At 63.9% G+C, this 99,532-nt stretch carries 98 protein-coding genes (1 of these 98 running past the window's edge); 29 read left to right on the top strand and 69 right to left on the bottom strand.

The genetic code is table 11. The features are described from left to right. Positions 1 to 571 carry the final stretch of an acyltransferase family protein gene (locus ACQ4WR_RS16185; RefSeq protein ID WP_436488448.1) on the top strand. The gene continues 599 nt to the left of window position 1, outside the view, so 571 of the gene's 1,170 nt are visible here — the last part of the coding sequence; the start codon falls outside the window, past its left edge; its stop codon occupies positions 569 to 571. A gap of 65 nt (positions 572 to 636) precedes the next feature. Here ACQ4WR_RS16185 and ACQ4WR_RS16190 read toward each other — a convergent pair whose 3' ends face one another. The 3 genes from ACQ4WR_RS16190 to flgA form a co-directional block, all read right to left on the bottom strand. Then, entirely contained in the window at positions 637 to 1,104 is a 468-nt protein-coding gene (locus tag ACQ4WR_RS16190) for a flagella synthesis protein FlgN (RefSeq protein ID WP_102297158.1), read from the bottom strand. Positions 1,105 to 1,112: 8 nt separating this feature from the next. Next, positions 1,113 to 1,421, bottom strand: coding sequence for a flagellar biosynthesis anti-sigma factor FlgM (gene flgM / locus ACQ4WR_RS16195; protein WP_034787161.1), 309 nt, complete (start codon positions 1,419 to 1,421; stop codon positions 1,113 to 1,115). 110 nt (positions 1,422 to 1,531) lie between these two features. Continuing rightward, positions 1,532 to 2,227, bottom strand: a complete 696-nt coding sequence (gene flgA / locus ACQ4WR_RS16200) for a flagellar basal body P-ring formation chaperone FlgA (RefSeq protein ID WP_436488451.1) — start codon at positions 2,225 to 2,227, stop codon at positions 1,532 to 1,534. Between the two features lie 191 nt (positions 2,228 to 2,418). Here flgA and flgB point away from each other — a divergent pair, with 191 nt between their 5' ends. From flgB to ACQ4WR_RS16265, 13 genes are all read left to right on the top strand, one after another. Then, complete coding sequence (gene flgB / locus ACQ4WR_RS16205) at positions 2,419 to 2,865, top strand: flagellar basal body rod protein FlgB (protein WP_436488452.1); 447 nt, start codon at positions 2,419 to 2,421, stop codon at positions 2,863 to 2,865. A 2-nt stretch (positions 2,866 to 2,867) separates the two neighbouring features. After that, positions 2,868 to 3,269, top strand: coding sequence for a flagellar basal body rod protein FlgC (gene flgC / locus ACQ4WR_RS16210; RefSeq protein ID WP_102297149.1), 402 nt, complete (start codon positions 2,868 to 2,870; stop codon positions 3,267 to 3,269). A gap of 15 nt (positions 3,270 to 3,284) precedes the next feature. Further along, positions 3,285 to 3,980 (top strand): flagellar hook assembly protein FlgD, encoded by a 696-nt coding sequence (locus ACQ4WR_RS16215; RefSeq protein ID WP_102297148.1) that lies wholly within the window; start codon positions 3,285 to 3,287, stop codon positions 3,978 to 3,980. 52 nt (positions 3,981 to 4,032) lie between these two features. Next, the gene (locus ACQ4WR_RS16220) at positions 4,033 to 5,580 is read left to right on the top strand and encodes a flagellar hook protein FlgE (protein ID WP_436488455.1); all 1,548 of its coding nucleotides are present in this window, start codon (positions 4,033 to 4,035) and stop codon (positions 5,578 to 5,580) included. A 182-nt stretch (positions 5,581 to 5,762) separates the two neighbouring features. Next, a complete protein-coding gene (locus ACQ4WR_RS16225; protein WP_102297711.1) occupies positions 5,763 to 6,506 on the top strand; it encodes a flagellar basal body rod protein FlgF in 744 nt (247 codons plus the stop codon). 72 nt (positions 6,507 to 6,578) lie between these two features. Continuing rightward, complete coding sequence (flgG, locus tag ACQ4WR_RS16230; protein ID WP_102297713.1) at positions 6,579 to 7,361, top strand: flagellar basal-body rod protein FlgG; 783 nt, start codon at positions 6,579 to 6,581, stop codon at positions 7,359 to 7,361. A 53-nt stretch (positions 7,362 to 7,414) separates the two neighbouring features. After that, positions 7,415 to 8,065, top strand: coding sequence for a flagellar basal body L-ring protein FlgH (locus ACQ4WR_RS16235; protein WP_102297715.1), 651 nt, complete (start codon positions 7,415 to 7,417; stop codon positions 8,063 to 8,065). A 2-nt stretch (positions 8,066 to 8,067) separates the two neighbouring features. Continuing rightward, entirely contained in the window at positions 8,068 to 9,183 is a 1,116-nt protein-coding gene (locus tag ACQ4WR_RS16240) for a flagellar basal body P-ring protein FlgI (protein WP_102297718.1), read from the top strand. A gap of 10 nt (positions 9,184 to 9,193) precedes the next feature. Further along, a complete protein-coding gene (gene flgJ, locus ACQ4WR_RS16245) occupies positions 9,194 to 10,120 on the top strand; it encodes a flagellar assembly peptidoglycan hydrolase FlgJ (RefSeq protein WP_102297721.1) in 927 nt (308 codons plus the stop codon). An 88-nt stretch (positions 10,121 to 10,208) separates the two neighbouring features. Beyond that, on the top strand, positions 10,209 to 12,176 hold the full coding sequence (gene flgK / locus ACQ4WR_RS16250; RefSeq protein ID WP_436488457.1) for a flagellar hook-associated protein FlgK: 1,968 nt from the start codon (positions 10,209 to 10,211) through the stop codon (positions 12,174 to 12,176). Positions 12,177 to 12,241: 65 nt separating this feature from the next. After that, a complete protein-coding gene (flgL, locus tag ACQ4WR_RS16255; RefSeq protein WP_436488459.1) occupies positions 12,242 to 13,483 on the top strand; it encodes a flagellar hook-associated protein FlgL in 1,242 nt (413 codons plus the stop codon). Between the two features lie 159 nt (positions 13,484 to 13,642). Beyond that, positions 13,643 to 14,095, top strand: a complete 453-nt coding sequence (locus ACQ4WR_RS16260) for a MarR family winged helix-turn-helix transcriptional regulator (protein WP_102297726.1) — start codon at positions 13,643 to 13,645, stop codon at positions 14,093 to 14,095. Between the two features lie 51 nt (positions 14,096 to 14,146). Then, the gene (locus tag ACQ4WR_RS16265; RefSeq protein ID WP_102297727.1) at positions 14,147 to 15,406 is read left to right on the top strand and encodes an MFS transporter; all 1,260 of its coding nucleotides are present in this window, start codon (positions 14,147 to 14,149) and stop codon (positions 15,404 to 15,406) included. 9 nt (positions 15,407 to 15,415) lie between these two features. On the opposite strand, the gene ACQ4WR_RS16270 is transcribed toward ACQ4WR_RS16265, so the two are convergent. Next, positions 15,416 to 16,312, bottom strand: a complete 897-nt coding sequence (locus ACQ4WR_RS16270) for a LysR family transcriptional regulator ArgP (protein WP_436488462.1) — start codon at positions 16,310 to 16,312, stop codon at positions 15,416 to 15,418. 73 nt (positions 16,313 to 16,385) lie between these two features. Between ACQ4WR_RS16270 and ACQ4WR_RS16275 the strand changes: the two genes are divergently transcribed. Then, positions 16,386 to 17,036, top strand: coding sequence for a LysE/ArgO family amino acid transporter (locus ACQ4WR_RS16275; protein WP_436488464.1), 651 nt, complete (start codon positions 16,386 to 16,388; stop codon positions 17,034 to 17,036). Between the two features lie 12 nt (positions 17,037 to 17,048). Here ACQ4WR_RS16275 and fliR read toward each other — a convergent pair whose 3' ends face one another. The 13 genes from fliR to fliF form a co-directional block, all read right to left on the bottom strand. Next, positions 17,049 to 17,909, bottom strand: coding sequence for a flagellar biosynthetic protein FliR (gene fliR, locus ACQ4WR_RS16280; protein ID WP_436488466.1), 861 nt, complete (start codon positions 17,907 to 17,909; stop codon positions 17,049 to 17,051). 22 nt (positions 17,910 to 17,931) lie between these two features. After that, complete coding sequence (gene fliQ, locus ACQ4WR_RS16285; RefSeq protein WP_102299227.1) at positions 17,932 to 18,201, bottom strand: flagellar biosynthesis protein FliQ; 270 nt, start codon at positions 18,199 to 18,201, stop codon at positions 17,932 to 17,934. 12 nt (positions 18,202 to 18,213) lie between these two features. Further along, positions 18,214 to 18,972, bottom strand: coding sequence for a flagellar type III secretion system pore protein FliP (gene fliP / locus ACQ4WR_RS16290; protein ID WP_436488760.1), 759 nt, complete (start codon positions 18,970 to 18,972; stop codon positions 18,214 to 18,216). Positions 18,973 to 18,994: 22 nt separating this feature from the next. After that, a complete protein-coding gene (gene fliO / locus ACQ4WR_RS16295; RefSeq protein ID WP_436488468.1) occupies positions 18,995 to 19,642 on the bottom strand; it encodes a flagellar biosynthetic protein FliO in 648 nt (215 codons plus the stop codon). Next, complete coding sequence (fliN, locus tag ACQ4WR_RS16300; RefSeq protein ID WP_034754038.1) at positions 19,639 to 20,073, bottom strand: flagellar motor switch protein FliN; 435 nt, start codon at positions 20,071 to 20,073, stop codon at positions 19,639 to 19,641. Before fliN ends, fliO begins: the two co-directional genes overlap by 4 nt. A 50-nt stretch (positions 20,074 to 20,123) precedes the next feature. Next, entirely contained in the window at positions 20,124 to 21,110 is a 987-nt protein-coding gene (gene fliM, locus ACQ4WR_RS16305; protein ID WP_034754035.1) for a flagellar motor switch protein FliM, read from the bottom strand. A 6-nt stretch (positions 21,111 to 21,116) separates the two neighbouring features. Then, positions 21,117 to 21,629: a flagellar basal body-associated protein FliL gene (gene fliL / locus ACQ4WR_RS16310; RefSeq protein WP_102299116.1), complete on the bottom strand. Its 513-nt coding sequence runs from the start codon at positions 21,627 to 21,629 to the stop codon at positions 21,117 to 21,119. A 186-nt stretch (positions 21,630 to 21,815) separates the two neighbouring features. Continuing rightward, complete coding sequence (locus ACQ4WR_RS16315) at positions 21,816 to 23,108, bottom strand: flagellar hook-length control protein FliK (RefSeq protein ID WP_436488470.1); 1,293 nt, start codon at positions 23,106 to 23,108, stop codon at positions 21,816 to 21,818. A gap of 27 nt (positions 23,109 to 23,135) precedes the next feature. Next, entirely contained in the window at positions 23,136 to 23,576 is a 441-nt protein-coding gene (gene fliJ / locus ACQ4WR_RS16320) for a flagellar export protein FliJ (protein WP_102299432.1), read from the bottom strand. Positions 23,577 to 23,608: 32 nt separating this feature from the next. Then, positions 23,609 to 24,925 carry a flagellar protein export ATPase FliI gene (gene fliI, locus ACQ4WR_RS16325; protein ID WP_254785886.1) on the bottom strand — a complete coding sequence of 439 codons (1,317 nt, stop codon included), beginning with the start codon at positions 24,923 to 24,925 and terminating at the stop codon, positions 23,609 to 23,611. An 89-nt stretch (positions 24,926 to 25,014) separates the two neighbouring features. After that, on the bottom strand, positions 25,015 to 25,728 hold the full coding sequence (locus tag ACQ4WR_RS16330; RefSeq protein WP_436488763.1) for a flagellar assembly protein FliH: 714 nt from the start codon (positions 25,726 to 25,728) through the stop codon (positions 25,015 to 25,017). Positions 25,729 to 25,771: 43 nt separating this feature from the next. Continuing rightward, on the bottom strand, positions 25,772 to 26,770 hold the full coding sequence (gene fliG, locus ACQ4WR_RS16335) for a flagellar motor switch protein FliG (protein ID WP_077407811.1): 999 nt from the start codon (positions 26,768 to 26,770) through the stop codon (positions 25,772 to 25,774). Further along, positions 26,763 to 28,478 (bottom strand): flagellar basal-body MS-ring/collar protein FliF, encoded by a 1,716-nt coding sequence (gene fliF / locus ACQ4WR_RS16340; RefSeq protein ID WP_102298866.1) that lies wholly within the window; start codon positions 28,476 to 28,478, stop codon positions 26,763 to 26,765. The genes fliG and fliF overlap by 8 nt, the downstream gene beginning before the upstream one ends. Positions 28,479 to 28,755: 277 nt before the next feature. On the opposite strand from fliF, the gene fliE reads away from it, so the two are divergent. Further along, positions 28,756 to 29,097 carry a flagellar hook-basal body complex protein FliE gene (fliE, locus tag ACQ4WR_RS16345; protein WP_102298865.1) on the top strand — a complete coding sequence of 114 codons (342 nt, stop codon included), beginning with the start codon at positions 28,756 to 28,758 and terminating at the stop codon, positions 29,095 to 29,097. Between the two features lie 139 nt (positions 29,098 to 29,236). On the opposite strand, the gene ACQ4WR_RS16350 is transcribed toward fliE, so the two are convergent. From ACQ4WR_RS16350 to ACQ4WR_RS16405, 12 genes are all read right to left on the bottom strand, one after another. Beyond that, on the bottom strand, positions 29,237 to 29,983 hold the full coding sequence (locus ACQ4WR_RS16350) for a flagellar brake protein (protein ID WP_436488473.1): 747 nt from the start codon (positions 29,981 to 29,983) through the stop codon (positions 29,237 to 29,239). A 25-nt stretch (positions 29,984 to 30,008) separates the two neighbouring features. Then, entirely contained in the window at positions 30,009 to 30,335 is a 327-nt protein-coding gene (locus tag ACQ4WR_RS16355) for an EscU/YscU/HrcU family type III secretion system export apparatus switch protein (protein WP_102298861.1), read from the bottom strand. Further along, positions 30,328 to 31,521: a flagellar hook-length control protein FliK gene (fliK, locus tag ACQ4WR_RS16360; RefSeq protein ID WP_436488475.1), complete on the bottom strand. Its 1,194-nt coding sequence runs from the start codon at positions 31,519 to 31,521 to the stop codon at positions 30,328 to 30,330. Before fliK ends, ACQ4WR_RS16355 begins: the two co-directional genes overlap by 8 nt. A gap of 17 nt (positions 31,522 to 31,538) precedes the next feature. Continuing rightward, positions 31,539 to 31,865, bottom strand: coding sequence for a flagellar protein FliT (locus ACQ4WR_RS16365; protein ID WP_102298857.1), 327 nt, complete (start codon positions 31,863 to 31,865; stop codon positions 31,539 to 31,541). 3 nt (positions 31,866 to 31,868) lie between these two features. After that, positions 31,869 to 32,315, bottom strand: a complete 447-nt coding sequence (gene fliS, locus ACQ4WR_RS16370) for a flagellar export chaperone FliS (RefSeq protein WP_102298855.1) — start codon at positions 32,313 to 32,315, stop codon at positions 31,869 to 31,871. A gap of 22 nt (positions 32,316 to 32,337) precedes the next feature. Next, positions 32,338 to 35,016 (bottom strand): flagellar filament capping protein FliD, encoded by a 2,679-nt coding sequence (gene fliD / locus ACQ4WR_RS16375; protein WP_436488478.1) that lies wholly within the window; start codon positions 35,014 to 35,016, stop codon positions 32,338 to 32,340. 226 nt (positions 35,017 to 35,242) lie between these two features. Next, positions 35,243 to 35,614, bottom strand: a complete 372-nt coding sequence (locus ACQ4WR_RS16380) for a flagellar protein FlaG (protein ID WP_102298852.1) — start codon at positions 35,612 to 35,614, stop codon at positions 35,243 to 35,245. A gap of 83 nt (positions 35,615 to 35,697) precedes the next feature. Next, entirely contained in the window at positions 35,698 to 37,182 is a 1,485-nt protein-coding gene (locus tag ACQ4WR_RS16385; RefSeq protein WP_436488480.1) for a flagellin N-terminal helical domain-containing protein, read from the bottom strand. 383 nt (positions 37,183 to 37,565) lie between these two features. Further along, positions 37,566 to 39,137 (bottom strand): GGDEF domain-containing protein, encoded by a 1,572-nt coding sequence (locus tag ACQ4WR_RS16390; RefSeq protein WP_102298848.1) that lies wholly within the window; start codon positions 39,135 to 39,137, stop codon positions 37,566 to 37,568. 202 nt (positions 39,138 to 39,339) lie between these two features. Beyond that, complete coding sequence (locus ACQ4WR_RS16395; RefSeq protein ID WP_102298846.1) at positions 39,340 to 39,987, bottom strand: response regulator; 648 nt, start codon at positions 39,985 to 39,987, stop codon at positions 39,340 to 39,342. Between the two features lie 52 nt (positions 39,988 to 40,039). Then, on the bottom strand, positions 40,040 to 41,548 hold the full coding sequence (locus ACQ4WR_RS16400; RefSeq protein WP_436488482.1) for a sensor histidine kinase: 1,509 nt from the start codon (positions 41,546 to 41,548) through the stop codon (positions 40,040 to 40,042). Further along, complete coding sequence (locus ACQ4WR_RS16405; RefSeq protein ID WP_436488484.1) at positions 41,548 to 42,135, bottom strand: hypothetical protein; 588 nt, start codon at positions 42,133 to 42,135, stop codon at positions 41,548 to 41,550. Before ACQ4WR_RS16405 ends, ACQ4WR_RS16400 begins: the two co-directional genes overlap by 1 nt. A gap of 115 nt (positions 42,136 to 42,250) precedes the next feature. Here ACQ4WR_RS16405 and greB point away from each other — a divergent pair, with 115 nt between their 5' ends. Together greB and ACQ4WR_RS16415 are read left to right on the top strand one after the other, a co-directional pair. Continuing rightward, positions 42,251 to 42,817 carry a transcription elongation factor GreB gene (gene greB / locus ACQ4WR_RS16410; protein ID WP_436488486.1) on the top strand — a complete coding sequence of 189 codons (567 nt, stop codon included), beginning with the start codon at positions 42,251 to 42,253 and terminating at the stop codon, positions 42,815 to 42,817. Between the two features lie 118 nt (positions 42,818 to 42,935). Next, positions 42,936 to 43,511 carry a transposase gene (locus ACQ4WR_RS16415; protein ID WP_436488766.1) on the top strand — a complete coding sequence of 192 codons (576 nt, stop codon included), beginning with the start codon at positions 42,936 to 42,938 and terminating at the stop codon, positions 43,509 to 43,511. A gap of 120 nt (positions 43,512 to 43,631) precedes the next feature. Here ACQ4WR_RS16415 and ACQ4WR_RS16420 read toward each other — a convergent pair whose 3' ends face one another. The 6 genes from ACQ4WR_RS16420 to ACQ4WR_RS16445 form a co-directional block, all read right to left on the bottom strand. Beyond that, the gene (locus tag ACQ4WR_RS16420; protein WP_436488488.1) at positions 43,632 to 44,771 is read right to left on the bottom strand and encodes an IS481 family transposase; all 1,140 of its coding nucleotides are present in this window, start codon (positions 44,769 to 44,771) and stop codon (positions 43,632 to 43,634) included. A gap of 244 nt (positions 44,772 to 45,015) precedes the next feature. Then, on the bottom strand, positions 45,016 to 47,298 hold the full coding sequence (locus tag ACQ4WR_RS16425; protein WP_436488490.1) for a RelA/SpoT family protein: 2,283 nt from the start codon (positions 47,296 to 47,298) through the stop codon (positions 45,016 to 45,018). Between the two features lie 82 nt (positions 47,299 to 47,380). Next, positions 47,381 to 47,584 (bottom strand): DNA-directed RNA polymerase subunit omega, encoded by a 204-nt coding sequence (gene rpoZ, locus ACQ4WR_RS16430; RefSeq protein ID WP_010400723.1) that lies wholly within the window; start codon positions 47,582 to 47,584, stop codon positions 47,381 to 47,383. A 60-nt stretch (positions 47,585 to 47,644) separates the two neighbouring features. Then, positions 47,645 to 48,283 (bottom strand): guanylate kinase, encoded by a 639-nt coding sequence (gene gmk / locus ACQ4WR_RS16435; RefSeq protein WP_175533142.1) that lies wholly within the window; start codon positions 48,281 to 48,283, stop codon positions 47,645 to 47,647. 138 nt (positions 48,284 to 48,421) lie between these two features. Further along, on the bottom strand, positions 48,422 to 48,748 hold the full coding sequence (locus ACQ4WR_RS16440) for a hypothetical protein (protein WP_436488492.1): 327 nt from the start codon (positions 48,746 to 48,748) through the stop codon (positions 48,422 to 48,424). A 3-nt stretch (positions 48,749 to 48,751) separates the two neighbouring features. Continuing rightward, a complete protein-coding gene (locus tag ACQ4WR_RS16445) occupies positions 48,752 to 49,642 on the bottom strand; it encodes a YicC/YloC family endoribonuclease (protein ID WP_102294880.1) in 891 nt (296 codons plus the stop codon). A gap of 312 nt (positions 49,643 to 49,954) precedes the next feature. Here ACQ4WR_RS16445 and rph point away from each other — a divergent pair, with 312 nt between their 5' ends. The 3 genes from rph to hemW all read left to right on the top strand — a co-directional run bounded on the left by rph (position 49,955) and on the right by hemW (position 52,732). After that, entirely contained in the window at positions 49,955 to 50,683 is a 729-nt protein-coding gene (rph, locus tag ACQ4WR_RS16450; protein ID WP_436488494.1) for a ribonuclease PH, read from the top strand. Between the two features lie 184 nt (positions 50,684 to 50,867). Then, positions 50,868 to 51,461 (top strand): RdgB/HAM1 family non-canonical purine NTP pyrophosphatase, encoded by a 594-nt coding sequence (gene rdgB / locus ACQ4WR_RS16455; protein ID WP_102294883.1) that lies wholly within the window; start codon positions 50,868 to 50,870, stop codon positions 51,459 to 51,461. Then, the gene (gene hemW, locus ACQ4WR_RS16460) at positions 51,458 to 52,732 is read left to right on the top strand and encodes a radical SAM family heme chaperone HemW (protein WP_180979418.1); all 1,275 of its coding nucleotides are present in this window, start codon (positions 51,458 to 51,460) and stop codon (positions 52,730 to 52,732) included. The genes rdgB and hemW overlap by 4 nt, the downstream gene beginning before the upstream one ends. Here the strand turns inward: hemW and ACQ4WR_RS16465 are convergent. The 3 genes from ACQ4WR_RS16465 to ACQ4WR_RS16475 all read right to left on the bottom strand — a co-directional run bounded on the left by ACQ4WR_RS16465 (position 52,729) and on the right by ACQ4WR_RS16475 (position 56,991). Next, entirely contained in the window at positions 52,729 to 53,904 is a 1,176-nt protein-coding gene (locus ACQ4WR_RS16465; RefSeq protein WP_436488496.1) for a tetratricopeptide repeat protein, read from the bottom strand. The genes hemW and ACQ4WR_RS16465 overlap by 4 nt on opposite strands. A gap of 143 nt (positions 53,905 to 54,047) precedes the next feature. Then, on the bottom strand, positions 54,048 to 55,796 hold the full coding sequence (locus ACQ4WR_RS16470; protein ID WP_436488498.1) for a methyl-accepting chemotaxis protein: 1,749 nt from the start codon (positions 55,794 to 55,796) through the stop codon (positions 54,048 to 54,050). A 121-nt stretch (positions 55,797 to 55,917) separates the two neighbouring features. Continuing rightward, positions 55,918 to 56,991 (bottom strand): patatin-like phospholipase family protein, encoded by a 1,074-nt coding sequence (locus ACQ4WR_RS16475; protein WP_436488500.1) that lies wholly within the window; start codon positions 56,989 to 56,991, stop codon positions 55,918 to 55,920. Positions 56,992 to 57,202: 211 nt separating this feature from the next. Between ACQ4WR_RS16475 and ACQ4WR_RS16480 the strand changes: the two genes are divergently transcribed. Next, entirely contained in the window at positions 57,203 to 58,048 is an 846-nt protein-coding gene (locus ACQ4WR_RS16480) for a hypothetical protein (protein ID WP_436488502.1), read from the top strand. A 201-nt stretch (positions 58,049 to 58,249) separates the two neighbouring features. On the opposite strand, the gene tal is transcribed toward ACQ4WR_RS16480, so the two are convergent. The 3 genes from tal to zwf all read right to left on the bottom strand — a co-directional run bounded on the left by tal (position 58,250) and on the right by zwf (position 62,087). Then, a complete protein-coding gene (tal, locus tag ACQ4WR_RS16485; RefSeq protein ID WP_102298052.1) occupies positions 58,250 to 59,185 on the bottom strand; it encodes a transaldolase in 936 nt (311 codons plus the stop codon). Positions 59,186 to 59,339: 154 nt separating this feature from the next. Beyond that, entirely contained in the window at positions 59,340 to 60,194 is an 855-nt protein-coding gene (locus tag ACQ4WR_RS16490) for an SIS domain-containing protein (protein WP_034750862.1), read from the bottom strand. Between the two features lie 420 nt (positions 60,195 to 60,614). Continuing rightward, on the bottom strand, positions 60,615 to 62,087 hold the full coding sequence (gene zwf, locus ACQ4WR_RS16495; RefSeq protein ID WP_102298054.1) for a glucose-6-phosphate dehydrogenase: 1,473 nt from the start codon (positions 62,085 to 62,087) through the stop codon (positions 60,615 to 60,617). 547 nt (positions 62,088 to 62,634) lie between these two features. Between zwf and ACQ4WR_RS16500 the strand changes: the two genes are divergently transcribed. Further along, positions 62,635 to 63,588 (top strand): chemotaxis protein, encoded by a 954-nt coding sequence (locus ACQ4WR_RS16500; RefSeq protein WP_102298057.1) that lies wholly within the window; start codon positions 62,635 to 62,637, stop codon positions 63,586 to 63,588. 464 nt (positions 63,589 to 64,052) lie between these two features. Here the strand turns inward: ACQ4WR_RS16500 and ACQ4WR_RS16505 are convergent, their stop codons facing one another. After that, positions 64,053 to 64,949 carry an SMP-30/gluconolactonase/LRE family protein gene (locus ACQ4WR_RS16505; protein WP_436488505.1) on the bottom strand — a complete coding sequence of 299 codons (897 nt, stop codon included), beginning with the start codon at positions 64,947 to 64,949 and terminating at the stop codon, positions 64,053 to 64,055. Positions 64,950 to 65,087: 138 nt separating this feature from the next. Beyond that, positions 65,088 to 66,752, bottom strand: a complete 1,665-nt coding sequence (pgi, locus tag ACQ4WR_RS16510) for a glucose-6-phosphate isomerase (protein ID WP_436488507.1) — start codon at positions 66,750 to 66,752, stop codon at positions 65,088 to 65,090. Positions 66,753 to 67,089: 337 nt separating this feature from the next. Here pgi and edd point away from each other — a divergent pair, with 337 nt between their 5' ends. The 3 genes from edd to ACQ4WR_RS16525 all read left to right on the top strand — a co-directional run bounded on the left by edd (position 67,090) and on the right by ACQ4WR_RS16525 (position 70,338). Next, positions 67,090 to 69,003, top strand: a complete 1,914-nt coding sequence (gene edd / locus ACQ4WR_RS16515; RefSeq protein WP_436488509.1) for a phosphogluconate dehydratase — start codon at positions 67,090 to 67,092, stop codon at positions 69,001 to 69,003. A gap of 3 nt (positions 69,004 to 69,006) precedes the next feature. Beyond that, entirely contained in the window at positions 69,007 to 69,636 is a 630-nt protein-coding gene (eda, locus tag ACQ4WR_RS16520; protein WP_071322430.1) for a bifunctional 4-hydroxy-2-oxoglutarate aldolase/2-dehydro-3-deoxy-phosphogluconate aldolase, read from the top strand. A gap of 180 nt (positions 69,637 to 69,816) precedes the next feature. Further along, positions 69,817 to 70,338: a Rhs element Vgr protein gene (locus ACQ4WR_RS16525; RefSeq protein WP_436488511.1), complete on the top strand. Its 522-nt coding sequence runs from the start codon at positions 69,817 to 69,819 to the stop codon at positions 70,336 to 70,338. A gap of 20 nt (positions 70,339 to 70,358) precedes the next feature. Here ACQ4WR_RS16525 and ACQ4WR_RS16530 read toward each other — a convergent pair whose 3' ends face one another. The 23 genes from ACQ4WR_RS16530 to ACQ4WR_RS16640 all read right to left on the bottom strand — a co-directional run bounded on the left by ACQ4WR_RS16530 (position 70,359) and on the right by ACQ4WR_RS16640 (position 90,411). Continuing rightward, positions 70,359 to 71,378, bottom strand: coding sequence for a LytR C-terminal domain-containing protein (locus ACQ4WR_RS16530; RefSeq protein WP_436488513.1), 1,020 nt, complete (start codon positions 71,376 to 71,378; stop codon positions 70,359 to 70,361). A 13-nt stretch (positions 71,379 to 71,391) separates the two neighbouring features. After that, a complete protein-coding gene (locus tag ACQ4WR_RS16535; protein WP_102298758.1) occupies positions 71,392 to 72,339 on the bottom strand; it encodes a type II secretion system F family protein in 948 nt (315 codons plus the stop codon). Between the two features lie 16 nt (positions 72,340 to 72,355). After that, positions 72,356 to 73,330: a type II secretion system F family protein gene (locus tag ACQ4WR_RS16540; RefSeq protein WP_102298760.1), complete on the bottom strand. Its 975-nt coding sequence runs from the start codon at positions 73,328 to 73,330 to the stop codon at positions 72,356 to 72,358. 10 nt (positions 73,331 to 73,340) lie between these two features. Beyond that, a complete protein-coding gene (locus tag ACQ4WR_RS16545) occupies positions 73,341 to 74,708 on the bottom strand; it encodes a TadA family conjugal transfer-associated ATPase (RefSeq protein WP_102298762.1) in 1,368 nt (455 codons plus the stop codon). Between the two features lie 51 nt (positions 74,709 to 74,759). After that, positions 74,760 to 75,911, bottom strand: a complete 1,152-nt coding sequence (locus ACQ4WR_RS16550) for a CpaE/TadZ family protein (protein WP_436488516.1) — start codon at positions 75,909 to 75,911, stop codon at positions 74,760 to 74,762. A 22-nt stretch (positions 75,912 to 75,933) separates the two neighbouring features. Continuing rightward, the gene (locus ACQ4WR_RS16555; RefSeq protein WP_436488518.1) at positions 75,934 to 76,452 is read right to left on the bottom strand and encodes a TadE/TadG family type IV pilus assembly protein; all 519 of its coding nucleotides are present in this window, start codon (positions 76,450 to 76,452) and stop codon (positions 75,934 to 75,936) included. A 10-nt stretch (positions 76,453 to 76,462) separates the two neighbouring features. After that, positions 76,463 to 76,930 carry a TadE/TadG family type IV pilus assembly protein gene (locus ACQ4WR_RS16560; RefSeq protein ID WP_436488520.1) on the bottom strand — a complete coding sequence of 156 codons (468 nt, stop codon included), beginning with the start codon at positions 76,928 to 76,930 and terminating at the stop codon, positions 76,463 to 76,465. Positions 76,931 to 76,937: 7 nt separating this feature from the next. Continuing rightward, on the bottom strand, positions 76,938 to 78,482 hold the full coding sequence (locus tag ACQ4WR_RS16565; RefSeq protein ID WP_436488522.1) for a pilus assembly protein TadG-related protein: 1,545 nt from the start codon (positions 78,480 to 78,482) through the stop codon (positions 76,938 to 76,940). 48 nt (positions 78,483 to 78,530) lie between these two features. Then, a complete protein-coding gene (locus ACQ4WR_RS16570; protein WP_102298770.1) occupies positions 78,531 to 78,818 on the bottom strand; it encodes a pilus assembly protein in 288 nt (95 codons plus the stop codon). A gap of 9 nt (positions 78,819 to 78,827) precedes the next feature. Then, entirely contained in the window at positions 78,828 to 80,435 is a 1,608-nt protein-coding gene (locus ACQ4WR_RS16575) for a type II and III secretion system protein family protein (RefSeq protein WP_436488524.1), read from the bottom strand. Between the two features lie 22 nt (positions 80,436 to 80,457). Then, positions 80,458 to 81,306 carry a Flp pilus assembly protein CpaB gene (gene cpaB, locus ACQ4WR_RS16580; RefSeq protein ID WP_102296548.1) on the bottom strand — a complete coding sequence of 283 codons (849 nt, stop codon included), beginning with the start codon at positions 81,304 to 81,306 and terminating at the stop codon, positions 80,458 to 80,460. Continuing rightward, positions 81,303 to 82,646: a DUF8689 domain-containing protein gene (locus tag ACQ4WR_RS16585; protein ID WP_436488526.1), complete on the bottom strand. Its 1,344-nt coding sequence runs from the start codon at positions 82,644 to 82,646 to the stop codon at positions 81,303 to 81,305. The genes cpaB and ACQ4WR_RS16585 overlap by 4 nt, the downstream gene beginning before the upstream one ends. 33 nt (positions 82,647 to 82,679) lie before the next feature. Further along, complete coding sequence (locus tag ACQ4WR_RS16590; protein ID WP_436488528.1) at positions 82,680 to 83,300, bottom strand: methyltransferase family protein; 621 nt, start codon at positions 83,298 to 83,300, stop codon at positions 82,680 to 82,682. A 40-nt stretch (positions 83,301 to 83,340) separates the two neighbouring features. Then, a complete protein-coding gene (locus tag ACQ4WR_RS16595; protein ID WP_219726855.1) occupies positions 83,341 to 83,928 on the bottom strand; it encodes an A24 family peptidase in 588 nt (195 codons plus the stop codon). Then, positions 83,925 to 84,995, bottom strand: a complete 1,071-nt coding sequence (locus ACQ4WR_RS16600; protein ID WP_436488530.1) for a phosphatase PAP2 family protein — start codon at positions 84,993 to 84,995, stop codon at positions 83,925 to 83,927. The genes ACQ4WR_RS16595 and ACQ4WR_RS16600 overlap by 4 nt, the downstream gene beginning before the upstream one ends. Continuing rightward, a complete protein-coding gene (locus ACQ4WR_RS16605; RefSeq protein WP_436488532.1) occupies positions 84,992 to 85,165 on the bottom strand; it encodes a Flp family type IVb pilin in 174 nt (57 codons plus the stop codon). Before ACQ4WR_RS16605 ends, ACQ4WR_RS16600 begins: the two co-directional genes overlap by 4 nt. A 95-nt stretch (positions 85,166 to 85,260) precedes the next feature. Beyond that, positions 85,261 to 85,434 (bottom strand): Flp family type IVb pilin, encoded by a 174-nt coding sequence (locus ACQ4WR_RS16610; protein WP_102296553.1) that lies wholly within the window; start codon positions 85,432 to 85,434, stop codon positions 85,261 to 85,263. 84 nt (positions 85,435 to 85,518) lie between these two features. After that, positions 85,519 to 85,665 carry a hypothetical protein gene (locus ACQ4WR_RS16615; protein ID WP_180979493.1) on the bottom strand — a complete coding sequence of 49 codons (147 nt, stop codon included), beginning with the start codon at positions 85,663 to 85,665 and terminating at the stop codon, positions 85,519 to 85,521. 259 nt (positions 85,666 to 85,924) lie between these two features. Next, positions 85,925 to 86,623: a response regulator gene (locus ACQ4WR_RS16620; RefSeq protein ID WP_102296541.1), complete on the bottom strand. Its 699-nt coding sequence runs from the start codon at positions 86,621 to 86,623 to the stop codon at positions 85,925 to 85,927. Further along, positions 86,620 to 88,287 carry a sensor histidine kinase gene (locus ACQ4WR_RS16625; RefSeq protein ID WP_180979492.1) on the bottom strand — a complete coding sequence of 556 codons (1,668 nt, stop codon included), beginning with the start codon at positions 88,285 to 88,287 and terminating at the stop codon, positions 86,620 to 86,622. The genes ACQ4WR_RS16620 and ACQ4WR_RS16625 overlap by 4 nt, the downstream gene beginning before the upstream one ends. Before the next feature lie 149 nt (positions 88,288 to 88,436). Beyond that, positions 88,437 to 89,408 (bottom strand): diguanylate cyclase, encoded by a 972-nt coding sequence (locus ACQ4WR_RS16630; protein WP_436488536.1) that lies wholly within the window; start codon positions 89,406 to 89,408, stop codon positions 88,437 to 88,439. A 5-nt stretch (positions 89,409 to 89,413) separates the two neighbouring features. Continuing rightward, positions 89,414 to 90,040 (bottom strand): chemotaxis protein CheC, encoded by a 627-nt coding sequence (locus ACQ4WR_RS16635; protein ID WP_102296537.1) that lies wholly within the window; start codon positions 90,038 to 90,040, stop codon positions 89,414 to 89,416. Between the two features lie 2 nt (positions 90,041 to 90,042). Then, a complete protein-coding gene (locus ACQ4WR_RS16640) occupies positions 90,043 to 90,411 on the bottom strand; it encodes a response regulator (protein ID WP_102296535.1) in 369 nt (122 codons plus the stop codon). 206 nt (positions 90,412 to 90,617) lie between these two features. Between ACQ4WR_RS16640 and rpiA the strand changes: the two genes are divergently transcribed. Then, positions 90,618 to 91,295: a ribose-5-phosphate isomerase RpiA gene (rpiA, locus tag ACQ4WR_RS16645; protein ID WP_436488539.1), complete on the top strand. Its 678-nt coding sequence runs from the start codon at positions 90,618 to 90,620 to the stop codon at positions 91,293 to 91,295. Between the two features lie 36 nt (positions 91,296 to 91,331). On the opposite strand, the gene ACQ4WR_RS16650 is transcribed toward rpiA, so the two are convergent. Both ACQ4WR_RS16650 and ACQ4WR_RS16655 read right to left on the bottom strand, forming a co-directional pair. Next, positions 91,332 to 91,856, bottom strand: a complete 525-nt coding sequence (locus ACQ4WR_RS16650; protein WP_436488541.1) for a DUF6622 family protein — start codon at positions 91,854 to 91,856, stop codon at positions 91,332 to 91,334. A 274-nt stretch (positions 91,857 to 92,130) separates the two neighbouring features. Beyond that, positions 92,131 to 92,403, bottom strand: coding sequence for an oxidative damage protection protein (locus ACQ4WR_RS16655; RefSeq protein WP_034750797.1), 273 nt, complete (start codon positions 92,401 to 92,403; stop codon positions 92,131 to 92,133). Between the two features lie 220 nt (positions 92,404 to 92,623). On the opposite strand from ACQ4WR_RS16655, the gene kdsA reads away from it, so the two are divergent. Further along, positions 92,624 to 93,469: a 3-deoxy-8-phosphooctulonate synthase gene (kdsA, locus tag ACQ4WR_RS16660; RefSeq protein ID WP_034750794.1), complete on the top strand. Its 846-nt coding sequence runs from the start codon at positions 92,624 to 92,626 to the stop codon at positions 93,467 to 93,469. A 44-nt stretch (positions 93,470 to 93,513) separates the two neighbouring features. On the opposite strand, the gene argA is transcribed toward kdsA, so the two are convergent. After that, positions 93,514 to 94,824 (bottom strand): amino-acid N-acetyltransferase, encoded by a 1,311-nt coding sequence (gene argA / locus ACQ4WR_RS16665; protein WP_046685875.1) that lies wholly within the window; start codon positions 94,822 to 94,824, stop codon positions 93,514 to 93,516. Between the two features lie 56 nt (positions 94,825 to 94,880). On the opposite strand from argA, the gene hrpA reads away from it, so the two are divergent. Beyond that, complete coding sequence (gene hrpA, locus ACQ4WR_RS16670; protein WP_436488543.1) at positions 94,881 to 99,203, top strand: ATP-dependent RNA helicase HrpA; 4,323 nt, start codon at positions 94,881 to 94,883, stop codon at positions 99,201 to 99,203. Positions 99,204 to 99,532: the final 329 nt, after the last annotated feature.

Here is a 99,532-nt window from a genome sequence, read left to right on the forward strand (position 1 = left end):
GCTGCAGGGGCAGGGCGCCTATGTCGAGCGCTTCATCGCGCTCATCTACATGCCCAGCCCGGTCCGCCTCGATGGCTTGCTGATGGGAGTGATGCTGGCTGTCGTGCGCGGTTTTCGTCCCGCCTGGTGGGCGGCGCTGATGGCGCGTGGCACCCTGTTGCTGGGCGCGGGGATGGCGGGACTGGCGCTGGCCATGTGGCTGCTGCGCGGCGTGCCGGACTTTGCCGGCATCGTTTTCGGCTATCCGCTGCTGTCGTGCAGCCTGGCATGCGTGCTGGCAGGCTGCCTCAGCGAACAAAGCTGGCCCGGCCGCTGGCGCGTGCCCGGCGCGGCGGCCCTGGCCACTCTGGCGTTCAGCCTGTACCTGACGCACAAGCAGGTGTATCACGCGCTCGACGCCTATCTTGGCGATGCGCTGGGCGGCTCGCCCGTGCTGGTGTTTTGCCTCTACAACGGCGCGGCCTTGCTGGCGGCGGCCGCGCTGTACTGGCTGGTGGAGCGGCCGGGCCTGCGGCTGCGCACGCGCCTGCTGGCGCCCGTGCCCGGGCAAGGCTTGCAGCCATCGGCATAGGCGCAAACGCGCATCGTGCCGCGCTGGCCGCAGCTATTTTCTACACTGGGATGAAGGCGAAGGCCTTAGCCGATGACGACGCGGCGCTGCGGGGTGTTGGTGGTTGGCTGGCCGCTGGGGCCGTAGAAGTTGCCGCTCTGGGCCGTGGGGCGCATGGCGTTCAGGGCGCCCTGCGTGTGCAGCATGTGCTTGTTGACGAGCAGGCTGTTCAGGCGGTTCTGTTCCTTCGCCTCGCGCGTCGTGGCCAGCAGGGCTTTCCACAAGGATGCCGCGTCGGCTTCCTCGGCCACCACCAGCCAGTCTTCCATGCCCGCTTCGGCGGCCGTGAAGCCGGCTGCCGCCAGCGCCTGGTGGCGTTGCGCCGCCAGCTGGCTCAATTTGCCGATGAGTGCCGTCTTGCGTACGGTGAGCTCCGCGATTGCATCGATGTCAGCCGCAACCAGATGCAGCTGTTCTTCCTTCATCAATGCCAGCAATGTGGTCATGAGCTCTTGCTCGTCGCGCAGGCTGGAAAACGGAGTCACTGATTGCATTGGGGAACCTATCTATTTCGTGAGTGCAGCAGGTCCTTGACTGTGTCCAGGAGTCCGTCCGCCACTTTTTCAGAGTTGACCTGGAACTGGCCGTCGGCGATCGCCAGCTTGATGCGCTCGACTTTTTTCGTGTCGAACACGGCGCCGCTGCCGGCAGTTGCGCTGGCCGCTAATGCCTGTCCTTGCGGGGACAGGCGTACATTGTCCGACGTCGTCGGTGTTGCCTGGGCTTTCTCGGCATTCCGGGCGCCGGAGGTACTCGCGGGCGCCACCGGCAGGCCGGGATTGCTTTTAATGGTGTTGTCGGTAATTTTCACAGCGTGATCCTCGTCTGGTCGAAGTCAAAAAACTCCGGGGCTGTCCTATTATCGGCACCTTCCGCCGAAACTTTAGTGCGCCAGACCACAATATCGCTGTCCATCCGTGTTCAGAATGCTACTTCGACCATCCCTCCCGCGCGCGCCACGCCGCTGATCTGCTGGCCGCTCTGCGTGCGCACCTGCACCACTTGCCCGTCGCCGGCGTTGCCGATAGCGCGGCCTTCTGATGCAACCTGGAAACCGTTGCCGCTGGAAACGACGCGCACCAGCTGCCCCTGCATCACCACCGGCTTGCGGCGCAAGGTGTCGAGGCGCATCGGCGTGCCAGGTGGCAATGAAATATTCGTGCTGGCGCCCACCACCTGGGCCATGTCGGTGGCAATGCCTGCCGGCAATGCGGCCAGGTCGCCCTGCATCGTCACCAGCTGGCTGGCGTCGATGGCCTGGCCTTGCGCCAGCGGCACGGCGCTGGCCACGTAGTCGCCGACGACGGCCACGTTGGCTTGCAGATAGATAGTCCAGCTGGCCGGGGCCGTGCAGCGCACGCCCACCGTGGTCTTGCCCCAGGCGCGGGCACCCGGCGCCATGAAGGCTTGCGGCGCGGGGCAGGCGGCCAGGTTCAAGCGGGGATCGACGGCGCCGACGGTGACCGTGACCTTGCCCGGCAAGCCATTGCTTTGTACTTGCAGGAACTGTTCCACGCTGTCGCGCAGCGCTTGCGGCGATTGCCGGCCGGCGTTTTGCGCCTGCGCGGAAGGCGACAGGAAGGTCATGGCGAGGAGGAAAGCAAGCGGTGTTTTCATGGTGATAGGCCTCTGGAATAGTGCCATGATAGTGCGCGCCGCCCCGTTTGAAGCCACGATTAAGGGGTAAAAGTACGGTCTGATCCGGCGATGGTCTTGCCGGTGGGCACCGTACTATCTTTCCTGTCATCACACTACCGCCATCCTTCCGCCATCTCGGGCGCCAGTGGCAGATCTTTCCGGAGCCTGACATGATAGGGAAACTCGACGATTACATGCGCTTCAACGAGACGGCGCTGAGCTTGCGCTCGACGCGCCAGGAATTGCTCGCCTCGAATATTGCCAATGCCGACACGCCCAACTACAAGGCGCGCGACGTCGATTTCGCCAGTGCCCTGAAGGGCGCGCTGGCGCGCAACGATGGCACGGCGCCGGCACTGAAGGGCACGGCGCCACAGCACATGGCGGGCAAGGGCGTGGCGGCCAGCGCGGCTGCGGGCGGCAAAGTGGCAACCCTGCCTGATGGCACGCCGCTGCTGTACCGCGCACCGGCTCAGGGCGCCGTCGATGGCAATACGGTCGACATGGATCTTGAACGCAATGCCTTCGCCGACAACGCCATCCGCTACGAGGCGGCCGTGACGTTCCTCAATTCGCAGATCAAGGGCATGCTGACGGCCATCCAGGGAGGACAATAATCATGTCGCTATTTAATATCTTCAATGTTTCCGGTTCGGCGATGAGCGCCCAGGCGCAGCGCCTGAACACGGTGGCCAGCAACCTGGCCAATGCCGACAGCGCCACCAGTGCCAGTGGCGAAGCCTACCGTGCCAAGCAGGTGGTGTTCGAGGCCGTGCCCATGGGCAACGGCGCCACGGCCGTCAAGGTGCAGAAGGTGGTCGAGGACCCGTCGCCGATGAAGCTGGTCTATGACCCGAAAAATCCGCTGGCCGACGAGAAGGGCTACGTCACCATGCCCAACGTCAACACGGTCGACGAGATGGTCAACATGCTGTCGGCCTCGCGTTCCTACCAGACCAACGTGGAAACCATGAACGCGGCCAAGTCGCTGCTCCTGAAAACCCTCACCATCGGCCAATAAGGCTGACTGACCATTATGGCAACCATCGATACCAGCACCACCAAAGTCACCGACCTGATGGCGACGATGAATCCGAAGAAGAGCACGGCCGAGGCAGGCAGTGTCGAAGCGGAAACGAACAAATTCCTGACCCTGCTGGTGACCCAGCTGAAAAACCAGGATCCCATGAACCCGCTCGACAATGCGCAGCTGACCAGCCAGCTGGCGCAACTGTCCACGGTGACGGGCGTCAACAAGCTCAACACGACCCTGGAAACCCTGAAAACCAGCTACCAGCAAGCCGAGTCGATGCAGGCGGCCAACATCATCGGCCATGGCGTGTTGACGGCAGGCAAGGACATCAACCTGAGCAAGAGCACCGCCCTGCTGGGCGTGGACCTGGCGACGGCCGCGGACAAGGTCAAGGTGACCATCTACAAGGATGGCAAGGAAGTCCATTCCATCGACCTGGGCGCGCAGCCGGCAGGCACCTTGCCGCTGGGCTGGAACGGTGCCACCGCCGATCTGGACAAGGACGGCAAGAACATCGTGCTGGCCGATGGCGCCTACACCTTCGCCGTGGAAGCCACGCGCGGCGGCACCAAGCTCACCGATGCGACGGCGCTGATGTTCGGCTCGGTTGCCAGCGTCTCGACGGGCGCGAACGGCGTGAAATTGAATGTGCCGGGCGTGGGCAGCATCACCATGGCCGACGTGAAACAGATTTTGTAAGCCGCTTACCCTAGCGTGACCCTCTACCCCTAATATCTACCAGGAGAACACAATGTCTTTCCAACAAGGCCTGAGCGGCTTGAATGGCGCCGCCAAATCGCTTGACGTCATCGGTAACAACATCGCCAACTCGGCCACCGTGGGTTTCAAGCAGTCGCAGGCGCAGTTCGCCGACATTTATGCCAACTCGCTGTATGGCGTGGGCGGCAACCAGGCGGGGATCGGCGTGTCGGTCTCGCAAATCGCCCAGCAATTTACCCAGGGTAACCTGGAAACGTCGTCGAATCCCCTCGATATCGCCATCAATGGCGGCGGCTTCTTCCGTACCAGCGTCAATGGCGCCATCCAGTATTCGCGCAATGGCCAGTTCCAGGTCGACAAGAACGGTTTCATCGTCAACGCCCAGCTGGCCCAGCTGACCGGCTACCCGGTCGACGTCAACGGCAAGATCGTCGCCGGCGCCGTCGTGCCCCTGCAGATCGACCAGTCGGACATGAAGCCGCAAGCCACCACCAAGGTGGATACGGAAATCAATCTCAACTCGAACACGGAAATGCCGACCGTGGTGCCGTTCAGCATGGCGCAGGGCGGCTCGTACAACAAGCAGATTCCCGTCCCCGTCTATGATTCGCTGGGCAATGCCCATTCGATGTCCATGTTCTACGTCAAGACCGGTACCAATACCTGGGACGTCTACACGGCCAATGACGACATGGAAGTGACCAGCATGAAGGCCGCCGCCGCCCTGCAGACGAACCCTGCCGCGCTGGCTGCGCGCGCCGCCTACCAGGCCGCCGCCACGGCCGTGCCGCTGGTGCCGGCCAACGTCACGGCCGCTGCCGTGGCATACGGCCAGGCCGCAGGTGCCGCTGTCTCGGCCGCCGCAGCCGCCGCCGGCGCCACGCCGGCGCAGCTGGCCGCCATCGCCGGCACCTATGGCAGTGCGGTACCGGACGGCATCAACTCGAGCCGCACGCCGGACCAGATCGACGCCGCCATCGCCGCCGTCACCGTGGTGCCAGCCGTCAAGACCGCTTCGCTCGTGTTCAACACGGTCGGCGCCCTGGACAAGGCCGCCATGCTGGCCCTGACGCCGCCGCAATCGCTGCCCGTCACCGTCAACCTGCCGATCTTCCCCGCCACGGGCGCCAACGCGACCCTGTCGGTGAAGGTTGATTTCACCAAGTCGACCCAGCTGGGCATCGCCACGTCGGAAAAGAAAACCGTCGCCGACGGCTACCAGGCGGGCCAGCTGAGCCGCTTCGTGGTGAACGACGACGGCATCATCCAGGGCCAGTACAGCAACGGCAAGACGCGCAACCTGGGCCAGGTGGTGCTGAGTAACTTTGCCAACCCGAATGGCCTGGAACCGCTGGGCAACAACGCCTGGGTGGAAAGCTCGGCCTCGGGCACGCCGATGACGGGCGAGCCGAAGACGGGCACCCTGGGCAACTTGCGCGCCTCGGCGGTGGAAGTATCGAACGTCGACCTGACGGCCGAGCTGGTCAACATGATCACCGCCCAGCGCGCCTACCAGGCGAATGCGCAGACCATCAAGACGCAGGATTCGGTGCTGCAGACCCTGGTGAACTTGCGCTAACGTGGGGGCGCCTCGTTAAGCTACTGCGCGTCTCACTACCGGGCCGGCGTTGCTCGCTGTACTTTCGTACAGCTGCGCTACTCAACCCGGTATTGAACCGCTCGCTACGCTTTCCGAGGCACCCGTGATGTCGCACCAGTACCGGGGTCTGACCCCAGCTTTCGTTTTGCACGGAGAAACACATGGACCGTCTCATCTACACCGCCGGCTCGGGCGCCAAGCATATCCTCGACAAGCAGGCCACCACCGCCAACAATCTGGCGAACGCCACCAGCACGGGTTTCCGCGCGCAGCTCGACTCGTTCCGCGCCGTGCCCGTGGTGGCCGACGGCATGATGCCGACGCGCACCTTCGTCGTCGATTCGACGGTCGGTTCCGACTTCACGCAAGGTCCCATGCAGCACACGGGCCGCGCGCTCGACGTGGCCGTGGAAAATGGCGGCTGGATCGCCGTGCAGTCGGCCGACGGTTCCGAAGCCTACACGCGCAACGGCGCCTTGAAACTCAATGAAAACGGCATGCTGCAGACGCAGGCCGGCCTGATGGTGCAGGGCGATACGGGCCCGATGGCCATTCCGCCGGGCGTCACGGTGGCCATTGCCAGCGATGGCACGGTGGGCACGATTTCCACCGATGTGCCGCCGGGGCCGTCGACGGTGCTGGGACGCATCAAGCTGGTCAATCCGCCGGAGCAGCAGCTGGTACGCGGCGACGACGGCCTGTTCCGCCTGAAGGACGGCACGGTGGCGCAAGCCGACCAGGCCGTCAAGCTGACCACGGGCGCGCTGGAAGGCAGCAATGTCAGCCCCGTCGACTCGATGGTCAGCATGATCGCCCTGGCGCGCCAGTTCGAGACGCAAATGAGTTTATTGAAGAACGCCGAGAATAACGCGGCGAAAGCCACCCAGATCCTCGCTTTGAATTGATGGGGGCGCCCGCATAATGGTCACATAGAAATAGTCTACAGGGCTCACCAGCGCTGTTATTGGAGAAAAATCATGATTCGTTCCCTTTGGATTGCCAAGACCGGCCTGGAAGCGCAGCAGACGCAGATGGACGTGATCGCCAATAACCTGGCCAACGTCAGCACCACCGGCTTCAAGAAGTCGCGCGCCGTGTTTGAAGACTTGCTCTACCAAAATGTGCGCCAGCCGGGCGCGCAATCGTCGCAGCAAACCCAGCTGCCATCGGGCTTGCAGATCGGCACCGGCGTGCGCACCGTGGCAACCGAGCGCATCCATACGCAGGGCAATCCCCAGGCGTCCGGCAATTCGCGCGACGTGATGGTCAACGGCACCGGTTTCTTCCAGGTGCTGATGCCGGACGGCGCCACCGCCTACACGCGCGACGGCTCGTTCCAGACGGATGCCAATGGCCAGCTCGTCACCTCGGAAGGTTTCGTCATCCAGCCCGCCATCACGGTGCCGACCAACGCGTTGAGCCTGACCGTGGCGCGCGACGGCACCGTGTCCGTCACCTTGCCCGATACCATTGCGCCATCGCAAATCGGTTCCCTGCAGCTGACCACCTTCGTCAATCCGGCCGGCCTGGAATCGAAGGGCGAAAACCTGTACATGGAAACGGGCGCTTCCGGCGTGGCGCAGACCAACACCCCGGGCACCAATGGCGCCGGCGTGCTGATGCAGGGCTATATCGAAACCTCGAACGTCAACGTGGCCGAGGAAATGGTCAACATGATCCAGACGCAGCGCGCCTACGAGATCAACAGCAAGGCCATCACCACATCCGACCAGATGCTGCAAAAGCTCTCGCAGCTGTAATTTCTTTTTTAGTCGTCATGCCATCCGCCGCCGGATGGCAGCGGAGGTTTGTCATGCATTACCCCATCATCGCCCTGTTGTCCGCAGTCCTGCTGTCCGGCTGCGCCATCACGCCCACCTCGATCGTGCAGTATCCGACCACCACGCGCGCACCGATGCCGGAACCGGTGGTCGTCAACAATGGCTCCATCTACCAGCCGTCGACCTACCGTCCCGCCTTCGAAGACCGCCGCGCGCGCCACGTGGGCGACACCATGACCATCGCCATCACCGAGCGCACCAACGCCGTCAAGGCGGGCGCCAGTTCCGGCAACAAGTCGGGCAGCGTGGGCTTCAGCACGCCGGGCATGCTGCAGGGCCGCCTGGGCGGCACCGTCTCCGCGAACGGCGCGACGAAATTTGCCGATGGCGACAACCAGTCCGCCAGCAACACCTTTTCCGGCGTGATCGGCGTGACGGTGATCGAGGTATTGCCGAACGGTAATCTGATCGTTGCCGGCGAGAAGCAGATCGCCATGAACAAGGGCACGGAATTCATCCGCTTCTCGGGCATGGTCAATCCGGACACCATCGGCACGGGCAACGTCGTGCCGTCGACCCAGGTGGCCGATGCCCGCGTGGAATACCGCACCAACAGCCAGATCGACCGCGCCGAGATGGCCTCGATGGCGTCGCGCTTCTTCCTCAGTCTGTTGCCGTTCTGATCATGGCGACCCCGACCTTTCCCCGCCTGCTGGCCGTCTGTGGCCTGGCGCTCTGCCTGCTGGCCCCCGTGGCGCAGGCCGAACGCATCAAGGACCTGGCCAGCATCGCCGGCGTGCGCCAGAATCAGCTGATGGGCTATGGCCTTGTCGTCGGTCTCGACGGCAGCGGCGACCAGACCACGCAAACGCCGTTTACCATCCAGAGCGTGGCGGCCATGCTGCAGCAGCAGGGTATCAACTTGCCACAAGGCACCAGCTTGCAGCTGAAAAACGTCGCCGCCGTGATGGTGACGACGGCCTTGCCCGCGTTTGCCCAGCCGGGCCAGCTGCTTGACGTGACGGTGTCGTCGATGGGCAACGCGAAAAGCCTGCGCGGCGGCACGTTATTGATGACCCCATTGAAGGGCGCCGACGGCCAGGTGTACGGCATGGCGCAGGGCAACGTCTTGGTGGGCGGCGTGGGCGCGCAGGCGGCCGGCAGCTCGGTCGTCATCAATCACTTGAGCGTGGGACGCATTTCCGGCGGCGCCACCGTCGAGCGCGCCGTCGCTTCGGTGCTGGGCGCCAACAACACCATCCGCCTGGAATTGAACGCCACCGATTTTTCCACCGCCAGCCGCGTGGTTGACGCCATCAACAGCCGCTACGGCGCCGGCACGGCCGCCGCGCTCGATGGCCGCGTGATCCAGGTGCAGTCGCCGGGCGGCAGCGACCAGCGTGTGAGTTTCCTGGGCCAGCTGGAAAGCATCGAAGTCAATCCGGCCCGCCTGGCGGCCAAGGTCATCATGAATGCGCGCACGGGTTCGGTGGTGATGAACCAGTCTGTGACCCTGGAAACGTGCGCCATTTCGCACGGCAACCTGTCCGTCACCATCAATGTCGAACCGCAGGTGAGCCAGCCGCCGCCCTTGTCGGGCGGCCGCACGGTGGTCACGCAGACGGCGCAGATCGATATCAAGAAGGAACCGGGCAAGGTCATGCTGGTCAAGGGCGGCGCGTCGCTGTCCGACGTGGTCAAGGCCCTGAACGCCATCGGCGCCTCGCCGCAGGACTTGCTGGCCATCCTGCAGGCAATGAAGGCGGCGGGTTCGCTGCGCGCCGAACTGGAAATTATTTGATGGGCACGCCATGATCAGTCAAACCGACCTCAGCAATACCGCCGCCTACGACGTCAAGGGCATGGATGGCTTGCGCCAGTCCGCCAAGGCGCGCGACCCGTCCGCCCTGAAAGAGGCGGCCACGCAATTTGAAGCCATGTTCATCAACATGATGATGAAAAGCATGCGCGAGGCCACGCCGCAGGACGGCATCATGGATAGCCAGCAAAGCAAGATGTACACCTCGATGCTGGACCAGCAGACCAGTCAGAACCTGGCCAAGCGCGGCACGGGCCTGGCCGACGTGCTGATCCGCCAGCTGTCGTCGTCGAACCAGGCGCTGGCCGCCGATGGCGCCGAAGCGCCGTCGCCCCGCTCATCGAGCATGGCGCAGGCGCTGGCCGCGTTCCGCCAGCAGCAGGGCGCCCTGACCGAGGGGGCAAGCGGCACCAGCGCCACCGGCAAGACCCTCAGCGACAAGGCCAACGCCACGCAGGCGCCGCACGTGCGTGCCTTCCAGGAAAAGCTGGGCGTGCATGCGGAAGAAGCCAGCCGCGCCACCGGCATCCCGGCCAAGTTCATGCTGGGCCAGGCCGCGCTGGAAACGGGCTGGGGCAAGCGCGAAATCATCGCCCGCGACGGCAGCAGCAGCCACAACCTGTTCGGCATCAAGGCCACGGGCGACTGGAAGGGCAAGGTCACGGAAGCCGTCACCACGGAATACGTGAACGGCAAGGCGCAGCGCAAGGTGGAGAAATTCCGCGCCTACGACAGCTATGCGGACAGCTTCAAGGATTATGCGCAGTTGATTACCAACAACAAACGCTATGAAAAAGTGCTGGCCAGCGCCGGCGACGCCAGCACCTTCGCCCACGGCTTGCAAAAGGCCGGCTACGCGACGGATCCGAACTACGCTGCCAAGTTGACAAAAATTATCAAGAATTCGCTGGTCGGCTAAGCCCCCGCCTGGCCCCTGTGCAGGCCGCGCGCTTCAAGTTTTCGCCGCGGCTGCCGTAAATACATTTGACGGTAACCAATAAGACACCATGACTTCGAATCTACTCAGCATCGGTAAGAGCGGTTTGCTTGCAGCGCAGGTGGGCCTGTCGACGACCGGGCATAACATCACCAACGCCAACGTGGACGGCTACAACCGCCAGGTGGTCCTGCAGCAGACGGCGCAGTTCAACAATGCCGGCTATGGCTTCGTGGGCAATGGTACCGAGGTGTCGCAGATCAAGCGCCAGTACGACAGTTTCATGGCCACGCAGGTCAACAATGCGCAGGCGACCACCAGTTCGCTCGACGCCTATTACACGCAGATCAGCCAGATCGACAACTTGCTGGCCGATTCCACGGCCGGCCTGTCGCCGGCGATGGCCGATTTCTTCAAGGGCGTGCAGGACTTCAGCTCGAATCCCTCGTCCGTCTCGTCGCGCCAGGCCTTGTTGTCGAGCGCTAACTCGCTCGTCACGCGCTTCCAGGGCCTTGCCGGCCGCCTGCAGGAAATCGGCGACGGCGTCAATTCGCAGATCACCTCGAACGTGAAGGTGATCAATTCCTACGCCAAGCAGATCGCCGAACTGAACATTTCGATCGCCGGCCTGACCGTCAGCGAAAGCAACCAGCCCAACGATTTGCTCGACCAGCGCGACCAACTGGTGACGGAGCTGAACAAATACGTCAAGGCAACAGTCCAGCCTGGCCCGAACAATATGATCACCGTCTCGATCGGCTCGGGCCAGCCGCTGGTGGTGGCCGACAAGAACTTTGAACTGGCCGTCACGCCGTCGCAGACCGACCCGAGCCGCCTGGAAGTGGGCTATGTCATGGGCTCGAACGTCACCGTGCTGGCGGAAAACGCGCTGACGGGCGGTTCGCTGGGCGGCTTGCTGGAATTCCGCAGTGGCAGCCTGGACCGTATCCAGAATTCGCTGGGCAAGGTCGCCATCGCCCTGGCATCGACCTTCAATGAACAGCACAAGCTGGGCCAGGATTTGAATGGCCAGATGGGCGGCGACTTCTTCAAGATACCCGATCCCGTCATCGGCGCCGACGTGCACAACAGCGCCTCGGCCACCACCGTGCTGTCGGCCAAGGTCAGCGATCCGACCAAGCTGACGGCCAGCGATTACGCCTTGAAATATGACGGCACGAATTATGTCGTGACGCGCCAGAGCGACGGCGCGCGCACCACCATCAACCCGTATCCGCAAACGGTGCCGCAAACCATCGACGGCGTGGATTTCTCGATCTCGGGCACGGCCGTTGAAGGCGACAACTATGTCATCCGGCCAACGGCGAATGGCGCTGCCGGCCTCGGCGTGCTCATTACCGACCGCAACAAGCTGGCCGCCGGCGCGCCGATCGTCACGGGCGCGCCCGTGGCCAACACGGGCAGCGGCAAGCTCGGCGCCGGCAGCGTGGACAAGGCCTATCTGGCGCCAGGCAATGCCCTGACGGGTACCGTGACCCTCACGTACGACAAGGTCAGCGGCTCGCTGGCGGGCTTTCCCGCCGGCCAGGCGGTGACGGTCAAGGGCCTCGACGGCAACACCACCACGTATCCGGCCGGCACGGCGAATATTCCGTACAAGGAAGGCGACAACTTCAACTTTGGCGGCATCAACGTCAACATGACGGGCGCGCCGGCGCAGGGCGACACCTTTACCATTGCGCCGAACACGGGCGGGGTGGGCGACAGCCGCAATGCCGCCTTGCTGGCGGGCTTGCAGACCAAAAATATTCTCGATGGCGGCAAGACCACGTTCCAGGGCTCGTACGCGGAAACCGTCAGCTTCGTCGGCAACAAGACGCGCGAAGTGCAGGTCAGCGGCCTGGCCAGTCTGGCGTTGTTGCAACAAACCAGCACGCAGCAGCAAGCCGTGTCCGGCGTCAATCTGGATGAAGAGGCGGCCAATTTGCTGCGCTACCAGCAAGCCTACCAGGCGTGCGGCAAGGTCATGCAGATCGCCAGCACCCTGTTTGACGTGGTCATCGGTCTCGGACGTTAATTATTTAGACGAACTCACATGAATGAGCGGCGGCTTGTGGCGCCGCCATCAGGAAGGGCAGCATCATGCGCATCAGCACCAAAATGATCTATGACGCGGGCAGCAGCCAGCTGAACAACCTGCAGGGCGCGCTTAACCGTACGCAAATGCAGTTGTCGGCCAACCGCCGCAACCTGACGCCGGCCGACGACCCGATCGCTTCGGCGCGCGCGCTGGAAGTGACGCAGTCGCAATCGATCAATACGCAGTTCGTGACGAACCGCTCGAATGCGAAAAATTTCCTGTCGCAGGAAGAGCTGGCGCTGGCCAGCACCACCTCGCTCATCGCCGACGTGCAGGAGCTGGTGCTGAAGGCCGGCAATCCCGCGCTCAAGGATGTCGACCGCCAGAGTCTGGCGACGGAACTGAAAGGGCGCCTCACCGATCTGATGGGCATCGCCAACACCTCCGACAATGCGGGCGGCTACCTGTTTGCCGGCTATAAGTCGACCACCCAGCCATTCAGCCAGTCTCCGGGCGGCGCCACGTATGTGGGCGACCAGGGCCAGCGCGAGCTGCAGGTAGGCTCGGCGCGCTACCTGGCCACCAGCGACTCGGGCGCGGCCGTGTTTGAAGATAATTTGACGGGCAACGGCAAGTTCACCACGGCGCCCGATGCGGGCAACTTCACGCGTGGCGGCGCCGGCATCATTTCCGGCGGTACCGTCACCGATCCCACCAAGCTGACGGGCCACAAGTATTCGATCGATTTCCAGGTGACGGGCACGGGTACCGATGCCAAGACGACCTATACCGTGACCGACGTGACCCTGGGCCAGACCATCCCGAATCCCGCCGTGCCGGTCGATTACAAGTCGGGCGACGCCATCACCTTTGACGGCCAGCAAGTCAATATCGCCGGCAAGCCGGCCGACCTGGACAAGTTCACCCTGGAGCCGAGCGGCAAGGAATCGATCTTTACCACCATTACCAACCTGATCGGCGCGCTGGGCCAGCCCGTCTCTGGCGACGCGGGCCAGGCACGCCTGACCGCCAGCCTGAACGCGGCGCACGACCTTTTCGACACGGCCTACGACAATGTACTGTCGGTGCGCGCGGAAGTGGGCTCGCGCCTGAAGGAGCTCGACACGCTCGACAGCGCCGGCGACGACCTCGACCTGCAATATGCGAGCACCCTGTCGGGCCTGCAAGACCTGGACATGGTCAAGGCCATCTCCCTGTTCAGCCAGCAGCAGATTACCCTGCAGGCGGCGCAGAAATCGTTCACCTCGATCTCGGGCCTGTCGCTGTTTAATTACATCAGTTAAGCCAAACGTTTCAAGACCGGGCCGGGGCAGGGAGTGCATCTTCCGCCCCGGCTTTTTTGCGTCCGCAATCTGGCTATTTGAACAAGATATGCAGGCAAACTGTGCAGTTTACCTGCATATCTGTTATAGTACAGCCTGTTGATACACCCGACGGCACCCATGACCACCCCACACGACGATTCCCCAGACCACGAACAGGTGCCGCAACTGGCCAGCGAACTGCGCATTCTCATCGGCAAACTGCGCCGCCGCCTGCGCGAAGAATCGCACCTGGGCGACGTCACCATGTCGCAGGCGTCCGTGCTCAGCCGCCTCGAGCGCGACGGCCCGGCCACCGCCAGCAGCCTGGCGCGCGCCGAAGGCATGCGGCCCCAGTCGATGGCGGCCACCGTGCTGGCCCTGACGGAAGCGCAGCTGGTAACGGGCGCGCCCGATCCGGCGGATGGCCGGCAAACGATATTGACGCTGACGGACAGCTGCCGCGCCTGGATCGCGGCCAGCCGCGCCGCGCGTGAAGACTGGCTGGCGCGCACCATCGAAGCCCGGCTCGCGCCGGCCGAAGTCGCTGAACTGGAAAGGGCGGTGGCATTACTCAAACGTCTGGCGCAATGAACTGCTCATTGCGACCCTGAAACCCAAGGCTAGGAGGCCTTTCCCCCACAGATGAAAAACACATTCCGTTCGCTACGCAATCCCAATTACCGTATCTGGGCCGGCGGTGCCCTGGTGTCGAATGTCGGCACCTGGATGCAGCGCACGGCGCAGGATTGGCTGGTGCTCAGTGAGTTGACGCAGCACAAAGCCAGCGCCGTCGGCATCGTCATGGCCTTGCAATTTGGCCCGCAGCTGCTGTTGCTGCCCTTGACGGGCATGGCGGCCGACTTGCTCGACCGGCGCAAATTGCTGCTGTTCACGCAGGCGGCCATGGGTTTGCTGGCGCTGGGACTGGGCCTGCTGTGCATCAGCGGACAGGTAGCGCTGTGGCATGTGTATGTGTTTGCCTTCCTGCTGGGCTGTGTGACGGCCTTCGATTCGCCCGTGCGCCAGACCTTTGTTTCCGAGATTGTCGAGGAAGAAGACCTGAGCAACGCCGTGGCGCTCAATTCCACCTCCTTCAATGCGGCGCGCATGCTGGGCCCGGCCGTGGCGGGGCTGCTGATCAGCAGCGTCGGCAGCGGCTGGGTCTTCATCATCAACGCCGTCTCGTTTGCCGGCGTCATCGGTTCGCTGTTGCTGCTGCGGGTGGAATTGCTGCGCCGCGCGCCGCGCCTGAAGGCCACGCGCGCCAGCCTGGGCGAGGGCTTCCGCTACGTGCGCCAGCGGCCCGACCTGATGGCCATCCTGCTGATGCTGTTCCTCATCGGCACCTTCGGCCTGAACTTCCCGATTTTCCTGTCGACCATGTCGGTGACGGCCTTCCATGCGGGCGCGGGGCAGTATGGCGTGCTCAGTTCCATCATGGCGTGCGGCTCCGTGGCCGGTGCCTTGCTGGCGGCAGGCCGTGGCCGGCCCACGCTGGCACTGCTGCTGGGCGCGGCCGCGCTGTTCGGCTTTGCCTGCGCGCTGGCCGCCGTGATGCCCAATTACTGGCTGTTCGGCATCATGCTGGTGGTCATCGGGATTGCCGCGCAAACCTTCACCACCAGCGTCAACAGCAGCGTGCAGCTGTCGACGGCGCCCGCCATGCGGGGCAGGGTCATGGCTATCCTGCTCGCGATCTCGGCAGGCGGCACGCCGCTGGGCGCGCCGATTGTCGGCTGGGTGGCCGACACCTTCGGCCCGCGCTGGGCGCTGGGCATCGGCGCCCTGTCGGGCCTGGCGGCGGCCCTGGTGGGCGTGCGCTATCTGGTCAAACACCACCAGCTGAAACTGCATCTCGACATGCGCCGCTGGCGCCTGGCGCTGAGCACAGACCAGCACTGAACCTGGCGCTCAGGCCGGCAGCAGGGCGGCATGCGCGGCAGCGAGGATGGCTCCGCTCAAGCCGTCGAGCAGGCTGGACGCCGCGCGCGCCGTATGCCAGTGCAGGGGCACATCGAGAGGTGTAGCGGGCAGCAGTTCGACCAGGCTGCCATTGTCGAGACAGGGCTGGATCAGCGCCTGCGGATGCAGGCCCCAGCCCATGCCGGCCAGGGCGGCGGTGACGAAGGCGTGCGACGCAGGCAGCACATGGCGCGGCAGCTCCACATGCCTGTGGCACAGACGCCGCACCCAGCGCGCCTGCAGTTCGTCCTTGGCATTGAAGACGAGGCTGGGCGCCGCCGCCAGGCTGGCCGCGCCCACGCCGTGGGCGAAGTGCCGGCGCAGGAAGGCGGGACTGGCGGCCGCCAGATAGCGCATGGCGCCCAGCGGGCGGCTGTTGCAGCCGGCGGCGGGCCGGGCCGTGGCGCTGACGGCCGCCAGCACGGCGCCGCTGCGCAGCCATTCGGCCGTATGGTCCTGGTCGTCGACCGCCACCTCCAGCAGCACCGGCTGATCGGCCGCGAAGGCGGCGATGGCCGGCGCCAGCCAGGTGGCCAGGCTGTCGGCATTCACGGCGATGGGCAGGCTGGCGCGCGCCATGCCCTGGGCCGCCAGCGCCGGCACGGTGCCCTGCAAATCCTGCTCCAGCAACTGCACCCGGTCCACGTGCTGACACAGGCGCCGGCCCGTTGACGTGGCGCGGCAGGGCTGGTCGCGTATCACCAGCGCGCAGCCGACGCGTTCTTCCAGCAGGCGGATGCGCTGCGAAATGGCCGAAGGCGTGACGTGCAGGGCGCGCGCGGCGCGCTCGAAACTGCCTTCGCGGATGACGGCGGCCAAGGCGGCGAGGGCGGCATAATCGAGCATGGATGAAGTTTTTCTTAACTGGCTGTAGAAAAGGTAGTTTGCCTTCATTCCTTCCGGCTGGCAAGATCGCCGCATGACACTCTCGACCGCCAGCATGCCAGACGCTTTCTCCATCTTTTTCCAGGGCATGACCCTGGGCCTCGGGCTCATCGTGGCCATCGGCTCGCAAAACGCCTTTGTCTTGCGGCAAGGTTTGCGCCGTGAACATGTGGGCAGCATCGTGCTGTTTTGCGCCCTGGCCGACGCCGCCCTGATCGCCGCCGGCGTGATGGGCATGTCCCGCGCGCTGGGGCAGCGTCCGCTGCTGGCCAGCGCGCTGGCGCTGGGCGGCGCCGCCTTTTTGGCCGTGTACGGCTGGCAAGCCCTGCGGCGCGCGCGCCAGCCGCAGCAATTGCGTGCCGCCGAAGGCGGTGCCGGAGTGGGCCTGGGAGCCGTGCTGGCCCAGGCAGCGGCCTTCACCCTGCTCAATCCGCATGTGTACCTGGATACGGTATTGCTGGTGGGCAGCATCGGCGCCCAGCAGCCCGGCGCGCTGCGCGGCTGGTTCATCGCCGGCGCCAGCGCCGCCAGCGTGCTGTGGTTTGCCGCCCTGGGATTTGGCGCACGCTGGCTGGCGCCGTGGTTTGCGCGGCCCAGGGCCTGGCAAGTGCTAGACGGCCTGATCGGCATCACGATGTTCGTGCTGGCCGCGCTGCTGCTGCGCCACGCACTCGACGGCTGGTAGGCGAAGGAACGCTCAGCGCGCCGGCGGCAGGGGCGCCGGCGCTGCGGGACGCAGGGGATTCGGCGGCACGGGCGGCGGCGGCCGGTCGCGCGTGGCAAAGCCGCGCGGCAGCAGGCGCGCCGTCTCGATGCCGCGCAGGAACAGGTTCTGGAACGGCGTCGACAGGTAGGGCAGTACCATGCCCAGCACCAGCAGGCCCACGCCCAGGGTGACGGGGAAGCCGATACCGAAAATGTTCAGCTGCGGCGCGGCCCGCGTCAGAATGCCCAGCGCCACGTTGGTCAGCAGCAGGGCGGCCACGATGGGCAGCGAAATCTGCACGCCCGAACGGAAGATTTCCGCGCCCCAGGCGGCCAGCTGCTGGAAGCCGCCACCACTGATGGGACTGGCCGAAATGGGCAGGCTGACAAAGCTTTCCGCCAGCGCCGCCAGCAAGACCAGGTGGCCGTTGACGGTCAGGAACATCAGGGTGGCCAGCATGACGAGGAACTGGCTGATGGCCGACGACCTGCCCTTGCTCTGCGGATCGAAGAACGAGGCGAAGCCCAGGCCCATGGTCAGGCTGCTGATCTCGCCGACCATTTCAATGGCGGCAAAGACGATGCGGATGGAAAAGCCCATGGCCAGTCCCACCAGCATTTCCTGCGTGAGGATCAGCAGGCCGGGCAGGGACATCGGATTGACGGCCGGCAAGGCCGGCACGGTGGGGGCGATGATCATGGCCAGCAGCGCGCCCAGGGTCACCTTGACGGTGGCGGGCACGGCCGCGTTGCCGAACAGGGGCGCGGCCGCGATCAGGCCGAGGATGCGGCTAAGCGGCCACAGCAGTGCTGCGATCCAGGTATTGAGTTCAATGCTCGACAGGGTCAGCATGGCCTACGCCCTTGCCGCATGGCTAGCCGACCAGGTTGGGGATGCCCGTGAAGACCTGGCGCATGTAGTCAAGCATGACGGACAGCATCCACGGGCCGGCCACGACGATGGCGACGAAAATGCCCACCAGCTTGGGGATGAATGATAGGGTCGCTTCATTGATCTGCGTGGCTGCCTGGAAAATACTGACGATCAGACCGATGATCAGGGCGATCAGCAGCATGGGCGCGGCCACCATCAGGGTGACTTCCATGGCATGGCGGCCCAGGGTCATGACGCTTTCGGGTGTCATCGCTATCCTTTTCTAGTAGAAACTCTGGGACAGCGAGCCCAGCAGCAACTGCCAGCCATCGACCAGCACGAACAGCATCAGCTTGAACGGCAGCGAAATCGTTGCCGGCGACATCATCATCATACCCATGGACATCAGCACGCTGGCCACCACCATGTCGATGATGAGGAAGGGGATGAAAATGGCAAAGCCGATCTGGAACGCCGTCTTCAGTTCGCTCGTGACGAAGGCCGGCACGAGGATGCGCAGCGGCACGTCTTCCGGCCCCTGCAGGGCGGGCGAGCGCGACATCTTGGCGAACAGGGCCAGGTCGGCCTGGCGCGTTTGTTTCAGCATGAAGGTCTTCAGCGGTTCCACGCCCTTGTCCATCGCCTGCTGCATGGTGATCTTGTTTTCCTGGTACGGCTGGTAGGCATCCGTGTAGATCTTGTCGAACACGGGACCCATGACGAACAGGGTCAGGAACAGGGCCAGCCCCACCAGCACCTGGTTCGGCGGCGCCGACTGCGTGCCGATGGCCTGGCGCAGCAGCGACAGCACGATGATGATGCGCGTAAAGCAGGTCATCATCAAGAGGGCCGCCGGCAAAAAGGTGAGCGACGTCATCAGGATGAGCGTCTGCACCGGCAGCGAATAATTCTGCCCGCCGCCTGGCGCCGGTGTGCTGGTAAACGCCGGGATGCCCGGCTGGGCCAGCGCCCACAGCGGCAAGGCCAGGGCGGCCACGGCCAGCAGGCACGTCAAGGGTGTCTTGATGTTGCTCAATACCATCTTGCGCTGCGTCATTGCCTGCTTATTTCCCATTGCGTTTTTCGATGGTCTGTTTCAGCCACTCGGAAAAGTTGGCGGCTGCGGGGCCGTTCTGCGCCGTGGCCGGCGCAGGCAAGTCGCCTTCCTGGCGCGGCAGGGTGGCCAGTGCATTGATGCGGCCGGGCGAGGCGCCGACGACGATCCACTGGTCGGCCACTTCGATCAGCACGACGCGTTCGCGGCCGCCCAGGTTGAGCGAACTGACGACGCGCATCTTGGCGTTGCCGCCCATGACCTTGGGACCGTAGCGTTTCATGAACCATGCCAGGCCGATCAGCAAGGCCAGCACGAAGACCAGCGCCAGGATGGTTTGCATCAGGCTGCCTGCGGACGCCGTCGGCGCCATTGTCATCGGCGCGCCGGGTGGCACGGCAGGCAGGGCGGCGGCGGGCGCAGCAGTGGGGGCGGGAGCCGGGGCAGCTTCGGCTGCCGTGGCAGGGGCCGCTGCGGCTGGCTCGCTGGTCGTGCCGGCAGGCGCGCTGGCGACGGCCGCGCTGGCCGCCGGGCTGGCCACGGCGGCCGGCGCAGGCGTGGATGCGGCCGGCGCAGGCGTGGCGGCAGGAGCGGCGTGGGCGATGCAGCAGGCGGCCGCCAGCGGCAGCACGGTGGAAATCAACAGGCCAGGCTTCATTTATTCAATTTTCGGATACGTTCGGATGGCGTGATGATGTCGGTCAGGCGGATACCGAACTTGTCGTTCACCACCACCACTTCGCCCTGGGCGATCAGGCAGCCATTGACCAGCACGTCCATCGGTTCGCCGGCCAGGCCGTCGAGCTCGACCACGGAACCCTGCGCCAGCTGCAGCAGGTTCTTGATGGCGATCTTGGTGCGGCCCAGTTCGACCGTCAGCTGCACGGGGATATCGAGGATGAAATCGATATCGTTGTGCGTTTCCGACTTCGACGCCTGCTTGGAAAAGTCCTTGAACACGGCGGCGCTGGCCGCGCTGGCCGTATTGGCTGCCTGGTTCTGCAGCGCTTCGGCTTCCGCCTTGGCCTGCTCGGCAATGGCCGCGCCCCAATCGTCTTCCGCGCTTTGGTCGTCTTGGTTGTCAGACATGTGTTTCTCCTGTTGTACAGATGCAGGCCGCGGCACGGCCCGGGTATTTTTTAATGATTGTTCATGTTATCGGCGTTTGCCAGCAACTTTTCAACCTTCAGCGCATATTGTCCGTTCAATACGCCATACGTGCAATCCATCACGGGCACGCCGTCGACGGTGGCGGCGATCAGTTCCGGGATGTTCAGCGGGATGATGTCGCCCACCTTCATGTTCAGGATTTCGTCGAACGAGACGCGCGCCGTGCCCAGCGAAGCGACCAGTTCCACCTCGGCGATCTGGATCTGCTGCGTCATCAGGCGGATCCAGCGCTTGTCCACTTCCAGCGCCTCGCCCTGCAGGCTCGAGGTCAGCGAATCGCGGATCGGCTCGATCATCGAATACGGCATGCAGAAGTGGATTTGTCCGGAAACGGAGCCCAGTTCCACCGTAAACGTGGACGCCACCACCACCTCGTTGGGCGTGGCGATGTTGGCGAACTGCGTGTTCATTTCTGAACGGATATATTCAAACTCGACGGGGAAGACCGGTTCCCACGACTTGGTATACGCTTCAAAGACGATATCGAGGATGCGCAAGATGATGCGCTGCTCCGTCTGCGTAAAGTCGCGCCCTTCGACGCGCGTATGGAAGCGCCCGTCGCCGCCAAATAAATTGTCGACCAGCAGGAACACCAGGCCCGGATCGAAGACCATCAGGGCCGTGCCGCGCAGCGGCTTCATGTGCACCAGGTTCAAATTGGTCGGCACCACCAGATTGCGGATGAATTCGCTGTATTTCGACACGCGCACGGAACCGACCGACACTTCCGCGCTGCGGCGCAGGAAGTTGAACAGGCCCACGCGCAGCAGACGGGCGAAACGCTCGTTGATAATTTCCAACGTCGGCATCCGGCCGCGCACGATGCGCTCCTGGGTTGCCAGGTTGTAGGTACGAACTCCCGTGACGTCTTCCGGCGCCTGCGCGTCGTCCTGGTCTCCGTTGACGCCCTTCAGAAGGGCATCGACTTCTTCCTGGGAGAGGAAATTATCGGCCATGGCTGCTTATTGAATGATGAATGCGGTAAATAATACGTCCGTCACGTCCTGCTCCGGCCCCTTGTTCTCGAATGGCTGGTTCACCTGGCCAATGATTTCCGCCGCCAACTGCTGCTTGCCTTCCACGGTGTTGAGTTCCGAAGCCTTCTTGCCCGACAGCAGCAGCAACAGGCGGCTGCGCACCTTCGGCATGTTCAGCTTGATCAAATCCATCTCTTCCGGGCTGCTGGCCTGCAAGGTGAAGGCGATCTGCAAGTACTGCTCGCCATTTTCCGGCTGCAGGTTGACGGTGAAGGCGTCGATCGGCACGAAGACAGGCGGGCCGGCCTTGGAGGCCGCATGTTTCTTCTTGCTTGGCGCGCTTTCTTCCTTGTCGGCCTTGCCATGCAGGAAATACCAGGCCGCACCGCCACCCAGGCCGCCGGCGACCAGCACCGCGGCCAGCACTATGATCAGAAGCTTCTTTTTTGACGCGCCGGCAGGTGCCAGGGCTGCGTCTGCTTTCGGATCTGCTTTCATTTTTGGATTTGCTTTCAATGGTACTCGAGTGCATGGAAGTGGATCACGACGCCATTATGTCATTATCGGGAAATTCTGCGCAGAAGGATGCAGCGAAAAGAGGGACGAAGCGCCCTCAACTCGATGTTTCCTTACGAAAAGTTACCCTGCGCGGCAGTGCTGTGGCCTGTGCACGACGAATTGACGTCAGGCAAAGGTATCCACGGCACCCAGGCTGGCGCGGCCGCGTGTGCCGGTGGACGGCGCGATGGCGATCTCGCCGCCCGTGGTGCTGCCGCCCTGGCCGCCGCCGCGGCGTCCGCCCGAGGCTTCCCGGCTACCCTGGTCCTGCTGTTCCTGCGTACCGGCCGAGACAGTGGCGCTGCCGAAGGCGATGCCCGCTTCGCTCATCATTTCACGCAGGCGCGGCATGGCCGCTTCCAGCGCCTGGCGTACTTCCGGCTGGGCCGACATGAAGGCGGCGTCCGCCTGGTCGTTGGTGACTGTCAACACGACCTGCAAGGGGCCGAGGTCGGGCGGATTCAGGGTCAGGGTGGCGCTCTGGTCGCCGCCTGCCGCCATCCACACGACTTTCTGGCCCAGCTGCTGATCCCAGGCTGGCGTGCCGACGCGGCCTGCCAGCTTGTCAGCCGGCACGGCAACGGCGGCCGCCGCCTGCTGCAGCGCGCCCGGCTGCAACTGGGCTGCAAGGCGGGTCAGGTCGGCAGGTGTTTCCTTGATCAATGGTTCGGCCACGGCGGCGCCGGCCTTGGCCGTTGCCGCCAGCTGGGCGTCGATGACCAGCTTGCCCGCTTCGGCCTTGCCGGCCGGCAGCGCAGCGCCTGGCGCGGCGGCAGTCTTGCCCTGCGCCTGGCCCAGGCTGTCGGCAAAGTCGCCGCTATCCGCTTGCGCCGCCACGGTGGCGGCTGCCTTGCCGCTGCCCTGGCCCGCGAGCAATTGCGTTGCCGCCAGATTTTTTCCTTCGGCCTTGACGGCGCCAGCGCGTGGCGCCAGGTCCGCCGCTTGCCTGGCTGGCGTGGCCGGTGTCTGCATGGCCAGCTGGATGCTGCCGACCAGGGCCAGCATCTCTGCGGCCGGATCGGCTGGCGGCGCTGCCGCCTGCGCGGCGGCCGCTGCCGTGGCGTCGGCTGGCGCGCTGTCCGTGCTGACAGGGGCTGCCGGTGCGGCCGCATCGCTGGCGGCCGTGGCCGGCTTGTCCTGCGGCGTGGCTGGCTCGGCGGGATTGGCATCGCTGGCCGGCGCCTTGGCTGGCTGTGCCGGCGTGGCGGGGGCGGGGGCAGCAGCCTGGGCCGGACGCGCCGCCTGCGGCTGGGCTTGTGCCTGCGCCAAGTTGCGGCTGGCCTGGCGCTGCTCCATCTGGCGATTCAGGGTGCGCTGGAAATCGCCATCGCCGCCGCTGGACGGCTGGGCGCGGTTGCTGGCGCCGGGCGTGGCGTTTGGGGATGCAATCTGGGAAATCGGGGTAGGCTGGGTTTGCATGGTGCTCTCAATGACTCTCGGTGTTGCTTAGCGTTTGTAATAGGCTTGACGCGCCGCGTGCTCATCCATTGCCTTCTGGTCGCGCTTGTTTTCCAGCTTCAGCGCCTGTTCCTGCGCCCGGTTGTTCAGGGTGGTGTAGGACATGCGCTTGCGCTCGGCATCCTGCCATCGCTGTTTTTCATGCTCGCTGCGCGCCTGCGCATGGTTGACCACTTGCTGCTGGCCCAGGATGGCGCTGTCGAGCTTGAGCATAAAGGCCTGGAAATTACGGTAGGCCATGGGCGTGATGCCGCTGCTCATGGTCGTTTCAAAGCGCTTGGCGTAGTCGTCGCGGTAGCCGGACAGCATGTCGAGTTTCTGGCGGCAATCGTCGAGCGCCTTCAGGGCCGCGCCCAGGCGCTTGGCGCAGTCATCCGTTTCGCGCTGGGCGAGGTCGATCAGGGTAGCTAGTTGGGAAGGAGAGGCCATGGCTGATTATATTCCCCGTGCACAAGCCCTAATCAGTCGAATAGAGCGGTAAGTTGCCCCAAGCTCTCGTCCATGCTGACCCGCTCCGTGATTTGCTGTTGCAGGAAGGCTTCGATTTTTTCATGCAGGGCGATGGCCTGGTCCAGCACGGGATCGGTGCCGGCGCTGTAGGCGCCCACGCTGATCAGGTCGCGGCTGCGTTCGTAGCGCGAATACAGCTGTTTCAGCTTGCGCGCTTTTTGCTGGTGTTCGTGCGAGGTGATGGAGTGGGCGGCGCGCGAAATCGATTGTTCGATGTCGATGGCGGGATAGTGGCCCGCTTCGGCCAGGCGCCGGTTCAGCACGATATGGCCGTCGAGAATCGCGCGCGCCGAGTCGGCGATCGGGTCCTGCTGGTCGTCGCCTTCCGTCAGCACGGTATAGAAGGCCGTGATCGAGCCGCCGCCTTCCTCGCCATTGCCGGCCCGCTCCACCAGCACGGGCAGCTTGGCGAAGACGGACGGCGGGTAGCCCTTGGTGGCGGGCGGCTCGCCGATGGCCAGGGCGATTTCGCGCTGCGCCATGGCGTAGCGGGTCAGCGAATCCATGATCAGCAGCACGTTTTGCCCCTGGTCGCGGAAATGTTCGGCGATCGCCGTCGCATACGCGGCCCCTTGCAGGCGCATCAGCGGCGGCGTGTCGGCCGGCGCGGCGACGACGACGGAACGGGCCAGGCCTTCGGCGCCCAGGATCTGCTCGATGAATTCCTTCACCTCGCGGCCCCGTTCGCCGATCAGGCCGACGACGATCACGTCCGCTTCCGTGTAGCGGGCCATCATGCCCAGCAGCACGCTCTTGCCCACGCCGGAACCGGCGAACAGGCCCATGCGCTGGCCACGGCCCACGGTCAGCATGGCATTGATCGAGCGCACGCCCACGTCGAGCGTGTCGACGATGGGCGCGCGGCCCAGCGGATTGGCGGGGCGCACGTTGATGGGCGCGCTGTCGGTGGTGTGCAGCGGCCCCAGCTGGTCGAGCGGGCGGCCCGCGCCATCCAGGACGCGACCCAGCAGTTGCGGCCCCACGGGCAGGTGGCGCGCGCGGTCGCTGGGGCGGCGGCGCGGGTGCGCCACGCTGCCGGGACGGGGAATGGCCGGTTCGACGGAAAACACGCGCGTGCCGGGCACGATGCCCTCGACGTCGCTTTGCGGCATCAGGAACAGGCGGTCGCCTTCAAAACCCACGACTTCCGCCTCAACCCGGCCGCCATTCGGCAGCGGCACGGTGCAGGCGGCCCCCACGGCCAGGCGCAGGCCCACCGCTTCCATCACCAGGCCGGCCACGCGCGTGACCCGGCCTGAAATTTGCATCGGTTCCACGAAGCCCACTACGGCCGAGCAATCGCTCAGGTAGGCGCGCCAGCGCGCCGCATGGGCGTTCGGGCCTTTGAAGGGCTCGCTCACGGCGCCAGCCAGTCCAGGTCTTTGCCCAGCGCATGCGTCAGGCGCTGCCAGCGGGTGGACGCCTGGGCGTCGATCTGGTTGCTGGCCGTGTCGATCTTGCAGCCGCCGCGTTCCACGCTGGGGTCTTCGATGACCCGCCAGCCGCCTTTGTCGAGCTCGTCGCCGATGCCGTCGCGCACCACTTGCGCGTCTTCGGGGTTGAGCATCAGCAAGGCCGGCTGTTGTAGCACGGGCAAGTATTCGATGGCTTCGCGCACCATCGGCAGCATCAGTTCCGGGCGCACGGGCAGGGCCGTCTTGAGCATGCCCTTGGCCAGCTGCAGCGCCAGTTCCATGACGTCATTGGCGATCAGTTCGTCGGCATGCTGCACGGCGCCGCCGAATTCGACGGCGATGGTTTGCAAATGCGCCAGCTCCACGGCGGACGCCGCCTTGCCTTGCGCATATGACTCCGCATGGCCATCGGCGTGCCCGGCCGCGTGGCCTTCCGCATAGCCGGCGGCGCGGCCTTCGTCGAAGGCGGTGGCGCGCGCTTCCTCGCGGATGGCGTCGAGCTCTTCCTGTGTCGGGTATTCCAGCGGCGGGGCCAGCTCTTGCTCGTGCAGCTCGCCGTATGGATCATTTTCCTGGTCGAGCTCCGGTTCCGGATCCGGTTCGAGCAGCTTGCGCGCCGCCACCACGCTGGGCCGCTCGTCGCCAAACGAGGTCATTTCCCAGCGCTGGTAAGCGGTTTGCTGTTCCTTGGGAATCAAATTAGACAAACGAATCCTCGCCTTTTCCGCCTAAGACAATCTGCCCTTCGTCCGCCAGGCGGCGCACGATCTGCAGGATCTGTTTCTGCTGCGATTCCACTTCCGACAGGCGCACGGGGCCTTTCGATTCCAGGTCTTCGCGCATCATCTCGCCGGCGCGCTGCGACATATTCTTGAAGATCTTGTCGCGCAGCTCCTGCGAAGCGCCTTTCAGCGCGATGATCAGCATTTCCGACTGCACTTCGCGCAGCAGCAATTGAATGCCGCGGTCGTCGATATCGATCACGTTGTCGAACACGAACATTTCGTCCATGATCTTTTGCGCCATGTCGTTGTCGTAGTTCTTGATATTGTCCATGACCGAGCCTTCCTGCTCGCCGCTCATGAAGTTCAGGATCTCGGCTGCCGCGCGCACGCCGCCCAGCGACGATTTCTTGATGTTTTCGTTACCGGACAGCAGTTTCGTCAGCACGTCATTGAGTTCGCGCAAGGCAGCCGGCTGCACGCCGTCCAGGGTGGCGATGCGCAGCACCACGTCGTTGCGCAGACGGTCCGTGAAATGGCCGAGGATTTCGCAGGCCTGGTCGCGTTCCAGGTGGACCAGGATGGTGGCGATGATCTGCGGGTGCTCGTTGCGGATCAGCTCGGACACGGATTGCGAATCCATCCACTTCAGCGATTCGATGCCGGACGCGTCCTTGCCGCCCAGGATGCGCGACAGCAGCACGGAGGCCTTGTCGTCGCCCAGCGCCTTGGTCAGCACCTGGCGGATGTATTCGTCCGAATCGAGGCCGACGGTGGAATTGAGTTCCGTCTGCGCGCGGAAGTCGTCGAGCACCTCGACCACCTGGTCGTGCGCGATGCCTTTCATGGTGGCCATGGCGGCGCCCAGCTTCAGCACTTCGCGCGGGCCCAGGAATTTCATTACCTCGGCCGCTTCGCTCTCGCCCAGGGCCAGCATCAGGATGGACGCTTTTTGCAGTCCCGTTGTCTCAGTCATTATTGCCTATCCATGCTTTGATCACGTTGGCCACGACGCGTGGGTCTTCCTGCGCCAGTTTCCGGGCCATCGCCAGGTTTTCGCGATAACCGCGCGCAGTGTCTTCTTCCAGTTCTTCCAGCTCCGCTTCGCTGAGCAGGACCTCGTTGTCTTCGCCGTCTTTCGTCAGTTCCGGCTCGATGACGGGCGGCGGGGCGCCGAAATCGTCGATCTTGCGCATCACGGGGCGCAGCATCGGGCGCACGATCTTGATGAAGATATACAGCAGGATCAGGGCGGTGATGAGGAATTTCGCCAGTTCCTTGGCCAGCGGCAAGTTGGCCGGATCGCGCCACCACTCCAGCTTGCCTTCCGGCGCGCGGTCGATGCCGTCGAATGGCGAGTTGGCCACGCTGAAGCTGTCGCCGCGCTCCTTGTTGTAGCCCATGGCTTCCTTGACCAGATTATTGATCTGGACCATTTCGGCAGGGGAAATCGGCTTGACCGTGACCTTGCCATCCTTGTCGAAAGTACGGCGGTAGTTGACGACGACGGCGACCGACAGGCGGCGCAGGCCGCCCATGGACTTCTGTTCATAGCGCACGGTCTTGTCGACTTCATAATTCGTCGTCGATTCCTTTTGCGAAGGCAGCGTTGGCGCGCCGGCCGGGGCGCCCGGCGCTTCCGCCGTCAGCGGCGCCGTGGCCACGCCTGGCGGCTGGTTCGACAGCGCGCCCGGCACGCCGGACGGGTTGGCATTGCCGGCGCCCGTCGATTCGCTGGTCTGCTGGCTGCGGATGGTCGACGCTTCCGGTGGCGAGTTCGGCTTGTAGGTTTCGGCCGCCTGCTCGCTCTGCGAGAAATCCACGTCGGCCGTTGCTTCGGCGCGCACATTGCCTTCGCCGACGATGGGCAGCAAAATCGACTCGACCTGCTTGATCACGCTTTGCTGCAGCTGCTGCACATACTTGAGCTGGTTCGGGTCCAGGCTCTTGACGCCGTTGGCGCGGTCCTTGTCCTTTTCCTGGTTCGACAGCAGATTGCCCGCCTGATCGACCAGGGTGACATTGATTGGCAGCAATTCCGGCACGCTGGAGGCCACCAGGTGGACGATGGCGCTCACTTGCAACTGGTCCAGGCCACGGCCCGGATGCAGGTTCAGCAGCACGGAAGCCGTGGGTTTTTGCTGTTCGCGCACGAAGACGGACGGCTTTGGCAGGGCCAGGTGGACCCTGGCCGTGTCGACGGCGGAGACCGATTCGATGGATTTGGCCAGCTCGCCTTCGAGTGCGCGCTGGAAATTGACCTGTTCCAGGAATTGCGACACGCCCAGCTTCTGGTTTTCCATCAGCTCGAAACCCACGTTGCCGCCCTTCGGCAAGCCTTGCGCCGCCAGTTTCAGGCGCGCATCGTGGACTTGCTCGGACGGCACGAGGATGGCGCCGCCGCCTTCGGAAAACTTGTGCTTGATGCCCAGCTGGTCCAGCGATGCCGTGATGGCGCCGCCGTCGCGGTCCGTATAGTTGGAAAACAGCACCTTGTACTCGGGCGGCTGGTTCCACATGTACAGGGCGATGCCGATGCCGATCAGTGCCGCCACGCCCAGGCCGCGCAGGAAGTTCTTGCCCATCGGCGTCTTGGCGAAGTCCTGCATGGACTCCACCGGCGTGCGGGCGCGTGCCGGTTCCGGTGGTGCCTGGGTTACATCGAGTTCTTCCGCTACAGCCATGATTGCCTTCCGGGGCGCTGGTATTTGGTGGTGAGTGGGGGCCGTTCCCTCTGGAGGAGGGGGCGATATGCAGAATTATCCGCCACTGTCACGCGCTTCAATCGTTCAAACAGAAGGCGCTTTTGCCGCTTGCTCGGCCGAGTGGCTGGCGTTGGCGCTGGTATTGTGGAACCCTGGCAACGTGTGACGGAAGTTATTGTACCCGTCGTTGCCTTGCAAGCCAGGGTTTTGTTCTCTGGCAGCAACAGGCAGGAATACACGAAAATGGGGAGGCAAGGTGAAAACAGGCGGTATCGATAGCAGCAGGATCGAGGCGATGATCGCGCAACTGAAGTCGGCGGCCACGCGGCCGGAGGCGAAAGTGCCGGCGATCCAGACCGAAGCCCCGGCGGCCAAGGTGAATTTCGCCGACGCCTTCAAGGGCGCGCTCGAGTCCGTGAGCAGTGCGCAAAAGGCGTCGTCGGCCATGGGCCAGCGCTTTACCATGGGCGACGAAAAGGTCAGCCTGTCGGATGTGATGGTATCGATGCAAAAGTCGAGCATCGAATTCCAGGCGACGGTGCAGGTGCGCAACAAGCTGGTTTCTGCGTATCACGAGATCATGAACATGCAGGTGTAAACGTCGCACCAAAGCTACTGCGCGGCGACCTTTGCGGCCTGCGATGCTCGCTGTACTTCAGTACAGCTGCGCGTCTCGGCCGCAAATCATCGCCGCTCTCTACGCTTTGGCGTGACGTTTGGTGGCCTTCAATTCTGCCTTACCCCAATCCAGCCATGCGCGCATTGCGCTCACGCTCCAGCCGCGTGATGTAGCGCTGCACGTGCGCCAGCATGCTGCGCGGCAGGTCGACGAACTGGCAGCCCAGGCGGCGATTGAGTTTGTTGTTCAGCAGGGTCATGTCCAGCGAGTTGCGGATTTGCAAGGTCGCCGTGACGATGCCGACGTCCGGCAAGTCGATGCGGCAGCCCGGGTAATCCTTGCCGATGGTGTCGCCCAGCATCAGTTTATTGTCCAGGATGGCGATGCCGCCGCAGCTGATGTCGGCCAGCGGGAAGGGCGTGTCGGCGCCGCCCAGCGCGGGCGGCAGGGGAATCGAGACGCGCACGGGATTGCTGACGGGCGTGGTCATGCGGTAATACTCGCGCCGCTGCAGGCGGATCAGGGTTTCCGGCACGGCGATCTTCAAGGCGGGCGTGCCGTCATGGTTGCACTCTTCCACCAGGGCGCTGGCGAACAGGATGCGGATCTTGTCGAGCGAGGTTTCAAACGAGATGCCGGTGGCGGCCACCATGCGCCGGTTCTGGTCGGCATTCACGGAACGGTCGAGGATGACGGTATTGCGCTCGGCATCGACTTCCAGGATCGAGGTGACGCACACATCGGATTCGCCATGGATCAGCATGCGGATCAGCTGGTTCTTTTCGCTGATGCTGCGCAGCAGGGCGATGATTTCCCGCCGCGATTCCACTTCAAAGTCATGCCAGTTTTCAAGGCCGGAATCCATAATATGTGCTTGCATTGATGCCTGTCTATGTATCGGTGGAAAGTGAGCTGGTATCGGGCGGCGGCGGGATCGGCCCGCCCTTCGCAGATTCAATATGATATAACCAGGCCAGCAGTTCCGCAATCGCCCGATACAGCCCCGGTGGAATCTGCCGGTCCAGGTCGACATCCATCAGCAGGGCCACCAATTCCTTTGACTCATGCACGAAGACGCCGTGTTCGCGCGCCGTGCTGATGATCTGGTCGGCGATCAGCCCGCTGCCCTTGGCCACCACTTTCGGTGCCGGCGTGCCGCTCTGGTAGGCCAGGGCGACGGCTGTCTGCGGCACCTTGCGCCTGGTATCGTCAAGCATCGGCGTCTCCCGCCGCCGGTGTTTCGACCGTGTCCGGCTTGCCGGCAATGCTCAGCGATGCCAGTGGCCAGCCGGCCGCGTCGAGCGCCGCCTCCAGCCGCGCCGCATGCTGGCGCAGGGTGTCGGCACTGGCTTCGCTGCCGGCCTGCATCTGGATGGCGACCCTGCCGCCTTGCAAGACCACGTGCGCGGCCAGGTCGCCCAGCAGGGGAAACTGGAAGCGCACGCTGCTGCGCCACGCGGTCGCGTCTTCCTCGTCGCCGCGGCCTTCCTGCTGCTGGCCTTCCGGCGCATCGCGGCTGATATCCCACTGCATCTTCTGTCCGGGCCAGGCTTCGCCCTGCCACTGCACGCGGGCCTGCTCGTGCGTGTGCAGTTGCATATTGATCAGTTGCGCCGAGGCCAGGTCGGTACCGCTCTTTTGCGCGTCGGCCTGCTGGGCTTTCTGCATCTGCGGTTCCAGCAGCAGCGAGGCCAGCGGACGCTTGCCTTCGGCCCATTCCGCCACATGCGACTCATAGAACAGGCCGCTGCTGCCGACCGTGTCGCGCAGCTTTTGCGCCACTTGCGCGGGATCGGCGCCCGGCGTGGCCATCAGCGGCGTCTTGCCGACCAGGGTGACAGGCGCGCCGGGCACGCTTTCGGCCTGCACCAGTACGCTGCTGATGGCGCGCGCGGTGGTGCTCAGCTCGGGCGCGGGCGTGTCGCCGGCCAGCGCGGGCAGCAGGTTGGACGGTGTCAGGGGGGCGCGGCTGAGCAGGGTGGCGGCGGCGCTGCCGGTGCGGGTGCCGGCCTGGGCCGCGCCAGCCTGCGGGCCGCGCGTCTCGGCCGCGTCGGGTTCGGCATCGGCGTCGGCGTACGTCAGCAGGGGATTGGCGGCCTGGTCGCGGGGATTGCCGATCTGGAAAGAGGGGCGGGGATTGATGCCGATCAAGGTCAGCGGGATTTCCGCCCCCAGTTGGGCGCCGGCGGGCAGCTGCATGCGGGCCGGCGTGCCGGCCACGCGCACGAGGAAGCTGCCGTCGCCCATACGGGCCAGCACTTGCCCCTGCATGGATTTGCCGACCAGTCCCTGCAGCGAACGCTGGAACTCGGCCTGGCGCGGATCGCCAACCGTGTCGGCGGGCCGCGCGACCTTCACCGGGGTCAGGGGCGTCATGCCGATGGCGTCCATCTTCGGCAGCATGCCGCCCCCGCCCGCGCTTACACGCCGTAGGCGTTGGCCAGGCGCCGTTCGGTGCCGGTGCTGTTGATCAGCTTGGACAATTGCGCCATCCACGGCATGGTCAGGTCGCGGATCTTGCGGTCGTCTTCCAGGATCTGCTTGATCAGGGCCACCTTGCGCTGGCGCCCCGCGCTTTCCAGCACGACTTTTTCTTCATTCGCCTTCAGCGCGGCCACATGCGCGGTCACTTGCTGCTCCAGCACTTCCAGCTGGTCCCAGTCGGCGTTGCTGGCGGCGGTCACCATCTGGCCCGTGAGGGACTGCATGGCTTCGTAGGTGGTCAGGACTTCTTGATTCGTCATCATGGATCAGGCGCTCGCAAGGCTGGGCATACGTTTCAGGTCGGCGCCGGGCGTGGCGGCGGGCGTGGAGCCAATGGCGTTCCAGGTTTCGCGCAGGTCGCTCAGCAAGCGCTGCACTTCTTCCAGCAAGGTGACATCGTTCTTCAGGTTGGCGCTCAGCAGGCGTGCGCCCATGTATTCGTACAGGGCGTCGAGGTTCTCGGCGATCTCGCCGCCCACTTCCTTGTCCAGGCTGGCCCGCAAGCCATTGTCGATGATCTGGATGGCGCGCGATATCGCCTTGCCTTTTTCCGGCACGTTGCCCGACTTCATGTGCATCTGCGCGCTGAGCACGGCCACCAGGGCGCCGTCGTACAGCATCACGATCAGCTTGTGCGGCGAGGCCGAGACGATGCCCGTTTCCAGGCCGACCTTGGCGTAGGCGTTGACGCCGCGTTGTTGGGTTCCAAACATGTGATTCTCCTGATGAATGGGCTTAGCGGTTGGCGGCGATGGCGGCCAGCTGCTGGGTCAGATAGGTTTGCGTGGTCTGCATGGCACTCAGCGACACGTCGAGACGCGAGAACTGGGCACGGTAGCGCGCTTCGATGGCGGTCAGTTTTTCGCTGAACTTGTCGCGCTGCGCCGCCACCGATTTCAGGGTCTCGTTGATACCGTTCGTGCGGCCGGTGATCATGCCGTCCGTGCCCAGGAACGAAGTGGCCAGGTTGTTGAGCTGGTAGGCATAGCCTTGCGAGAAGCTGACGGTGCCGCGCGGGCCGATCGTGCCGCCTGTCACCTCGATTTTCAAGCCTTCCGACGACGAACCGGGCGCGCCCGTCAAGGTCTGGCCGGAGCCGATGACCGGTTGTCCGCCCAGTGTACCGGCCACATCGGCGCCCTTGACCGGCTTGGCCGTGCCAAACAGGGCTTCCGTGCCAGTGCCCGTGCCGTTGCTCAGGGCCAGGTTCGACACGGAGCCATAGCGGCTCGATGCCAGTACCAGCTTGCCCGTGCCATCGATCGAGGCCGAGACGGTGGCGCCGTTGTCCGAGAAGGCTTTCACGCCATTGATCGACGATTGCATTAGCGCCGCCATCTGGGCCGGCGTATAGGTGCCGGCCGGTATCGTCACCTGGGCCGTGTTCTTGGCGGATGAAGGATCCGTATCGTTCAGGGTCACGTTCCAGGTCGTATCGCTGGCGATGGTCGTGCTGGCGCCCAGCACGCCGGTGGACGTGAGCGAACCCTGGCTGGCCATGGTGGTGATGCTCAGTTCATACGTGCCGGGCTTGGTTGCCGCCGTCGAGCTGGTGAAGGCAACGTTGCTGTCGCTGGTCTTGCCGATGGCCGAGAACAGGCCAGCGATATCGCTGAAATTGGCACTGATGGCTTTGTCGAGCTTGCTGGAATCCAGGGCCAGGCTACCGTCTTTCTGGAAAGAAATACCCACCTGGCTGAGGGTACTCATAGTGCTGTTCAATCCAGTGATCGGCGCACCCAACTGCCGGCGCAGCTGGCTCTGGATCGATTGCACGGTCGAGTCGCCCAGCAGCACGCCGCCCGTCTTGGTGTCGGGATTGTACGCCGTCATTTTACCGATCGCCGTGTTCAGTTCGTTATACGCCTTGACGAAAGAGTTAATGCTGGTCTTGACTGTGGTGGTGTCCTTGGCAACGGACAGGCTGCTGCTGCCGACCTTCGTAATACCCAGGGTAACGCCTTCGATGGCCGTATCGACGCTGTTCGAGCTGCTGGTGATGGGAATGCCGTTGACGCTGAACATGGTGTTCTGGGCCGCGCTGTTCTGCTTCAGGTTTTGCGTGCCGCCAACATCATAGGCCAGCAAGTCGTTCAGGGCGCTGTCGGGCGGCTGGCCATTGCTGCCGCTCAGCGAAATATTCATGGCCGAATTGGCGCCCGTCTTGCTTGAGCTGAGCACCAGATGGAACGGTTTGTCGCTGCCATCGGAGACGATGCTTGCCGTCACGCCCAGGCCGGCATTGTTGATGGCGTCGCGTATGCCTTGCAAGGTATTGTTAGTGGAGTCAATGACGACTGACCCCGTTGCCTGCGTCGCATCCTGGGTGAAGCCCGCACCCAGGTAGCTGCCGACGGTACCCGCCGTCAGGCCGGCCGCGGCGGGATTGCTGCCGGCGATGACGATGGGGCTGGCATTGCCGGACGTTAAGGTGATCGCGCTGGCAATCGTCACGTTCGAGCCGTCATTGGTGGCGCCCGTGGCCTTGCCGATGCCGCCGCTGACGCCACCCGTGACGACTTCTTCGATATTGATGTTGGAGCCGTCGGCGCGCGTAAACTGCAAGGTGCCATCTGCAGCCTTGCCCGTGACAGTGATATTCGCGGCGGCCAGCGCATTCGAGACGGCATTCGGTCCTTCCAGCGTGGTATCGAGGCTGGCGGCGGTGATGCCGGCGCCAGCGGCCACGTTCTCGCCTTGCGAGACGATTTCAATACCGCCAACGGACAGGGAATAGCCGCTGCCCGTGCCGCTGGTGGCCACATTGCCATAGGTGCCGAACATGCCGGCATCACTGCTCGCTGGCTGGGCTGTCGCCGTCACGCCCGTGGTGCTGCTCTTGGCATTGATGGCGTCGGCCAGTGCGCGCGCGCTTTTCGTGCTGGCGTCCGTCGGGATGGCCGTGCCGTTGATGGTCACCGAACCGTTGCTCACGCCGGTCAGCAGGGTGCTGCCGCTCAGCGTTGCGCCTTTGGCACCAAAGGTGCCGCCACTGGCCGAGCCCAGCTGGAAAGAAATCGTCGTCTTGGCACCCAGGCCGATGGTCGACAGCTTGCTGGCCATGCCGCCCGACGTCAGCGTTTGCGCCTGCGCCAGCTGGGAGACATTGATATTATAGGTGCCGGCCACGGCCTTGGCGCCGGCGGTGGCCGATAGCACCAGCGGATCCGATGGCGTGGCGCTGACGGCGCGAAAGTTGTTCGAGTTGGTCAGCGACGACAGCGAGTTCTGGAAGGTGCTGATCGAACCGCCCAGCGTACCCAGGGCGCTCAGCTTGGCCTGGTAGGAGGCCGTTTTCTTGTCATAGAGATTCAGCGGCGCAGATTCAGCCGTCATCAGCTTCTCGATGATGGCATTCACGTCCAGCATGCTATTGCCGATGCCCGGAGAGGATAAGGTTGGTGTGATGGCCACTGCATGCTCCTAGGAAAACACTAATATAAGCTGTTATCGGCAGAATCAATCAGGACTTGAGAGGGGGATTTACCGCGCTGTTTTCAATTCAGGCGGAAAAGCGCATTGCGGGGGAGGAATGTCGTTGTACTTATGGAAAAACGGGGGCCGATAGCACTGCTATCTGACCCCGTTTTCATGTCGAAATATTATGCCCTTCTGGATCATGCCGATGGGCAATGCCATGCTAGGCGCTCTGGCTGATCAGCGAACCCTTGGCCGAGTCGAAGGCCTTGGCCAAGGCCAGTGCTTCCTTGGTGGGAATTTGCCGCAAGACTTCCTTGGTTTCCTGGTCAATGACCTTGACGACCGTGCGCTGGCTGTCTTCGTCGACGGAAAATTCCAGGCCTTGTGTCTTGATCTGCGATGACTGGTTCAGTTCCGATACGGCCTGGTCCAGTTGCGCGCGGCTCGGTTCCTGGCCGTTTTGCTCCGTGGCTTGTACGCCTTGATTGCTGGCGCTGCGGGCCGTTGCCGTACGTGCTGGCGCCGTGTCTGCCTGGGCGTAACTCTTCTCGATCCGGCTCGCCGAGGCGGCCGCTATTGTGTCTATAGTCATGGTGCTCTCCTAGTGAAAATTCCCCTGCCGAAAAAATCGGCAGGGGAACCTGAGTCCAGCGATGTGACGAGACTAATCGAAGATTAGCCGCGCAGCAGGCTCAACACGCCGTTAGGCAGCGAGTTTGCTTGCGCCAGCATGGCGGTACCAGCTTGTTGCAGGATCTGGCCACGGGTCAGGCTGGCAGTTTCTGCTGCGAAGTCGGTATCGACGATGCGGCTGCGCGATGCGGACAGGTTTTCCGTCGTCGATTGCAGGTTCGAAATCGCCGAGGAGAAGCGCGATTGCAAGGCGCCGTACTGAGCGCGTTGGCTGTTGACCGTCGACAGTGCCGCATCGGTGATCTTCAGCGCCAACTGCGCACCCGCAAAGGTTGTGACGTCCAGCGAGGCAACGGATTTCAGCGCCGAACCGGCATTTGTTGTTCCCGCAGCTGCGGCACCCAGGCCCAGGCCGGAACCCGCGTCGGTCACGGAGAAGCTGCTGTCCGAATCGAACGTCACGCTGCCGTTGGCGATCGCAACGCCAGCTACGCCCTTGGCGTCGGCGGCGGCCGAGGTCGTACCATCCAGGTTGTAGGTTTTAACGTTGAGCTTGACGGCGGCCGTGGTGCCATTCGTCACCTGGATATCGGCGCCATTCGAATTGCTCAGCTTGATGCCTGGATTTTTGGCGTCAAAACTTGCCGTAATACCCGTTTTGGCGGTTTGTGCATTGATCGCGTTGATGCCGGCGGCAAAGTCGGCAGCCTGGTTGGCGGCGCCGGTGACGGTGAACGAAACAGACACAGCATCAGCAGCTGAGGCATTATCGCCGTTCAATTTGAACGAGTACGATTCCGCGCCCAGATCCAGGTTGGCTTCGGTTTTTGCCGTGGCGGTGACGCCGGTGGTTGCCGTTTTTGCATTCAATGCGGCAGCGATCGATTTAGCGGTATCGCCTGTGACGGTGGTGTACTTCTCGGTACCCAGCTTGCCGTTGACGGTGACATCCTTGGCTGCAACGACGTTGGTCGTGGTCAGTTTGGCTGCAACAGCGTTGTTTTCAACGCGGTTATTGCCATATGTGTTGGTCAGGAAGTTCGCGCCATTGGCGGAAATCAACTGATTGGCATCGGCGCCGACCTGGAAGTTGGCCGTACCCATGGTGCCATCGAGCAGTGCCTGGCCGTTGAACGAGGTGGTCGTGGCGATACGGTTCAGTTCCGAGTTCAGCTGCGTCACCTCGGTTTGCAGCGCCTGGCGGTCGCTCGACGAGTTGGTCGAGTTCGACGACTGTACTGCCAGTTCGCGGATACGTTGCAGGATGTCGCCAGAGCTCGACAGTGCACCCTCGGCCGTCTGGGCCAGCGAGACGCCGTCGTTTGCATTGCGGGTTGCTTGGGTCATGCCGCGGATTTGCGACGTCATGCGGTCGGAAATCGCCAGACCAGCAGCATCATCCTTGGCGCTGTTGATGCGCAAGCCAGAGGACAAGCGTTGCAGCGAGGTGCTCAGGGATGCTTGCGAGGCGCCCAGGTTGCGTTGCGAGTTCAGGGAAGCGATGTTGGTGTTAATTACTGCAGCCATGTTAATTCTCCAGACAGGTACTACATTGCGCTATGTGCTAGTCACTTTGGCCTGCCCCGCTGTTCCGGGACAATCAAGCCGCTGTTGTTTAGGGTAACGGTTGCTCTGCGGGAAAATTTATGGCGAAAAACGCTTTAAATTTTATTTTTCTGCCCTTCAGTTTGCAGTGTGCGGCGCGTTAGACGGCATGATTTTTGGAAACTTGAGGGTAAAAATAGTTTTATTTTTGAATTGTTTTGCTGGGCCGGTCGCGTACGTCCAAGGGGGGGGAGTGGCTTTTTTGATATTTCTCTTGCGCTTGGCCGCAGGCGCGAAGCGCTGTCACATGAAAAATGCCGTCCGGCCAGATGGCGGGACGGCATGCGGATGGGGCGGGATCAGCCTCACTCCGCCACCACCACCCGGTTCTTGCCAGTCTGCTTGGCCTGGTACATGGCGCGGTCGGCGCGTTTGACCAGTTCGGCCTGGTCTTCGTTGGGGTGGCGCAGGGCCACGCCGGCGGAGAAGGTGATCAGCACTTTCTCGTTGTCGTGCAAAAAGAAGTGGCGCGTCAGCTCGCGCTGCAGGCGCGTCATGGTCGAGGCGGCCGCGTCGACCGTGGTTTCCGGCAGCAGGATGAGGAATTCCTCGCCGCCGAAGCGGGCGATGACGTCCATCGAGCGCAGGGTTTCCTTGACGATTTTCACCAGGTGTTTCAGCGCCGCATCGCCGGCCAGGTGGCCATAGGTATCGTTCAGGCGCTTGAAGTCGTCCAGGTCCAGCATGGCGATGCACAGCGGCGTGCCGCGGCGGTCCGAGCGTGCCGTTTCGCGCTCGAACACATCGTCCAGGCCACGGCGGTTCAGGCTGCCTGTCAGCTGGTCTTCCCGCACCAGCTCGCTCATATGCTGCAGCTTGGCTTCCAGGGTGTGGATGCGCTGTTCCGCATCCTGCACTTCCTGGCGCGCCAGCACCATCTTGTCGCGTGCGCGCAACGCCTCGTTCTGCACCATGCGCGTTTCGCGCAGCACTTCGTCGAGTACGCTGTTCAATTCGCTGATGTTTTCCGCCTGGCTGATCTTTTCCGAGTAGCCGCCGATCTTTTCGTGGAAGTCGCCCGTGCTGGCCGCCACTTGCCCAAGGCGGTCGATAAAGGTCATCATCATGTTCTTGACCGTCAGCTTGACGTCGGACAGGCTGTGCTTGAGCTGGCCCTGCTTGTAGATGACTTCCTTCAGGCTGCGCGTGGCGTCTTCCAGCGCGCGCTGGTCCAGCGGGCCGGCGATGAGGTTTTGCACGGCATCGACCTGGCCACGCAGCCAGCTGTCGTCGTCCAGCAACTGGCTGACGTTGTCGAGCAACAGCTTGAACAGGCGCAGCAGCAATTCCTGCTGCTCGGCCGTGTCACCGCTTTTCAGTTCGATCTGGTAGCACAGCTGCTTCAGGCGCAGGGCCGCTTCGTTCAGTGCCTCTTCCGTGTGCGCCTGCTTGATGGCCGCGCCCAGGGATTCGGCCTCTTCCACCAGCGCGGGCGTGCCCGTCAGCAAGGTGGCGACGGCAAAGCCCAAGGTGCGGCTGAGCAATTCGCGCAGGGTGCGCGTCTGTTCGCCGTCCGGCAGGGGCGGCAATTCGATGCCGCCGCCTTTCTTGACCTGTTTTTCCGCCAGCTGGGCCAGGGTGCGCGCATAGCTGTCCCAGTCGCGTGCCTTGAGGGCGCGCTGGAAGCGCCGGCCAAAGTCGCCCAGTTCGCCTGCCGATTCGCTCATCTTGGCGGCGAATTGCGTCAGGACATTTTCCGCACCGCTTTCCGTGGGAGCGCTGGCGGCCAGCACGGCCGCAGGGGCGGCAGGCGTGTCGGCCGGTTCCGTGATGCCGGCGATTTCATTGTAGATATCGCGGTAGGCGCTCGGCGTCGGCGCGATGCGGCGCGTCGCCAGGCGGCGAAATGCTTCGCGGGCGATATCGGCCGGATTCATCGGCGTGCCAGCGGCGGTATTCGTGGCGCCGGCAGGGGCGCCTGCTGGCGGAGATGGCAATTTACTGGACATGTAGGCAAAGCCTTTTTAGATATTTTCTAATTATCCCCATGATATGCGAGTTGGCAAAGAACTTATTGTGCGAGAAGCAAGGATAAGTCCGTTCAATTCGCCAGATGCCAGCGGGCATGCCCCTTTGCCGTCAATCGACCAGCTGGTTGCGGATGGCGTAGTGTGTCAGTTCGGCACTATTTTTCAGCTTCATCTTGACCAGCAGACGGGCGCGGTATTCGCTGACGGTTTTCACGGACAGCTTGAGTTCTTCGGCGATCACGCCGACGGCTTTGCCCGAGGCAATCATCACCAGGGTCTGGTATTCGCGGTCCGACAAGGTGTCGTGCAGGGCCGTTTCATGGTCTTCGCCCACCGTGTTGGCCAGCTCCTGGGCCAGCGAGGCGCTGATGTACTTCAAGCCCTGCGCCACCTGGCGGATGGCCGTGACCAGTTCGCGCGGCGCGCTCTGCTTGGTCAGATAGCCGGCCGCGCCCGCCTTGAGCGAACGGATGGCGTACTGGTCTTCCCGGTGCATGGACAGCATCAGCACGGCCAGTTCCGGTTTTTCCTTCTTGATCTGCTTGAGCACGTCGATGCCGCTGCGGTCGGGCAGGGAGATATCGAGCAGCATCACCTGGCATTTCGAACCACGGAACAGCTTGATGGCATCGTGGCCATTTTCCGCCTCGCCGGCCACGATGATGTCGCGGGTATCGGCCAGGATCTGCTTCAAGCCTTCGCGCACGATCGCATGATCGTCGGCAATGAATACGCGGATGGTGGCTTTTTCTTTCATGACTGCATTGTTTCCTATCTGATTCACTCGCGCCAGGCGCGTCCGTCTTGCCTTACGGCGGTCCGCTGTGCGCTGGCGCGCTGGCTGCAGCCGCTATTATCGCCTCTCGCGGCGTGGCCAGCCGGATTTTTATGTTCACCACCGTGCCGCCGTCCGGGCCATCCATCAGGCTGAGGCTGCCGCCGAGGGCGCTGGCGCGCTCGGCCATGCCGCGGATGCCGAACGATTGCGGTTTGGCGCGGTCGGACAGGCGCATGCCGACGCCATCATCGGCGATGGTCAGGCGCAGGTGCTGGCGCTGCCGGGCCAGGCGCACCGTCACCTTGCTGGCCTGTGCGTGCTTGGCGATATTCGTCAGCGCTTCCTGGGCGATGCGGAACAGGCTGGTGGCCTGGTCCAGCTCCAGCTCGATATGCTGGCGGTTCGAGACGAACTGGCAGGCGATGCCGGCCTGGCGCGCGAATTCCTTGACTTGCCAGTCCAGCGCGGCGACCAGGCCCAGGTCCAGCATCGACGGGCGCAAGTCCAGCGAAATGCGGTGCACGGCGTCGATGCTGCGGTCGACCAAGGCGTCGACATAGTCGGCCTTTTCCTGCAACTGCGGGTCGTCCGGCGGCAAACGGCGCGCCAGCATGGCCAGCGCCATCTTGATGGCCGTCAAGTTGCCGCCCAGGTCATCGTGCAGTTCGCGCGCCAGGCGCGTGCGTTCGTGCTCCTTGACCTTGTCGATATGCGCCGTCAGTTCAGCCAGGCGGGCGCGCGACTGGCGCACCTCGATCTGCTCGAGCCGGCTTTCCGTGATATTCGTCATGATGCCTTCCCACTGCACCGTGCCGTCCGCCAGCGCGCGCGGCGTGGAGCGCAGGTTGATCCATTTCACGTCTTTCCAGGCATCGACCCAGATACGGCCTTCCCAGTTCCAGCTCCACAGGGCCGCTTTCGACGCCTGCATCGATTCCAGATAGGAGGCGCGGTCATCGGCGAGGATCAGCTGATAAAACAGTTCCGGGCGTGCATGCAGCTGCGCCGGGCTCAAGCCCAGCAGGGCCTGGCAGCCATCGCTCAGGTAGGCGAAGGCGGCGCGGCCATCCGCATGCAGGCAGAACTGGTACACCAGGCCCGGCGTATTCGAAACGATGGCATTGAAGCGCGACTGCACCTGGGCCAGGGCGGCGGCCGTCGCCTGCGGCGTGCGCAAGTCCTCGGCCACGGCCAGCAGCAAGGCGCGGCCCAGGCGGCTGGTGCGCGACAATTGCAGCGACAGCGAATACAGGCTGCCATCGCGGCGCCGCTGCTGCACATGCAGCCGGGCTTGCGCACCGATGCTGTCATCCAGCGAGCCCAGCACGCCGGCCAGCTGCTGCGCATCGAGTTGCGGCGCCAGGGTCAGCGGCGTCATCGATTGCAATTGCTCGCGCGCGTATTGCAGGTTCTCGCAGGCGGCATCGTTGGCGTCCAGCAATTGCAGGCTGGCGGCGTCATACAGGTAGATTTCGGCGGGCGCCGCGCGCATGGCGGGCGCCAGCTTGGGAAAGTCGGGCATGGTGGTGGCTTTCTGCATCAGCGGCGGGCGCGCCAGAAGGCGGCGAAACGGCGCAGTACCCGTGCCGGGCGGGAATCATGGCGGCCGGCCGTGCGCTTGCGCAGGCGCTGCCACCAGGCGCGGCGTGCTCGGCCCAGCGCGGCCGACAGGCGGCTGACCCGGCGCCATGGACGCGTGGCGCGCAGGCGGGCGATCCAGCGGTCCTTGGTTTCCATGAACAAGCCATGCCAGCGCGCAAACCATGGCAGGCTCAGCAAAGTAGGGCGCGTCAGGCTGTACAGGCGCGCGACGGCCGCCGCGCCGCCCAGCTTGGCGACGACGATCACGCCGATGCCGGAAAACGCATGGCCGCGCGCGATGGCCAGCAAGGCCAGCAGCTTGACGGGAAACAGCAGCACGGCCGGCAGCACGAAGATGGCCAGCGCCCAGTACGGCGGCAATCGCTTGATCCACGCTTCGAGCGCATGCAGCGGCGGAAACTGCGCCACCACCTGCATGATGCGCGCGCCCGTCGCCCACAGCCATTCCTCGGCCAGCAGGAAAATGGCGGCCAGGTAGACCAGCGGCGCGAACAGCCAGCGCCTGACTCTGTAGAATTTTTTCATCCGTCTCCGTGCGCGGCGGATGTTTGCCGCGATTGCCACGATGATACGTCAAAAAAGCCCGCTTGCCCCCGCTTGCGGTGTGCCAGGCACCGTCTGGCGGGGCTACAATAGACGGATGAATAAAGCCTTTGTAAAAGAATCGGACAACGACGACGATGAGGAAGCGGCCGCCCTGGCGCTGGCCATTCCGCCCGGCGCGAAGAACTACATCACGCCGGCCGGTTACCAGCGCATCAGGGAAGAGCTGCTGCAGCTGATCGACGTCGACCGTCCGGAAGTGGTGCGCATCGTCCACTGGGCGGCGTCGAATGGCGACCGCTCGGAAAACGGCGACTATATCTACGGCAAGCGGCGCCTGCGCGAAATCGACCGCCGCATCCGCTTCCTGACAAAACGCATGGACCTGGCCGCCATCGTCGACCCCAGCGTGCACCATGGCAGTGACCAGGTGTTCTTTGGCGCCACTGTTACCTACCGGACAGAGGACGGCGAGACGCACACCATCACCATCGTCGGCATCGATGAATTCGACCCCTTGAATGGCAAGATCAGCTGGATCTCGCCCATGGCCCGCACCATCACCAAGGCGCGCGAAGGGGATGTCATCACCCTCAACACGCCGCAGGGCCCGCAGGAACTGGAATTGCTGGAAGTGACGTATCCGGCGCCGGGGGAGGGGTAGTTTGCGGTGACGCAGGGTGGCTGATGCGCACGCGGACACACTGATCATTTAGTTGGTATCAGGAGTTGCCCTACCCCGCCGCCTTCGCCTCGTCTTGCCCGGTGTTCCGCTGCATGTGGTGCAGCGTGGAGTGAATCGCCAAGCATGCTTTCCTGATGGGCAGGACAAGCAGCGCTATCTTGATTATCTGCGCAGTTGTTTGGTGCTTGCGCCATGCCATCTGCATGCTTATGTGTTGATGAGCAATCATGTGCATCTCTTGCTCTCCACGCAAAGCACAATCTCCCTGTCGTCGCTGATGAAAATGCTGAACCAGCGTTATGGGCAGTATTTCAACTGGCGTTATGGACGCACCGGCAGCTTGTGGGAAGGTCGCTACAAGTCTTGCCTGGTGCAGGGCGAGCGTTATTTATTGATTTGCCAGCGCTATATCGAACTTAATCCCGTCAGGGGCGGTATCGTGGCATTGCCTGGGCAATATTGCTGGTCCAGCTATCGGAGCAATGCGCAGGGCGTAAATGATGATCTGCTGTCTCCGCATTCCTTGTATTTGACGCTTGGACGTGACGCGTCTGAACGGCAAGAGAAATACCAAACGTTATTTCAGGATGAGTTGGGCGAGCGTTGCATTGGACAACTGCGTGAGGCACTCAATGCTGAATTTGCGGTAGGCGACCAGGCGTTTTTACAGTGAGTTGCGGAAAGGAGTCGGTAGCCAGCAGCGGAGATCCGGGGGCAGACCCGGCGGGTGTTTAGTCGGCAGACATGGGTAACACTTTGTCGGTAGACATAGGTTACACATCAGACTTCCATTTTACGGCGAATCACGCAGGTTGATTCGCCGTATTTCCTTGTGACAGAAGAACACCTCATACACATCGTCAATCGTGGTTGGCTTGATGGCCACCAACTGTGTTCTCAGGCCCTCGCCGATAAAGTAGCGTCGGTTCTGGAAAGAAATTTCTCCCTTGTCGCTGACTTTGCGGACAGTATCACCCGATGGATACTCGATCGGTGGCAGCACGCTCGGGAAAGCCCTGCCGCTAGCGCGATAGCGGCTGATCGGCGTTTGTTGCTGTAGGGCCTCGTGCGGGCGTACCGTGTTATAACGCTCCCGCCAGCGGTCAAAGGCAAGCTGGCAGGCGTCGAGCGATTCGAAGCCGTTGCGTTGCAGTAGTTCCAGCTTCAGCGTGCGGTGGAATCGTTCATCCTTGCCTTGTGTTTGCGGGTGATGCGGCCGGCTGTGGCCCACGCGGATCCCCAGCCGTATCAACCACACTGCCAACTGCGACAGCCCTGCACGCCCCGAGGTACCCCAAGGTGCGCCATTATCGGCCGTCATCCGCTCTGGCAAACCATAGCGTTCAAAGGTCGCCTGCAACGCCGTTTGCACGGCGCTGCGCTGCTCATTGCCGCATGCGCTCAAGCACAAGTTATAGCGCGAGTGATCGTCGAGAATAGTCAGTGGATGACAGCGTCCGGCACGTGCATCGGTCAAGGCGAAATGCCCTTTAAAGTCCATCTGCCAGAGCAGATTGGGGGCGGCATGCTCAAAACGCGACGGCGCGACCTCTTCCTGCCTGACGGGTGCGCCCAGGATAGTGCGTCCGTGACGACGCAAGACAGCATCGATAGTGCTGTGATGGGGTGGTTTGGCCTCACATAGCAGCAAGGTACGCAGCTTACGTGCGCCCCAGTAAGGGTGCTCAGCATTGAGCGCCAGAATGGCCGCTTCAAGTGTAGCGTGTGTACTTGCCGGTGAAGCATGTGGGCGACGCGATCGATCCTGTAGACCGCTGTTGCCTTGCCCGCGGTGGCGTTCCAGCCACTTATACGCCGTCTTGCGGCTGATGCCAAAGTTGCGGCACAGCGCCGCGATATTGGCGCCTGGCTGCTGTGCCAGCAGGACAAATTCCAGTCGGGTAGACATGAGGGTGGTTTCCTTCCAGGGCATTGCACGCTCCAGTTCGTGGCGGTGCAATCATCATAAAAGGTGTTACCCATGTCTCCCGACAAGTGTTACCTATGTGTCCCGGCTATACACCCGGCGGGTCTGAGCCCGGCTTTTTGCTGTGTTAATTAATAACGTTCGCATCAGCAAAACATAAGGGCCTGGGTCAGTCGCTTCGCGATTGGAATGCGCCCCATTGGGACGTATTCCCCCGGCGGGTCTGACCCCAGCTCTTTGCCAACAATTCTTAGTTACGCTCGCGCAGGATTCGGTTCACGCCCGCTACTCTGCGCACATTGCGCAGCAGGGCGGCCAGGTGGACGCGATCCTTGACCTGCACGGTGAAGCGCAGCTGGTCGAGGACGTTGTCCTTGTCTTCGTCCATGCCCACATAGATGATGTTGGCGTCCGATTCGCCGATTTCGGCGGCGACGCGGGCGAGGATGCCCCGTTCGCTGTTGATCAGTACCTTGATGCGGCAGTCGAAGCGGCGGTTCAGTTCGGTTCCCCAGCGCACGGCGATCCAGCGGTCCGGTTCCTTGGCGCGCTGGCGCTTGGCTTGCGAGCAGTCGCTGGTGTGCACCAGCAAGCCCTGGTCGCGGCGCAGCTGGCCGATGATCTGGTCGCCGGGAATCGGCAAGCAGCATGGCGCCAGCTGGACGGACACGCCTTCGCTGCCGCAGATGGTGACAGGGTCGAGCTCGCTGCCGCTATTGTGTTCCACTGGCATGCTGGCCGCTTCGCCGCCGATCAGGCCAAAGATGTGGCGCGCCACCAGGGTGGCCATGCGCTTGCCGATGCCGATGTCCGCGTACAGCTCGTCCATGGAGTTGGCGCTCGACTCGTTGAGCAGGCGTTCGACCAGTGGCGCCGGCAGGTCGGCGTCGATGTTCAGGGTGTGCAGCGCCTGCGACAGCAATTGCTGGCCCAGGGCGATCGATTCGGGCAGGTTGATCGTGCGCAGATGGTGGCGGATGGCCGAACGGGCCTTGCCGGTGCGCACGAACGACAGCCACGTCGGGCTGGGGCGCGACGAGGAATCGGTGATGATTTCCACGATATCGCCATTGTGCAGCTCGGTGCGCAGGGGCGAGGTTTCATTGTTGATCTTGACGGCCACGGTCTGGTCGCCGATGCCCGTGTGAATCGAATAGGCGAAGTCGATGGCCGTGGCGCCGCGCGGCAGGGCGATGATCTTCGACTTCGGCGTAAATACGTAGACGGAATCGGGGAACAGGTCGACCTTGACGTGTTCGAGGAATTCGGCCGAGTCGCCCGTTTGCTGCTGGATGTCGAGCAAGGATTGCAGCCACGCATGGGTGCGCTGCTGCAGGTCGGACGGGTTCGATTCGCCGCTCTTGTACAGCCAGTGCGCCGCCACGCCGGACTCGGCCGTGCGGTGCATTTCCTGCGTGCGGATCTGGAATTCCACCGGCGTGCCGTAGGGACCGATGACGGTCGTGTGCAGCGACTGGTAGCCGTTCAGCTTGCGGATCGCGATGTAATCCTTGAACTTGCCCGGCATGGGCTTGTACAGGCTGTGCAGGGTGCCCAGGGTCACGTAGCAGTCGGCAAAACTGTTCACCACCACGCGGAAGCCGTACACGTCCAGCACTTGCGAGAACGACAAATGCTTGCTGCGCATCTTTTTATAGATGTCGTACAGGGTCTTTTCGCGGCCCGTCACTTCTGCGTCGAGCTCGGCCATGGAAAGGGTGCTTTTCACCGCTTCCATGATCTTGTTGACCACTTCGCGCCGGTTGCCGCGCGCCGCCTTGACGGCTTTCGCCAGGGTGCGGTAGCGCATCGGGTACAGGTGCGAGAACGACAGGTCCTGCAGCTCGTGATAAATGTTGTTCAGGCCGAGGCGGTGCGCGATCGGCACATACACTTCCATGGTCTCGCTGGCGATGCGGCGCTTTTTCGCCGCCGTCATGAAGTCCAGGGTGCGCATATTGTGCAGGCGGTCGGCCAGCTTGATCAGGATCACGCGCACGTCGGAGGCCATGGCCAGCAGCATCTTGCGGAAGTTTTCCGCCTGCGCTTCGATCTGGCTCTGGAACTCGATCTTTTCCAGCTTCGACAGGCCATCGACCAGGTGCGCCACCGGCGCGCCGAAGCGCTCGATCAATTCATCCTTCTTGACGTCCTGGTCTTCCATGACGTCGTGCAGCAGGGCGGCCATGATGGCTTGCGCGTCGAGCTTCCAGTCGGCGCAGATTTCGGCGACGGCGATCGGATGCGAGATATACGGCTCGCCCGAACGGCGCATCTGGCCCAGGTGCATTTCGTCGGAGAAGCGGTAGGCTTCCTTGACTTTTTTCAGGTCGGCGGGGGACAGGTATTCGGCCAGCTTGTCGGCCAGGTGGCTGACGGAAGCCACGCCCAGCGCGGGTGCTGGCGGTGTTGCGGGGGCATTGCTGCCGGACGTGCCGGTACCGGGCGCGGAAGCGCCCTGGGATTTTGCCGCCTGGCGCGAAGCCAGGGGCGGCAGTGCTGCGGAAGTCGTGTCGGCTGGGGTCAGACTCATAAAACGTCGCGTTGCTTCACAGTGTGAATAAAGGATACGGTAGAACCAGGGGTCAGCACTGTTCCGGCACGCGGGTTCCCAATTACATCGGGACCTTTTTCAGCATTTCGATGCCGACTTTACCGGCAGCGATTTCGCGCAGTGCGACAACGGTAGGCTTGTCCTTGGCTTCCACCTTTGGGGTGTGGCCTTGCAACAACTGGCGTGCGCGGTAAGTTGCGGCCAGGGTCAGCTGGAAACGGTTAGGGATCTGCTTCAGGCAATCTTCGATTGTGATACGGGCCATGGTAACTCCTAAAATTGTTTTGCGTGGTGCTGTGTATGAACTGGCGTGCGGTGGCGGCGATTATTCCGCGTGCAGGCCCAGCTGGGCGAATAGCGATGCGTTGCGGGCCGCTTGTTGCGCAAACCGGCAACGGGCCGCTCTCACGATCGCGCTCAGTTCGGACAAAGCGACCGTAAACTCTTCATTGATAATAACATACTCGAACTCTGGAGCGTGTGCGATTTCGCCGCCGGCTGCCAGCAGGCGGCGCGTGATCACGTGCGGCTCGTCCTGGCCGCGCTTGTTCAGGCGCTCTTCCAGCGCGTCGATCGATGGCGGCAGGATGAAAATGCCGGCCGCGCGGGGGAATTGCTTGCGCACCTGGCGCGCGCCCTGCCAGTCGATTTCCAGCAGGATATCGGTGCCGGCGGCCATCTGCTGCTCCACCATGATGCGCGAGGTGCCGTAGTAATTGCCGTGCACTTCCGCCCATTCCAGGAATTCGCCCTGTTCGGCGCGTGCGACGAAGTCTTCCGCCGTCGTGAAATAGTATTCGCGGCCATGCTGCTCGCCCGGACGCGGCGCGCGCGTGGTGGTCGAGATCGACAGCTTGATGCCGGGCTCTTGCGCCAGCAATGCATTGACCAGTGTCGATTTGCCAGCGCCCGAAGGCGCGGCAACCACGAACAGGCTGCCGGAGAAAGCGGTAGGGTGGCTCATGCGGATCTTTCCATAATCGTGTGATGTTGGCGCGCTTGCCTGCGCAGGCGGCGCCCAATCCGCTATTTTACCAAGAGGCAAGGCGCTGAGCCAGTCCTTGCCGGCGGCATGGCAAAAAACCAGCTTGCCGTGTTTGCCTCAGCGGGGCAAGCGGCCCAGTGCGATTTCACCGGCATTCAGGACGATGGCCCGTCCGTTCACATCGGTGCAGTCGCGGTTGTTCAGGCGCACGACGGTGCTGTCGACGGACACTTCCGCGCCCAGGCTGCTGCGCGAGCAGATGCGGTACGAGGCGGCATCGGTACCCGTGTAGATGGCGGCGCCCCGTTCTTTCAGCACGAAGCAGCCGAAGGTGCAGCTTTCGATCGCGTAAGGCGACGGCTGCTGCGCCGTTTGCGCCTGCGCGCCTGCCGCCAGCAGCGCCAGAACGGCGCCGGCGAGTGCCCATGTGCGTGGAGCAAGCATGGCTTATTCCAGGTTCTGCACTTGTTCGCGCATCTGCTCGATCAGCAGCTTCAGGTCCATCGAGGCGTCGGCCAGTTCCTTGACGGACGCCTTGGCGCCCAGGGTGTTGGCTTCGCGGTTGAGTTCCTGCATCATGAAGTCCAGGCGCTTGCCCACTTGCCCGCCCTTGGTCAGGATGTGGCGCGTTTCGCCCAGGTGCGCCGACAGGCGGGCCAGTTCTTCCGACACGTCGATGCGGATGCCATACAAAATCACTTCCTGGCGGATGCGCTCCATGGCGTCCTGGCGCGACAGGGCCGAATTCGAGCCCTGGCTGGCCAGTCCCAGCGCGTCCTGCATGCGCTCGATGGCTTTTTGCTGGAAGGCCGCCACCACTTGCGGGATCAGCGGGGTAATACGTTTGACGATGGCTTCCATCGCTTCGATGCGCGACACCAGCACGGCTTCGAGCGCCGCGCCTTCGCGCTTGCGGCTGTCAACGAAGGCGGCCACGGTGCGGCGGGTCAGCGCGCCCACGTCGGCCTGCAGGGATTCCTGGCCCACTTGCGCCTCTTCGATGACGCCGGGCCAGCGCAGCAGTTCAGCCACCGTCATGACGGGCGCGGAGACAAAATGCTGGCCCACTTCGTTTTGCAGGCGCGCCAGTTCCGCCAGCAGGGGTACGTTCAGCGCCTGCGTGCCGGCGGTCGCGGCCTTGCGGCCAAAGCTCAGGCGTACCTCGACTTTGCCGCGCGTGATGGCGGACATGACGGCGGCGCGCAAGTCAGGCTCCAGCGCCCGCAAATCGTCATTGATGCGGAATTGCAGGTCGAGAAAGCGCGAATTGACGCTCTTGATTTCAATTGTCAGTGTGCCTGCAGCACCTTCGCTGGTGGCAACCGCGTAGCCTGTCATGCTTGAAATGCTCAAAGGATTCCCCGATTTGATCTTGTATACAGTCACTTATACACTTAATCAGCCAGCGCAGGCAATACCCGCCCGCGCCGTAAAACAGGACCGGATCGCCGGATGGCCTGAAAATTGCTGAATAGTGTGCGTTTTACGGCATTGTAAAGAAAATTGTGTACGGCGGGGCAGGATTGTAGGGATCATGTGTGCATCATCGCCGTCGCTGGCCAGGGCGGCCCCGTGCTGTTGCATGGCTGCAAAGATGCGGGCGCGCGGTGTTAGAATCGCTGCCGCAACCCCAATCACACAGGACACCCCATGACATTTGAATCCCGCCCGAGCGGCCGCGCCGTCGACGCGCTGCGCGCCATCCGCATCACCCGCCAGTACACCAAGCATGCCGAAGGTTCGGTGCTGATCGAGTGCGGCGACACCAAGGTCATCTGCACCGCCAGCATCGAAGACAAGGTGCCTGGCTTTTTGAAGGGCAAGGGACAGGGCTGGCTGACGGCCGAGTACGGCATGCTGCCGCGCTCGACGCACACGCGCATGGACCGCGAAGCGGCGCGCGGCAAGCAGTCCGGCCGCACGCAGGAAATCCAGCGCCTGATCGGCCGCTCGCTGCGCGCCGCCTTTGATTTGCAGGCGTTCGGCGAACGCACCCTGCACCTCGATTGCGACGTCATCCAGGCCGACGGCGGCACGCGCACGGCCTCGATCACGGGGGCCATGGTGGCCGCATATGACGCCTTCACCCACTTGCAGGCGCGCGGTGCGATCACCGCCATCCCCGTGAAAAGCTTTGTCGCCGCCATCTCGGTGGGCGTCTACCAGGGCATGCCGGTGCTGGACCTGGACTACGTGGAAGATTCGGGCTGCGATACGGACATGAACGTGGTGATGACGGAAGCGGGCCACTTCATCGAAGTCCAGGGCACGGCCGAAGGCGCCGCATTCGACCGCGCCGGCATGAACCGCTTGCTGGACCTGGCGCAGGGCGGCATCGCCGATCTGATCGCCATGCAGAAGCAGGCGCTGGGTATCTGATCTTTCATCTGATCTTTACATAGATTTACACATCGCCGCCCGCCGTGCCGGGCAAAAAGCCCACGGCTGCCGCTTTTTGCGGCAGCGGCAGGCCAGGGTAGGGGCCGCGCAAAAGGTTTACAATGTCGGCACTTCATACAGCCCCGCAGTTCCGCGCAGGGCTGGCCCAACCCGGATATTGTCAATGACTCAACGCCTCATCCTCGCCTCCAACAACGCCGGCAAGCTCAAGGAATTCAACGAGCTGCTCTCGACCATCGGTTTCTCCGTGCACGCCCAGGGCGAGTACGACGTGCCCGAATGCGACGAGCCATTTCATACTTTCGTTGAAAACGCGCTGCACAAGGCGCGCCACGCGGCACGCCTGACGGGCTTGCCGGCGCTGGCCGACGATTCGGGCGTGTGCGTCAATGCGCTCGGCGGCGCGCCGGGCGTGTACTCGGCCCGCTATGCGGGAGAGCCGAAGTCGGATGCCGCCAACAGCGCCAAGCTGATCGCCGACCTGGCAGCGCATGCGGACAAGTCCGCGTACTACTACTGCGTGCTGGTCTATGTGCGCCATGCGGATGACCCGCAGCCGGTGATCGCCGACGGCCGCTGGAATGGCGAGATGATCGCCACGCCGCGCGGCCAGGGCGGCTTTGGCTACGATCCGCATTTCTATATTCCCGCGCTGGGCAAGTGCGCGGCCGAGCTGACGTCCGTGGAAAAGAACGGACTGTCGCACCGTGGCCAGGCCTTGCGCGCGCTGGTCGAGAAACTGCGGGCCGTGCAATGATTCCGATCAAACTGGTGGGCGCTGCCGCCAAGCCTGCCGCCAAGCCCGGCGCCGCTCCCGCGCCGCAGGAAGGCATTTCCGGCGCGGCCGGCGCGGCGCTGCGCTACCTGCAGCCGGGCGCCCTGAACCTGACGGCGCTGCCGCCGCTGTCGCTGTACATCCACTTCCCGTGGTGCGTGAAGAAATGCCCGTATTGCGACTTCAATTCGCACGAGGTGCGCGGCAGCTTCCCGGAAGCGGACTACCTGGCGGCCCTGCGGCTGGACCTGGAAATGGCGCTGCCCCTGATCTGGGGCCGCAAGATCCACACCATCTTCATCGGCGGCGGCACGCCCAGCCTGATGTCGGCGGCGGGCCTGGACCGGCTGATGTCGGACGTGCGCACCTTGCTGCCCCTGGAGCCCGATTGCGAGATCACCATGGAAGCCAATCCGGGCACGTTCGAGACGGACAAGTTCAAGTCCTACCGGGCCAGCGGCATCAACCGCCTGTCGGTCGGCATCCAGAGTTTCAACGGCCGCCATTTGCAGGCACTGGGCCGCATCCATGATGACGGCGAGGCGCGCCGCGCGGTGGATATCGCGCATGCGCATTTCGACAATTTCAACCTCGACCTGATGTACGCGCTGCCGACGCAGACCCTGGCCGAGGCGCAGCAGGACCTGGAGACGGCGCTGTCGTTCGCGCCGCCGCATTTGTCGCTGTACCACCTGACCCTGGAACCGAACACCCTGTTCGCCAAGTACCCGCCCGTGCTGCCGGACGACGACGAGAGCGCCGACATCGCCGACATGGTGGCCGCGCGCGCCGCGCAGGCGGGCTATGGCCGCTATGAAGTGTCGGCGTATGCGCAGCCGGGCCGCCAGGCCAGGCACAACCGCAACTACTGGGAGTTCGGCGACTACCTGGGCATCGGCGCCGGCGCGCACAGTAAAATCTCGTTCCCGCACCGCGTGCTGCGCCAGGCCCGCTACAAGCAGCCGAAGGCCTACATGGAAGCCGTCAGCGCCGGCAACCCGGTGCAGGAAGAGCGCGAGCTGGCGCGCGAGGAGATGGGTTTTGAATTCATGCTCAACACCCTGCGTCTGACGCAGGGCTTCTCGCCGAATCTGTTCGCCGAGCGCACGGGCCTGGCCATCAACGCCATCGACAAGCCGCTCAATGCGGCCGAGGCGAAAGGCTTGCTGTACCGCGACCACCAGCTCATCCGCCCGACGCAACTGGGATTGAGCTTCCTGAACGACCTGCAGCAGATGTTCCTCGAAGACTAGTGCGCCGTGGCGGCGCGCAGGCGCTGCAGCTTGGCCGCGTACAGGCCCTGGTCGCTGCGCGTGGTGCTGTTGTCCAGCGCCAGTTCCAGTTGCTTGCCGGCCAGCGAGAGTTGCCCCATGCGCGCATACGCCTGCGCCAGCCAGAAATGGAATTCGTGGTAGTACGGGTCGCGCGCGATTTCGCGCGAAAACAGGCGGATGGCTTGCCTGTAGTCGCCCTGCTGCATGGCGAGCTTGCCCAGGTTGAAGTAGTGGAAGGGCGGCTGCGGCTGCAGCGCCAGCAGGCGGCGGCGCAGCGGCAGCGCTTCCTCGACCATGCCCGACGCTTCCAGCGCCTGCGCCAGGTTGGACAGCAGCACGGTATTGTCCGGCGCGCGCGCCAGCGCGTGGGCCAGGGTGCGGCGCGCCTGCGCCAGGTCGCCATGGCGGAACTGGATCACGCCCAGGGTGTTGTAGGCGCCGCTGAATGAGGGGTCCTGCACGATGGCGCTCCTGGCCCACCAATAGGCCTGCGCCAGCTGGCCTTCGCTCATGGTTTCGGCGGCGCGGTTGTTCATGTACATGGCCAGGATGGTCGCTTCGCTGATCTCGCGCGTGCGGTAGCCGGCCACGTCGCCGGACGGCAGGAAATCGATCACCATCATGCCATTCGTATCGTAATTGTTGGGATTGTCGTCCAGGCGCCGTCCCAGCACCAGGTTGACATGGCCGGCGACAAAATACATGTCGCCGCTGCGGCTCCAGTTTTCTTCGCCCAGCACTTCCTGGTACTGCACCTTCAAGCCCATTTCGCGGGCCAGCGCCGCCGTCATGATCACCAGCGACAGGCAGTTACCCCTGCGCGCGGCAAACGTTTCGCTGGCATTGCGCGTCTTGGCCGCATCATATTCCAGCTTCAGCTGCGACTTGTCGTACAGGGCATCGTAGAGCGCCACGCGGGGATTCTTGTTGCGCCGTTCGCGTCCCACCTCCGTCTGCACATACTGCCGCATGGCGTCGTCGAGGGCAAGCACCGCGCCGGCGTCGACGCCGATGGCCGGCGCGAAATCGCTGTCGTTGAAGATGGAGGGCAGGCTGGCGGGCGGCGTAACGCTGCAGGCTGCGAACACGGCGCACAGCAGGACGGCGCCGAGGCACGTGAGGCACCGGACGGTGGCAAGATAGGGGCGCATGGTCTCTCCCTGAGAGGCGCCGGCTTGCTCATGTCGCGGTGGCGCGCCAGTCCCACCTGAATCCAGTATCGGCGCGCCTGGCCCCGCTGTCAAATACTTTCAAGGCCGCCGGCACGGTGGCCGGCAGACATTGCGCGGCGCTCTTAAAACTCTTCCCAGTCCTGGTCGCCGGCGATGTGCGATGGCGTCTTGTGCGCTGCGGCATTCGTCGTGCCGGCGGCCTTGGGCGCGGCCGGCTTGCGCGCCGTGGCCTGGGGCTGGCGTTGCGGCGCCAGCGTGGGCGTGGCGGCGATGGCCGCCCTGGCCGGCCGCGTGGCGCGTACCGGCGCCGCTGCCACGGCCGCGTGTTCGAGCTGGAAGCCGGCCGCCACCTGCGCCAGGCGCGCGGCCTGGTCCTGCATGCTTTCGGCGGCAGCCGCCGCTTCCTCCACCAGGGCCGCGTTCTGCTGCGTCACCTGGTCCATCTGCGCAATCGCCTGGTTGACCTGGTCGATGCCCATGCTTTGCTCGGCGCTGGCGGCCGTGATCTCGGCCATGATGTCAGTGACGCGGCGCACGCTGTCGACCACTTCGCCCATGGTGCTGCCGGCCTGCCGCACCAGCCGCGTGCCGTTGTTGACCTGTTCCACCGAGTCGCCGATCAGGGCCTTGATTTCACGTGCCGCCGCGGCCGAACGCTGCGCCAAATTGCGCACTTCCGTGGCGACGACGGCAAAGCCGCGTCCCTGCTCGCCGGCGCGCGCCGCCTCGACGGCCGCGTTCAGGGCCAGGATATTCGTCTGGAAGGCGATGCCGTCGATGACGCCGATGATATCGACGATCTTCGTCGATGCCGTGTCGATGGCGCCCATGGTGTCGACCACCTCGCTGACGATGCTGCCGCCCCGTTCGGCCACGCCCGACGCGGCCACCGCCATCTGGTTGGCCTGGCGCGCATTGTCCGCGTTCTGTTTCACGGTGCTGGTCAGTTCTTCCATCGACGATGCCGTCTCTTCCAGCGAACTGGCCTGCTGCTCCGTGCGCGCCGACAGATCCTGGTTGCCGGCGGCGATTTCGCCGGACGCCGTGGCGATCGCGTTGGTGCCCGTCTGCACTTCCGACACCACCTTGCGCAGTGCCTCGTTCATGCCGTGCAGGGCGCGCATCAGGTCGCCGATTTCATCGCTGGCGGCCGGGCCGAAATGCGTGCGCAAGTCGCCGTCGGCCACCGTTTCGGCCACCTTCACGGCCGCCTGCAGCGGCACGGTGATCGAGCGCGTGATCAGCCAGGCGCAGACGCTGCCCAGCGCCACCACCAGCGCGCACAGGGTCAGCAGCAGGGTGAAGCTGCGTTGATTGGCCGCCTCGATGGCCTGCGCCGTGGCGTCGATGGCCTTGCGTTGCTGCGCCAGCAGGGCCTTGACGTTGTTCTGGTAACTGGTGGCGGCCGGCGCGAAGCTGTCGCGGTAGGCGCTTTCCGCCTGCGCCGCGTTGCCCGCCTTGCGCGCATTCATGACGACGGTCTTGGCATCCTGGTATTTGACGCGCTCGGCAACGGACGATTTGAAGATGGCTTTTTCTTCATCGCTGTCGAGCAGGGTTTCGATTTTCTTCAGCAGTTCGCTGCCCTGTTTCGTACTGTCGGCGATGGTTTCGGCAAAGACGTTCGACAGGGTTTCATCGGTGCTCTTGGCGATCATCGAGGTGCGCGCGATGGCCGAATAAATCAGCACGTACCAGTCCGACACCAGGCGTTCCTTGGCCAGCGGTTTTTCCATCATTTGCCGGGTCGCCTCGGCATTGACATGCGCGCTGTACAGCGCGTACGAGGTGGAAATCACGGAGAGCAGCAGCACCAGCGCGAAACCCGCTGCCAGGCGCGTGCCGATACGAAGGTGGGAGAGGGCGTGCATGGTCGGAACTCCTGTCGCAAAGGGATTTAAATTGCCTGTGCGACATAGTATGCACTGATAAGTGACCAATAGGCGAGGGAAAAGCGCGCTTGTTTTTGCGCCTGTTGCAGTCTCGCCCGTGCTACAGATCGCCCGCCTGGCGCAGGTCGGGATGCTCGGCCCAGCGGGCGAAGGCGGCCGCCATGCGCTCGCTTTCGGCGATGGCGCGGCGCCAGTCGCGCATGCGCCCCGCATGGTCCTGGCCGTAATGGGGAAAGTCGCGCCGGTCCGGCAGTTTGCCATTCGGCAGGCTGGCGATGAAGGCGGGCGACGGCGAGACGAGGATCATGTTGTCGAGCGCGCTGTCGCCGCCGCGCGCGCGGCGCCACGGCATGCTCTTGTCCAGCCAGCCTGGCACGATGTGGTCGGCGAAATGCGGGTACAGCACCAGGTCCGGTTCGCGCTGGTACGGCAGGTGCAGATGGTAGTCGACCAGGCCGCCATCCCAGTAGCGCCCGGGCGGCGCGCCGGCGATGTCCCGCACCGCGTCGAGCACCAGCGGGATGGAGCCGGAAGCGAGCAGGGCGTCGCGCAGGTTGTCCTGCGCCAGCGGCACGAAGTGCGCATGGAAGGCGTCGAAGCGCGAGCGCAGCCAGCTGGCGCCATCGGCGCCCGCATGGAATACCACGCGTTCGAGCGAGGCGGCCAGGCGCGCGCGGGCCACGGCATTGTTGGCCGCCGCCAGCAGGAAACCGCGCCGGTCGCGCCATTTGCCCGGCTGCGCCAGCGCGCCGATGCCGCGCACGGCCAGCACGCCCAGGCTGTGCTGGCCGTGCCGCAGCAGCTGCGCGTCCTGGCCATCGAGCACGGCGTCGAGCAGGGCGCGGCAGGTGCGGCTGACGTGCGCGGCATCGGGCTTGTCCGGATAGCGCTGGCCCACGTATTCGCGCACCAGGCGGCGCTGCGCGGCCACCGGGTCGGGAAACACGGCGGCAGCCATGCGCCAGGCGCCGATTGAGGCGCCGATGAAGTGGCGCGGCCGTGCCGCTCTGGCCAGGAAATCGCCGAACAGCCAGCAGTCGAGCTGGTGCAGGATCAGTCCTTTCGGCCCGCCCGCAGCGGCGGGGACGATGGCGATGTCGCTGGCGCGCACGCCGTATTCGGCGATGCGGGCGCGGGCGCGGCGGCCCAGGCGGATGGTGATCGGTGATTGCATGGAATTGAAATTGGCGAGCGAAAAGCGGACTGTAGCTTTGTATTCTACCTTCAGCGCGGCGCCACGGTACCGATGTGCGCGCTATAGTCACATTGTTGGTATTAGTGATTTTCTTTTGGGCAAGCATTCTTGTAAGAAATATTGCATAATGCTTCGCGTTAAGTTTTTGGCATGTGCCAAGGACGCGTCACGTCTTTATTATTGGAATAGTATGCAATTGAATCACGCTTTTGTTTTCACCCTCATCGCCGGCTCCCTCGTTGCCTGCGGCGGTGGCGGCTCGTCTTCCCCATCGGATCCGGCAGTTGCCGTGAACCCGCCCGTGGTGCCCGTCGTGCCGCCGGTGGTCCCCGTCACGCCAACGGCCGGCGACAACACGGGTTCCGTCAGTGCCCGTTTCGCGAATGGCGACAACAGCCGCTTCGTGTTTACGTCGATCGGCTTGCAGAGCAATGGCAAGGCCAGTCCGCTGGTACAGGATACCTCCGGCGCCTTGAGCACCATCGGCAGCATCATCCTGACGGGCAACCCGTCCGTGACGCGGGAAATCAGCGGCGACGCGACTTTCGCGCAGGGACGCTGGTTCAAGGGCGCGTTCAGCAGCAGTACCAGTGCCACGACGTTGAGCGGCAACAATGCCAGTGCACATTACGTCGCCTATAACCTGCTCGCCGCACTGCCAGCGGCCGGCACGTTCACCTGCGACGCGGGCACGTTCACGGCGCCAAGCTACACGGGCGGCGCCAGTGTCCCGTCGAGCGCCAACTTCGGTACGTCCAGCGGCAATGCCAGCATCGCCTTCGATGGTTCCGGCGCCAAGGTCGTGATGGCCATCGACGCCAGCGCCGGCGGCAGCACGGGCAAGGTAACGGCTTCCACGACCATCATTTCGCCGGCGTCCAGCAGCATCACCGGCGGCTATCTGTCGAGTGGTACGGGTGCGCAGCTGATGCTGGGCGACGGCGGTACTGGCCGCTACCTGCTGCTGACTGCCTACAAGGTGCAGTTGGCCAATGGCGCCAACTACCAGGGTGTGGCGACCTTCCGCTGTTCCTGATGACGCCTGGCGGCGCCGGCCGCGCGTCGTGACGTGCGGCCGGCAAGGTTCACTGTGCCGCGGCACGGTGGCGCTTCCGGCCACAACGTCCTGCAGCCGGCAATGCTGCCGCCAGTCGTCGTGAGGCGAACGAGGACGGCTAAAAAAAAAGCGGCGCCGTGCACTGCACGGACGCCGCTTTTTTTCTGACGCAGGCGGGAATTAACGCAGCGCCGCGATCATCTGTTTCAGCTTGCCGGAATCGACGCAGAAGGCGCGGATGCCTTCGGCCAGTTTTTCCGTCGCCATCGCGTCTTCGTTCATCATGAAGCGGAAGGCTTCCTCATTCAGCGACATTTGCACGATGTTGGCGGATGGTGCCGCTTCGGCGCTCAGCTTGCGCTCCACCGGCGCATCGCTGTCGGCCAGCTTTTGCAGCAGGTCGGGGCTGATGGTCAGCAGGTCGCAGCCGGCCAGTTCGAGGATTTGCGAGGTGTTGCGGAAGCTCGCGCCCATCACTTCAGTCTTGTAGCCGAACTTGCGGTAGTAGTTGTAGATGCGCTTGACGGACTGCACGCCCGGATCTTCCGCGCCGACGTAGTCGATGCCCGTCGATTTCTTGTACCAGTCGTAGATGCGGCCGACGAATGGCGAGATCAGCTGCGCGCCCGCTTCGGCGCAGGCGATGGCCTGGGCCAGCGAGAACAGCAGGGTCATGTTGCAGCGGATGCCTTCCTTTTCCAGGATCTGCGCGGCGCGGATGCCTTCCCAGGTGGAGGCGATCTTGATCAGCACGCGCTCGCGGGCGATGCCGGCATTCGAATACAGGGCGATCAGGTCGCGGCCCTTGGCGACAGTCGCTTGCGTGTCGAACGACAGGCGCGCATCAACCTCGGTGGACACGCGGCCTGGAATGGTCTGCAGAATTTCCACGCCAAAGGCGATCAGCAGGCGGTCGATGATCTCGGCGGTGGAGGCGTTCGGATGGTCGCGCACGGCCTTTTCCAGCAGCGGCTTGTATTCATCCTTCTGCACAGCCTTCAGGATCAGCGACGGATTCGTCGTCGCATCGCGCGGCGTGTAGGCCTGGATCGATTGGAAGTCGCCGGTGTCGGCCACCACGGTAGTAAATTGCTTCAGTTGTTCGAGTTGGTTCATGGCTGCACGGGAAAGAGTGAATGGGCTTGCCGGGCTATTGTACATAATCCGGGGCGCGGTTCAGTCCTTTTGGTGCGGAAGAAATACAGTGGCAGGAACCCAAAATTGAGAGCTGGGGTCAGACCCGGCGGGTCTGACCACGGATTTTTGTTGCCTATCCAATAAAAGAATCAAACTGCATGTCGAATTCCTGCAGCGCTTTCTGCGCATTCTGCATTTTCTTGCGGAATTCAGGTCCCCGTTGCAGGGCCAGGCCGACGGCCAGCACGTCGATCACCACCAGGTAGGCCAGGCGCGCGGAAATCGGTGTGTAGGGGTCGGTGTTGAAGACCAGGTCGATGGGAATCAATACAGTGGCCAGGTCGGCCAGCGGCGTGCCCGATGGGGCCAGCACGACGACGTCGGCGCCACCGCGGCGCGCCAGTTTCACGGAGCGGACCAGGGCGGGGCTGTTGCCGCGCTGCGAGATGGCCACCAGGCAGTCGCCACCGCGCAGCAGGGCGGCGGCGATGCTGTGGATGTTCGGGTCGCTGTAGGCCACCGTCGGCACGCCCGAGCGGAAGAACTTGTGCTGCGCGTCGGCCGCCACGATGCCGGACGTGCCCTGGCCATAGAATTCGATCTTGCTGGCGCGCGACAGGATGTCGAGCGCGCGCTGGATCGCTTCCGGGTTCAGGTTGTTGCGTAGGTCGAGCAGGGTATTGATCGAGCGGCTGCAGATTTTATTTACCAGGTCGGCCGCCAGGTCGTCCTGCGCCGGCTGCTCGTTCGCGCCCGGCATGGCCAGGGCCAGGCCCTGCGCCAGTTTCAGCTTGAATTCATGCCAGCCGTCATAGCCGAGGGTGCGGCAAAAGCGCACCACGGTCGGTTCCGACACCTGCGCGCTTTTCGCCAGCGCCGTGATGTTCTGGCTAACCGTCTGGTTAGGCTGGTCAAGCACGGCCAGCGCGACCTTTTTCTCCGACTTGGAGAGCGAATCGAGCTGGGTGCGGATGGAGTCAAGTAGCATTGATTAGTCTTCTGTTTAAGTGCGCGTCCTTTTCACCCCAACAGCAAATACCGGGGTCTGACCCTCAGGGTCCGACCCCGGTATTCTCGCCGTTTGGGCTTCAGTCGAATCTGAACGGCTTCAGTCTTTCGGCAACGGTGAAGCAGGTATTTCGCAGAGCACCGCTCCGCGCCTGCGTCACGGCCTGGGCTTGCAAGGCCAGGCTCCTTGCGTTCTCAAACTAGTCTTCTGGCAGCGGTGAAGCAGGCAATTCGCGGAGCACCGCTCCGCGCCTGCGTCACGGCCTGGGCTTGCAAGGCCAGTCTCCTTGCGTTCTCAAACTAGTCTTCTGGCAGCGGTGAAGCAGGTATTTCGCGGAGCACCGCTCCGCGCCTGCGTCACGGCCTGGCCTTGCAAGGCCAGGCTCCTTGCGCTCCATTCTTAGTCTTCAGGGAGCGCTTCTTCACGCCACTGCAATCCGTCGCGGCCGATCAGGGCGCTGGCCGCGGCCGGGCCCCAGGTGCCTGCCGTGTACGGAATCGGCGCGCTGTCGTTCTGTTCCCAGTTGTCGAGAATCGGCTCGACCCATTCCCATGCCGCTTCCAGTTCGTCGCCGCGCATGAACAGGGTCAGCTGGCCGCGCAAGACGTCCAGCAGCAATCGCTCGTAGGCGTCCATGCGCGGGGTCTTGAACGATTCGCGGAAATCGAGTTCCAGTTCCGCCGGTTTCAGGCGCATGCCGTCGCCCGGGGTTTTCGCCATCAAATTCATGCGCAAGCCTTCGTCGGGCTGCAGGCGGATCACCAGGCAGTTCGGCTGGAAGCTGGACGTCGGCTGGTTGAAGATCGAGTGCGGGATCTGCTTGAAGCGCACGACGATCTCGGCCAGGCTGTCGGCCATGCGTTTACCGGTGCGCAGGTAGAACGGCACGCCGGCCCAGCGCCAGGTGTCGATTTCCGCCTTCAGTGCGACAAAGGTTTCGGTGCGCGAATGTTCGGGCGCGTCCGGCTCGTCGCGGTAGCTTGGCACGGTGGCGCCGTCCACATGGCCGGCACGGTACTGGCCGCGCACGATGTTTTGCGCCAGGGTGGTGGGCGTGAATTTTTTCAGCGAGCGCAGCACTTGCAGCTTCTCATCGCGCACGGCATCGGGCGCGATCGAGGTCGGTGGTTCCATGGCGACAATGCACAGCAGTTGCAGCAGATGGTTTTGCAGCATGTCGCGCAGCGCGCCCGAGGTGTCGTAGTAACCCATGCGGTTGCCCACGCCCAGCTTTTCGGCGATGGTGATCTGCACGTCGGAAATCCATTCACGGCGCCACAGCGGCTCGAACAGCACGTTGCCGAAGCGCAGTGCCAGCAAGTTCTGCACGGTTTCCTTGCCCAGGTAATGGTCGATACGGTAGATCTGCGATTCCTGGAACACTTTGCCCACTTCGGCGTTGATCTGCTTGGCGCTGGCCAGGTCGCGGCCCAGCGGTTTTTCCAGTACCACGCGCGAGTTCGGCGTGACCAGGCCATTTTCTTCCAGGTTGTCGCAGATCAGGGCGAACAGGTGCGGCGGCGTCGCCAGGTAGTAGACGCGCGTCAGGTCGGCGCCGTCGCGCAGCGCTTCGACCAGCGGGGCATAGGTCTTGGCGTCGCTGGCGTTGAGCGACACGTACACGATGCGCGCGCAGAAGCGGGTCCAGGTGGCCGCGTTCAGGGTGCTGGCCTTGATGTGCGGGCGCGCGTTGCTTTCTACCATTTTCAGGAAGGCATCCTGGCCGCTGTCCTGGCGGCCCACGCAGATGATGCGCGCCGTCGGCGGCAAGTCGTTCGCGACGTCGCGCGCATACATGGCAGGCAACAATTTGCGCATTGCTAAATCGCCGCTGCCGCCAAACAGGACCAGGTCAAAATCGGTAAGAGCCATAAGTGAGTGTCGTCGCAAAAGTAAAAGAGCCGGAGCGGGGAGGGGCCGACCGGAAGTGCCAGTCTGTCGCTACTGTATCGTGGTGTAAATTTACTACGTAGAAGTGGCAATTGCAAGAAATTTTACTACATTCGTGCCGCTTGCGTGGGGCTTTTGCCATGTGCCGTGGCCTGGCGCGCCTGCGTGCTCATTATATGCCTTTCGCCCGCGCGGGCGCGCGGCGCATGCTTTGCAAAGCAACCATGGTTACCGGGGAAATTTTCCAGCCATGCCATTACGATTTGCGCTGTAGCAACAGGCACGTCAAGAAATGCTGCCAGGATGGCGCTTGGCGGCTAAAAGTAGCTTTGAGGAAAGTAAAAAACCGTATAATTCAGACTGGAATCGATAGCAACTATTGGTAGTACGACGTTGCCCGATTCACCACTGCACCGTTAGCGCCGGCCATGCCCCGAACCCGCCTCCCGACGTCCATGCGGCCTGCAGTCAGCTCTGTCCGTATCGCGGGCAGACAGCTTAACTTTACAAGACGGCTCAAGGGGACACAATGAATTCAATGCAGCAAGATGTCGATGAACGCACCAGCCTGACAGGCAATAACAAATTCGAACTGTTCCTGTTCAAGCTGGGCACCAGCGATCACTCGACCAGCCGCGAACTATTCGGCATCAACGTGTTCAAAGTACGTGAAATCATGGAAATGCCGGCCATTACCGCAGTGGCCGGTTCGCATCCGCACATGCTGGGCGTGGTTAATATTCGCGGGCAGATCGTGCCCGTGATCGACTTGCCGATGGCGGTCGGCTGCAAGAGCAATGGTTTGAAGATCCTGATGGTGACGGAATTCGCCCGCTCGACGCAGGCGTTTGCCGTGGAAGAAGTCGATGAAATCGTGCGCCTGGAATGGAACCAGGTGCTGTCGGCCGAATCGAGCGTGGGCGGCGGCCTGGTTACCAGTATCGCGCGCCTCGATGGCGACACGGACAAGACACGCCTGGCGCAAGTGCTGGACGTCGAGCAGATCCTGCGCAACGTGCTGCCGTCGGGCGACCCGGATGTAGACGAAAACAGCATCGGCCCGCAAGTGCGCTTGCCGGCGGGCGCCGTGATCCTGGCGGCCGACGATTCCTCGCTGGCCCGTTCGCTGATCGAGAAGGGCCTGGAAGCGATGGGCGTGCCCTTCATCATGACCAAGACGGGCAAGGAAGCATGGGAGCGCCTGCAAGCCATCTCGGCCCAGGCGGCGACCGAAGGCAAGACGGCGAAAGACAAGGTCGCGCTCGTGCTGACCGACCTGGAAATGCCGGAAATGGATGGCTTTACCTTGACGCGCAACATCAAGAACGATGGCCGCTTCGCCACCATTCCCGTGGTGATCCACTCGTCCCTGACAGGCTCGACCAACGAAGACCACGTCAAGGGTGTCGGTGCAGATGGCTACGTGGCCAAATTCGTCGCGGCGGAATTGGCAGAAACCATCCGCAAGGTGCTGGCGCGCTAATCCGACGCTGGCACGGCCAACAATGGTGTCGGATTACGCGGGGCCTTGCCCCGCTAATCCGACCTACGCCCATGCGCAAGAAAAAACGCCGGACCCTCGCGGGTGCCGGCGCTTTTTCTTGCTGGAAACGATTGCGATTGGCCTGCCACTTCCATGGGCAAGCGGCAGTTCGGTAGGTCGGCTTGGCGCAGCGCAGCTGCGCGTAATCCGACGCAGCCAGGGCCAACAATGGTGTCGGATTACGCGGGGCTTTGCCCCGCTCATCCGACCTACGCCCATGCGCAAGAAAAAGCGCCGGAGCCTTGCGGGGGGCGGCGTTTTTTCTTGCTGGAAACGATTGCGATTGGCCTGCCACTTCCATGGGCAAGCGGCAGTTCGGTAGGTCGGCTAGGCGCAGCGCAGCTGCGCGTAATCCGACGCAGCCAGGGCCAGCACTGGTGTCGGATTACGTGAGTGGCAAGGGATTACGCCTGGTAAGCTGTTTCCGGCTGGCCTGCCACGTCCACGCGCACGGACAACACGTGGCCCGTCAACGGGTAGGTGGCGATCTCGGCGTCTGATCGGTTGTGGCTGGCGCTGGTGATGTACAGGGTGCGCAGGTCGGGGCCGCCGAATGTCACCATGGTGGGGCAGCGCACGGGCACGGCGATTTCACCCAGCAAATGGCCGTCCGGCGCGAAGCGCAGGATCTTGCCACCTTCAAACATGGCTGACCAGTAATTGCCTTCGCTGTCGACGGCCGCGCCATCGGGGCGCCCGCCGTAGTCCGCCGCTTTCTTGTCCGTGGAAAAGCGCTGGAACGGTTGTGGTTCGGAAATGGCACCCGTGGCGGCGTCGAAATCGAAGCGGTCGATGCGGTGCGTGGTGGTATCCGAGTGGTACATGGTGCGCTTGTCCGGGGAAAAGCCCAGGCCGTTCGACACCGTCATGCCGCCCGACCAGACTTTGCGTACTTGTCCCTTTTCCAGCACGAACATCTCTGCAGCGTCGGCGTTGCGCGGCTCGAAAATCGTGCCGACCCAGAAACGGCCTGCCGGGTCGACCTTGCCGTCGTTGAAGCGCGTGGTGGCCATGTCGAACGGCGCCGCGGCGACTTCCGCCAGGCTGCCGGTTTTCGTGTCGAGGTGGGCAAAGCCGCTGCGCAAGGCCACGATCAGGCCGCCGCCCGCGTTGATGGCCAGCGCCGACGGCTCCGTCGGCATGCTCCATTGCTCATGCTTGCCGCTGGCCGGGTGCAGCCGGTGCACGGCGCACCCGTCGATGTCGACCCAGTACAGGGCCGCTTCCTTGCCGTGCCACAGCGGGCATTCGCCCACTTGCATGGGCTTGTCGCTGACTACCTTGATTTCGTAAATATTCATCTATTCTTAATGTGGAGAACGCCTAACAAAACCGTAGCGAGCGGGAGGGAGAGGCTGCCGAGAAGCGGAACTGTGCTTGAGCACAGTGAGCATCGCAGGCTGCCTATACCGACGCGCGGCAGGTTTGGTTATGCGTTATTAATATGCGGCTTTTGCTGCTTTAGCCAAGGCAATCAAGCCATTGGTCGAGCTGTCGTGGTGGTCGGGACGGGCTTCGCCCGTCAGTTCGGCCTGGATTTTCTTGGCCAGCACCTTGCCCAGCTCCACGCCCCACTGGTCGAAACTGTTGACGTTCCACAAGACGCCTTGCACGAAGGTCTTGTGCTCGTACAGGGCGATCAGGGCGCCCAGGGTGGTCGGGGTCAGCTGGTCCATCAGTATGGTGTTGCTGGGGCGGTTGCCGGGGAACGTCTTGTGCGGCACCAGCGCTTCGATCTCGTTGTCCGGCAAGCCTTGCGCCTGCAAATCAAGACGCACTTCTTCGCCCGTCTTGCCCGTCATGAAGGCTTCCGACTGGGCAAAGCAGTTGGCCAGCAGGGCGTCGTGGTGGCCCGGTAAATCGTGCGTGGCGCGCAGGGCGGCGATGAAGTCGATCGGCGTGATGTCGGTGCCCTGGTGCATCAGCTGGAAATACGCGTGCTGCGCGTTCGTGCCGCAGTCGCCCCAGATGACGGGGCCTGTCGGCACGTCGACGGGCACGCCATCCTTGGTGACGCGCTTGCCGTTGCTTTCCATGTCCAGCTGTTGCAGATAGGCGGCAAAGCGGCTCAAGTCCTGGTGATACGGTGCGATGGAAACGGAGCCGCAGTCGAGGAACTGGCGGTTCCAGAAACCCACCATGGCCAGCACCACGGGCATGTTCTGTTCCAGCGGGGCCTGGCGGAAATGCTGGTCCATCGCATGCGCGCCGGCGAGGAAATCGCTGAAGTATTCAAAACCGACGGACAGGGCCACGGCCAGGCCGATCGACGACCAGACGGAATAGCGGCCGCCGACCCAGTCCCAGAACGGGAACATATTGTCCGGCGAAATGCCGAAGTCGACGATCGCTTGCGTGTTGGTCGAGACGGCCACAAAATGTTGCGCCAGATCCTTTTCTTCGCCTTCGAGCAGGAACCAGGCGCGCGCCGTGTTGGCGTTGAGCATGGTTTCAGCCGTAACAAAAGTTTTCGATGCGACGATGAAGAGCGTTGTTTCCGGATCGACTTTCGACAGGGTCGCTTCCATGTCGTGACCGTCGACGTTGGAAACAAAGTGCATTTCCAGGCCCGGGTTGGCATACGAGCGCAGCGCCAGGCAGGCCATTTTCGGCCCCAGGTCCGAGCCGCCGATGCCGATGTTGACGATGTCGCAGATCGGTTTGCCCGTGTAGCCGAGCCAGCTGCCATTGCGCACCTTGTCCGTAAACGCTTTCACCCGCTGCAGCACATCTTGCACATCAGCATCGATATCCTGGCCATCGACCACCAGCCTGGTGCCGCGCGGTGCGCGCAAGGCCGTATGCAGAACGGCCCGATGTTCGGTAAGATTGATTTTCTCGCCAGTGAACATGGCTTCGCGCTGGGCTTCCACGCCGCGTTCGCGGGCCAGGTCCATCAGCAAGGCCATGGCGGTGGCGTCGACCCGGTTCTTCGAGTAATCGAGCAGCAGGCCGGCCGCATCTACCGTCATGCTGGCAAAGCGTGCTGGATCGGTCGCGAACAGCTGGCGCAGGTGGACGTCGCGCAGGCTGGCGCTGTGCGCTTGCAGGGACTGGAAACTGGCGGTGGCGGTGATGGCGGGAGTAGATACTGGCTGGCGCATGGCGGTCGGCTTGGGTGCTTGTCTCGGTTGAAAGGAGCGCGGCGCGTTCGCTGTGGCGAACAAGGGATCCGGCGTTGATATGGGAATAATACATCAGAAAAACGTAATTTCACTACAGTTTGTGACGCGAAGCCGATTTTGTTGTGCTTTTTTTAGCGTTTGTCGCAGTGACATATAAGAGAGGTGTCGGCAGGTTCCGATACGCGATATAACCCGGATTTGCCTTGATATGCCGCAATCCGTCGCTTATTTGTGTTGCCGGCCCAAGCAAGAGTGCTTCTTTCTCACCATTTTGTAGTAAAATTTCACGAAATACTCATTTTTAAGGAAATTCATTATGGCGCTGCATCCAGTAGTCGAATCCGTAACAGCGCGCATCATCGCGCGCAGCCGGCCATCGCGCGGCGCCTACCTGGCGCATCTGGATGCGGCCCGCATCCAGGGCGTGCAGCGCGGCGCCCTGTCGTGTACCAATTTGGCGCACGGCTTTGCCGCTTTCCCCGCCAACGACAAATTGTCGCTGAAAGAATATAAAAAACCCTCCGTCGCCATCGTCTCGTCGTACAACGACATGCTGTCGGCGCACCAGCCATTCGAAGGCTTTCCGCAGATCATCAAGCAGGCCGTGCGCGAAGTGGGCGCCGTGGCCCAGTTCGCCGGCGGCGTGCCGGCCATGTGTGATGGCGTGACGCAAGGCCAGCCGGGCATGGAACTGTCGCTGTTCTCGCGCGACACCATCGCCATGTCGACGGCCGTGGCGCTGTCGCACAATATGTTCGACGCCGCCCTGTACCTGGGCGTGTGCGACAAGATCGTGCCGGGCCTGCTGATCGGCGCGCTGCACTTCGGCCACCTGCCGGCCGTCTTCGTGCCGGCCGGTCCGATGACGTCGGGCCTGTCGAACAAGGAAAAAGCCCAGGTGCGCCAGCTGTATGCGCAAGGCAAGGCGACGCGTGAAGACTTGCTCGAAGGCGAGTCGAAAGCCTACCACGGCGCCGGCACCTGTACTTTCTATGGCACCGCCAACAGCAACCAGATGCTGATGGAAGTGATGGGCCTGCACATGCCGGGCGCCGCCTTCATCACGCCGAACACGCCGCTGCGCGACGCGCTGACGGTGGCCGCCTCCCAGCGCGCCGCCGCCATCACGGCGCAAAGCGCCAGCTACCTGCCGGTTGGCCACATCGTCGACGAGAAATGTATCGTCAACGCCGTCGTCGGCTTGCTGGCCACGGGCGGTTCGACCAACCACACGCTGCACCTGGTGGCCATCGCCAAGGCGGCCGGCATCGTCATCGACTGGAACGATTTCAATGAACTGTCGGCCATCGTGCCGATGCTCACGCGCATCTACCCGAACGGCGACGCCGACGTGAACCACTTCCACGCGGCCGGCGGCACGGGCTATCTGATCCGCGAACTGCTGGATGCGGGCCTGCTGCACGACGATGTCAACACCATCCTCGGCCATGGCTTGCGCGCGCACTGCCAGGAGCCGTTCCTGGGCGAAGACGGCAAGGTTTTCTGGAAAGATGCACCGGCCGCCAGCGCCGACGAGAACGTGCTGCGCCCGGCCGCGAACCCGTTCGCGCCGGACGGCGGCATGGTCCTGGTGGCCGGCAACCTGGGCCGCGCCGTGATGAAGGTCTCGGCCGTCAAGCCGCAGCACCGCACGGTGGAAGCACCGGCCCTCGTGTTCAATTCGCAGGAAGATTTCATGGCCGCCTACAAGGCCGGGTCGCTGGACCGCGACTTTGTCGCCGTGCTGCGCTTCCAGGGCCCGCGCGCCAACGGCATGCCGGAACTGCATGCGCTGACGCCGGCACTGGCCAACCTGCAGGACGCTGGCCGCCACGTGGCGCTGGTCACGGACGGCCGCATGTCGGGCGCGTCGGGCAAGGTGCCGGCCGCCATCCACGTGTCGCCTGAAATTCTCGCCGGCGGCCCGCTGGGCCTGGTGCGCGACGGCGATATCATCCGCCTCGACGCGTTTACCGGCGTGCTCGAAGCGCTGGTGCCGGCCGACGTCTGGCACGCCCGTTCGCTGGTCACTGCCGACCTGTCGCCGAACCATGTCGGCATGGGCCGCGAGCTGTTTTCCATGTTCCGTTCCACCGTCAGCGCGGCGGAAGAGGGTGCCACCACCTTCGGCCTGCCGTCGCCGATTCCCACCACCGTTGCCTTGCACGACGCCGATAATGTCGGCGATACTGTGCCCGGTTCCGACGAAGACTTTTTGGCTAGGAAATAAGAGATGACCATGACACTACTGGAAATTATGCGCACCTCGAGCGTGATCCCCGTGATCGCGATCGACGACCCTGACCACGCCGTACCGCTGGCGCGCGCGCTGGTGGCGGGCGGCATCCGCGTGCTGGAAGTAACCTTGCGCACCAAGCACGGCCTGGAAGCGATCCGCGCCATGTCGGCCGTGCCGGGCGCCATCGTTGGCGTGGGCACCCTGACGCGTCCCGAGGAATTCGTCCAGGCGCGCGATGCGGGCGCCGTCTTCGGCGTCTCGCCAGGCCTGACGTCGGCCCTGGTGGCGGCGGCGAAAAGCAGCGGCCTGCCGCTGCTGCCAGGCGTGATGACGCCAGGCGAAGTGATGGCGGCGCGCGAGAACGGCTTCCAGCAGCTGAAACTGTTCCCGGCCGTGCCGGCGGGCGGCATCGGCATGCTCAACGCCATCTACGGCCCGCTGCCGGACGTGACCTTCTGCCCGACGGGCGGCATCTCGCAAGAGACGGCGTCGCAGTTCCTGGCCTGCAAGAACGTCGCCTGCGTGGGCGGTTCGTGGCTGACGCCGAAAGACGCGATCGCGGCCGGCAACTGGGACCGCATCACGGAAATCGCCAAAGCTGCCAGCGGCTTGCGGTCGGCCTAGTCATACCTGACATACGCGACTGCGCGCCGCGCTTTGCGGCCTGCGATGCTCACCGTACCAGAGTACGGTTGCGCTTCTTGGCCAAAAATCACTGCCGCTCGCGACGCTTCTGTCAGGCACTTGCAGTTTAGTATTCGGCAAGCTCGCATGCTTGCCGCTTCTTTCTTCTGACGGAGTGTCATGCGTGTCTTGCGCCGTCCCCTGACCATCGGCGAAACCGCCATGGCCCGCAGCGTCTTTCGCGACGCCATCGACTATGCGCGCGTGCGCGTCGTGCGCGGCTCCTTTTTGCCGTTCGGCTTGCAGGACCAGAACACGGCGATGACGCCGCGCGGCAATTTGCATTTCATGCCGGCCCAGTACCGCGAGGATTTCTCGCGCGAGGGCAACAGCGGCAAGCTTTTCTTCATCCACGAGATGGTACACGTGTGGCAATACCAGCTCGGTTATGGCGTGCTGCTGCATGGCGCCCTGCTGGCCCTGCGCGGCGGCTATATCGCCCAGCGCGCCTACCGCTACGATGCGCAGGCGGGCGGAGTATTGTCCGACTTCAACATGGAACAGCAGGGCGACATCATCGCCCATTACTTTGGCGCGCGCCAGCTGGGCATTCCCGCCTACGTGGCCAAGCTGCCGCAGTTGCAGGATATCCTGCAGGGCTTCCTGATCGACCCGTCCGACCGCAAGCTGCTGCCCCGCTGACCATGCCGTAGCGTGCGCCGCTACGGCGCCATGTTCGCCGCCAGCCGTGCGTCGGGTGCGCGCAGGCTGGCTGACGCATCCTTGCCCAGCAATAAACGCAGGTCGGCACCGGCGCCGATGCCGCTGTCGCCGGACGCCTGCAGCTGCGGCATGCCGCCCAGCGCCAGGGCCAGGGTGGCCGCCGCCTCGGCATGCCCGGGGCGGTAGACGATGCTGCTGGCCTGCAGGCCGTACGGCCGCTGGTTGCCCAGCCGCAGAACGCTGATGCCCATGCCGCCCAGCATGCCGCGCATGCGCGCCGCCATGCCCGTCTCGCCATGGGCATTGATCACTTCCAGGCGTGGCAGCGCTGCCGCCTGCCTGGCCGGCGCCGGCCTGGCCGCCGTTGCCGCGGCCACTGCCACCGCCGCCGCTGCGGACGCATCGCGCCAGTTCAGCGCAAAGACATTCGGCTGCAACTGCGTCAGCTGCAGGCGCGTCGGCGCCGCCGGCGTGGGCGCCAGGTCGGCCACGGCGGCGTCCGTGGCCGTATCGACGGTGGCCACGCTGCGTGCCAGCGCCGCGATGGCCAGGTCCAGGTTGACGCGCGCCGGCTGCTGGCCGTTGTCGAGTTGCAGCGACTGGCGCAGCGCGGCCGCCGCCTGCGCATACTCGCCCTGCAGGTACAGCACATAGCCCAGGTTGTTGTAGGAGCGGGCGCTTGGCGCTTCGCTGCTCAGCGCCTGCAGCATGCCGCGCGCCGTTTCCAGCTGGCCCAGTTGTGCGTGCAGCACGGCGGCGCCATTGCGCGCGTCGGGCAAGTCGGGCAACAGCTGCAGGGCAACTCCATAGGCAGCCAGCGCCGCGCGCAGGTCGCCCAGTTCCTGCATGCGCTTGCCCAGCTTGCAGTACGCGGCGGCACGCGTGGCAGGGCTGTCGTCGGCGCGCGCCTGCGCCGGCGCAACGTGGCTGCCCTGGCTGGCGGGGCCGGACAGGCTGCCGCAGGCGGGCAGCAGGCTGGCGCAGGCCAGCATGAACGTCAGTGTGGTGTGCTGGGACATGGCGGTTCTCCGGTCAGCTGCCACCGCCCATGCTGGGCAGGAGCACGCGGTAGATTTGCAGGAAGGCTGGCCCCATCAGGACGACCAGCAGCGAAGGGAAGATGAAAAAGATCAGCGGGAACAGCAGCTTGAGGGCGATTTTCGCCGCCTCTTCCTCGGCACGCTGGCGCCGTTTGGTGCGCAGCTGGTCCGATTGCACGCGCAGCGAGGCGCCGATGCTGGTGCCGAAACGCTCGGCCTGGATCAGCATGGCCACCAGCGCGTCGACATCCTCGACCCCGGTACGCAGCGCCAGGTTGCGCAAGGCACGTTCCTTGGCATTGCCGGCGCGCAGTTCCAGCATCACCAGATGCAGTTCCTCGGCCAGCACGCGGCTTTTCAGGGCGATTTCCGCAGCTACCCTGGCCAGCGCCGCATCCATGGCCAGACCCGCTTCCACGCAGACCGTCATCAGGTCGAGGGCATCGGGAAAGCTTTCAAAGATGTCGCGCTGGCGCCGCTTGATCATTTGCTGCAGCACGACGTTGGGCAGGTAGTAGCCGATGGCGGCCACCGTCAGCAGCCAGAACAGGATAGCCTTGCCGGCCATCTGGTGGCCCGATGCGCTCAGCCCCAGGAACAGCAGCAGCGGCAGGCCGATGGCCAGCATGGTCTTGGCGGAAAAAAACAGTACCGGCGTGGAGGCCTGGCGCAGGCCGGCATTCATGAAGCGCCGGCGCATGACGGAGTTTTCCCAGCCCTGGTCGGGGATCGACAGCCTGGCCAGGGGGCCCGTCAGGCGCACCACGCGCGCCAGCCAGGGACTGGATGCCGGTGCGCCCGGCTGCGGCACGCTCTTGCCGGCGGCCGTGTCGATGCGCTGGCGCAGCAGGTCCGGCGACAGGCTGCGCAGGGCCACCAGGGCCGTGCCGAAGACGGCAATGAACAGCAGGGCGAGAAAGGCGATATGCACGGGGTTCATGAGGTTCTCCTTTGGCTCAGACGCGGATGCGGATGATGTTGCGCATGACCAGGATGCCGCACGCCATCATGACCAGGGCGCCGACGAGCATCTTGCGGCCACCCGGATCGACAAACAGCATTTCCAGGAACTGGGGATTGGTCAGGTGGATCATGGCGGCCGCGCCGAACGGCAGCATCGACAGGATCCAGGCCGACAGCTTGCCTTCGGCCGACAGCACGCGTACCTGTCCCAGCAGCTTGATGCGTTCGCGGATGATGCGGCTGATGCTGTCGAGCAGCTCGGCCAGGTTGCCGCCCGTTTCGCGCTGGATCAGCACGGCGATGACGAAATAGCGCAGGTCCGTGCTGGGCACGCGCGTGGCCAGGTTCATCAGGGCGTCCTGCATGGCGATGCCGAAGTTGACTTCATCGAAAGTGGCGCGAAACTCGGTGGCCAGCGGCGCATTCATTTCATCGCCCACCATTTTCAGGGCGGTGGGGAAGGCGTGGCCGGCGCGCAGGGCGCGCGACATCAGGTCCAGCGCATCGGGCAACTGCTGCTCGATGCGCTGCAATCGCTTGGCCTTGGCGCGCAACACCAGCAGCAGCGGCAGCAGGGCCGCCAGGGCCGCCAATGGCAAGCCCAGCAGCCACGGCGTGCCGAAATAGGCGAGCAGCAGCAGCGCCGCGCCGCCCGACACCAGCACCATGCCGGCGAAACTGGCCACGCTCCAGCTCATGCCCGACTGCTCCAGCAGGCGGTCCAGCGCATGCACGCGGGGCACGCTGAGCAGCAGGCGCTGCAGCGACGGCGTGTCGCTCAGCAGGCGTTTGCGGATCATCGAGCTGCCCGTCTCGCCGTGCGCGCCGGCCGACATGGTGCGCAGGCGCCGCGCCACCCGTTCCGCCTCCGGGCCGCGCGAGGCATTCCACGCCAGGTACAGGCCTTCGATCAGCAGCACCACGGCGATGAAGGTGAGGATGGCGAATACATAGTAGAGATAGTCCATGGTGTTCCCCTTAATGGTACTGGCGGGTCGGATCGAACAGGGTTTCGGGCAGGCTGATGCCGAAGGCGCGCAGGCGGTCGAGGAAGTGCGGCCGCACGCCGCTGGCATGGAAGTGTCCCTGCACCGCGCCGTCTTCGCCGATGCCCGTCTGGCGGAAGGTGAAGATTTCCTGCATGGTGATCATCTCGCCTTCCATGCCGGTGATTTCCTGGATCGAGGTGACCTTGCGCTTGCCATCCGTCAGGCGCGACACCTGCACCACCACGCTGATGGCCGAACTGATCTGCTGGCGCATGGCCTTCACGGGCAGGGCGGCGGAAGCCATGCTGATCATGTTTTCCAGGCGCGTCAGCGCGTCGCGCGGGGTGTTGGCGTGGATGGTGGCCATCGAGCCTTCGTGGCCCGTATTCATGGCGCCCAGCATGTCGAGCGCCTCGGCGCCGCGCACCTCGCCCAGGATGATGCGGTCGGGGCGCATGCGCAGCGCATTGCGCACCAGCGCGCGCTGCGTCACTTCGCCCTTGCCCTCGATGTTGGCAGGCCGCGTTTCCAGGCGCACCACGTGCGGCTGCTGCATCTGCAGCTCGGCCGCATCTTCGATGGTGACGATGCGTTCGGCCGTGCTGATGAAGCCGGAAATGGCGTTCAGCATGGTGGTCTTGCCGCTACCCGTGCCGCCGGAAATGAGGATGTTGATCTTCGCCTTGCCCAGTGCCTGCAGGGTGCTGCTCATTTCCTCGGTCAGGCTTTGCTTGAGCATCAGGTCGGCCAGGCGCAGCGGCTGCGCAGAGAAGCGGCGGATCGACATCACGGGGCCGTCAATGGCTAGCGGCGGGATGATGGCATTCACGCGCGAGCCGTCGGGCAGGCGCGCATCGACCATCGGGCTCGATTCATCGATGCGCCGGCCCACGCGCGAGACGATCTTGTCGATGATTTTCATCAGGTGCGCGTCGTCGGTGAAGCAGATGTCGCTCAGCTCCAGGCGGCCGTGGCGCTCGACATACACCTGGCGGCAGTTGTTGACGAGGATGTCGGACACGCTGGGATCGGCCAGCAGCGGTTCGAGCGGGCCGAAGCCCAGCACCTCGTCCTGGATGTCGCGGATCAGCGAGCGGCGTTCCAGTTCGTTGATCACCACATTGTCTTCCGTGAGCACGTCGCTGACGAGGATCTTCAGCTCTTCGCGTATCTGTTCGCGCGACAGGCGCTGCATGCCTTCCAGGTCGACCCGGTCAAGCAGCGCCTGGTGGGTGCGGTGCTTGAGTTGCTGGTAGTTGTGGTTCGATGCCCCCTGGTGCGTGGCGCCGTCGTTCAGGCTGGCGTCATCCTGGGCATAGCCCAGGCGGTCCCGCAGGGTGAGTTTTTCGGCAGTCATGGTCGGTCTCCGGTAAATGGGCGTAGGCGGTTTGAGGGTCGGGCCGGGGCATCAGGCGCGTGCCAGCAGGCGTGCCACCCAGCTTTGCGCCGCTGGCAGGGTCTCGCCTGCCACGCTGGCGGCCAGTTCCTGCAGCGAGCGCGACACGGGGTTGTGTGGCGCCAGCTTGAGTATCGGCACCCCCTGGCTGACCGACGCCGCCACCGCTTCATACTGGTTGGGGATGGACTTGTAGACGTGCTTGCCGTAGGCGGCTTCGAGGTCCGCCACGCGGATGCTGTCACTGCTGGCATAGCGGTTCAGGATCAGGCGGATCTTGTCATCGCGGTAGCCCAGGCCGCGGAACACGTCGAGCAGGCGCTTGCCGTCGCGGACATACGGCAAGGTGGCTTGCAGCACGGGGAAGATCAGGTCGGCGCGGTCCAGCGCGCGCACGCTGACGGGATCGAGCCCGCGTCCCACGTCGAGCAGGATGTAGTCGTACTGACTGCGCGCCAGCGTCAGCAGGCGGTCGATATGCTCGGCCTCGACGTCGGCGGCGTGGGCCGGATCGTCGGCGGCGGCCAGCACGCTGTAGCTGGGCGTGATCTGGATCATGCTGGCGCTCAGTAGCGAGGCATCGAGGCGCACGATCTGCTGCGCCAGCTGCGACAAGGTGGTGGCCGGCTTGTGGTCCGAGACAAACAGGGCGGCATCGCCGAACTGCAGGTTCAGGTCGAACAGCGCCACCTTGCGCTGATCCCCGGCCGCCAGCGCATAGCCGAGATTGGAGGTGATGAAGGTGGCGCCGCTGCCGCCCTTGCACGAGACAAAGGCCAGCACCTGGCCATTGCGCGCCACCTGTTTCTGCAGTTTCTCGCCGATGCGGCGCAGCGCCGCGATGAGGGCCGTGTCGTCATCGGGCGGCAGCACTTCGCGCACGCCGGCGCGCATGGCGCGCAGCAGGAACTGCGGATTTTGCTGCGGGCATTGCACGATGATGGCGAGGTTGGGGTAGCGGCTGCCCAGGCGTTCGAGCAGGTCGAGCTCCTCGTCGCCGATCTGTTCCTGCTCCAGCAGCAGCAGGTCGGGCGTGGCGCCGTTGTCGAACATTTCCGGCGTGCTGGCCAGCAGCGAGACGCGGTCGGCCGCGCTGCGTTCGCGCAGCAGGCGGCTAAGGCGCTTGAGCTGGACTTCATTCTTCGAGACGATAACGATATTCACTTGGCACTCCCGGTAATGGCATTCAGTTGATCTGGAAACCCAGGCTTTCGGCATGCATGACCACCACCGAGGCGGGCAGGGCGATATTGAGAAAACCGAACAGGCTGACCATCGGCGTGTAGCTGACGTTGTCGATCGACACGCGCACGCTGTCGATGCAGCTGGCCGTGCGCGTGTTGTCGCCGCAGGCCGACAGGTTGTCGCCCGGATCGAGCGGCAGCAGGGTCACGTCGGCGCCGCTCTTGTTCAGGTAGCGGATGGTGATGTTGGTGGCCGTGACTTCGGGGGCGGCCGGCAGCGACGTGCCGCCGAACAGGGCCAGCGTCTTGACGGCATCGGCCTGGTCGACCCAGCGCACGACGGCTTCGCGCGCCGCGCGGCGGCTCACTTCCTGCACCGTGTTGTACAGGTACAGCATGCGGCCGAATTCCAGTACGCCGAACAGCAGGGTGAAGAACAGCAGCGCCACCAGGGCGAATTCCACAGCGGCGGCGCCGCGCTGGCCGCGGGGCTGAACTGGCGAGGGGAAGGGCGGGCGCATGGCGTTCTCCTTACAGCATGTAGCGCATGGTAGTGCGCGGCGCGAGCGGCGTGGCGTAGCTGCTGGCCGAGCCGATCACGAAAGGCAGGTACTGCCCCACCGACAGCGTGTAGTTGATGATTTCGACGCGGATGCCGCCCGGCGCGGTGCCATCGCTGCAGCTGCTGTCGTTGAAGTTCTTGTCCAGGCAGGTGACGGCCACATTGGCCGTGCTGAAGCCGCCGATGCCGGCGCTGGTGGCGGCATCGACCACCGTCTGCTTGGCGGCCGCCACGCCTTGCGTGGCAATGCCGGCCTTGGCCTGGATGGACATATTGCGCGCCGCGTCGCGCGTGGCCTTGGTCAGCGCGTCGTAGTACCAGAACGCGCGGCCGAAGCCGAAGATGCCGGCCAGCAGGGTGACCAGCAGGGCCAGCACGATGCCGAATTCGACGGCGGCGCCGCCGTGCTGCTTGCCAGGAAAGAGAGGGATGCGCATGGCCGTCTCACTTATAGAGTTTGATTTCGGAATTGGGCACCGGCTCGATCAGGCCGGTGAACTCGACGTCGAGGCGCGCGCCGCCGCTGAAGTCCGCCTTGGTCGTCATGAAGAACTTGCCGATGCCGACGGCGTCCATGGCGCCGCACGAGGCCGGGCCCACGGGCGCCGTGCGGCAATCCACCAGCACCACGTTGAGGATGCGGCGGTTGCGCTGGCCCGGATGCGATGCCGATGGTGCCTGGAAGGTGGGGCCGCTGGTCTGGTTGTAGGGCGATGGTGGCGTCCCTGCGGGAAAGCCGGCGCCGGCGCTGGCAGGGTAGCTGGCCGTGTCGAAATACGTCATGGCGGCCGTGTTGTACATCGTGGCGTTGGCGTTGGCGTTCGTCACCGTGAACGGCGTGCCTGCCTTGGCTGGCGTGGCGCCGTTGCTTTGATAGGCGGGACCGTAAGACCACAGCACGCCGTAGTCGGCAAACTGCGCGAACGTCGCCGAGGGCACGGGCACGGCGCCGGCGGACGGCAGCTGGTAATTGGGCTTTTTTGCCGCATTGAGCGACACCGACTGCTGGCTGGGCAGGTTGGCCGCGCCCGGCTCCATCCAGCCGGTGGGCGGCGAATTGGCGGCACTGGCGACGCAGGGCGCGCCACTGCCCTTGCATGGGTACTCCTTGATGTTGGTGTCGGGTGGCGCCGTCACGGGATCGCAGACGGAGGCGCCGCCATACACGTCGAAGCGCGAGTTGAGGGCGCTGGCGATCTTGGTGGCGCTCAGGCCCGTGTTGGTATACACCTTGCCGCTGCCGCTGCTGATGACGGCGCTGCTGCCCGTGCACATGAAGGGCGCGGTGGAATTGGCGCTGGAATGCGCGGCATTGCAGGCGCCTGGCGGGGCATCGACGGGATTGATCAGGTAAGGGTCGGAAGAGCCGCCGAGCGGGTTCAGACCGAACAGATTGTAGGTGACGCCGCGGCGGAAACCGAATTCCACCAGCTCCGTCATGCCGGTGGCCGCGTAAGTATATTTCGCCGTCTTGTTGGCCGGATCGACAGCGCACACGCCGATCGGCGTGACGTCGTTGACGAAGCGGCCGGCCACGGCCACGCCGGAGGTGCTGGTGCTGGCGATGCCGGCAATGCCCATCAGGTAGGTGGCGAAGGTCTTGCTGCCCGTGTCGACGCGGATGAAGGTCTGGCCCTGCGGATTGGTACGTGCGCTGGCGCCGGATGACCAGGGGCCGTCGGGCCCGGGACCGAAGCTGATGTCGGCGGCGGTGAGGGTCAGCGGCGTGGAAAAGTCATAGCGGTTCTTTTGTGCCACGGCGATGGCCTGTGCCTGGGCATTGTCGATGCCGGCGGCGCTTTCATTGAGTTCCACGGCGCCGCCCAGGGCGGCGCTGTCGGCGCCATTCTGCAGTTCCGCCTTGGCGATGTACAGGTGGCCCAGGTCCAGCACCAGGCCGCCCATGGCAAACAGGATCACCAGGGTCAGTCCGAGCACGATGGCGATGGCGCCCTGCTCCCTGTTGTGCCTGCGGTATGCTGTTTTCATGTGCTTCTCCTGGTGGCCTGGGGTGGTATGCCGGCTCCCGCTAGCCGGCTAGCGGGAGCCGCCGACGCCGATGGTGAAGACGTTCGGCTGCGGCTCCGGCGCGGCGAACGATTTCTGGTAGCGCTGGTAGGCGCTGACCCCGGCCTTGCCGTCGATGCCGCTGACGGGGTTGGTATTGCGGTAGGCGTCCGGATACAGGATCTGCTGCGACTTGAGCAGGGCCACGGATTCGCCGAAGTGGCTGTCGAGCACGGGCGTGGTGGTGGCGGCGCAGCCGGCCAGCAGCGACAGCAGCGACAGCAGGGCGGCGCAGGGCAGGCGGTGTGAGGTTGTCATGGTGTTCTCCTATTTGAGGTCGAAGCCGCCGGCGGCGGGCTGGACAGTGGCTGCCTGCGGCGGCACGCTGGCAGGCGCTGCTGGCGTGGCCGGTTGCTGAGCCGGGGCCGTGCCTTCCATTTTTCCCTGCATGAACATGTCGCCGCGCGTCGGCTGGATATAGCCGTCGGTGGGCAGTTTGTAGTCGGGCGGCAGCGGCTTGACCAGGTGCGGCGTGATGATGAAGACCAGTTCCGAACGGTCCGTCTGGAAGTCCGTGCTGCGGAACAGCGCGCCCAGCACGGGCACTTCACCCAGGCCAGGCAAGGCCTTGATGTTGCTGGTCACGTTGTTCTTGATCAGGCCGCCGATGGCGAAGCTTTGGCCGTCGAACAGCTGCACCGTGGTGGTGGCGCGCCGCGTCGTGAACGACGGCAGGACGGCCGTGGCCGAGATGCCGGTGGCGGTGATGCCGATGCCATCCTTGTTCAGGTCCGACACTTCCGGCGCCACTTTCAGGTTGATGCGGCCCCCTTCGAGCACGGTGGGCGTGAATTTCACGGCCACGCCGAATTCCTTCTCTTCCAGCGTGATGGTGGACACGCCACCCGTGTTGGTCTGGTTGACGGGGATGAAGATTTTTCCGCCCGCCAGGAAGCTGGCCTCCTGGCCGCTGATGGCCATGATGTTCGGTTCGGCCAGCACCTTGATCAGGCCATCGCGTTTCTGCGCGTCGAGGTTGAAGAAGTTGTTCTTGCTGGCGCCGCTCAAGCCGCTGGGATTGTTGCTGAGCAGGCTGGACAGCAGCGAGTACGACCAGCTGCCGATTGTCTTGTTGATACCCAGGCTGGCGCCAAGCTGGTCGACCAGCACCTTTGACACTTCGGCCACTTTCACTTCCAGCATCACCTGCTGTGGCGCGGCGATCGCCAGCAGGTTGATCACGCGCGGCATGCCCGCATCCGGCGCCCCTGCGGCGGCGGGAGCGGCAGCGCCTGCGGCCGGCGCGGCGCCGGATGCGGCCCCGCCGCTGCGGGCGCCGCGCTGCACATAGGCGTTCGCCAGCGACATCACCTGGTCGGCCTTGACGGCGTCGCTGACCATGCCCGAGACGATCAGGGTGTCGCCGGCCACGGTGACCTTGACGTCTTTTTCATTCGGCAGCAGTTCGGCCAGGCGCGCCTGCAGGCTGCTGCTGTCGATGCCGACGGCCAGGTCGACGATGGTGGCATCGTTGGCCTTGTTCCAGAGGATCAGGTTGGTGGTGCCGACGGAACGGCCCAGCAGATACACTTCGGTTGGATTGAGCAGGATGACATCGGCGATGCGCGGGTCGCCGACCGACATGCGGCTGGCGGCAAACGGCAGGCGCATCAGGGTCGACTTGCCTTCGGCCAGGTGCATCTGCGGCGCCATCTCCGTGCGGCCGGCGCGCATCTCGCCTTGCGCCGGCGTGCTCCGGGGACGGCTGGTGACGCGGCTGCCGGCCTTGCTGGCGCCCGTCTCGGCGGCAGCGGTGGCAACGGCGGTGGCGGCGACGGGTTCGCTGCGGGCCTGGGGCGCCAGGGCGCCGATCATGGCAAGGGCAAGCGCGAGGCTGAGTACCCGGCTTCCGCTTGCGGTGCAATTTGTGCTCATGGCATGGCTCCTCTGGTGCAGGTTAGAATTGTTGGGAGCTGCGTTCCAGCCCCTTGATGACATCGATGCGTGGACCGGCTTGTGGCGCAGGCGCCGCGGCGGGACGGCGGCGCGGGATAGGCTTGGCCTGCACCATGGCGGCGGGGGCGGCAATGGCGATTTTTTCATCGAGCAGGGTGCTCTTGGTGGCGCCTTCCGTGTTGACTGGCTTGTCCTCGATCTGGTTGCGCAGCACCAGCGACAGGGTGCCCACGCTGCGTGCCAGGTCGAGTTTTTCCGCCTGGTCCGGCGTCAGTTCCAGGGTCACGGCATTGACGACCTTGGGCTTGGTATCGTCGCGGCTCGATTCCTGGGCGATGGCCAGCACGAGGATGCGTTCGAGCACGATCTTGGAAATATTCGGGTCGCGGTCCGGCGTCTTGTGCGCGCCTTCCCCCTGGGTGTTGACGAGGATGTCGACAAAGTTGCCCGGCAGGGCGAAGCCGGCCACCCCCACCACATCGTTGACGCGCACGGTCATGGCGCGCTTGCCCTCGGCGACGACGGCCGACAGGCCGCCCTGGGTGCCCGGTGGCGCCAGCTTGCCTTCCATGATCGGTTCGCCGTGCTGGATGCTGGTGCGCGTGACGCGCGTTTCCAGCAGTTTCGGATCGTTGATGGCGCCCGGCGGCAGCGCGTTCGATGGCCAGTCGACCATGCGCACCATGTCGGGCGTCAGGCGCGCGCCCAGGCTGATGTCGACCTGGGCCACGGCCACCTTGTTGATGTTGCCCGATGCTTGGGCATTGATCCAGCGCGCGGCCACGATGACCGCGGCGAACGCCAGGATGACCGCAATGGCCATCATCGTCAGAGCGCGTGCGTTTCTCATTTTGCTTCCCCTTTGTGCTGGACCGTTGCCGATCCGGTGTGTGTGCTTGCCAGGATGCCGTTGCTGCCGAAATAGTTGTTCCAGGCCCACTGCAGCACTTCGGGCGTGAGCTGCGCGGGCAAATCGTCATAGCGCGCCTTGTCGCAGATCTGCGCCAGGATGTCGCGCGGGTAGCAGGCGAGCAGCGGCCGCTTGTGCAGGTCGTGCAGGTGCAGCAAACAGGCGTAGGCGGATTCATCGAAATTGATTCCCAGCTGCGCGCAGGTGCTGCGGAACACGGCCAGGTAGTGGTAGGCGCTCAGCGGGCCCACATGGATCTTGTAGCCGATGCGGCGCAGGAAGGAATCGTCGGCCAGCTCCTGCGGCGCCAGGTTCGAGGAAAACACCACGATCACGTCGAAGGGCACGGCGAACTTGTAGCCGGTGTGCAGCGACAGAAAATCGATGTGGCGCGCCATCGGCACGATCCAGCGGTTCATCAGTTCCACTGGCGAGCAGCGCTGGCGGCCCAGGTCGTCGATGATGAAGATGCCGTTGTTGGCCTTCAGGTGGGGCGGCGCCTGGTACAGCCGGGCGCCCGGATCGAACTGCAGGTCCAGCATGTCGAGCGTCAGTTCGCCGCCCGTCAGGACGGCGGGACGCAGCGCGCGCACCCAGCGCGAGTCGGCCGGCGGCGTGTCGCCCGACAGGGTGTGCAGCATGGGGTCGAGGAAGGGCAGCACCTCGCCATCGACCATCACGGCGTGCGGCAGGGCGATGGCGCCGCTGAGCAGGCCGTTCAGGCGTTCGGCCAGGTAGCTTTTGCCGCTGCCGGCCGGGCCATGGAAGAACAGGGCACGCCCGGAATTCATGGCCGCGCCCAGCTGGTCGAGTACCGCCGTGCTGGCCACCACGTCGCGAAATTCGCGCATCACCCGTTCGCGCGTGACATGCATGTGCGCCACGCTTTGCGCCAGCACTTGGTTGCTGTAGTCGGCAAGGTTGACGGGGGCAGGTCCGCTGTAGGCATTGCGGCGCAGGTAGTCGGCGGCGCGCAGGCGGCCCTGGTCGCCCAGCTGGTAGGACAGGTCGGCGTCGGTGCCGCTGCTGCCGTCGCGGCGCGCTTCGCAGAGTTTTTCGGCGCGCATGAAGGTCAGCAGCGGCTCGAGCACGTTGGCGCCCAGCTTCACGTGGCTCGACAGGGCGGGCAGGGTGATCTGGCCGCGCAGGAACATGATCTTGACCAGCAGTTCGACCAGGAAAAGGAAGGGCAGTCCCGTTTCGGCGACGCTGCGCGGGGCGCGCCTGGCGGCCGGTTCGACGCCGCCGCCGTCGCTGCGTTCTGGATAGGTATCAGGCATGATCTGTGCTCCTGTTCTGGTGCGGTGCGGATGTCAGAAAATGAAAGGCAGCAAGCGGTATTTCACTTGCCGCATGTAGACGCGGTAGCGCACGTCGGTCGACAGGAAGCGCTCTTCGCGCAGCAGGCGCATCACCATCATGCTCATCGTCGCGACGTAGATGATGGCGTTGGCGATCGAGGTATTCGACAGCAGGTAGCCGCTCAGGGAAATCAGGTAGCTGGCATACAGCGGATGGCGTATCACGCGGTAGACGCCGCCCGTCTTGATGTCGCGCTGCGCCGCCACCAGGCCGAAGCTGCGGTTCAGCGACAGCAGGCCGGCGATCTGCAGCAGGCTGCCGACGGCCAGCAGGTAGCGCGCACCGGGCCAGATGGCCACGTCGGCAGGGGCCAGCAGGAACGGGGCGAAGGTGGCGCCGATGGCCAGCAGCCAGTCGCCCGCATCGGTGGAGACGCTGACGGGGGCCGAGCGCACGATGAAGAACAGCGCGCCCAGGGTTTCTGCGGCGCAGAACAGCAAATAGCTCCAGTCGCCGCTGTGCAGGTAGCCCACCACGTGGGCACTGGCAAAGAAGGCCCACAGGCAGGCCATGGACATGCTGGTGAAGAGGCTGGCGAGCCGCGATTGGCAGAGGGTGGCGATGGTGTTCATGGTCAGGTCCTGGGGTGGCTGGTGGTCGGAGCGGCGCGTTTCAGCGCACGCTCCACAGTTGGTGGTAATGCAGGAACAGCTGCAGCAATGTGCCGCTGGCGATGGCAAAGGCATACGCCAGCTTGCCGGTGGCCGGTGGCGGTTCGGCGATCGTGGCGGCGCCGCCGGCCAGGCTGTGCAGCAGGGCGCCCAGCATCATGTGATAGGTGTTTTTCAGCACCTGGCGCAGGCGGTGTCCCACCAGCGCGGCGGCCAGGGCCAGCACGCCGCCGCACAGGAAGGTCAGCAGGGCCGCTTCGAGCACGGCGTCGGGTCCCAGGAAAGCGCCGCACATGGCCATCAGCTTGACGTCGCCGGCGCCCAGGGCGCGCAGCAGGTACATGGGCAGCAGCAGGGCCAGTCCGGCGCCGGCGCCGGCCAGCGCCTGCAGCAGGCCCAGGCCGCCGAAGGAAGGATCGAACAGGCCGCTACCGGAGGGGATGAAGCTGTTCAGCGCCAGGCCTGTCAGCGTGCCCCACAGCACCAGCTGGTTGGGGATGCGGCGCGTGCGCAGGTCATGCCACAGCGCGCCGCCCAGCAGGGCGGCCAGCACGGCCAGGCACAGCAGCATGGGCAGGTGGGCGCTCATGATGTCAGTCCTTCCTTGTTCATGCACGGCACGGTGGCCATGTGCATGGCCGGTGCCGCGGCATGGCTGCCCAGTGCGCGTCCCACCAGGTGCCAGACCAGCGCCGCGCCGGCCGCGCCGACATAGCCGTCGAGCGCATAGTGCCAGCCCAGGTGGATGGAGCCGAGCAGGATCAGCACGGCGAAGGCGGACAGGGCGATGCCGGCGGCGCGGCTGACGCGCCAGCCCATCATGGCCATCAGCACGGCCGTGGCGACATGCATGCTGGGCATGGCGGAGATGCCCAGTTCGCCATTCGCGCCCTTGCTTTGATAGCCTTGCCACAGCATGTCCTGCACCTGCAGGGCCCACACGGGAATGTGTGCGTTGGCGTCGCGCAGGTAGGCCATCAGCGGCGCATACGGGTCACTGGCATGCAGGTGGCCGTAGTAGCAGGGGCCGACGGAAGCGAACAGCACGGCCATGATGCTGCCCAGCCCGATCCAGGTCAGCGCAAAGCTGAGCAGGAACTGCATGCGCAGCAGCGGGCGGCGGGTATCGAGGATGAGCCAGTACAGGATGGCGTAGAACAGGAAGAACCAGAAATGGTAGGCAAAGTTGAGCAGGGCCGTCACCAGCGGGTGGCCCAGCAGCGGCTGCAGGCGTTCCCACGGGGCCTTGCCGCCATGCAGGGCGATGTCCCAGGCGGACAGGCTGGCATCCCAGGTGTAGGCGTGCAGGCGCGGGATGGCGGCCTTGAAGACGGTGAAGCTGGAAGCGAAGACGGGAATGAGCAGCATGGCCGGCAGCGCGTGCAGCAGGCGCTCGTTGCTCAGGTAGCGGCGCAGGTCGTGGTACAGGTAATGGCACAGACGGTGCGGGCGTTTCATCACCATGACGTGGATGGTGTAGCCGCACAGGATGAAGACGGGACCCGTGAGGATGGCGACGAGGAAGCCGGCCAGCACGTTGAGCATGTCCGAGGCGCTGGGCAGGCTGCCGGCCAGCAGCAGGGCGGCGGCGGCATACAGCAGCACGATCAGCAGCAGCAGGCGGTGGGTGCGCAGCGAGGCGCGCAGGGTGTTCATGACATTGCCAGGACGACCTGGTCCTTGACGTAGACAAACAGCAGCCTGACCTGGTCGCCGAGCAGGGTGATGGTGATCACCAGCACCGTGGCGATCAGGCCCGCCAGCAGCGCGTACTCGATCGCCGTGACGGCGGACTCGTCGGAGAAACGGCGGAACAGGGATTTCACGATGGGCCTCGCTATGCGTTGGTCAAGGTGGGCGTGCCGGGATGGTGGAGAGCGGTAGTCCGGGCTGGCGCAATGCCGGCCCGGACAGCACCGCATCAGCCATTGGCGGTGGTCAGCTTGGTGCCGATGGTGCTGAAGGTTTTTTTCAGCTGGGTACCGACGATGGTGACGGCGGCGATGATCACGACGGCGATCAGGGCGGCGATCAGGCCATATTCAATTGCGGTGACGCCATCTTCTTCGCGGATAAAGTTTTTGATGAGGTTCATGACAAACTCCTGGTGGTTGAGGTACTGCGATGGATGAAACGACATTGCTGCTTGGGTACTGCGCTGCGGTGCGGTGTCATGCCGTTACGGGCTCTCTCCCAGTGCCAGCAGTCCGATGATGCAAACTACCGCCATCAGTGCCGCCACCAGCGCATAGCGGTAGAACGTCGCCCTTTGCTTGCTCTGCAGGTAACTGGCCAGGGCAGCAGGAAGAAACTTATCTAAACGCATGCTGAGCTCCGTGTCGTGGTGGCCGCGGCGTGTGATCTGCTCTTCGGTAATTCCACTATAGAAGTGAAGACCTTGATCTACATCAGAAGAACCTCCTTTTTATACCGGGAGGATTTGCTTGTTTTTTTCGGGACAATTGTCATGGCCGGGTTCGGCAAGCGTGCGGATGCCCCGCCGTGGTGCGGCGGCGCAAGGGCTGGAGGGGCGGAAGGGGCAGGCGCGCGGCCTGGCGGGGAGGGAGGGCGCCAGTGGCGCGCGGTCAGCTGCGGGGCAGCTCGCCCAGGTGGTGCTTGGTGGCGTAGGCGTACAGTTCCAGGCGGTTGTACACGCCCAGCTTGCGGTAGATCGAGGTCAGGTGGTTGCGCAGGGTGTGTTCTGAAATGAACAGCTGGTCGGCCAGCAGCTTGGCCGGCGTGCCGCTGCCATGCACGAGGGCGGCGATGATTTTTCTTTCCTTGAGGGTCAGGCTGGCCACGGCGGCGGCATGCGCCGAGCCGCCGCCCGGCTGGGTCAGCTGGGTCAGCATGCGGCCCAGCATGGCGTGTTCCAGCCACAGTTCGCCATGGTAGACCTTCTCGATGGCTTTGAGCACCATTTCGGCCGGCGCATCCTTGCTGATGATGCCGCGCGCGCCTTTCAGGATGGCCTGGTCAAGAGTCGCCTGGTCGTGGCTGGCCGTCAGCACCAGGATGCGCGTGGCGCCGCGCTGCACCAGCGCCGGCAGGATGGCCAGCGAGCTGACGCCGCCCAGGTCGAGGTCGAGCACGATGACATCGGGTTCCAGCGCCGCTGCCTGGGCCAGCGCCTCGGCGCTGTCGGAGGCCGTGGCGACCACGCGCATGCCCGAGTGTTCGCCGCCGATCAGCCGTTCCAGGCCCCACAGCATGGTCTTGTGATCGTCGACCAGCAGCACACGTATGGCGGTGCTGGCGCTGGGCTGGCGCTGGAGTTCGTTCATATGGGGATCTCTATTTCGACGGAGGTATTGCCCAGGGTGCTGTGGGTGACGCGGGCGACGCCACCCAGGGCGGCAGCCCGTTCGGCCAGCGAGTCGGGCAGGAAATCGGGCACGTGCGCGGCCGCGCATTCGTTGTCGATGCTGATGTGCAGCGCCCCCTGCACGCAGGTGAGCTTGACGGCGCCATGCCGGGCCGAGGTGTGCTTGCGGATATTGCTCATGCCTTCATTGACGATCTGGAACACTTCGGCGGCCAGGCGGTCATTGATATGCAGGTCGCCCTCGATTTGCACGGCGATGTCGATGCCATAGAATTCGCGGATCTGCGTGGCCTGGCGCCGCAGCGCGACCAGCAGTTCCGGCTCGCTTTGCACCTGGCCATTCTTGAAGGTGCGCGCATAGCTGCGCAGGTCGGCGATCACCTGGCCCGACATGATGATCAGCTTGTCGAGCTCGGGCAGCAGCGGGTTGCCCATGGTGGCCTCGTTGCGCAGGGCGGCCAGGCCGTGGCGCAGGCCGATATATGGTTGAATGGCCGTGTCGTGCAGGTCGCGCGCCATCTTTTCGCGCTCGCGCGAGGCCGCCTGCGAAGCGAGCCGGTCGAGCAGGTCGATGTTTTCAATGACGGGAAAGGCCTGTGCGCCGATATGGCTGAGGAACAGGGCGTCAGTCCTGCTCAGGCTGGTCGACGAGACGATGTACAGCCGCCCCTTGCCATTGCGTAAAGGCAGCGGGGCGCTGATGAAGGCGTGCGCTTCGAGCAGCTCGGCCAGGCTGGCGCCGGCCGTGTCGTCCTGCTGCAGCCAGCGCCCGTTGTCGAGGTTGAGCAGTCGCGCGCCACCCAGCCAGCGCAGCCAGGCCCCCGGCGGCTGGTTGTACAGCACGATTTTATCGGGCGGGAAGGCCAGCAATGGGCTGGCCGCCTCGTCGCTGAGCAGCGAACTGGTATGGATCACGCCCGATTCCGTCTGGATCACGCTGCGCAGCGACCAGATCCGCGTGCCCTTGTCCTGCATGATCAGCAGGCAGCTGCGGGCGTTGAAGTAGCTGCGGGTTTTTTCCAGCACCGAGGTGATGGTCTGGTCCACGCCGAAGCGGGGATTGGACAGCTGGCTGACATCGCGCAGCAGGGCCAGGTGGCTGCGCTGGGTAATGGCCGAGCCGCCCCAGTAGGCGATCATGTAGCCGAGCGCCAGCAAAAAGGTGGTGCGCAGCAGCATGCGTGACAATTCGGCATCTGTTTCGCCGAACAGCGCGGTGGCGGCGAACAGGCCGGCCGATGCCAGGGTGACGCGGGCGCCTTCCTCGAAGCCGCGCTGGAAAGACGAGATCAGGATGGCAAAGAAGAAAAACAGGAAGAACAGATTATTGTGGCTGCTGGTGGAAAACACGATCAGCGCATACCAGGCCACGTCCAGCCAGTACAGCAAGATGTCTTCCGGCAAGTTCAGGCCCAGCACGGCGAGCACGTAGAGCAGCAGGCTGTGCATGGTGTAGGCGGAAAAGATCAGCCAGGTGATCCTGCTCAGCCGGCCGGCGCTCTCGGGGTCGATGAACAGGGTCAGCAGGGTGGCGCTGGACAACAGCAGGCGCATGCCGTTCACCATGGTCGTATCCATGCCCGCACCTGGCAAGCCCGACTTGATGGGAGGATCGAGGTTCACAAGCACTCCTGGCCGTATCCTGCACGGGGGAACCATGCGCGGGGATAGATACCACAGACAAATTCTTGTTGTTTTTGCTGCAATCAGCTACGAGTCTACGCACCCGCCGTAAAGATGTCTACAGGAATTAATCGTGGTGCGTTGCTTTCCTAGCACGCCTGTCCTGACACGCGGTTGCGTCCCGCGCGCTTGGCCAGATAGAGGGCGCGGTCGGCGGCGCCGATGAGGGCGGAAATGGCCAGCGGCTGGTGCGGATGCTGGGTGGCGATGCCGATGCTGACCGTGATGTGCTTGGCTTCATTGCCCGTCTTCGCATGGGGGATGCGCAAATCGGCCGCGCGCTGGCGGATCGCTTCGGCCATGCCCAGCGCCTGCGACGCATCCGTGTCGGGCAGGATGGCGGCGAATTCCTCGCCGCCGTAGCGCGCCAGCAGGTCGGTGGGGCGCTGCAGCATGGCGGCCAGCTCGGCCGCCACGCGTATCAGGCAGTCGTCGCCCTGCTGGTGGCCGTAATGGTCGTTGTAATCCTTGAAATGGTCGATATCGATCATCAGCAGCGACAGCGGGTTGCCCGTGCGCATGGCGCGCCGCATTTCCTTCTCGATGGCGACGTCGAAGTGGCGGCGGTTGGCGATGCCCGTCAAGCCGTCGGAAAAGGTTTGCGAGCGCAAGACCATGGTTTGTTCGCGCAGCAGTTTCTCGCGCCCCACGGCGATGGTGACGTCATTGATCTGGATCAGGCAATGGCGCGGCGAAGCGGGCAGATTGATGGGCGTGACGGCGATCGCCTGCTGCATGCGTTCCTGGCCTTCCTCGGCGCCGGCGGCGGCACCATGCGTGTACAGCGCAAACGGCGCCTTGTGCAGGGTTTGCGACAGCAGCGACTGGAAATTGTCGCGCAGGGCCTGGGTGATGGCCGACGCGATGCGCTTGTGGCGCAGCTCAGGGAAGATGGCGAAAAAGTCCTGGCCCAGCACGCTTTCAGCGGTCCGGGCGGAGTGGCGCGCCATCCAGTGGTTCCACAGCACGATACGGTGCGCTTCATCGAGCACGATGGCGCCCAGGTTGACGGCACCGATGATGCTTTCGAGCAGGGCGAGTCGGTGCAATGCATCGGGCATGATCGTCACGCCTGGCCCAGGACCTTGGCCAGGTAGTGGCTGACTTGCTGCTTCAGGTCGTGCAAGGCGGACAGGTCGAGCACGAACGCCACATAGCCATGGATTTGGTGCTTCGACAGCACGAAGTCGATGTGCAGCATCAGCACGACGGCGTCGTCGTCGTGGCCGCCGAACGAGGACAGGATTTCCGCGCTGGTGCCCACGTGGTACAGGGGCAGCGAGCCATGCAGTTCGCTGTCGAACAGGTTGGCCAGCGTCCCCACGCAGGAATTGAGGATGATGTTGCCGATTTCGCTCATCGCTTCCTGTTCCATCTCCGTCAGTTCCTGCAGCGGCATGGCATCGCCCACCATCAGGCGCACGATTTCCAGGCTTTTGTCTTCTGGGAACATCAGGATGGCTTCGGTGGCGAAAGCGCCATCGTAGTGCTGGCTGACGCCGCAGATGCGTTCGCCATCTTTTTTGCTGCCCAGCAAGGCCGCCGCGTCGGCGCGGTTCAGGAACGTGATGGAGGGCACCGACATGGTGACTTCTTCATTGACGATTTCGCTCATCGCCGCCGCCGCGTGGCCCACGCCGATGTTGAATATCTCTACCAGGGCATCGTTTTCCAGTTCGGAGAGATTGACCATGCTCACAGCCCCAATGACTCGATCAACTGGTGAATGCGGGTTTCCGTGATCGGTTTTTCCATGAAGCCAACTTGTAGTTCGCTGGCGCGGTTGCGGATGGCATTTTGCACATTGGCCGTGACGAGCACGATATGCGTTTGCGGGCACAGCGCGCGCAATTGCTCCGCCGCCGCCACGCCGCCCATGCCGGGCATGTTGACATCCAGTAATATCAGCACAGGGGTCATGGTCTTGACTTTTTCCAGGGCTTCTTCACCCGTCGCCGCCTCGATGACCTGCCAGTCGGCATGTTTGCTGAGGATGAACTGATGCGACATCAAACGTGAAACCCGGCTGTCATCGACAACAAGTACCTGTTTACTGTGAGTCATGTGTTATTCCTGAAACGTCATATCTGTCAATCGTGCCATTTTCGCATATTTTAAAGGGCATAGAGAGTAATTGGCTGGCGAATTGCTCTAGGGCAAAATATTCGCAAGCCGCTGTTGTCTCAAATGCCGCGGCCTGTCAGCATGGGCGGCTGGCCGCTACGGCAATCCGTTAAAATAGCGGCATTCCTCACTTTAGCCTGAATGCCATGACCCAAGACGAATTGAAGCAAGCCGTAGCCCGTGCCGCCATCAACTATGTGGTGGAAGGTGAAATCATCGGCGTCGGTACCGGTTCCACCGCCAATTTCTTTATCGATGAACTGGCCAAGATCAAGGACAGCATCAAGGGCACCGTGGCCTCGTCGGAAGCGACGGCCGCCCGCCTGGCAGGCCATGGCATCCCCGTGTTCGACTTGAACGACGTCGAATCGATCGCCGTCTACATCGATGGCGCCGATGAAATCACGGCCAGCGGCGCCATGATCAAGGGCGGCGGCGCGGCATTGACGCGTGAAAAGATCGTGGCTTCGGTCGCGAAACAGTTCGTCTGCATCGCCGACGGTTCCAAGCTGGTGGACACCCTGGGCGCCTTCCCGTTGCCGGTGGAAGTCATCCCGATGGCGCGCGCCGCCGTTTCGCGCCAGCTGGCCGCGCTGGGCGGCACGCCCCGCCTGCGCCTGAAGGCGGGTACTGGCGAAGCGTTCATCACGGATAACGGCGGTGAGATCATCGACGTGCTGGGCTTGCAGATCGCCGACCCGGTGGCGCTGGAACAGCAGATCAACCAGATCGTCGGCGTCATCGCCGTGGGCCTGTTCGCCGTGCGCGGCGCCAACGTTTGCCTGCTGGGCATGCCGGAAGGCGTGCGCACCCTGGCGTACTAAGGGGATAGCCGGCGTTTGCCGGCATTTGCACTTGTCTTACACGGCGGCCCCTTGCGGGCCGCTTGTCATGTGCGCCTGGCGGTACACGGCCATGGTTCGCAGCAAGCCACCGAGGAAGAGGCCGCTGAAGCAGCCATAGGCGAGACAGACAGGCACGATGAAGCCGGGCGCATGGGCAGTCGCTGGAGCGACGGCCAGGGTCACGGCCACCGCATATTTCATGCAGAAGATGCTCATCATTAATATCAACGGCAGCCAGCTGCCGGGAAGCTGCACGCTGCCCCGCTCGGGACAGGCCGTCAGCTTGCGCGCATCCGTCAGCGACCATGCCAGCGCCGCGCCCGCCAATGCGCCAGTCGCCCAGGCGAACGGCGCCATGCCGTCGAAACCGAAACTGCCGTGCACGCCGCTCAGCGACAGGACGAGCATGACGAGGGGAATGATGCACAGCTTGCGCAAGGTCACTTCGCGCGCGCGGCTGGCCAGCACGCCACGGTAGACGAGAAAACCCAGGATGGCCCAGACATACAGGGGAGTGTGGCTGAAGATGTGCTGCAACATGGTGTCCGCCTTGGAAAGTCGTTGTCGATGGACGTACTGTGCCTGCCGGCGGCATGGGCGGCCAGCGATGTGCGACGAAACGGGGAGGGATGGCCGTGAAACGGCGTCAGGCGGCGTGAAGCAGGGAGGGGATAGAGGTGACGATGAGCTAAAAAGAATTCACCGCATCGGCACCTTTGCAACCGTGGCGAACAAGCTCAATATCGGGCCGAGTAGCGGAGCTGTACATCCGGTACAGCGAGCAACCGAGGCCCGAGAGTGAGCCGCGCCGTGCTTACTCGGTTGGCGGCACATAACCCATGGCCGCATCGGCGCCATCGCCGAAGAAATGCTTTTCCATCTGGGTGGCCAGGTATTTGCGGGCGCGCGCGTCGGCCAGGTTCAGGCGGTTTTCGTTGACCAGCATGGTCTGGTGCTTGAGCCAGGCAGCCCAGGCTTCTTTCGACACCGATTCGTAAATCTTCTTGCCCAGTTCGCCCGGGTACGGCGGGAAGTCCAGTCCTTCGGCTTCCTTGTTGAGTTTGATGCAGTGGATCGTGCGGGCCATCTGTGCTCCTGAATCAGTGTAGAGATAAAGCGTGATTATAAGGCACTTTGCGCGTCCCTTCGCGGGGCCGTCGCGGCCGGGCCACGCGCCGTTTGCCGCGCCCTTGCGCTGGATCAAATTTGATCTGCGCCGCCCTAGCTAGTAAGATGCTTTATCGCGCCCGCCGCTGGCGGCGCCTCTTCGAACCCAGTAGTAGTAATTAACCAATATGGAATCCCCTATGACCTCAGTGAAAGTCCATGGCATCGATGTCAGCAACACAGGCAGCTTCGCGCTGTTTGGCGGCATCAACGTGCTCGAGTCGCGCGATCTCGCCATGCGCGCCTGCGAAGAATATGTGCGCGTTACGCAAAAACTGGGGATTCCATATGTGTTCAAGGCCAGCTTTGACAAGGCCAACCGCTCGTCCATCCATTCCTACCGTGGCCCGGGCCTGGAAGAGGGCATGCGTATCTTCCAGGATGTGAAAGCGGCGTTCGGCGTGCCCGTCATTACCGACGTGCATGAACCATGGCAGGCGCAGCAGGTGGCCGAAGTGGTGGACGTGCTGCAATTGCCCGCCTTTCTGGCGCGCCAGACGGACCTCGTCGTGGCCCTGGCGAAAACCGGTAAAGTCATCAACATCAAGAAGCCGCAATTCCTCAGCCCTGGCCAGATGGCCAATATCGTCGAGAAATTCAAGGAAGCGGGCAACGATCAACTGATCCTGTGCGACCGCGGCACTTGCCTTGGCTACGACAACCTGGTGGTCGACATGCTGGGCTTTGGCGTCATGAAAAAAACGTGCGATGACTTGCCGATCATCTTCGACGTCACGCACGCGCTGCAGCAGCGCGACCCCGGTGGCGCCGCTTCGGGTGGCCGCCGCCAGCAAGTGGCGGACCTGGCGCGCGCCGGCCTGGCCGTCGGCATCGCCGGCCTGTTCCTGGAAGCCCATCCTGACCCCGACAATGCCCGCTGCGACGGCCCCAGCGCCTTGCCGCTGGACCAGCTGGAACCGTTCCTGGCGCAATTGAAGGCGCTCGACGACCTGGTCAAGTCGTTTGCCCCATTGAATATCAAATAACGATCTGAATGTAAAAAAGCCCGGCATGCCGGGCTTTTTCAGTTTTACAGGGTCTTGATCAGCACTTGGGATTTACGTTGCCAGTTATACATGTGCTGGCGGTCCTTCGGCAAATCATCGACCGTGGCCGGCACGAAGCCGCGTTTCTTGAACCAGTGCGAGGTGCGCGTGGTCAGCACGAACAGTTTGTTCAGGCCGGCGGCGCGCGCGCGGTTTTCCATGTGTTTCAGGATACGCTCGCCATCGCCCTGGGCCTGCACTTCCGGGTTGACCGTCAAACATGCCATTTCAGCCATCTTTTGCGCGGGGAACGGGTACAGCGCGGCGCAGCCGAAGATCACGCCATCATGCTCGATGACGGAGAAGTAATCGATCTCGCGCTCGATCAGCTCACGGCCCCGCTTGACCAAGGTACCGTCCGCTTCCAGCGGTTCGATCAGCTTGATGATGCCGCCCACGTCTTCGATGGTGGCCTGGCGCAGGCTTTCCAGGTTTTCATGGCTGATCATGGTGCCCACGCCATCATGGGTGAACAATTCCAGCAGGGCCGAGCCATCCATCGAGAAGGGCACGATGTGCGAGCGCTCGACGCCGTTGTGGCATGCCTTGACGCAATGTTTCAGGTAAAACGCCGTGGCGTCGGGCAGGAAGCCCGCCATCAGCACGGCTTCGGCCTGGTGCGACGACAGTTCGCGGATTTCCACGCCTGTCGCGTCTTCCATCATTGGCGTTTCGGTAATGAAAATCAGTTTATCCGCGTGCAGGGCGATGGCGGCGCTGCACGCCACGTCTTCCATGGTCAGGTTGAACGCTTCGCCCGTCGGCGAGAAGCCCAGCGGCGACAGCAGTACCAGGCCGTCCGAACCGAGGATGGAATGGATGGTTTCGGCATCGACCTTGCGCGTGATGCCCGTCAGTTCCAGGTCCACGCCATCGATCACGCCCAGCGGACGCGCCGTGATGAAGTTGCCGGAAATGATACGGATGGCCGCATGCGACATGGGCGTGTTCGGCAAGCCCTGGCTGAAGGCGGCCTCGATGTCGAGGCGCAGCTCGCCGGCAGCTTCCTTCGCGCATTCCAGTGCGGCAATGTCGGTGATGCGCACGCCATTGTGGAAACGGCCTTCGACGTTACGCAGGGCCAGTTGTTCCGCCACTTGCGGCCGCGAGCCGTAGACGACGGTCACATTGATATCGAGCGCATGCAGCAGGGAAAGATCATGGGCCAGCACCTGCAGCGCCCCGGCGCTGACGAGTTCACCGGGGAAGGCGACCACGAAGGTCTTGCCGCGAAAGGCGTGGATGTAGGGCGCGACGGAGCGCAGCCATTGGACGAATTGGGTAGGGTTTTCCATTAAGCGCATTATAATTCGCTGCGCGATGTGCGCGCTTAAAATACCTGTAAAAAACAATGTCTTCAGCCAGCAATAAGTCTTCCCCTCCTTCCAACGTTGCGAATGTGCCCGTTTCCGCGCCCGTTTCTGCGCCCGATGCCGCCTCCGTTCCCGTCTCCACGCCCGCGCCCGCGCCGGGGCGCCAGCGTCCGCCCGTGAGCCAGCAACGGCCGGCGGCACCGCGCGGGGAGCAGCCGAAAGAGCAGCAGCGGCAGCAACAGCAGCAGAGGGCGGGGGAGCGCGGTGAGCGCAATGAGCGCCAAGCTCCATCCCAGCCACGTCCGCCGCGCGAAGGACAGGCGCCGCGCAATGCGGCGGCTGGTCGCGAGAGTGCGGAGGCCCGCGAGGCTCGAGATACGGCGCGCGCCGCGCGCGAGGCGGAAAAGGCTTTCCGCAATCCGCTGCCGCCAATTACGTATCCGGAAGACTTGCCCGTTTCGGGCCGGCGCGCCGAAATCGCCAAGGCCCTGACGGAAAACCAGGTCATCATCGTTTCCGGCGAGACGGGTTCCGGCAAGACGACGCAGCTGCCGAAGATTTGCCTGGAGCTGGGACGCGGACAGAAGGGCCTGATCGGCCACACGCAGCCACGCCGCATCGCCGCCTCGTCGACGGCCAAGCGCATCGCGCAGGAACTCGGTACGCCGCTGGGCGAGACGGTCGGCTTTAAAGTCCGCTTTGCCGACACCCTGACGAAGGGCGCGTCCGTCAAGCTGATGACGGACGGTATCTTGCTGGCCGAGACGCAGACCGATCCGTTGTTGAAAAACTACGACACCATCATCATCGATGAAGCGCACGAACGCAGCCTGAACATCGATTTCCTGCTTGGCTATCTGAAGCAGCTGCTGCCGCGCCGGCCCGACCTGAAAATCATCATCACCTCGGCCACCATCGATGCGGAACGCTTCGCGCGGCATTTCGGCACGCCGGAAAAACCGGCACCCGTGATCGAAGTGTCGGGCCGTCTGTACCAGGTGGAAGTGCGCTACCGCCCCGTCGAGCGCGAGCAGGTAGCCATGCCGGGTGCGGGCGCGAACGCCGACAAGCCGGGGCAAAGGACCGCCGCCGCGCGTGAAAAGCGCGACCTGATGGATGCCGTCGTCGATGGCGTGGAAGAACTGTGCCGCATCGGTTCGGGCGACGTGCTGGTGTTCCTGCCGGGCGAGCGTGAAATTCGCGACTGTGCCGAAGCGCTGCGCAAGCACCACCCGCCGCACGTGGAAATCTTGCCCCTGTTCGCCCGTTTGTCGGCCGAGGAGCAGGAGCGCGTGTTCAAGACCAGCAATGCGCGCCGTATCGTGCTGGCCACCAACGTGGCGGAAACCTCGCTGACCGTGCCCGGCATCCGCTACGTGGTTGACGCGGGCCTGGCGCGCGTGAAACGCTACAGCTACCGCAATAAAGTCGAGCAGCTGCAAGTCGAGCCGATCGCCCAGTCGGCCGCCAACCAGCGCGCCGGCCGTTGCGGCCGCGTCGCCGACGGCGTGTGCATCCGTTTGTACGAAGAGCAGGATTACCTGCTGCGCCCGAAATTCACGGAACCGGAAATCCTGCGCTCCTCGCTGGCGGCCGTCATCCTGCGCATGAAGTCCTTGCACCTGACGGACGTGGAAACCTTCCCCTTCATCGAGCCGCCGCTGGCGCGCGCGGTGGCCGACGGTTATCAATTGCTGCAGGAGCTGGGCGCCGTCGATGACGTCAACAAGCTCACGCCGCTGGGCAACAAGCTGGCCAAGCTGCCGCTGGACCCGCGCGTGGGCCGCATGATCCTCGCCGCGCTCGATAACGCGTGTTTGACGGAAGTGCTGATCGTGGCATCCGCCCTGTCCGTGCAAGACCCGCGCGACCGCCCGATGGAACACCAGCAGGCGGCCGACGAGGCGCACAAGAAGTTTGCCGATGAGAAGTCGGAGTTCCTCAGCTACCTGAAAATCTGGCGCTGGTTCGAGTCCGCCATCGAGCACAAGAAAACCAACCGCCAGTTGCAGGACAATTGCCGCACGAATTTCCTCTCGCAGATGCGCTTGCGTGAATGGCGCGACGTGCATTCGCAGCTGCTGACCATCGTCAAGGAGCAGGGCTGGCGCCTGAACGAAGCGCCGGCCACCTACGACAACCTGCACATGGCCTTGCTGACCGGCTTGCTGGGCAATATCGGTTTCAAGGGCGAGGACGAGCCGGGCGCCGGTTATCTGGGTGCGCGCGGCATCAAGTTCCACATCTGGCCCGGTTCCTCGCTGCTGAAAAAGCCGGGCAAGTGGATCATGGCGGCCGAACTGGTCGACACGACGCGGCTGTATGCGCGCTGCGTGGCGCAGATCCAGCCCGAGTGGCTGGAAAAAGTCGGCGAGCATTTGCTGAAGAAATCCTGGGGCGAGCCGCGCTGGGAAAAACGCTCGGCGCAAGTGACAGCGTCCGAACGGGCGACCTTGTATGGCCTGGTGGTGTACAGCCAGCGGCGCATCAACTACGGCAATTTCAATCTGCCGGAAGCGCGCGAGATCTTCATCCGCGACGCGCTGGTGGGCGGCGACTTCGACACGCGCGCGCCTTTCTTTGCGCACAACCATAAATTGATCAAGGACATCGAGAACCTTGAACACAAGTCGCGCCGGCTGGACGTGCTGGTCGACGATGAGCTGATCGCCGCCTTTTACGACAAGCTGCTGCCGGCCGACGTATGCAATGGCGCCGGCTTCGAAAAATGGCACAAGGAGGCCACGCGCGAGAACCCCAAGCTGCTGTACCTGAACCGCGACGAGCTGATGCGCCACGAAGCGGCTGGCGTAACGACGGACCTGTTCCCGAAAACCATGTCGGTGACCGGGCTGGAAATGGGTTTGACGTATCATTTCGAGCCGGGCAGCGTGCGCGATGGCGTGACCTTGAGCGTGCCGCTGTATGCCTTGAACCAGTTGCCGCGCGAGCGCTGCGAATGGCTGGTGCCGGGCATGCTGAAGGAGAAAGTGCATCTGCTGCTCAAGTCCTTGCCGCAAAAGCTGCGCCGCCACTGCGTGCCGCTGCCCGATTACGCCGCCAAATTCTGCGAGCGCGTGCATGCGGCGGGCGTGTTTGGCCGCGGCGACCTGATCGACGCCATCATTGCGGATATCCGCACGCAGATCACGATCAACGTGCTGACGACGGACTTCAAGCCGGAAACTCTGCCTGCCCATCACTTCATGAATTTCAAGGTGATCGACGAGCATGGCCGCCAGCTGGACATGGGCCGCAACCTGGCCACCCTGCAGGCGGAATTCGGCGGCCAGGCGCGCCAGAGTTTCCAGAAGCTGGCCGAAGTGTCGGGTGTTTCCGGCACGGGCACGCCCGGTGCCAAGGTGGCGGGCGCGCAAGTGGCGTCGCGGCTGCAGGCGCAGGCGCAGGGTGTCACTGCCAACGTCAACGCTGCCGCAGGCAAGGGCGGCGCGCCGGCCAAGGGCGCAGCCACTGCGGCCGCACCGGCGTCAGGCAACGCCTCCGTCTCGCAGCACATGGGCTTGACGGCTTGGACCTTCGGCGAATTGCCGGAATTGCTGGAGATCGTGCAAGGCAAGCTGACCCTGATCGGCTTCCCGGCGCTGGTCGACAAGGGCACGCATTGCGATCTGGAAGTGTTTGACGATCCGACCGTGGCCGCCCGCACGCACAGGATCGGCTTGCGCCGTCTGTTCGCGCTGCAAATGAAGGAGCAGATCAAGTACGTCGAGAAAAGCATTCCGGGTTTGCAGCAGATGGGCATGCAATTCATGGCCCTGGGGTCACAGGAAGAGTTGCGCGAGCAAATTATCAACAAGGCGCTCGATATCGCCTGCCTGCAAGATCCGCTGCCGCTGGACGCCGCCTCGTTCGCCAAGCGCCAGGCGGAGGGCAAGTCGCGTCTGGTCTTGCTGGTGAATGAAATCGCCCGTTTGCTGTCGCAAGTGCTGACGGAATTCCACGGCTTGCCCAAGCGCCTGCAGAATATTCCCGCAGCGGTGGCGGCCGATATCCAGTCGCAGCTGCAGGGCCTCGTGCATAAACGCTTCCTGACGGAAAACGAGTACACGCAGCTGGCGCATTTCCCCCGCTATCTGAAGGCGATCAATGTGCGCCTGGAAAAGCTGCGCGCCGACCCGGCCCGCGACACCAAGCTGATGGCCGAATGGCAATCGGCGGCCGCGCCGTATCTGCGCCAGGCCAAGGACCGCCAGGCCGGCAAGAACACGGACCCGAAACTGGTCGATTTCCGCTGGATGCTGGAAGAGCTGCGCGTATCGCTGTTTGCGCAGGAATTGCGGACGCCGATGCCGGTGTCGGCCAAGCGCCTGCAGAAGGTGTGGGAATCCATGCAGCGATGATAGCAACGCTGCTGGGCAGCTCGCTGCGCTTAAGTAGGTCGGATTAGCGGGGCGTAGCCACGCGTAATCCGACAATATCGTTGGCGCGGGTGGCGTGGGTGGCGTTGGCGTTGGTGGCTTCGTTGGCGTTGGTGGTGATGTCGGATTACGCGGCTGCGCCGCTAATCCGACCTACGCGCTGTGCTTGCCCATCTCTCCGCCATCGTCGTCAGGTAGGTCGGATTAGCGGGGCGTAGCCACGCGTAATCCGACAATATCGTTGGCGCGGGTGGCGTGGGTGGCGTTGGCGTTGGTGGCTTCGTTGGCGTTGGTGGTGATGTCGGATTACG

Source organism: Janthinobacterium amylolyticum, from assembly GCF_051380655.1.
GTDB lineage: Bacteria > Pseudomonadota > Gammaproteobacteria > Burkholderiales > Burkholderiaceae_D > Janthinobacterium.

Bases quoted from the DNA above. Each gene is read 5' to 3' on its own strand.
- fliG (WP_077407811.1), bottom strand. From the start codon at position 26,770: ATGACTGAGACAACGGGACTGCAAAAAGCGTCCATCCTGATGCTGGCC.
- ACQ4WR_RS16440 (WP_436488492.1), bottom strand. From the start codon at position 48,748: ATGCTTGCTCCACGCACATGGGCACTCGCCGGCGCCGTTCTGGCGCTG.
- hemW (WP_180979418.1), top strand. From the start codon at position 51,458: ATGATTCCGATCAAACTGGTGGGCGCTGCCGCCAAGCCTGCCGCCAAG.
- fliJ (WP_102299432.1), bottom strand. From the start codon at position 23,576: ATGGCCTCTCCTTCCCAACTAGCTACCCTGATCGACCTCGCCCAGCGC.
- kdsA (WP_034750794.1), top strand. From the start codon at position 92,624: ATGACCTCAGTGAAAGTCCATGGCATCGATGTCAGCAACACAGGCAGC.
- argA (WP_046685875.1), bottom strand. From the start codon at position 94,824: ATGGAAAACCCTACCCAATTCGTCCAATGGCTGCGCTCCGTCGCGCCC.
- ACQ4WR_RS16630 (WP_436488536.1), bottom strand. From the start codon at position 89,408: ATGCCCGATGCATTGCACCGACTCGCCCTGCTCGAAAGCATCATCGGT.
- pgi (WP_436488507.1), bottom strand. From the start codon at position 66,752: ATGCGCCAGCCAGTATCTACTCCCGCCATCACCGCCACCGCCAGTTTC.
- ACQ4WR_RS16470 (WP_436488498.1), bottom strand. From the start codon at position 55,796: ATGCACGCCCTCTCCCACCTTCGTATCGGCACGCGCCTGGCAGCGGGT.
- ACQ4WR_RS16595 (WP_219726855.1), bottom strand. From the start codon at position 83,928: ATGAGCGCCCACCTGCCCATGCTGCTGTGCCTGGCCGTGCTGGCCGCC.
- flgC (WP_102297149.1), top strand. From the start codon at position 2,868: ATGTCGCTATTTAATATCTTCAATGTTTCCGGTTCGGCGATGAGCGCC.
- ACQ4WR_RS16445 (WP_102294880.1), bottom strand. From the start codon at position 49,642: ATGACAGGCTACGCGGTTGCCACCAGCGAAGGTGCTGCAGGCACACTG.
- ACQ4WR_RS16405 (WP_436488484.1), bottom strand. From the start codon at position 42,135: ATGAAAAAATTCTACAGAGTCAGGCGCTGGCTGTTCGCGCCGCTGGTC.
- rdgB (WP_102294883.1), top strand. From the start codon at position 50,868: ATGACTCAACGCCTCATCCTCGCCTCCAACAACGCCGGCAAGCTCAAG.
- flgJ (WP_102297721.1), top strand. From the start codon at position 9,194: ATGATCAGTCAAACCGACCTCAGCAATACCGCCGCCTACGACGTCAAG.
- fliI (WP_254785886.1), bottom strand. From the start codon at position 24,925: ATGCAAATTTCAGGCCGGGTCACGCGCGTGGCCGGCCTGGTGATGGAA.
- ACQ4WR_RS16330 (WP_436488763.1), bottom strand. From the start codon at position 25,728: ATGACCTCGTTTGGCGACGAGCGGCCCAGCGTGGTGGCGGCGCGCAAG.
- cpaB (WP_102296548.1), bottom strand. From the start codon at position 81,306: ATGAGAAACGCACGCGCTCTGACGATGATGGCCATTGCGGTCATCCTG.
- ACQ4WR_RS16365 (WP_102298857.1), bottom strand. From the start codon at position 31,865: ATGATGACGAATCAAGAAGTCCTGACCACCTACGAAGCCATGCAGTCC.
- ACQ4WR_RS16525 (WP_436488511.1), top strand. From the start codon at position 69,817: ATGCGTGTCTTGCGCCGTCCCCTGACCATCGGCGAAACCGCCATGGCC.
- fliF (WP_102298866.1), bottom strand. From the start codon at position 28,478: ATGGCTGTAGCGGAAGAACTCGATGTAACCCAGGCACCACCGGAACCG.
- ACQ4WR_RS16480 (WP_436488502.1), top strand. From the start codon at position 57,203: ATGCAATTGAATCACGCTTTTGTTTTCACCCTCATCGCCGGCTCCCTC.
- ACQ4WR_RS16240 (WP_102297718.1), top strand. From the start codon at position 8,068: ATGGCGACCCCGACCTTTCCCCGCCTGCTGGCCGTCTGTGGCCTGGCG.
- ACQ4WR_RS16465 (WP_436488496.1), bottom strand. From the start codon at position 53,904: ATGCGCCCCTATCTTGCCACCGTCCGGTGCCTCACGTGCCTCGGCGCC.
- ACQ4WR_RS16530 (WP_436488513.1), bottom strand. From the start codon at position 71,378: ATGTCCCAGCACACCACACTGACGTTCATGCTGGCCTGCGCCAGCCTG.
- ACQ4WR_RS16390 (WP_102298848.1), bottom strand. From the start codon at position 39,137: ATGAATCCGGCCGATATCGCCCGCGAAGCATTTCGCCGCCTGGCGACG.
- flgL (WP_436488459.1), top strand. From the start codon at position 12,242: ATGCGCATCAGCACCAAAATGATCTATGACGCGGGCAGCAGCCAGCTG.
- ACQ4WR_RS16225 (WP_102297711.1), top strand. From the start codon at position 5,763: ATGGACCGTCTCATCTACACCGCCGGCTCGGGCGCCAAGCATATCCTC.
- ACQ4WR_RS16270 (WP_436488462.1), bottom strand. From the start codon at position 16,312: ATGCTCGATTATGCCGCCCTCGCCGCCTTGGCCGCCGTCATCCGCGAA.
- ACQ4WR_RS16545 (WP_102298762.1), bottom strand. From the start codon at position 74,708: ATGACTGCCGAAAAACTCACCCTGCGGGACCGCCTGGGCTATGCCCAG.
- ACQ4WR_RS16655 (WP_034750797.1), bottom strand. From the start codon at position 92,403: ATGGCCCGCACGATCCACTGCATCAAACTCAACAAGGAAGCCGAAGGA.
- ACQ4WR_RS16220 (WP_436488455.1), top strand. From the start codon at position 4,033: ATGTCTTTCCAACAAGGCCTGAGCGGCTTGAATGGCGCCGCCAAATCG.
- ACQ4WR_RS16350 (WP_436488473.1), bottom strand. From the start codon at position 29,983: ATGGATTCCGGCCTTGAAAACTGGCATGACTTTGAAGTGGAATCGCGG.
- flgG (WP_102297713.1), top strand. From the start codon at position 6,579: ATGATTCGTTCCCTTTGGATTGCCAAGACCGGCCTGGAAGCGCAGCAG.
- ACQ4WR_RS16260 (WP_102297726.1), top strand. From the start codon at position 13,643: ATGACCACCCCACACGACGATTCCCCAGACCACGAACAGGTGCCGCAA.
- flgK (WP_436488457.1), top strand. From the start codon at position 10,209: ATGACTTCGAATCTACTCAGCATCGGTAAGAGCGGTTTGCTTGCAGCG.
- ACQ4WR_RS16215 (WP_102297148.1), top strand. From the start codon at position 3,285: ATGGCAACCATCGATACCAGCACCACCAAAGTCACCGACCTGATGGCG.
- ACQ4WR_RS16505 (WP_436488505.1), bottom strand. From the start codon at position 64,949: ATGAATATTTACGAAATCAAGGTAGTCAGCGACAAGCCCATGCAAGTG.
- rph (WP_436488494.1), top strand. From the start codon at position 49,955: ATGACATTTGAATCCCGCCCGAGCGGCCGCGCCGTCGACGCGCTGCGC.
- fliM (WP_034754035.1), bottom strand. From the start codon at position 21,110: ATGGCCGATAATTTCCTCTCCCAGGAAGAAGTCGATGCCCTTCTGAAG.
- rpoZ (WP_010400723.1), bottom strand. From the start codon at position 47,584: ATGGCCCGTATCACAATCGAAGATTGCCTGAAGCAGATCCCTAACCGT.
- ACQ4WR_RS16425 (WP_436488490.1), bottom strand. From the start codon at position 47,298: ATGAGTCTGACCCCAGCCGACACGACTTCCGCAGCACTGCCGCCCCTG.
- ACQ4WR_RS16590 (WP_436488528.1), bottom strand. From the start codon at position 83,300: ATGAACACCATCGCCACCCTCTGCCAATCGCGGCTCGCCAGCCTCTTC.
- ACQ4WR_RS16355 (WP_102298861.1), bottom strand. From the start codon at position 30,335: ATGCTTGACGATACCAGGCGCAAGGTGCCGCAGACAGCCGTCGCCCTG.
- rpiA (WP_436488539.1), top strand. From the start codon at position 90,618: ATGACCCAAGACGAATTGAAGCAAGCCGTAGCCCGTGCCGCCATCAAC.
- ACQ4WR_RS16560 (WP_436488520.1), bottom strand. From the start codon at position 76,930: ATGCGCATCCCTCTCTTTCCTGGCAAGCAGCACGGCGGCGCCGCCGTC.
- ACQ4WR_RS16235 (WP_102297715.1), top strand. From the start codon at position 7,415: ATGCATTACCCCATCATCGCCCTGTTGTCCGCAGTCCTGCTGTCCGGC.
- fliL (WP_102299116.1), bottom strand. From the start codon at position 21,629: ATGAAAGCAGATCCGAAAGCAGACGCAGCCCTGGCACCTGCCGGCGCG.
- ACQ4WR_RS16650 (WP_436488541.1), bottom strand. From the start codon at position 91,856: ATGTTGCAGCACATCTTCAGCCACACTCCCCTGTATGTCTGGGCCATC.
- fliP (WP_436488760.1), bottom strand. From the start codon at position 18,972: ATGGTATTGAGCAACATCAAGACACCCTTGACGTGCCTGCTGGCCGTG.
- gmk (WP_175533142.1), bottom strand. From the start codon at position 48,283: ATGAGCCACCCTACCGCTTTCTCCGGCAGCCTGTTCGTGGTTGCCGCG.
- ACQ4WR_RS16555 (WP_436488518.1), bottom strand. From the start codon at position 76,452: ATGCGCCCGCCCTTCCCCTCGCCAGTTCAGCCCCGCGGCCAGCGCGGC.
- fliS (WP_102298855.1), bottom strand. From the start codon at position 32,315: ATGTTTGGAACCCAACAACGCGGCGTCAACGCCTACGCCAAGGTCGGC.
- flgB (WP_436488452.1), top strand. From the start codon at position 2,419: ATGATAGGGAAACTCGACGATTACATGCGCTTCAACGAGACGGCGCTG.
- tal (WP_102298052.1), bottom strand. From the start codon at position 59,185: ATGAACCAACTCGAACAACTGAAGCAATTTACTACCGTGGTGGCCGAC.
- ACQ4WR_RS16380 (WP_102298852.1), bottom strand. From the start codon at position 35,614: ATGACTATAGACACAATAGCGGCCGCCTCGGCGAGCCGGATCGAGAAG.
- hrpA (WP_436488543.1), top strand. From the start codon at position 94,881: ATGTCTTCAGCCAGCAATAAGTCTTCCCCTCCTTCCAACGTTGCGAAT.
- ACQ4WR_RS16585 (WP_436488526.1), bottom strand. From the start codon at position 82,646: ATGCCTGATACCTATCCAGAACGCAGCGACGGCGGCGGCGTCGAACCG.
- ACQ4WR_RS16490 (WP_034750862.1), bottom strand. From the start codon at position 60,194: ATGCTACTTGACTCCATCCGCACCCAGCTCGATTCGCTCTCCAAGTCG.
- fliO (WP_436488468.1), bottom strand. From the start codon at position 19,642: ATGAAGCCTGGCCTGTTGATTTCCACCGTGCTGCCGCTGGCGGCCGCC.
- ACQ4WR_RS16475 (WP_436488500.1), bottom strand. From the start codon at position 56,991: ATGCAATCACCGATCACCATCCGCCTGGGCCGCCGCGCCCGCGCCCGC.
- ACQ4WR_RS16535 (WP_102298758.1), bottom strand. From the start codon at position 72,339: ATGAACCCCGTGCATATCGCCTTTCTCGCCCTGCTGTTCATTGCCGTC.
- ACQ4WR_RS16570 (WP_102298770.1), bottom strand. From the start codon at position 78,818: ATGACAACCTCACACCGCCTGCCCTGCGCCGCCCTGCTGTCGCTGCTG.
- ACQ4WR_RS16395 (WP_102298846.1), bottom strand. From the start codon at position 39,987: ATGAAAGAAAAAGCCACCATCCGCGTATTCATTGCCGACGATCATGCG.
- ACQ4WR_RS16275 (WP_436488464.1), top strand. From the start codon at position 16,386: ATGACACTCTCGACCGCCAGCATGCCAGACGCTTTCTCCATCTTTTTC.
- ACQ4WR_RS16420 (WP_436488488.1), bottom strand. From the start codon at position 44,771: ATGCCCTGGAAGGAAACCACCCTCATGTCTACCCGACTGGAATTTGTC.
- ACQ4WR_RS16620 (WP_102296541.1), bottom strand. From the start codon at position 86,623: ATGAACGAACTCCAGCGCCAGCCCAGCGCCAGCACCGCCATACGTGTG.
- fliK (WP_436488475.1), bottom strand. From the start codon at position 31,521: ATGCTGCCGAAGATGGACGCCATCGGCATGACGCCCCTGACCCCGGTG.
- ACQ4WR_RS16610 (WP_102296553.1), bottom strand. From the start codon at position 85,434: ATGAACCTCATCAAAAACTTTATCCGCGAAGAAGATGGCGTCACCGCA.
- ACQ4WR_RS16640 (WP_102296535.1), bottom strand. From the start codon at position 90,411: ATGACTCACAGTAAACAGGTACTTGTTGTCGATGACAGCCGGGTTTCA.
- eda (WP_071322430.1), top strand. From the start codon at position 69,007: ATGACCATGACACTACTGGAAATTATGCGCACCTCGAGCGTGATCCCC.
- fliR (WP_436488466.1), bottom strand. From the start codon at position 17,909: ATGCTGACCCTGTCGAGCATTGAACTCAATACCTGGATCGCAGCACTG.
- ACQ4WR_RS16385 (WP_436488480.1), bottom strand. From the start codon at position 37,182: ATGGCTGCAGTAATTAACACCAACATCGCTTCCCTGAACTCGCAACGC.
- ACQ4WR_RS16565 (WP_436488522.1), bottom strand. From the start codon at position 78,482: ATGAAAACAGCATACCGCAGGCACAACAGGGAGCAGGGCGCCATCGCC.
- ACQ4WR_RS16190 (WP_102297158.1), bottom strand. From the start codon at position 1,104: ATGCAATCAGTGACTCCGTTTTCCAGCCTGCGCGACGAGCAAGAGCTC.
- fliQ (WP_102299227.1), bottom strand. From the start codon at position 18,201: ATGACACCCGAAAGCGTCATGACCCTGGGCCGCCATGCCATGGAAGTC.
- ACQ4WR_RS16575 (WP_436488524.1), bottom strand. From the start codon at position 80,435: ATGAGCACAAATTGCACCGCAAGCGGAAGCCGGGTACTCAGCCTCGCG.
- edd (WP_436488509.1), top strand. From the start codon at position 67,090: ATGGCGCTGCATCCAGTAGTCGAATCCGTAACAGCGCGCATCATCGCG.
- ACQ4WR_RS16600 (WP_436488530.1), bottom strand. From the start codon at position 84,995: ATGAACACCCTGCGCGCCTCGCTGCGCACCCACCGCCTGCTGCTGCTG.
- flgA (WP_436488451.1), bottom strand. From the start codon at position 2,227: ATGAAAACACCGCTTGCTTTCCTCCTCGCCATGACCTTCCTGTCGCCT.
- ACQ4WR_RS16265 (WP_102297727.1), top strand. From the start codon at position 14,147: ATGAAAAACACATTCCGTTCGCTACGCAATCCCAATTACCGTATCTGG.
- zwf (WP_102298054.1), bottom strand. From the start codon at position 62,087: ATGGCTCTTACCGATTTTGACCTGGTCCTGTTTGGCGGCAGCGGCGAT.
- ACQ4WR_RS16540 (WP_102298760.1), bottom strand. From the start codon at position 73,330: ATGGACTATCTCTACTATGTATTCGCCATCCTCACCTTCATCGCCGTG.
- ACQ4WR_RS16315 (WP_436488470.1), bottom strand. From the start codon at position 23,108: ATGCAAACCCAGCCTACCCCGATTTCCCAGATTGCATCCCCAAACGCC.
- ACQ4WR_RS16615 (WP_180979493.1), bottom strand. From the start codon at position 85,665: ATGCGTTTAGATAAGTTTCTTCCTGCTGCCCTGGCCAGTTACCTGCAG.
- ACQ4WR_RS16635 (WP_102296537.1), bottom strand. From the start codon at position 90,040: ATGGTCAATCTCTCCGAACTGGAAAACGATGCCCTGGTAGAGATATTC.
- ACQ4WR_RS16400 (WP_436488482.1), bottom strand. From the start codon at position 41,548: ATGCAGAAAGCCACCACCATGCCCGACTTTCCCAAGCTGGCGCCCGCC.
- greB (WP_436488486.1), top strand. From the start codon at position 42,251: ATGAATAAAGCCTTTGTAAAAGAATCGGACAACGACGACGATGAGGAA.
- ACQ4WR_RS16500 (WP_102298057.1), top strand. From the start codon at position 62,635: ATGAATTCAATGCAGCAAGATGTCGATGAACGCACCAGCCTGACAGGC.
- fliN (WP_034754038.1), bottom strand. From the start codon at position 20,073: ATGTCTGACAACCAAGACGACCAAAGCGCGGAAGACGATTGGGGCGCG.